Source organism: Brevibacillus halotolerans (assembly GCF_026891775.1).
GTDB classification, from domain to species: Bacteria; Bacillota; Bacilli; order Brevibacillales; family Brevibacillaceae; genus Brevibacillus_B; species Brevibacillus_B halotolerans.
The window spans coordinates 115,344-216,021 of record NZ_JAPTNK010000008.1 but is presented as its reverse complement, the minus strand read 5'-3'; the positions used below and the strand labels follow the sequence as shown (position 1 = coordinate 216,021).

Annotated in this window: 99 protein-coding genes, 2 pseudogenes and 1 other annotated feature; of the genes and pseudogenes, 29 read left to right on the top strand and 72 right to left on the bottom strand. The window is 40.4% G+C overall.

Annotation, left to right across the window (positions count from 1 at the left end):
• The 3 genes from O0550_RS12705 to O0550_RS12695 form a co-directional block, all read left to right on the top strand.
• The coding region (locus O0550_RS12705) for an ATP-binding cassette domain-containing protein (protein WP_258426474.1) at positions 1-335 on the top strand (335 nt) is incomplete at its 5' end.
• Positions 332-1,522: an ABC transporter permease gene (locus O0550_RS12700; RefSeq protein WP_258426473.1), complete on the top strand. Its 1,191-nt coding sequence runs from the start codon at positions 332-334 to the stop codon at positions 1,520-1,522. The genes O0550_RS12705 and O0550_RS12700, both read left to right, overlap by 4 nt.
• Positions 1,523-1,725: 203 nt before the next feature.
• Positions 1,726-2,154, top strand: a complete 429-nt coding sequence (locus O0550_RS12695) for a hypothetical protein (RefSeq protein ID WP_035319078.1) — start codon at positions 1,726-1,728, stop codon at positions 2,152-2,154.
• Positions 2,155-2,213: 59 nt separating this feature from the next.
• On the opposite strand, the gene O0550_RS12690 is transcribed toward O0550_RS12695, so the two are convergent.
• Positions 2,214-2,369, bottom strand: a complete 156-nt coding sequence (locus O0550_RS12690; protein WP_003344980.1) for a hypothetical protein — start codon at positions 2,367-2,369, stop codon at positions 2,214-2,216.
• Positions 2,366-2,644, bottom strand: a complete 279-nt coding sequence (locus O0550_RS12685) for a DUF3886 domain-containing protein (RefSeq protein WP_003344982.1) — start codon at positions 2,642-2,644, stop codon at positions 2,366-2,368. The genes O0550_RS12690 and O0550_RS12685 overlap by 4 nt, the downstream gene beginning before the upstream one ends.
• Before the next feature lie 89 nt (positions 2,645-2,733).
• Here O0550_RS12685 and sspK point away from each other — a divergent pair, with 89 nt between their 5' ends.
• From sspK to O0550_RS12665, 4 genes are all read left to right on the top strand, one after another.
• Positions 2,734-2,865, top strand: a complete 132-nt coding sequence (gene sspK, locus O0550_RS12680; protein ID WP_022586277.1) for a small acid-soluble spore protein K — start codon at positions 2,734-2,736, stop codon at positions 2,863-2,865.
• Between the two features lie 39 nt (positions 2,866-2,904).
• A complete protein-coding gene (locus O0550_RS12675) occupies positions 2,905-3,258 on the top strand; it encodes a DUF3905 domain-containing protein (RefSeq protein WP_003335503.1) in 354 nt (117 codons plus the stop codon).
• 94 nt (positions 3,259-3,352) lie between these two features.
• Positions 3,353-3,652 (top strand): iron-sulfur cluster biosynthesis family protein, encoded by a 300-nt coding sequence (locus O0550_RS12670; protein WP_003335504.1) that lies wholly within the window; start codon positions 3,353-3,355, stop codon positions 3,650-3,652.
• A 66-nt stretch (positions 3,653-3,718) separates the two neighbouring features.
• On the top strand, positions 3,719-4,963 hold the full coding sequence (locus O0550_RS12665; RefSeq protein ID WP_258426472.1) for a site-2 protease family protein: 1,245 nt from the start codon (positions 3,719-3,721) through the stop codon (positions 4,961-4,963).
• A gap of 88 nt (positions 4,964-5,051) precedes the next feature.
• Here the strand turns inward: O0550_RS12665 and O0550_RS12660 are convergent, their stop codons facing one another.
• Both O0550_RS12660 and O0550_RS12655 read right to left on the bottom strand, forming a co-directional pair.
• Positions 5,052-5,282 carry a DUF1450 domain-containing protein gene (locus O0550_RS12660; protein WP_003344989.1) on the bottom strand — a complete coding sequence of 77 codons (231 nt, stop codon included), beginning with the start codon at positions 5,280-5,282 and terminating at the stop codon, positions 5,052-5,054.
• Positions 5,283-5,329: 47 nt separating this feature from the next.
• Entirely contained in the window at positions 5,330-6,841 is a 1,512-nt protein-coding gene (locus tag O0550_RS12655) for an aminotransferase-like domain-containing protein (protein WP_258426471.1), read from the bottom strand.
• 122 nt (positions 6,842-6,963) lie between these two features.
• Here O0550_RS12655 and O0550_RS12650 point away from each other — a divergent pair, with 122 nt between their 5' ends.
• Positions 6,964-7,581: a LysE/ArgO family amino acid transporter gene (locus tag O0550_RS12650; RefSeq protein ID WP_258426470.1), complete on the top strand. Its 618-nt coding sequence runs from the start codon at positions 6,964-6,966 to the stop codon at positions 7,579-7,581.
• Here O0550_RS12650 and O0550_RS12645 read toward each other — a convergent pair.
• The 9 genes from O0550_RS12645 to O0550_RS12605 all read right to left on the bottom strand — a co-directional run bounded on the left by O0550_RS12645 (position 7,578) and on the right by O0550_RS12605 (position 16,804).
• Positions 7,578-7,751 carry a hypothetical protein gene (locus tag O0550_RS12645; protein ID WP_022586282.1) on the bottom strand — a complete coding sequence of 58 codons (174 nt, stop codon included), beginning with the start codon at positions 7,749-7,751 and terminating at the stop codon, positions 7,578-7,580. The two genes, O0550_RS12650 and O0550_RS12645, sit on opposite strands and share 4 nt — an antisense overlap.
• A 238-nt stretch (positions 7,752-7,989) precedes the next feature.
• The gene (gene motB / locus O0550_RS12640) at positions 7,990-8,778 is read right to left on the bottom strand and encodes a flagellar motor protein MotB (RefSeq protein WP_003344995.1); all 789 of its coding nucleotides are present in this window, start codon (positions 8,776-8,778) and stop codon (positions 7,990-7,992) included.
• Positions 8,771-9,574, bottom strand: a complete 804-nt coding sequence (gene motA / locus O0550_RS12635) for a flagellar motor stator protein MotA (protein WP_003344997.1) — start codon at positions 9,572-9,574, stop codon at positions 8,771-8,773. Before motA ends, motB begins: the two co-directional genes overlap by 8 nt.
• 205 nt (positions 9,575-9,779) lie before the next feature.
• Positions 9,780-11,900 carry an exo-beta-N-acetylmuramidase NamZ domain-containing protein gene (locus tag O0550_RS12630; RefSeq protein WP_258426469.1) on the bottom strand — a complete coding sequence of 707 codons (2,121 nt, stop codon included), beginning with the start codon at positions 11,898-11,900 and terminating at the stop codon, positions 9,780-9,782.
• A gap of 604 nt (positions 11,901-12,504) precedes the next feature.
• Positions 12,505-13,572 carry an HD-GYP domain-containing protein gene (locus O0550_RS12625; protein ID WP_050816542.1) on the bottom strand — a complete coding sequence of 356 codons (1,068 nt, stop codon included), beginning with the start codon at positions 13,570-13,572 and terminating at the stop codon, positions 12,505-12,507.
• A 164-nt stretch (positions 13,573-13,736) separates the two neighbouring features.
• Positions 13,737-13,910: a FeoB-associated Cys-rich membrane protein gene (locus tag O0550_RS12620; RefSeq protein ID WP_081476755.1), complete on the bottom strand. Its 174-nt coding sequence runs from the start codon at positions 13,908-13,910 to the stop codon at positions 13,737-13,739.
• 43 nt (positions 13,911-13,953) lie between these two features.
• Positions 13,954-15,972, bottom strand: coding sequence for a ferrous iron transport protein B (feoB, locus tag O0550_RS12615; protein WP_258426468.1), 2,019 nt, complete (start codon positions 15,970-15,972; stop codon positions 13,954-13,956).
• Complete coding sequence (locus tag O0550_RS12610; protein ID WP_003335518.1) at positions 15,969-16,196, bottom strand: FeoA family protein; 228 nt, start codon at positions 16,194-16,196, stop codon at positions 15,969-15,971. The genes feoB and O0550_RS12610 overlap by 4 nt, the downstream gene beginning before the upstream one ends.
• A gap of 278 nt (positions 16,197-16,474) precedes the next feature.
• Complete coding sequence (locus O0550_RS12605; protein WP_258426467.1) at positions 16,475-16,804, bottom strand: MazG nucleotide pyrophosphohydrolase domain-containing protein; 330 nt, start codon at positions 16,802-16,804, stop codon at positions 16,475-16,477.
• Positions 16,805-16,917: 113 nt separating this feature from the next.
• Here O0550_RS12605 and O0550_RS12600 point away from each other — a divergent pair, with 113 nt between their 5' ends.
• Positions 16,918-17,481, top strand: a complete 564-nt coding sequence (locus tag O0550_RS12600) for an LOG family protein (RefSeq protein WP_096888133.1) — start codon at positions 16,918-16,920, stop codon at positions 17,479-17,481.
• 101 nt (positions 17,482-17,582) lie between these two features.
• On the opposite strand, the gene O0550_RS12595 is transcribed toward O0550_RS12600, so the two are convergent.
• The 6 genes from O0550_RS12595 to pdxK all read right to left on the bottom strand — a co-directional run bounded on the left by O0550_RS12595 (position 17,583) and on the right by pdxK (position 22,819).
• Positions 17,583-17,990 (bottom strand): FixH family protein, encoded by a 408-nt coding sequence (locus tag O0550_RS12595; protein ID WP_233882622.1) that lies wholly within the window; start codon positions 17,988-17,990, stop codon positions 17,583-17,585.
• A gap of 32 nt (positions 17,991-18,022) precedes the next feature.
• Positions 18,023-18,835, bottom strand: coding sequence for an ABC transporter ATP-binding protein (locus O0550_RS12590; protein WP_258426466.1), 813 nt, complete (start codon positions 18,833-18,835; stop codon positions 18,023-18,025).
• Complete coding sequence (locus O0550_RS12585; protein ID WP_003345017.1) at positions 18,828-19,646, bottom strand: ABC transporter permease; 819 nt, start codon at positions 19,644-19,646, stop codon at positions 18,828-18,830. The genes O0550_RS12590 and O0550_RS12585 overlap by 8 nt, the downstream gene beginning before the upstream one ends.
• 55 nt (positions 19,647-19,701) lie before the next feature.
• On the bottom strand, positions 19,702-20,406 hold the full coding sequence (locus tag O0550_RS12580) for a nitrous oxide reductase accessory protein NosL (RefSeq protein WP_258426465.1): 705 nt from the start codon (positions 20,404-20,406) through the stop codon (positions 19,702-19,704).
• Positions 20,403-21,776, bottom strand: coding sequence for a right-handed parallel beta-helix repeat-containing protein (locus tag O0550_RS12575; RefSeq protein ID WP_258426464.1), 1,374 nt, complete (start codon positions 21,774-21,776; stop codon positions 20,403-20,405). Before O0550_RS12575 ends, O0550_RS12580 begins: the two co-directional genes overlap by 4 nt.
• A gap of 233 nt (positions 21,777-22,009) precedes the next feature.
• Entirely contained in the window at positions 22,010-22,819 is an 810-nt protein-coding gene (pdxK, locus tag O0550_RS12570; protein ID WP_003335527.1) for a pyridoxine/pyridoxal/pyridoxamine kinase, read from the bottom strand.
• A 101-nt stretch (positions 22,820-22,920) separates the two neighbouring features.
• Between pdxK and O0550_RS12565 the strand changes: the two genes are divergently transcribed.
• The gene (locus O0550_RS12565; protein WP_396125766.1) at positions 22,921-23,148 is read left to right on the top strand and encodes a phosphoenolpyruvate hydrolase family protein; all 228 of its coding nucleotides are present in this window, start codon (positions 22,921-22,923) and stop codon (positions 23,146-23,148) included.
• A 63-nt stretch (positions 23,149-23,211) separates the two neighbouring features.
• Here O0550_RS12565 and O0550_RS12560 read toward each other — a convergent pair whose 3' ends face one another.
• Positions 23,212-24,411 carry an acetate kinase gene (locus O0550_RS12560; RefSeq protein ID WP_003335528.1) on the bottom strand — a complete coding sequence of 400 codons (1,200 nt, stop codon included), beginning with the start codon at positions 24,409-24,411 and terminating at the stop codon, positions 23,212-23,214.
• A gap of 806 nt (positions 24,412-25,217) precedes the next feature.
• On the opposite strand from O0550_RS12560, the gene O0550_RS12555 reads away from it, so the two are divergent.
• From O0550_RS12555 to tatC, 3 genes are all read left to right on the top strand, one after another.
• Positions 25,218-26,861, top strand: coding sequence for a PhoX family protein (locus O0550_RS12555; RefSeq protein WP_258426463.1), 1,644 nt, complete (start codon positions 25,218-25,220; stop codon positions 26,859-26,861).
• A 63-nt stretch (positions 26,862-26,924) separates the two neighbouring features.
• A complete protein-coding gene (gene tatA / locus O0550_RS12550) occupies positions 26,925-27,158 on the top strand; it encodes a twin-arginine translocase TatA/TatE family subunit (protein WP_003335530.1) in 234 nt (77 codons plus the stop codon).
• 40 nt (positions 27,159-27,198) lie between these two features.
• Positions 27,199-27,933, top strand: a complete 735-nt coding sequence (gene tatC, locus O0550_RS12545) for a twin-arginine translocase subunit TatC (protein WP_096888162.1) — start codon at positions 27,199-27,201, stop codon at positions 27,931-27,933.
• A gap of 78 nt (positions 27,934-28,011) precedes the next feature.
• Here tatC and queF read toward each other — a convergent pair whose 3' ends face one another.
• The 5 genes from queF to cysC all read right to left on the bottom strand — a co-directional run bounded on the left by queF (position 28,012) and on the right by cysC (position 31,561).
• Entirely contained in the window at positions 28,012-28,518 is a 507-nt protein-coding gene (gene queF / locus O0550_RS12540) for a preQ(1) synthase (protein WP_003345027.1), read from the bottom strand.
• A 62-nt stretch (positions 28,519-28,580) separates the two neighbouring features.
• Positions 28,581-29,324: a 7-carboxy-7-deazaguanine synthase QueE gene (gene queE, locus O0550_RS12535; RefSeq protein WP_035319086.1), complete on the bottom strand. Its 744-nt coding sequence runs from the start codon at positions 29,322-29,324 to the stop codon at positions 28,581-28,583.
• Complete coding sequence (gene queD / locus O0550_RS12530; protein ID WP_003345030.1) at positions 29,317-29,805, bottom strand: 6-carboxytetrahydropterin synthase QueD; 489 nt, start codon at positions 29,803-29,805, stop codon at positions 29,317-29,319. The genes queE and queD overlap by 8 nt, the downstream gene beginning before the upstream one ends.
• Positions 29,789-30,457 (bottom strand): 7-cyano-7-deazaguanine synthase QueC, encoded by a 669-nt coding sequence (queC, locus tag O0550_RS12525; RefSeq protein WP_101667400.1) that lies wholly within the window; start codon positions 30,455-30,457, stop codon positions 29,789-29,791. Before queC ends, queD begins: the two co-directional genes overlap by 17 nt.
• Positions 30,458-30,892: 435 nt before the next feature.
• Entirely contained in the window at positions 30,893-31,561 is a 669-nt protein-coding gene (gene cysC, locus O0550_RS12520; protein WP_258426462.1) for an adenylyl-sulfate kinase, read from the bottom strand.
• Positions 31,562-31,716: 155 nt separating this feature from the next.
• Here cysC and O0550_RS12515 point away from each other — a divergent pair, with 155 nt between their 5' ends.
• On the top strand, positions 31,717-32,553 hold the full coding sequence (locus O0550_RS12515) for a TIGR03032 family protein (RefSeq protein ID WP_258426461.1): 837 nt from the start codon (positions 31,717-31,719) through the stop codon (positions 32,551-32,553).
• A 59-nt stretch (positions 32,554-32,612) separates the two neighbouring features.
• On the opposite strand, the gene O0550_RS12510 is transcribed toward O0550_RS12515, so the two are convergent.
• Positions 32,613-33,443 (bottom strand): aldo/keto reductase, encoded by an 831-nt coding sequence (locus O0550_RS12510; protein ID WP_258426460.1) that lies wholly within the window; start codon positions 33,441-33,443, stop codon positions 32,613-32,615.
• A 93-nt stretch (positions 33,444-33,536) separates the two neighbouring features.
• Here O0550_RS12510 and O0550_RS12505 point away from each other — a divergent pair, with 93 nt between their 5' ends.
• On the top strand, positions 33,537-33,713 hold the full coding sequence (locus O0550_RS12505; RefSeq protein WP_258426459.1) for a hypothetical protein: 177 nt from the start codon (positions 33,537-33,539) through the stop codon (positions 33,711-33,713).
• A 76-nt stretch (positions 33,714-33,789) separates the two neighbouring features.
• Here O0550_RS12505 and O0550_RS12500 read toward each other — a convergent pair whose 3' ends face one another.
• Positions 33,790-34,980 (bottom strand): ornithine--oxo-acid transaminase, encoded by a 1,191-nt coding sequence (locus tag O0550_RS12500; protein WP_096888142.1) that lies wholly within the window; start codon positions 34,978-34,980, stop codon positions 33,790-33,792.
• A gap of 227 nt (positions 34,981-35,207) precedes the next feature.
• Here O0550_RS12500 and O0550_RS12495 point away from each other — a divergent pair, with 227 nt between their 5' ends.
• Positions 35,208-36,758: a sigma-54 interaction domain-containing protein gene (locus O0550_RS12495; RefSeq protein WP_003345041.1), complete on the top strand. Its 1,551-nt coding sequence runs from the start codon at positions 35,208-35,210 to the stop codon at positions 36,756-36,758.
• Between the two features lie 180 nt (positions 36,759-36,938).
• Positions 36,939-38,360, top strand: a complete 1,422-nt coding sequence (locus tag O0550_RS12490) for an amino acid permease (protein ID WP_035319090.1) — start codon at positions 36,939-36,941, stop codon at positions 38,358-38,360.
• A gap of 81 nt (positions 38,361-38,441) precedes the next feature.
• Here O0550_RS12490 and ilvA read toward each other — a convergent pair whose 3' ends face one another.
• From ilvA to O0550_RS12455, 7 genes and pseudogenes are all read right to left on the bottom strand, one after another.
• The gene (gene ilvA / locus O0550_RS12485) at positions 38,442-39,701 is read right to left on the bottom strand and encodes a threonine ammonia-lyase IlvA (RefSeq protein WP_181748741.1); all 1,260 of its coding nucleotides are present in this window, start codon (positions 39,699-39,701) and stop codon (positions 38,442-38,444) included.
• Between the two features lie 604 nt (positions 39,702-40,305).
• On the bottom strand, positions 40,306-41,694 hold the full coding sequence (locus O0550_RS12480) for an L-cystine transporter (protein WP_258426458.1): 1,389 nt from the start codon (positions 41,692-41,694) through the stop codon (positions 40,306-40,308).
• 175 nt (positions 41,695-41,869) lie between these two features.
• Entirely contained in the window at positions 41,870-42,196 is a 327-nt protein-coding gene (locus O0550_RS12475; RefSeq protein WP_258426457.1) for a YnfA family protein, read from the bottom strand.
• Between the two features lie 26 nt (positions 42,197-42,222).
• Positions 42,223-42,723: a GNAT family N-acetyltransferase gene (locus O0550_RS12470; protein ID WP_003345053.1), complete on the bottom strand. Its 501-nt coding sequence runs from the start codon at positions 42,721-42,723 to the stop codon at positions 42,223-42,225.
• A gap of 553 nt (positions 42,724-43,276) precedes the next feature.
• The gene (locus O0550_RS12465) at positions 43,277-44,608 is read right to left on the bottom strand and encodes a BclA C-terminal domain-containing protein (protein ID WP_258426456.1); all 1,332 of its coding nucleotides are present in this window, start codon (positions 44,606-44,608) and stop codon (positions 43,277-43,279) included.
• Between the two features lie 233 nt (positions 44,609-44,841).
• A pseudogene (locus tag O0550_RS12460) lies at positions 44,842-45,217 on the bottom strand (DapH/DapD/GlmU-related protein); the annotation flags it as partial.
• A 97-nt stretch (positions 45,218-45,314) separates the two neighbouring features.
• The gene (locus O0550_RS12455; protein WP_258426477.1) at positions 45,315-46,553 is read right to left on the bottom strand and encodes a stalk domain-containing protein; all 1,239 of its coding nucleotides are present in this window, start codon (positions 46,551-46,553) and stop codon (positions 45,315-45,317) included.
• A gap of 1,426 nt (positions 46,554-47,979) precedes the next feature.
• Between O0550_RS12455 and O0550_RS12450 the strand changes: the two genes are divergently transcribed.
• The 5 genes from O0550_RS12450 (at position 47,980) to O0550_RS12430 (ending at position 52,429) form a co-directional block, all read left to right on the top strand.
• Positions 47,980-48,963: a glutaminase gene (locus O0550_RS12450; protein WP_396125765.1), complete on the top strand. Its 984-nt coding sequence runs from the start codon at positions 47,980-47,982 to the stop codon at positions 48,961-48,963.
• Positions 48,964-49,076: 113 nt separating this feature from the next.
• Complete coding sequence (locus O0550_RS12445; protein ID WP_258426454.1) at positions 49,077-49,820, top strand: hypothetical protein; 744 nt, start codon at positions 49,077-49,079, stop codon at positions 49,818-49,820.
• A 166-nt stretch (positions 49,821-49,986) separates the two neighbouring features.
• A complete protein-coding gene (locus O0550_RS12440) occupies positions 49,987-50,703 on the top strand; it encodes a futalosine hydrolase (RefSeq protein ID WP_258426453.1) in 717 nt (238 codons plus the stop codon).
• The gene (locus tag O0550_RS12435) at positions 50,700-51,557 is read left to right on the top strand and encodes a 1,4-dihydroxy-6-naphtoate synthase (protein ID WP_258426452.1); all 858 of its coding nucleotides are present in this window, start codon (positions 50,700-50,702) and stop codon (positions 51,555-51,557) included. Before O0550_RS12440 ends, O0550_RS12435 begins: the two co-directional genes overlap by 4 nt.
• A 317-nt stretch (positions 51,558-51,874) precedes the next feature.
• The gene (locus O0550_RS12430) at positions 51,875-52,429 is read left to right on the top strand and encodes a metal-dependent hydrolase (protein WP_003335557.1); all 555 of its coding nucleotides are present in this window, start codon (positions 51,875-51,877) and stop codon (positions 52,427-52,429) included.
• 152 nt (positions 52,430-52,581) lie between these two features.
• On the opposite strand, the gene O0550_RS12425 is transcribed toward O0550_RS12430, so the two are convergent.
• Positions 52,582-53,274 (bottom strand): M24 family metallopeptidase, encoded by a 693-nt coding sequence (locus O0550_RS12425; RefSeq protein WP_258426451.1) that lies wholly within the window; start codon positions 53,272-53,274, stop codon positions 52,582-52,584.
• Between the two features lie 193 nt (positions 53,275-53,467).
• Positions 53,468-53,590 (bottom strand): annotated as a pseudogene (locus O0550_RS24680) (HAD family hydrolase); the annotation flags it as partial.
• Positions 53,591-53,815: 225 nt separating this feature from the next.
• Between O0550_RS24680 and O0550_RS12420 the strand changes: the two are divergent.
• Positions 53,816-54,295 carry a GNAT family N-acetyltransferase gene (locus tag O0550_RS12420; RefSeq protein ID WP_003345075.1) on the top strand — a complete coding sequence of 160 codons (480 nt, stop codon included), beginning with the start codon at positions 53,816-53,818 and terminating at the stop codon, positions 54,293-54,295.
• 150 nt (positions 54,296-54,445) lie between these two features.
• Here the strand turns inward: O0550_RS12420 and O0550_RS12415 are convergent, their stop codons facing one another.
• The 20 genes from O0550_RS12415 to O0550_RS12320 all read right to left on the bottom strand — a co-directional run bounded on the left by O0550_RS12415 (position 54,446) and on the right by O0550_RS12320 (position 76,732).
• The gene (locus O0550_RS12415) at positions 54,446-55,801 is read right to left on the bottom strand and encodes a class I adenylate-forming enzyme family protein (RefSeq protein WP_258426450.1); all 1,356 of its coding nucleotides are present in this window, start codon (positions 55,799-55,801) and stop codon (positions 54,446-54,448) included.
• Between the two features lie 25 nt (positions 55,802-55,826).
• Positions 55,827-56,972 (bottom strand): BtrH N-terminal domain-containing protein, encoded by a 1,146-nt coding sequence (locus O0550_RS12410; protein ID WP_258426449.1) that lies wholly within the window; start codon positions 56,970-56,972, stop codon positions 55,827-55,829.
• Positions 56,973-57,004: 32 nt separating this feature from the next.
• The gene (locus O0550_RS12405; protein ID WP_003345081.1) at positions 57,005-57,574 is read right to left on the bottom strand and encodes a hypothetical protein; all 570 of its coding nucleotides are present in this window, start codon (positions 57,572-57,574) and stop codon (positions 57,005-57,007) included.
• 31 nt (positions 57,575-57,605) lie between these two features.
• Positions 57,606-58,568, bottom strand: a complete 963-nt coding sequence (locus O0550_RS12400; protein ID WP_035319092.1) for a hypothetical protein — start codon at positions 58,566-58,568, stop codon at positions 57,606-57,608.
• Positions 58,569-58,636: 68 nt separating this feature from the next.
• On the bottom strand, positions 58,637-60,352 hold the full coding sequence (locus O0550_RS12395; RefSeq protein WP_258426448.1) for a thiamine pyrophosphate-binding protein: 1,716 nt from the start codon (positions 60,350-60,352) through the stop codon (positions 58,637-58,639).
• A 20-nt stretch (positions 60,353-60,372) separates the two neighbouring features.
• Positions 60,373-61,578: an aldehyde dehydrogenase family protein gene (locus O0550_RS12390; protein ID WP_003345087.1), complete on the bottom strand. Its 1,206-nt coding sequence runs from the start codon at positions 61,576-61,578 to the stop codon at positions 60,373-60,375.
• Positions 61,579-61,617: 39 nt separating this feature from the next.
• Positions 61,618-62,733 (bottom strand): aminoacyl--tRNA ligase-related protein, encoded by a 1,116-nt coding sequence (locus O0550_RS12385; RefSeq protein ID WP_096888149.1) that lies wholly within the window; start codon positions 62,731-62,733, stop codon positions 61,618-61,620.
• Positions 62,733-62,996 (bottom strand): acyl carrier protein, encoded by a 264-nt coding sequence (locus tag O0550_RS12380; protein WP_003335569.1) that lies wholly within the window; start codon positions 62,994-62,996, stop codon positions 62,733-62,735. The genes O0550_RS12385 and O0550_RS12380 overlap by 1 nt, the downstream gene beginning before the upstream one ends.
• Positions 62,997-63,011: 15 nt before the next feature.
• A complete protein-coding gene (locus O0550_RS12375) occupies positions 63,012-64,022 on the bottom strand; it encodes a MupA/Atu3671 family FMN-dependent luciferase-like monooxygenase (RefSeq protein ID WP_258426447.1) in 1,011 nt (336 codons plus the stop codon).
• Between the two features lie 26 nt (positions 64,023-64,048).
• Positions 64,049-64,861: an ABC transporter permease gene (locus tag O0550_RS12370; RefSeq protein WP_003335571.1), complete on the bottom strand. Its 813-nt coding sequence runs from the start codon at positions 64,859-64,861 to the stop codon at positions 64,049-64,051.
• A 2-nt stretch (positions 64,862-64,863) separates the two neighbouring features.
• Positions 64,864-65,685, bottom strand: coding sequence for an ABC transporter permease (locus O0550_RS12365; protein WP_258426446.1), 822 nt, complete (start codon positions 65,683-65,685; stop codon positions 64,864-64,866).
• Positions 65,663-66,664, bottom strand: coding sequence for an ABC transporter ATP-binding protein (locus O0550_RS12360; protein ID WP_258426445.1), 1,002 nt, complete (start codon positions 66,662-66,664; stop codon positions 65,663-65,665). The genes O0550_RS12365 and O0550_RS12360 overlap by 23 nt, the downstream gene beginning before the upstream one ends.
• A 75-nt stretch (positions 66,665-66,739) precedes the next feature.
• Complete coding sequence (locus O0550_RS12355) at positions 66,740-67,870, bottom strand: beta-ketoacyl synthase N-terminal-like domain-containing protein (RefSeq protein WP_181748748.1); 1,131 nt, start codon at positions 67,868-67,870, stop codon at positions 66,740-66,742.
• Positions 67,871-67,884: 14 nt separating this feature from the next.
• Positions 67,885-68,631, bottom strand: coding sequence for a beta-ketoacyl-[acyl-carrier-protein] synthase family protein (locus O0550_RS12350; RefSeq protein ID WP_258426444.1), 747 nt, complete (start codon positions 68,629-68,631; stop codon positions 67,885-67,887).
• A gap of 315 nt (positions 68,632-68,946) precedes the next feature.
• Complete coding sequence (locus O0550_RS12345) at positions 68,947-69,822, bottom strand: radical SAM/SPASM domain-containing protein (protein ID WP_258426443.1); 876 nt, start codon at positions 69,820-69,822, stop codon at positions 68,947-68,949.
• A 286-nt stretch (positions 69,823-70,108) separates the two neighbouring features.
• Complete coding sequence (locus O0550_RS12340) at positions 70,109-71,074, bottom strand: AraC family transcriptional regulator (RefSeq protein ID WP_258426442.1); 966 nt, start codon at positions 71,072-71,074, stop codon at positions 70,109-70,111.
• A gap of 217 nt (positions 71,075-71,291) precedes the next feature.
• Positions 71,292-73,028: an ABC transporter ATP-binding protein gene (locus O0550_RS12335; RefSeq protein ID WP_258426441.1), complete on the bottom strand. Its 1,737-nt coding sequence runs from the start codon at positions 73,026-73,028 to the stop codon at positions 71,292-71,294.
• Complete coding sequence (locus O0550_RS12330) at positions 72,997-74,862, bottom strand: ABC transporter ATP-binding protein (RefSeq protein ID WP_258426440.1); 1,866 nt, start codon at positions 74,860-74,862, stop codon at positions 72,997-72,999. Before O0550_RS12330 ends, O0550_RS12335 begins: the two co-directional genes overlap by 32 nt.
• Before the next feature lie 176 nt (positions 74,863-75,038).
• A complete protein-coding gene (locus O0550_RS12325; protein WP_003346121.1) occupies positions 75,039-75,698 on the bottom strand; it encodes a class I SAM-dependent methyltransferase in 660 nt (219 codons plus the stop codon).
• A 221-nt stretch (positions 75,699-75,919) separates the two neighbouring features.
• Entirely contained in the window at positions 75,920-76,732 is an 813-nt protein-coding gene (locus O0550_RS12320) for a nucleotidyltransferase domain-containing protein (RefSeq protein ID WP_003346120.1), read from the bottom strand.
• Positions 76,733-76,963: 231 nt separating this feature from the next.
• Here O0550_RS12320 and O0550_RS12315 point away from each other — a divergent pair, with 231 nt between their 5' ends.
• Positions 76,964-77,521, top strand: coding sequence for a hypothetical protein (locus O0550_RS12315; protein WP_022586332.1), 558 nt, complete (start codon positions 76,964-76,966; stop codon positions 77,519-77,521).
• A 336-nt stretch (positions 77,522-77,857) separates the two neighbouring features.
• On the opposite strand, the gene O0550_RS12310 is transcribed toward O0550_RS12315, so the two are convergent.
• Complete coding sequence (locus O0550_RS12310; RefSeq protein WP_003346118.1) at positions 77,858-78,337, bottom strand: YbaK/EbsC family protein; 480 nt, start codon at positions 78,335-78,337, stop codon at positions 77,858-77,860.
• Positions 78,338-78,935: 598 nt separating this feature from the next.
• On the bottom strand, positions 78,936-80,282 hold the full coding sequence (locus O0550_RS12305) for a sodium-dependent transporter (RefSeq protein ID WP_003346116.1): 1,347 nt from the start codon (positions 80,280-80,282) through the stop codon (positions 78,936-78,938).
• A gap of 110 nt (positions 80,283-80,392) precedes the next feature.
• Positions 80,393-80,641 (bottom strand) — a binding site (T-box leader).
• Between the two features lie 470 nt (positions 80,642-81,111).
• Here O0550_RS12305 and O0550_RS12300 point away from each other — a divergent pair.
• A complete protein-coding gene (locus tag O0550_RS12300) occupies positions 81,112-81,654 on the top strand; it encodes a GNAT family N-acetyltransferase (protein ID WP_101667372.1) in 543 nt (180 codons plus the stop codon).
• Between the two features lie 81 nt (positions 81,655-81,735).
• Here O0550_RS12300 and O0550_RS12295 read toward each other — a convergent pair whose 3' ends face one another.
• The 4 genes from O0550_RS12295 to O0550_RS12280 form a co-directional block, all read right to left on the bottom strand.
• Positions 81,736-82,716 (bottom strand): ABC transporter substrate-binding protein, encoded by a 981-nt coding sequence (locus O0550_RS12295; RefSeq protein WP_258426439.1) that lies wholly within the window; start codon positions 82,714-82,716, stop codon positions 81,736-81,738.
• 125 nt (positions 82,717-82,841) lie between these two features.
• Entirely contained in the window at positions 82,842-83,477 is a 636-nt protein-coding gene (locus tag O0550_RS12290; protein WP_258426438.1) for a restriction endonuclease, read from the bottom strand.
• 286 nt (positions 83,478-83,763) lie between these two features.
• Positions 83,764-85,080, bottom strand: coding sequence for a hypothetical protein (locus O0550_RS12285; RefSeq protein ID WP_258426437.1), 1,317 nt, complete (start codon positions 85,078-85,080; stop codon positions 83,764-83,766).
• Between the two features lie 380 nt (positions 85,081-85,460).
• On the bottom strand, positions 85,461-87,431 hold the full coding sequence (locus tag O0550_RS12280; protein ID WP_258426436.1) for a methyl-accepting chemotaxis protein: 1,971 nt from the start codon (positions 87,429-87,431) through the stop codon (positions 85,461-85,463).
• Positions 87,432-87,788: 357 nt separating this feature from the next.
• Here O0550_RS12280 and O0550_RS12275 point away from each other — a divergent pair, with 357 nt between their 5' ends.
• Positions 87,789-88,157 carry a YybH family protein gene (locus O0550_RS12275; protein WP_258426435.1) on the top strand — a complete coding sequence of 123 codons (369 nt, stop codon included), beginning with the start codon at positions 87,789-87,791 and terminating at the stop codon, positions 88,155-88,157.
• 28 nt (positions 88,158-88,185) lie between these two features.
• On the opposite strand, the gene O0550_RS12270 is transcribed toward O0550_RS12275, so the two are convergent.
• The 4 genes from O0550_RS12270 to O0550_RS12255 all read right to left on the bottom strand — a co-directional run bounded on the left by O0550_RS12270 (position 88,186) and on the right by O0550_RS12255 (position 90,402).
• Positions 88,186-88,740, bottom strand: coding sequence for a GNAT family N-acetyltransferase (locus O0550_RS12270; RefSeq protein WP_258426434.1), 555 nt, complete (start codon positions 88,738-88,740; stop codon positions 88,186-88,188).
• A 16-nt stretch (positions 88,741-88,756) separates the two neighbouring features.
• Positions 88,757-89,395 carry a TetR/AcrR family transcriptional regulator gene (locus O0550_RS12265; protein ID WP_258426433.1) on the bottom strand — a complete coding sequence of 213 codons (639 nt, stop codon included), beginning with the start codon at positions 89,393-89,395 and terminating at the stop codon, positions 88,757-88,759.
• Positions 89,396-89,584: 189 nt separating this feature from the next.
• Positions 89,585-89,908, bottom strand: coding sequence for a hypothetical protein (locus tag O0550_RS12260; RefSeq protein WP_022586325.1), 324 nt, complete (start codon positions 89,906-89,908; stop codon positions 89,585-89,587).
• A 23-nt stretch (positions 89,909-89,931) separates the two neighbouring features.
• Positions 89,932-90,402 carry a hypothetical protein gene (locus tag O0550_RS12255; protein WP_003335596.1) on the bottom strand — a complete coding sequence of 157 codons (471 nt, stop codon included), beginning with the start codon at positions 90,400-90,402 and terminating at the stop codon, positions 89,932-89,934.
• Between the two features lie 895 nt (positions 90,403-91,297).
• On the opposite strand from O0550_RS12255, the gene O0550_RS12250 reads away from it, so the two are divergent.
• Positions 91,298-91,870, top strand: a complete 573-nt coding sequence (locus tag O0550_RS12250) for a hypothetical protein (protein WP_121473388.1) — start codon at positions 91,298-91,300, stop codon at positions 91,868-91,870.
• Positions 91,871-92,505: 635 nt separating this feature from the next.
• Positions 92,506-92,862, top strand: coding sequence for an MmcQ/YjbR family DNA-binding protein (locus O0550_RS12245; RefSeq protein ID WP_096888376.1), 357 nt, complete (start codon positions 92,506-92,508; stop codon positions 92,860-92,862).
• 59 nt (positions 92,863-92,921) lie between these two features.
• Here O0550_RS12245 and O0550_RS12240 read toward each other — a convergent pair whose 3' ends face one another.
• Together O0550_RS12240 and O0550_RS12235 are read right to left on the bottom strand one after the other, a co-directional pair.
• The gene (locus O0550_RS12240) at positions 92,922-94,031 is read right to left on the bottom strand and encodes a hypothetical protein (RefSeq protein ID WP_258426432.1); all 1,110 of its coding nucleotides are present in this window, start codon (positions 94,029-94,031) and stop codon (positions 92,922-92,924) included.
• Positions 94,015-94,548, bottom strand: a complete 534-nt coding sequence (locus tag O0550_RS12235; RefSeq protein WP_258426431.1) for an RNA polymerase sigma factor — start codon at positions 94,546-94,548, stop codon at positions 94,015-94,017. The genes O0550_RS12240 and O0550_RS12235 overlap by 17 nt, the downstream gene beginning before the upstream one ends.
• Before the next feature lie 432 nt (positions 94,549-94,980).
• Between O0550_RS12235 and O0550_RS12230 the strand changes: the two genes are divergently transcribed.
• On the top strand, positions 94,981-95,724 hold the full coding sequence (locus tag O0550_RS12230; RefSeq protein ID WP_004432653.1) for a suppressor of fused domain protein: 744 nt from the start codon (positions 94,981-94,983) through the stop codon (positions 95,722-95,724).
• Positions 95,725-96,594: 870 nt separating this feature from the next.
• Here O0550_RS12230 and O0550_RS12225 read toward each other — a convergent pair.
• From O0550_RS12225 to O0550_RS12210, 4 genes are all read right to left on the bottom strand, one after another.
• Positions 96,595-96,999: a hypothetical protein gene (locus O0550_RS12225; RefSeq protein WP_258426430.1), complete on the bottom strand. Its 405-nt coding sequence runs from the start codon at positions 96,997-96,999 to the stop codon at positions 96,595-96,597.
• Between the two features lie 14 nt (positions 97,000-97,013).
• Entirely contained in the window at positions 97,014-98,105 is a 1,092-nt protein-coding gene (locus O0550_RS12220; RefSeq protein ID WP_258426429.1) for an N-acetylmuramoyl-L-alanine amidase, read from the bottom strand.
• A 150-nt stretch (positions 98,106-98,255) separates the two neighbouring features.
• Positions 98,256-99,191, bottom strand: a complete 936-nt coding sequence (locus O0550_RS12215) for a DUF5050 domain-containing protein (protein ID WP_035318742.1) — start codon at positions 99,189-99,191, stop codon at positions 98,256-98,258.
• Between the two features lie 54 nt (positions 99,192-99,245).
• Positions 99,246-99,893, bottom strand: a complete 648-nt coding sequence (locus O0550_RS12210; protein WP_258426428.1) for a M23 family metallopeptidase — start codon at positions 99,891-99,893, stop codon at positions 99,246-99,248.
• Between the last annotated feature and the right edge of the window lie 785 nt (positions 99,894-100,678).

The window sequence follows — 100,678 nt, the reverse complement described above, 5'->3', positions numbered from 1 at the left end:
GTCTAAAAGAGCGTATGGAACACAAGCCGCCTATGATGTCCGGCGGTCAAAAGCAACGTGTAGCCATCGCCCGTTCTCTCGTGAATCGCCCGGCGATTTTGCTAGCGGATGAACCAACGGGAAACCTGGACAGCCGTTCTACTAGAGAGGTTATGGCCATTTTCCAAGAATTGCACGCACAGGGAGTTACCATTATTCTTGTCACGCATGAATTGGATACCGCTCAGCACGCAGAACGTATTGTTGTCTTTAAAGATGGTGTCATTATGAAGGATGAAAAAGTAAAAGAACGACTCTTTGCTGTCGCAGATGAAAACGAGGTGTTCGCTACATGAACCTCATCGAAAGCTTTCGCATTGCTATAGATGGTATTTGGTCCAATAAACTGCGTTCCATTTTAACCATGCTAGGAATTATTATCGGCATCGCTTCCGTCATTGCCATTATGACAATGGGTAAGGGCGGAAAAGAAATGATGACAAGTCAGTTCGGAAATGTAGCCGATGCAAAGTTTACCGCGATGGTAAGCTGGGAGACCGAAGAACCTGTCAAGGATGATGATTTGACCATTGATGATGCCGTTACCCTGGAAAGAATTAATCCTTACGTTCAAAATGTCATGGCTCAAATCTACGGTAGCGGAACCATCAAGGATAAGAAAAAGGATATCAGTGCTCAAGTATATGGGACAACGGCCAACTTATTAGAGGTAAATTCGAGCTATAAGATTGAGAAGGGTCGTTTCTACACCAGAGATGACGATAAAGAACAGCGAGATGTTGTGGTATTAGACAAGGGCTTAGCAGATAAATTGTTTCCTCAGGGAAATGCTGTAGGAAATCGGATTTACATGTCAGATGCCTCCTTTGTGGTCATTGGGATTCTAAAAAATGATATGCAGGGCTTAATGGGCGGCGGCATGCAGGATCTGGTGTACATGCCGGCACGAACCTATCTTAATCATAACGAAAAAGCAACGGTAAACATGTTCCATATTCAAGCCAAATCAAATGCTACGATTCAAGCCGCGATGGACTTTACCAAGCAATATCTAAATCGTGTACATAAGCATACCGATCATTACACGGTAAAAAACAGCGCCGATGATCTAAAAGAGATCACGAAGATGCTTGACATGCTTACAATGGTCTTCTCGGTTATCGCCGGAATTTCTCTTTTAGTGGGCGGTATCGGGGTAATGAACATCATGCTCGTCTCCGTAACGGAGCGCACACGCGAAATCGGGATTCGAAAAGCCCTAGGTGCCAAAAAACGGGATATCCTGACCCAATTTTTGATCGAATCCATTATTGTCTGCTTAATTGGTGGCGGTGTAGGGGTAGGTCTTGGACTTGGGTTAGCTTCGATTATTATCTCATTTGCAGGCATGCCTCCTGTTACATCCTGGGATAGTATTCTGATCGCATTTGGCTTCTCTAGTGCAATCGGGATCTTCTTTGGAATCTATCCGGCAAACAAAGCAGCCAAGCTTGATCCAATTGAAGCATTGCGTTACGAATAATCGGAAGAGAAAGTACGAAATAAACCACGTAACAGGCTGGATCCCTTCAGGGTTTCAGCCTGTTTTTTTATATAAATTGACAGACTATTTTAATTTTTATAAAACCCCTTTACAAATTGGATAAATTAACTAAAATGAAAAATGTATAGATATTTATACTGACCAGTCAAACTAAAAAGAGAGACATGAAAAGAGGGACTAACATGAAAAAAGCTATGTTGACTCTAGGAGTAGCTGCCGTAGGATCATTACTGATGGTAAGCTCTGCATTTGCTGCAGAAGCAAATTATTTGTTCAAACTACCTGCTAACACAGCTCAGACAGTAGCTGATCCCGTAGTGGACAAATCGATCGAAAAGTATTTTCCAGCAATTCTGCCAACTACTCAACAACAAAGCAACGTAACGGATTCAAACTTCAGCAAGTTTTTCCCTGCTATGTTACCTGTAGCACCTCAAGCCGATCAGCCAGCAGCAAATACTATTCAAAAGTTCTACCCAGCCATGTTGCCAACACAAGAAGTAGCTCCGGCATCTGGAAATGAAGCCGTGAAAAAATTCTATCCAAACGTACTTCCAGAGACGACACAAGAAGCACCAACACAAAAACCAAGCCATATTATTTTTGGCTAATGCGAATATAATGAAAAGGCCCGCGAATGTGCGGGCCTTTTTCTTCCTTAAAACAGGTGCTATTTATTATGATCTTCTGACCGCATTTTTCGAGCATTTAGTCTATCTACTATAGAGCGTCCTCGCTCACGTATCGATTCTTCCCGCACCTTTAGGGTATTTTTTTTCATCATCCCATTTTTAGAGGTGTCTGGTCGTCGGTCTTCTGGTTTCAAGAGTACTTACTGCCCCCTTTTTTTTCGTAATCCGCTAAAAGCTCACCAAAGCTTTTATTTTTCTCTCGTTCCTCTAATTCTTTGCGGCGTTTTTCCGCTTCTTCGCGTGCCTGCTTTTCTTTTCCTTCCTTCAATTCCTTTTCCATTTGCTTTAACTTACCTAAAGCATTTTCGCCTAGCAAATCCTTTAAGCTATTTCCTGATTTATCCGAAGCCAAAGCATCCTGTGCCGGTTTCGTTTGATTTTGTGTACGATTCCCACGTTTTTTTGCCATAGTGACTACCAACCTTTCCAACTTTATCTCTTATTTATTGTACCATTTTAGGTCATACTACAAGCGAGAAAATCATTGGAGGGATTCACATGGTGCGAAACAAATCAAAGGACTTCGGAAAAACCGCAGATATACAAGGTCCAAAATCACGATCCGAGGCTGTGCGCTCTAATGGTTCAATTAATGCTGAGCCCCAAGAACGGATGAAAGAAAACCGCTAATTTGCAGGGTACAATACGTTGTCATAAAGGAGGTTTTTTATGAAAAGCAAGCCTCCAGCAGATAGGAATCCACTTGCTGTTGATCAAACACTGCCGCATCAAATCAATGCGCCTGACTTTAAGCAGGCACACATTAGCATGCAGGCTCCCTTTGTTAACCAATACGGGATTATGATTGGGGATAGCGCCTATAATTCCGCCGATTCTCCGATAAACAATTGGTCCCGCGATGTCGACCCTGCTATCATGGCTGGTCCAGAATGGGTACATCCCACCAATGACATTGGCTGGAATACCCGTGAAAACCGTGAGCTACTGGAAAAACAACAGCTTCGGAAGAAAAAGGACATGTTTACCCATTTGGATAAAGACGTAAGCTATCACACCGATTAAGATAAAAGCCAGCATCTCCTCCTAACAAGGAAAGGTGCTGGTTTTTTATGCTACAATAACAAAAGCAACTGAATACCAGAAAGGAAACGATTTCATGAAACTTCAATTAACAATAACGCCTGAATTTTCAAAGGCATATCAAAAATATGCTGGGTTTATCCCTGGTGAAACCATTCGTCTGTATGTTAGAACCTCTGGACCAGGTACTGGGGGGTTGTTTTATGCTGTAGAAAAGGATCAGCTTCAATCCGATGATGCCCTCTATGAAGTAGCAGGTCTGCGCTTCGTGATTCGCCCCAGTGATTTTTGGTATTTTGATGGAGGCACCTTATCATATGATGAGCAGTTAGGAGAATACGGCTTTATGTTTACGAATCCGGGTTTGCAACCTTAGGAAACCATTCTGTATGTTGAATCGTATTAGTAAAGAAACCACGTATTTCCAGGAGGAATTCAAATCATGTCCGCCAAATCAAAAAATGCAAATCGTTCGATTTTAGTAGCGATTGGGCTGTTTTTACTGACAAAGTTTAAATTTATTTTTCTCTTTTTGAAAGGATTTAAATTTACAGGAACCATTATCAGCATGGGGGTTGCTCTTTATTTTTATGCTGTTGTATTTGGATGGAAATTTGCAGTCGCCCTTATCTACTTGGTTTTTATTCATGAATTAGGACACGTAATTGCCGCGCGGATCAAAGGAATTAATACAGGCTTGCCCATGTTTATTCCTTTTGTTGGAGCTTTCATTCAGTTAAAAGAAATGCCGCGCGATGCAACAACAGAAGCATTTCTAGCCTATGGGGGTCCACTCGCCGGATTACTTTCGTTTTTGCCCGCCATCCCACTATATATCTATACAGAAGACCCATTATGGGCATTAGTCATTCATTTGGGAGCGATTCTTAACCTATTTAATTTACTTCCGGTTTCTCCACTAGATGGAGGCCGTATCGTAGGAGTTTTGTCCCCTAATATTTGGTTTTTAGGTTTACTTATTTTAGGAGCTTTTATCTTCTTTTCACCAAGTCCTATGCTCGTGCTAATTTTCATCTTTGGGATGTTTTCTTGGTGGTCGCATCTTACCAGCGATTACAAACATAAACAGCTTCAATATGAACGTGATAAATGGGAGCAGCTTCATCAGGAGCTTTCGCGTTGGATCGTTGAGCCTCCTACATCGCAGGAAAGATACGATCTACAACGTTTATACCTGCAAACGCAAAAAGCTCAGCCAAAAAAGCCCTTTACTTTTCCTTTGTTTCAGGAAGAGAAAAAATTGGCTTATAAGAAGCTCCAGTTTGATCGCCAATTTATCATAAAACGCTGGGAGTTATTGGTCGCTCACGAGCAAGAGCAATATCGGAATGCGTGGAATCAATATTCCGATACTACTGCATCAGCTACAGAGGCTCAGGCCGTTTCTGAACACACTGCAAATGCTGAGGATCATATTCCCACAACAGAGCAGGATACGTTCCAAGCTGAGCAGGGAATTTTACAACACACCATATCCAGTACGGAATTAAAGCTAGCTGACATGAATAAAGAACTGGAACACCAGGCTGGTTACTATGAAGCAAGCGCTGCTACGCGTTGGAAGGTGTTACTTGCTTATCTAGTGCTAGCCGGACTGTTAGCCGCTTTTTACTTCTATTCTGATCAAATGTTATTAGAATGGCGACAGGTAATGAAAACAGCATAGTTTGTAGAAAAAAAGACAAAATCACCGCTTGCTTGTAAGCAGAGATTTTGTCTTTTTGTTTGGAGAATGACCGAGAACAGCAATCGGTCTATTGTTTCCTTTTAATGTGCGGTTGCATTTTTTTTACTAGTTCTTCTTCATTATTCCCAATAAACCAACGTCCATTTGCATAAATAAAAGCTCGCTTTAAGCAATGACCGCACATATTTTGACAGCCGATTTCTACCTTCGCATCCGGAACCATCTCTTTTAACCGTTCCGCGAATTCTTCGGCGTTGTATCCTTTGCACTCATCACAGATGCGTAGATCATTTGACATTCTACATGTTCCTTTCTACAGACGAAAGCCCAGTGTATCAGTAATCACTATAGCTGTTTTTTGTAATTGTCGCAACATCCTCGTGGGCATTCCACCAAGTTCCTGACGATTTGAGCCAACTGCTTCATCCCGAATTCCAATTGTTCGTAGCTAGCATACGAGTAAGAGAGCCGTAAATGGGTATCATCCAGGGGATCATATAGATTACCTGGATTTAATAGGATGGATTGCTGCTGGGCTCTTTTAAACAAGGAACGCATGGATATCTTCTCATGTAAAAAGCAAAGCCAGATATAAAACCCCCCTGCTGGAATAGACCAGGTAGCTAGATCATTAAAATATCGTTCGAGTAAAGCTAGCATAAAATCTCTTCTAGCTCGAAGCTGCTCTCTCACATAAAGTAAATGCTGTTCGTACAATCCGCTTGCTAGCCACTCATACACAGTCCATTGTGAGAGGGAGCTGGCTCCATAATCCGTCTGCATCTTTAAGTCAGCCAAACGGTCTATCACTGTTTCTGGTGCCACCAGCCATCCGATGCGCAAACCGGGGCTGATCGTTTTAGACATACTGCCTACATACAGTACAGTCCCTTTTTGGTCTAACGCCTTAATCGGTAAAGGCGGCTCTTCATCCAACCACAAATCCGAATACACATCGTCTTCTATTAAAGCGATGCGCTCTTGTTGGCACAGCTTCAGCAACTGCTCTCTGCCACTCTCACTTAATACCTTACCAGTTGGATTCTGAAAAGTAGGAATCGTATACAGCATCTGCGCCGTCTGCTGCTGGATCCCTGCTAGTAGAGCCCGCTGGGATATTCCTTGTGCATCCAGTTCAATCCCTTTCATTCGGATACCCGCAGATGGTAATAGATTTAATGAATATAAATATGAGGGCTTTTCCATCAACATGGTTGCTCCAGGGTTCATCAAGCCTAATGAAATTAATTGTAGCCCCTGTAAAGCCCCTGAGACGATCAAAATACATGAGGGTGGTACATTTATACCCTTTTTCGCTAAATGTCTGCTGACCTCCCTGCGGAGCTTGTACAGCCCTTTGGGTTCTTCATAGCCAAGGGAAGGAATTTTTTCAGCCACCTGAGCTAGTACCTGTTTCATGTTGGCATGAGGATATAGATCGCTAGATGGCTCTCCCGTTCCTAAGCGTATCATGTTTGGTACGAATTCTAGTCGATTAATCTCTTGAATGGTAGGAAGGTTAGGATGAAACATACCAGCATTCACATAGCTAGGCCAGTGAAGCGTAGGAAATGGATCTGGCTGTTGCACGACTATCGTGCCGCTTCCACTTCTCCCCTGAATTAAGCCCTCCGCAGTCAATTCCTGAACCGCTGCAACCACTGTGCTGCGATTCACTTTAAAGGTAACAGCTAGCGTACGCTCCGGCGGAATTTTATAACCCACTGGCCATTCACCAGCACTAATTTTTTCGCGTATATACGACGCAATTTGGCGATAAAGAGGGATCGGGTCATCCCGTTTCGGCCTCCATTCTCCCAAGCCTATTACCATACTTGGTTTCCTTTTTTTCTTCACATGCTTCCTCCCTGCGTTCAAGTAGAAATCTAAACTTGGTTGGGTGATTAACCAACCAATTGGATGCAGACAGTAGAAATTCCTCCAGGTAAGATACAAATAAAGAAAAAGAGGTGATCATTATGGTACTCGCTTGGTTACATGGCATGGTGCTAGCATTTGGACTAATCTTACCCTTAGGCGTACAAAACATCTTTATTTTTAATCAAGGAGCCGCCCATAAGAAGTTTACCCGAGCCCTACCTTCGATTATTACAGCTAGTATTTGCGATACAATTCTGACCTTACTCGCAGTTTTAGGAGTATCCATGCTATTGTGGAAAATTGTATGGTTAAAAACGGCTTTAGTAGTAGTGGGAGCTTGCTTCTTGCTATACTTGGGGTATATGACTTGGAGATCAACGACCATCACGGCGAACGTGACTACCCATGCTTCTTTTACGTGGCGAAAGCAGGTCATGTTCGCAGCATCTGTCTCACTTTTAAATCCGCATGCCATTATGGATACGATTGGTGTAATTGGAACCAGTTCAACAGCCTATACTGGTCATGAGAAAGTGGCCTTTACGGTGGCATGTATACTTATTTCGTGGATGTGGTTCTTATCTCTAGCGTGGGCAGGTAGGATGCTAGGCAAGGTAGATAATACTGGTCGAATCATGCTTGTTATTAATAAACTGGCAGCTATTCTTATCTTTCTGGCCTCTGCCTATCTCATTTACTCCGGGCTCTCTAGCTAGTGCAGCACAGCAAATAGAAGAAAGATCAATAGCTGCAACGAGCTTATTAAGTAAAATAGAAACAGGGCTTCTTTTGCAAATGTACTCTTCTTATCATGGCGTATCTGATAGAGATGATAAAGCATGCCAATTATGAATAGAATGAGTAGCAACCACCAAATACTGTTCATAACTCCTCCCCTATCAGTGGAACCATATTCATTACATCATTGAATGGTAAACTCTTCATGTTTTATAGAATAGCAGAAGATTGCTATCCGTATTCATAAAATTCCATAAAAGGTTATTCAAAAAGGTTTAGGGATTCAAGATTTTTTACCCACCTAGCTTTGCATCACATGACCAAATAAAAAAGGCCGTCATAAACCGGCCTTTTTTAACAAACTCATATTGAATTCCGATACGAGCTTATTTTGTTATTTGACTGTTTTTCTCGAAATTACGCAGAATCGCTACTTCTACACGACGGTTCGTTGCGCGACCGTCATTCGTCTTATTGGAAGCTACTGGCTGGAATTCACCAAATGCACGTGTGCTAAACTTACTTGGATCTAGCTTTTTGTTTTCCAATAGGATGGTCATAAAATTCATAGCACGCGCAGAACTGAGATGCCAGTTAGATTCAAATCGACTGTTTCTGATTGGTACATTATCCGTATGACCAGACACTGTTACTCGTCTTCCATCTGGCTCTAACAGCTTAGAAATCTCAGATGCCAAATTCCTTGCTTCCGGTTTCACCTTTGCACTGCCTGATGCAAAAAGGGCGTTGTCCATAATTGTAATTAGCAATCCTTCATCGGTGACCTTCGTGTGCAATTTGCCTGTAAGATTATTCTCTTTCAAATAACTATCCAACTGTTTTTTTAGCTGGTCAAGCTTCTCTGTTTCCTGTAGATATTTCATTTGTTGTTCATACTTGGTCTTGTCAACAACCTGCTCATTTCCCCCAGGCTTCATAAGGGATTGCTCTTCTGAGTTGATTGGCTCAACCGGTGAAGGAAAATCTAGTACACTGACTCCACCATTCAGAGCTGCATTAAACGATCCAGCTAATTGGCTAAACTTCTTAGCATCTACGGAACTAGCCGCAAACAATACGATAAAGAGGGCTAATAGCAAGGTTAGCAAATCCGAATAAGGAATGAGCCATGTTTCATCAATATGCTCTTCATGCTTCTTTTTGCGTTTAGCCATTAACGCCGACTCCCTCCTCGCTAGATCCCTCTTTCACTGCTTGGCGTTCAACAACTGGGATGTAAACCAGTAGTTTTTGCTCGATAGCAGTCGGAGAAACCCCCGCCTGAATGGATAGTAATCCTTCAATCATAATACGTTTTACTTCAACTTCTCGTTGTGATTTACGTTTCAATTTGTTAGCAAAGGGATGCCATATAACGTAACCTGTGAAAATACCTAGCAAGGTTGCTACGAAGGCAGCCGCGATAGAGTGTCCTAATGCCTCTACGTCAGCAAGATTCCCCAAGGCCGCGATCAAACCAATAACCGCACCTAGAACCCCTAGCGTTGGAGCATATGTACCTGCTTGGGTAAAGATAAGCGCACCGCTATGATGACGTTCTTCCATAGCACTGATTTCTTCATCAAGTACATCGCGAACAAATTCAGGCTCTCCACCATCAATAATCATCTTCATGCCATTGCGTAAAAACGGGTCCTGAATCTCATCAGCTGTATTTTCCAAAGCTAGCAACCCTTCACGTCTGGCAATACCTGCCCACGTCATGAATTGGCTTATCAGTTCACGCTTATCCGCTTCCTGTTGATTGGTAAAAAGGACTTTCATGATTTTGGGAATCCTTTTTACTTCTACCATAGGGAAGCCTACAAAAATAGTAGCAACCGTTCCAGCAATAATGATTAGAAAAGCAGCAGGGTTAACTAGAGAACTAATACTGGCTCCCTTTAAGACCATCCCAACAAAGACAGCCACAAACCCAAGAATAATTCCTATTACAGAAGACTTATCCATCAAGACACTCCCTATTCCCCGAAAATAATATCCCTATTTCTTATTTCGGTAAACAAGCCGGTAAGTATGAGTATAACTTGTTAGATAACCACATTTTTCCGTTATAAATACATTCATGTTCACGTTTCAGCCGTTTTTTTCCTTTTTAAAGATAGAAAAACCCTAGGGATGTTTTCACATCGATCCTAGAGTTTTTTCGGATGGTTTATTTTAAAAATTGAACGGTCTTACTTGTTGGTTGTAGAGCCTCGAATGTAAATCCTTGCTTCTTCAAATCAGCAATGACCTGTGGCAAAGCTTTCAATGTGCTTTCTTTTGCCTTGGTATCATGCATCAGGATAACCACCTCATGTTTGTTTGCACTGCCATTCTTCACATTTCTGATGACTTCTTGAGGGGTATAGCTATTCGATCTAGCATCACCGGAGCTAACATTCCAATCAAAGTAGGTATATCCTTGATTTTTCACTTCTTTCACAATATCATTCATGACCCATTTGTTGGCTCCATAGATTGTGGTATCTTGCGCTTTCTTACTAACACCATTATTACTACCACCAGGGAAACGAATCATGGTTGGTTTTTCCCCTGTGATTTTTTGGATTTCTGCTTCGGATTGTTTTAGATCAGTAAAGAATGCTTGCGGATTTTTATAAATTTTATTGTAATCATGGGAATGCGTATGGTTACCAATGGTATGTCCTTCTGCTAGCATTCTGCGTAAAATTGCTTCATTTCCTTTAACATTGCGCCCTAAAACAAAGAATGTTGCCTTAATATTGTGTTGCTTCAAAACATCCAGAATTTGGACCGTAACATTAGATGGTCCATCATCAAAGGTAAGATGTGCTACCTTTTGAGAGGATACCGGTTTCGTTGCTGTCGTGTCCGGTTTTTGTCCTGATGTTGTTGGATTCGGATTCGGATTTGGTTTTGTTTCTGTACCTGGTACTGGTGTCGTTACATCAGGTTTTGGGTTAGGCTTTGTCACCGGTTTCGTTGTATTCGGTTCTGGTTTTGACTCTGGTTTTGGCTTTGGTTCTGGGATTGGTTCTGGACTCGTTGTATCCGGTTTTGGTTCCACTGTTACCTTTTTACCTGAATCCACAATTGCTCCCATATACTCCTTGCCAATATCCTCGTAAATTAAATAAGGCAAGCGTTCCATTTTAAAGGAATTAACCATTGGAGCGTACAATGCTTCGAGTTCTTCTGGCGAAGCCTTACGCGCTAAAGCTTTTCGAAGTTCGCTGCTTCCCATTATTTTGTCAAATTGCTCTGAATTGAACCGTTTATCTTGATTTTTCATAACAGATGAGGTTAGTTGGTTAGCGTATGCCAAGACATACATCCCTGTGCGTGCCGGATTAAAAGCATGGTAATCGATAATTTGCAAACGAACACCACCAGCAAACCCTTTGGTCTCAGGAACAAACACAACCCCCGGTAAATCTGCATCATTTAACATCTTAGCAAGCTGGTTAGCTTGGATTCCCTCTGCGCCTACCCATTTAAAGTTATCGCTATGCTGTAAGCCGATTCCCTCTCCAAGCCCTGTTGCTAGATAACCAAAGACAGAAGCTAGGTTAGGAACCTGCGGAGAGCTTTTCACCCATTTAAGGCCTGTATCCTGAAAAATCATCCCTCTTGCATAGTAATCCATGGGGATAATGGTAAGATGAACACCCATTTTTCTATTAAAAAACTGTGCTAGCTCCCCTATCGTCATTCCATGTGCCAATGGTAGCTCGTCCACACCAACAAAACTTAGATAAGGAGGTGTTTGGACTGGACCATCCACAATTTTTCCACCTAACGGATTAGGACGATCCAGAACAATTAGCGGCTTTTTATGTTCACGAGCCGCTTCCATCACATCATGTAACGTGGATATATACGTGTAGCTTCTCGCTCCGATATCTTGCAAATCAAATACCAAAACATCAACATTTTTTAGCATATTGGCGGTTGGTTTTCTAGTTTTACCATATAAACTATAGACGGGAATATTCCAATCTTTATGTATATAAGATTCCACATAGGCACCAGCCCGAGCCTGCCCATCAATTCCATGCTCTGGACCAAATAGAGCCGCTAAGGTGGCATTATGATATTTGGCCAGAACATCTATGATGCTTTGTCCCTGACTATTTATTCCCGTTTGGTTGGTAACCAACCCAATCCTTTTCCCATCAATAAGATGATGATATTTCGAGATTAGGACATCATCACCTAGCCTGATACTCGGTGGATTCGCGTAGGAATTTCGATCTGAGACGAACATCAGCATAATCAGACACGTGAGAAAAAGTATACCTTTGCGCATAATTTATAAATTCCTTCCTACGAAATAATTGCGAAATATATAAATAAATTTCTATATAAATGAGACTCTCTTTTTAACAAATAGTTTCATCTAGTATGAAAAAATAAGTCGATTGATGTAAAACTTGGGTAAAACGTATTATTTTGTTGAAAAATCTGATCAAAAACTAGTAACAAACGACTGATTTTGACATCATCATTCAGTCGTTTTTTGCTAGTTATAGTCCAACAAAGCAGCAAACAATCATTAAAACAATAATGGCAAACCTTTCATAACGCTCCTCTAACATTGAGAACACTCCTTTTTGGAATAAACCAGTTTTTTTAGGTAACGACAACAGTGTTTCCCTTGGTAAAATATATGAAAGCAATCGTCATATTGCTATTATTTTGGGCTAGCGTATTGAGAAGCGTATGCTCGGTACGACAAGCTTTCTCGATTCGTCTGCACGCTGGATATCACACGTATTGCACTCTTTTTATTGTAAATAATTATGGATGAACGCTGATTCAGCCGCTGTTACCTCCAGCAAAAAACCCGACTCCTGAAAAAGCAGACGGGTCTTCATTCGGTTTAGGATTTTTCGATGATGGAAGATTCCCACTTACAAAATCATTTTTTGTAAATGTAGATCTCGCTTGTTTCTTAAATCGAAATATTCTGTTCCTTTTCGCACTAGTGGTCGCATGGGCTCGTCTGCATTTATGAGGACAATTTCTACCTCGTCACCATTACTAAGCAGGGCACGACTTCCGATATACATCGAGATAATCGACTGCATAAAGGTAGAGACAATTTTGGGATTTAATTTTCCAGTGCATGCATCGTTCCATAGTAATTGAGCTGCTTCAAACGGTGATGTACGTTCTTTATAAATTCGATCAGAGCAAATTGCGTCAAACATATCAGCGATGGCTACGATTTGACAGGATAAGGGGATTTCATCGCCTATACGTTGCTCAGGATATCCACTGCCATCCATTCTTTCATGGTGCAGCAGAGCAATTTGAGCAAAAACGTCAGGAAATTCCCCGGATTTCTGGAACAAATCATGCCCGTACACCGTGTGAAGCTTCATGATTTCAAATTCGTCCTCCGTCAGCCGATCTGGCTTCATTACGATTTTTGACGGAACCAGCATTTTCCCAATATCATGTAATAAACCAGCAACCCCCATCATCTCTACTTCTTCTTGGGGCATGCCAACCAGATTAGCAATGATAGCCGATAAAATGCCAACATTAATAGAATGTCGATACGTGTAATTTTCTGACCCTTCTAGTAGATACAATGAGCGAAACAAATCCCTTTGGCTTATCACTTGGTCACGTAATGTTTCATATAGTTGTTCAAATTCATGGATGGGCGGCATGTACTGGTGTGTAACAGAGGTATATAAGCTCTTTAAGGTTTGCGTGGCATTCATATAGGTTTCAACCAAGTGCTTATTAGCCGAAATTTGCTGAAATTGCTTACGTAGGTAACGATCGTCCTCTTGATTGTGTGGGATCTCTTTTACGTTAACCGACTGAAAGCCATTTCCTTTTAATTTAGCGATTTCTTTGGAGGTTAACACGGTGCCTTTGGATAAAAGAAGCACACCATATGCGTTATAGATATCCTCCGCCAGCACTCTTCCCTCTAAACTAAGATCCATATGTACTTGAACCAACGCCCTTTCCCCCCCTTTTTTGTATCCTCTTTACAAATATCGGCAAAATATAGTAACTAGTGAAATATTTTTCTGAGAAATAGAATAATAAAAACAACAAAAAGCTGGGCTCCTTGTAATGAGCTTCCAGCTTTTTTCTATAAAATCATCAAATTTTTTATGATCTACCTTGGAGTATGCTTCTGTTGGATTGAATCAGGCGAACAGCACGCGGATGAGCATTTTTTCTCCTGACTGCATCCTGCACATTTCCCCTTTTTACTCTTCTGAACATATCGCCACAAGGTCCACGCTGCATAACCAAAAATGAACGTTCCAATCACAATATTAAGTATCATGTTAAGCATCATTGTCCATCCCTTCTGTGGCTTCTTTCATTATCTAAAATCCGAGCAATGTCCCTACCTGATAGATAATGAACGATACTACATAGGCAATACCAAGTCCATAAAGCACAGAGAACCATGTCCATTTAGTAGAACCTGTTTCCTTTTTAATCACAGCTACTGTTGCCAAGCATGGAACATACAAGAGAACGAAAACCATAAAACTATAAGCGCTTAAAGAGGAGTAATGTGTTTGAATGACAGCCTGTAGTGTATGATCATCTGGTGCTGCATAAATAATATTCATCGTAGACACTACTACTTCTTTTGCTAAGAAGCCCGTAATGAGGGCAGCCCCCGCTTGCCACGTTCCAAAGCCAAGCGGTATTAGCAGTGGCGCCAATCCTCCGCCAATCATCGCAAGGAAGCTATCGTTAAGCTCTACATCAAGCCCTGCTGGACCAGCATAGCTCAGGAACCAAATGACAATCGATCCTCCAAAAATGAAGGTTCCCGCTTTTCGAATGAATCCCTTTCCTTTTTCCCACGTGCTACGAAATAAGGTACGTCCTTGTGGTATCCGATAAGGAGGTAGCTCAATAATAAACATAGAGCCTTCCTGCTTTAATACAGTAGAAGAAAATAATTTTGCTAATAAGAGCGATAAAACAATACCTAATACATAGATAGACAAGACAATAATGGCTTGATTAGCTACAAAGAACGTTCCAACAAATAAACTATAGATCGGTAAGCGAGCCGAACACGACATAAGAGGTGTTAACAAAATGGTTAAAAGTCGTTCCTTGGGCTGTTCAATTGAACGTGCCGCCATGACTCCCGGTACATTACAGCCAAAACCGATAATCATGGGAATAAAAGCTTTTCCGTTTAACCCAATCATCTCCATAATTTTATCCATGACCATGGCAACCCGTGCCATATAGCCAGAGTCCTCGATAAGGGAGATGAGGAAAAATAATACAAAAATCTGCGGAATAAAAACAAGCACGCCTCCGACTCCGGCAACAACACCATCTAGTAGAGCCGCTTGCAAGAATTCAGAAACTCCGACTCCCTCCAAGGCAGCTCGTAGCCAATCTGTAAATGGCCCTCCCAGGAAATCATCGAAGGCATCAGATATCGGCGCCCCAATCCATTCAAATGTTAATTTAAAGGTGAGATACATAAACAATAAAAAGATAGGCAAGCCTAAAAATTTATGTGTTAAAAAGGAGTCAATGCGATCCGTCCAGGTTTTCTCCACCTGTCTTACCTGCTCCCTGCAACTAGAGATCATGTCATGAATAAGGGTACTGCGCACTTTGCGTATATATTGCTGGAGTGTACAGTTTTGGAAACTCTCCATTTTTTTGATGTTGGCTTCGGCTTGCTTGTAAATCTCTTCTAATCGGGCTCTTGATACATATTTCTCCAACAAATCAGACACTAATTGGTTGCCTTCTAAAAATTGCAGAGCTAACCAACGTTTCGGAGGTAGCTGTTCCAAGCTTGCCGGCAATAATTCCACAAGCGTAGTAATTGTTTCCTCAAGTACTTCTCCATAATTTACATGAAACGGACGATTTGGCTTTTGGACTACTTGACTAAAGCTATCAGCTAGCTGCTGGCATCCAGCCCCTGTACGGGCAACAATCGGCAGGACAGAGCATTGGAGCTTCTCAGCTAGCTTTGTCTCATCAATGGCAAAGCCTCTAGCTTTTGCAACATCTGTCATATTTAGTCCAATCACCATTGGTGCTCCGTATTCCAATAGCTGTACGGTTAAATACAGATTCCGTTCTAATTGCGAGGCATCTACAATATTTAAAAGCACGTCCGGATGGTGATCTACTAAATATTGAGTGGCCACACCCTCGTCCTTGGACAGAGGATTCAATGAATAGATTCCTGGTAAATCAATCAGCCGACCTTGTTTGTTACGGAGCAAGCCTATCTTTTTCTCAACAGTTACACCGGGCCAGTTTCCTACGTATTCATATGAGCCGGTCAGGATGTTAAATAGTGTGGTCTTCCCCGTATTTGGGTTACCTGCAAGAGCAATCGTAATCATTCACACACGACCTTTATCTGTTTGGCTTCATTTCGTCTAATCCCGATAATTTGACCTCCTGCTTCCAATGTATATGGACCGCCAAATGGCAGTATTTTTTTTATGCGGACAACCGTTCCTTCCATAATGTCCAAATCGATTAAGCGCCGCCTCACTAGAGCGCTCACTTGAGTAATATCTACGATTCTAGCGGAAATCCCCGCTTTAACATCTGCAAGTACCATTACCTATCACCTCGTCCTTAAAGCTATGTTCCTATAGAGCTGTATTTCAATCCGAAACGATAATCATTATCAATCTAGTTGTATTATAGTTGACATCTAGTAGATTTAATGTGAAATAAATCACTACACCCAGCATAATTTACTTTCTTAACAACTGAGGTACCTTTTTTAGATAAAAGATAAAAGGTAGGATAAGATAGCATGAAGGCGGATTAAAAAAATAGGCTTTACCAGCCCATAGGAGCTAGCAAGCCCAAAATATGTAGCGGAAAATACGCTTAGGATTTCTCATGCTGTGCATAACGTTTTTGCAGTTTCTCACGATGAGATTGAAAAATCTCTTCAAGGGCAATATCATAATTGTTCGCAATGACGATGAGGTTCCCAAGCACATCCCCTAGTTCTTCTGTTAACTCTTGTTTTTTTTCTATCATGGTTCCTATCTTTTCATCCGGCCGATCTCTCCCAATTTCCAGAGCTCTGATCGCCCTTGCTACCTCGCCCATTTCTTCTGCCAGAAAACCGATGCGAATAAAAATATCTAACTCCGACCATCCTCTTTGTTCATAATAATCCTTGACCCATTTTTGAAATTCTACGATGTTCAATCTAGCAGCCTCCTTACTCAAACTATTGCTTACGTTTATCTAAAAATTCTATATAATGTTACATGACAATACAACCCTACACAATTGGTACGAACTGAATGGAGGTACTTGCATTGAAACGTCTAGCTGTTTTCTGTGGTTCAAGTAATGGAGCATCATCGGCTTATCGGGAAGGGGCTGTCCAATTAGGTAAAGAATTGGCTAAACGAGGCATTTCATTGGTTTACGGCGGGGCAAGCGTTGGAATTATGGGCACAGTCGCTGACACAGTGTTAGAGGAGGGCGGCGAGGTAATCGGCGTCATGCCTAAGCTGCTCATAGAACGGGAAATCTCTCATCAGCATGTAACAAAGCTTTTCATTGTGGATTCCATGCATGAGAGAAAAGCCAAAATGGCAGAACTAGCAGATGGATTTATTGCGTTACCAGGGGGTCCTGGTACGTTAGAGGAATTTTTCGAAATCTTTACTTGGGCCCAAATTGGAATCCATCAAAAGCCTCTGGGTCTTCTCAATATTAATCACTACTATGATCCGCTACTCGCTCTATTTGACCACATGGTAACAGAGCAGTTCTTACAGGCAAAGTATCGCTCCATGAGCATCGTGGATTCAGATGCCAAGGCTTTACTGGATCAGTTTGAAACGTATCAGGCCCCAACTGTTAAAACATATTAGTTGTAATTCTGTAATCTTTCAGCAATAAAAAAGGGAGGGCTTCCATCGCCTTCCCTTCTCCCTTTATCTCTATTCTTGATTTCCTTCTAACACTGTCAGTCTTATTCCACTGTAATCTTCTTCATGACTGTTTCGTGCAGTTGGGGTGTATAGACATGGACAGTCACATCGTACGTGCCAGGTTTAGAGAACTTTTGCTTGGCCGCATATACCGCCTTCTCTCCCTGCTTAGCTTTCACTAGCTCGCGTGTACGTTGCCCCTCCAATTTTAATTCGATATCGACATACACCTCATCATAATTCTCAAGCCCACCCAATTTGGCAGTTAAAATCGTTTGCTCTCCTACCTTAGGAGGTGCTGGTTCACTGCTAAATTCTGCTGTTATATCTGGTTTAGGCCCTCTTGGTTCACACCCAACTAGCGCTAATACGCATAGGATGAGAATGAAGAGGGAAAGCAGGCTTCCTTTCCTGTTTTGGGGATTTCCCATCACTTTCAACCCTTTCATCCCTTCAGTACTCTTTCGCTGGCAAAGTGTGACTAGCTTAGTTTTATCTCCTGCCCCGCACGTTGTCCAAATGGAAAGATTTCTGCGAACGCTCCTTGTAAACCGAGAGTTCCGTATTTTTGTTGAAAGTGCTCTACACTTCCTTGCTGTATAATGCGTCCTTTTTGTAAAAAGATAGCTCGATCACACGCCAGTTCCGCAATATTAAGCTGATGCGTAGAAAAAATAACACTACTTCCTTCTCGCTTAATTTGTTGAACTAACTGGACAAACTCTTCCATCCAATAAGGATCAAGTCCGTTGGTAGGCTCGTCTAGGACCACCAAGGCTGGCTTTGCCAATATAGCCTGCGCAAATAACAAGCGCTGCTGCATTCCTTTTGAGAACGTGCTGACACGTTTGTCTTGTACATCCGTAAGGCCAACTAATTCGAGCACTTCTTCGGTTCTTGTCACATTAATTTTACGCAAGGAAGCATAAAATTGTAAAGTCTCCCAAGCTGTCAGTCCATTACCGAAGTTGAACTGATCGGGCATATAGCCGATCTGGTTAGAATACTCAGTGCGATTTTCCTTCCAGCTCATGCCATTTACAGTAATGTTACCTTCAGACGGCTGTGTAATGCCTACGATCATCCGTAAAATAGTACTCTTCCCCGCTCCATTGCCGCCACATAATGCCACGATCTCACCAGCATCCATCGAAAGCTCAAATGGTTCAACTAATGTTTGCTGTTGGATCCGTTTACTCACACCCTTAATAAGTAAACGTTCCTTTTTCGATGCACTAGATTTTACATCATGCGTATCTACCACTTTATTTACTGCTTCAGATCTGCTACCCACGGTATCGCCTTCTTTCCCAGGCCAAGATAGATCCAGCCATCATCAATACCACCCAAAGCAGGCAAAAAACAGCGAACAAAGTCGTACCCATACTGGTCTTTAACCAGTCTACCCATTGGTAGTACTCGGGACCAAAAATAGAGCCGCCCCCCATTTTAATGACCATAAAAATACGAACTAATTCGGCTGGATTTAATATGGTTAAAATTTGCACCGCAGGCTTAATTGCTTGATAAGGCAACCAGCCCAAAACGGAGATCAATAGGGTAGGCCAAGCTAAAATAAACAAGAACCAAATGCTAACACCAACCGTTAAAGCCTGCCAACGATTCTGACAGAAGGTTCCAATCCATACGGCAATCCCTAAAAACAGCAAGATTAATAAGATAGAAAAAAGGAAGAAAAACAGTAACAGTGAAAGCGTAAAGCCTTTGCCAAACAAAGCTCCTACCAATCCAGATAGGCCATATCCAAAACTGATAATCGCAATTAAAACAGCAGCTAGCCCCAGATATTTCCCACCAAGAAACGCGGATGTAGAGAGCGGATACGTAGAAAGTAACTGCCAGCTTCCTTCTTCCTTTTCCGAAGTAATAGAAAAGGAACCAAGCAGCAACGTCATCAGTGGTAATAAATATAAGATTAAATTAAGCATAGCTCCTGTCGTATGGGTATACCCCTCCATGTAGGCTTGGGCTTGAATCAACAACAAAGCTAGGCTAAATAGCGAGAATAGGGCTAAGAATGAATAGGCCCACGGATTGCGAAATCCAATCTGTATTTCCCGCTTGGCGATATGGATAGCTTGCATATCAACACTTCCTCTATCTGTAGTCCCTCGGGCAAGTGCGCTTTAACAAATCGTCCTAGTGCCCTGCTCCACTAGCCTGTGTTTCAGTAGATGGAGTAGAACCATTGTGTTCGCCTGCGCTTTTACCTGCATCATGCTGCTGTGTTGAATGCCCCTCAGTTTTACCTGCATCATGTTGTTGTGTTGAATGCCCCTCAGTTTTACCTGCATCATGTTGTTGTGAATGTTCGCCAGCCTTGTCTCCCTCTTTATGCTCCATATCACCGTGATGCTTCTTATCACCGTGATGCTCCATTTGATCCATATTCATTTCCCAATTATGGCTGTTAAGCTGATCGGCTGTTAGGATTTGGCCTTTACCTTGTTCTTTTACGAACGCTTCCGCAGATTGCTTATCTTTAAAAGAGTACACTCCGTAAGCCATTGGTGTTTTAAATTCTTTATCGTAAGTAAAAGTAGCATCGTTTAGATTCATCCACTCTTTCGTGTGGTAATCACGCACGAATTTCACGTCAATTTTTTCAGTTCCGTTCTTTTTAATCCAAGCAAACAGATCGCCGATGTCATCAAATTTTAGTGCTTTTCCATCCTTTAAAATGATTTCCGTTGCATTATGATCATCAGCGATTTGCATGTTGCAGATATCGCATTTATCAACGCTTTCATTAATCGCCACCGGCTGTGCTGACTGTCCTCCACAGCCTGTCATTAAAGCTGAAACCAATGCAATGCTTGCCCAAATCATATGTGTTTTTTTCATTTTGTACGAACCCCCATTAAATAGATAAAATAAATGCTTCCTAAAAACATAATCGCACTAATCACAAGGATTATCGGCGAATGAGTTGTAGGTGCTTGGTTTTGTTGCTCGATTGGCGTCATCAAAGGCTGTGGATCATGCAAAAATGCGCCAGAATGATCATCAAACATGCTCTCTAAAAATAATAGGCCCGGTGATTGAAAGAAAATCTGGAATGCCTCTACTTGATCTGTTAAAGCAAAGAAAAATGGATTAATACGGTAGGCCAAATCGCTCTTACCATCCCCTTGCAAATCTACGCTTTGAGCACTGTCCCAATAATTCATCTGCAAAAGGTTATCTGTACTGCCTTGAGCCTCTGCCTGAGTTACGTTTCCAATAAAATGATTGCCAGTAAATGAATTGTCTTTCGATTCTTTCAATTGCAAACCGATGTAATTTTGCAATATTTGATTATAGGAAATTTCATTCTTTTCTGCCGCTTCTACATAAAGCCCAACGCGGTTTCCTTCTACGTAATTACGTTCCACTCTTGCCTTTTGCACATCAAACAGCAGGATACCTTGCGAGTTAACGCTCTCATTTTGCTTGGTGAATCGGTTATCTGTAACGATTGCATTGTCCGAGCCCATGACCATACCGCCAGTTACATTCCGATCGCCCTGATTGTGTATCAAGGTAACATCATTACTAAACATGAGATGATAACCATAACGGGAATCGTAGACCATGTTTTTCTCCACACGGTTGTTGTGACTGGTCTCTACATAGATACCGTCAAACATATTTTCAACCAAATTCCCCATAATGGTATTGTTGTTGGCCTCTTTCAAGTCAATTCCATTTCCCTTTTTTCCTGGACTGCGTGTTTCATTTAAACCAGTAGGAATAGCTTTTCCCGCCAACAATCCTTTGATCTTGTTACCAATGATCTGGTTATGCTCACCGTTTCGTAGCTGAAGACCTGTTCCCTTTGTTTCAATCGTGAGCTCTTTTACTACATTTCGGCTGCCTTCCATTACTAGCGTAGCAGTCTCTGCACCTTGACGCTCATCTAATAAAGTAAGACCACGCAGACTTGCTTGGTTACTTTTCAAGGTGACTACGGGAGCATCCCCTTGGCTACGTACAGTTACGGTACCCTCTGCCTCTACATGAATCGGCTTAGTGATCAGGATAGGACCACTGTATTCTCCTGCTGGCACTTTGAGAATCGTATCCGTCTTAGCCTGATCAATCAGTTGTTGTAACTCATTTTTCATCTCCTCAGCTTGCGCCGGTCGTATGATGAAACCACTAGCTACCAAACAGGCCAGCATCAGAACCAAGCAAATATAACTACCTATCCTGAAAGCTGTATGTCGCCGCATAAGTCCCCTCCTTTTTGGGGTATGGTAAGCGCAGTCATCCACTCACGCCATTATTATGATAAATATGTCGCTATAACACAGCATGACTCGAAAGGGCTAGTGGGGTATGTCAAATGTGCTTCCTTTTGCAAAGATTTAATAAATTGGACAATATTTACTGAAAAGTAAGGAAACTCACAAAAAAATAAGCCTGTCTCATTCCTTTAGACAGCGCTTATTTTATCAGAATTGATTTATTTACCTTCTACAGCACGGTAAGCAGAATGGCATGTTGGTCCCACATGTTGGTTTAACGGGAATGCTTGGCGAATCGCTTCTGTAATGAAAGCCTTCGCTGTTTTAACAGCATCCTTTACTTCCGCTCCTTTTGCCAATTCAGCAGTAATTGCAGCAGAATATGTGCAGCCTGCCCCATGAGTAAATGTGGTATCGAATTTTTCTGTTTCTAAGATTTCGAATGACTCCCCGTCAAACAAAAGATCTACCGCTTGGCTATCCTCAAGACGACCGCCGCCTTTGATCAAGACATATTTGGCTCCCATCTCATGGATTTTCTTCGCCGCCGCTTTCATATCTTCAACCGTATTAATCTTTAAACCACTAAGAAATGCAGCTTCGGGCAAGTTAGGTGTTACCACCATTGCTCTTGGGATTAACTCTTCTCGCATCGCTTTAATAGCTTGCTCATCTAGGAGAACAGTGTCTTCCCCTTTGCAAATCATTACCGGGTCAACAACAACCTTCGTTACATTATATTCAGCAATTTTGCGGGCAGCCAGCTCAATTACTTCTTTTGTTGCCAGCATCCCTGTCTTCAGGGCATCTACACCCACATAATGCATAGTTGTTTCCAATTGGGCCTCAATCGCTTCAAGAGGTTGCGGATAAACGAGATGGGCCCAGTTTTCATCCATAGCTACCAATGCTGTAATAGAAGTCATTCCATAAACATTGCGTTCCTGAAATGTTTTTAAGTCTGCCTGAATTCCTGCTCCACCGCTTGAATCTGAACCCGCGATAGTCAGAGCTTTATGCATAGTCATGTGCTTAAAATCCCCCTTGTACTATTCCTGCTTTATACCTGCTAGTATGATTGCTATTCTTCTTATATTGTAAACCTGATGCTCTCAACATAACAGAATAAATTTTAGAGAAGTATACTTTCCGATCATATTGTAAGAAGGTTCCTCTTAACCCCGATATTATTGTTTTATGTCATGGTGGTCCGATTGCTACGCCAGAGGATGCCACTTATGTCTTAACACATACGACAGGTGTTGTCCGGTTCTTCGAGGCATCCAGTATGGAACGTCTCCCTACGGAAACTGCCATCACAGAGAATATGGGCCAATTTAAAAAGATAATGGAATAATCATATAAAAAAACTCTCCTGCACCTTCAACAAAGCGCTAGGAGAGTTTTTTCATTTTATATCTTATAGTTTAGCAAATTTCATTGTGTCGCGAGCAATCATTACCTCTTCGTTTGTAGGGATAATGAAAGCTTTAACTGGAGAATGATCGAAAGTAAGATCAGTTTCTTTACCACGTACGTTATTTTTAGAACGGTCGAAGTATACACCCATCCACTCTAATTTATCCAATACGCGACCACGGATGATATCACTGTTTTCACCAATACCGGCTGTGAAAATGATTGCATCTACACCGTTCATTTGCATAGCATAAGAACCGATGTAGTTACGGATTTTTTCTACAAAGATTTGTAGAGATAGCTCGGCACGCTCGTCATTGTTCTCTGCTGCAGACTCGATATCGCGAAGATCGCTGGACAAGCCAGAAACAGCTAGAAGACCAGACTTTTTATTTAGAACATCTACTAATTGGTCAACAGAAAGACCTGTTTTTTGTTGTAGATAAGGAAGCAATGCTACGTCGATATCTCCAGAGCGAGTACCCATTGGCAAACCAGCAAGTGGTGTAAAGCCCATGGATGTATCAATGGATTTACCACGGTAGATAGCAGCCAAGGAAGCACCGTTACCCAAATGGCAGCTAATCAAACGTAGTTTTTCTACTGGACGATCCAATAATTCAGCAGCACGCTGCATTACATACTTGTGAGAAGTACCGTGGAAACCGTATTTACGGATACCGTACTTTTCATAGTACTCAGTTGGGATACTGTACAAGTAAGATTTAGCAGGCATAGTTTGGTGGAAAGCTGTATCAAAAACTGCAACCGCAGGAACGCTCGGTAGAATTTTTTGGAATGCAGTAATTCCCATGATGTTTGCTGGGTTGTGTAGAGGAGCTAGCTCAGAAAGCTCTTCTAGTTTTTTAATTACTTCATCTGTTACCAATATAGAATCTTTAAAAGTCTCGCCGCCGTGAACTACACGATGACCAACGCCATCTAATTCTGTAATATCTTTAATAGCGCCTTTTTCTGGATCAGTTAACAAAGCAATTAGTTTTTTTACAGCTACTTCATGGTCTTTCAGATCAAGCGTTTCTTTTAGCTTCTCTCCATCGCCTACTTGGAATGAAGACATGGAATCCTCCATGCCAATACGCTCCATTAGACCTTTTGCCAATACACGCTCAGAAGGCATGTCAAACAATTGGTATTTCAAAGAGGAGCTACCACAGTTTACGGATAGTACGATTGCCATATGATCACCTTTATCCTATCTTGTTGTTTGTCTTTCGTTGTCTCTCTCGATTAATGAAGAATCAGCATAGACCGATTTCATCACAATCTCTAGTAATCTACTTTAGCATGAATCCTCGCATCTGTGAATGTTATCACAAGAAATTCAGACTCTTTCAAAAAATGTTACTTTTAGTATGTCCAAAACGATACAATCGTACTCAGCGCTCGTTCATCATCCTTCACCGCGTACCGCGGCTATGCTTTTCCCACTTCCTTTTGCATATGAATAATGAGCTGACGAATGAGTCTCCTCCCTCTAAATTTGGGTAACATGGCAATATTTCCTAACACGGTCGTATCTTTATGCCCACTTGTTCTTTTCGTAATGGAAGGAACAGCAAATCCTTCTCTACATTTTTAACATAAAATCTAGGAATTAGGCCTCTTTGCTCGTAAAACATAATGACCTCAGAAATAACCGACTCCGGATTTTCGATGGGCAGTTCAACATATGCATTAGAAAAGGAATAGACAAGCTTAGAAATTGAATGTTAATTTTTTTAAAAGCCTCTATCATAACTCTTTACACTGCCTATACTTTTTTAATAATTCTCGTTACTTTTACCCCATTTGATCTTTCCTAAAATCCCGTCCATTAATAAGCTCCAGCCTTTTCCTCTCTTCCTATCACTATCATTCCTTTTGTAAAAAAACTCGTTTTTCTTTCATAGAATCTTCATCCCAGCTTAACCTCATCTCCTGACAAGCTCTTTACAATGAAAAGCGAAAACGAGCTTTTAACAAGGAAAAGGAGCGATTCAACCAATGGAAGTAAACCGTCGTCAGTTTTTAACATTTCTTGGAACCGGCACCGCTGCTCTCGCTTCATTAGCTACAGGGATTCCGGCCCTTGCCAAAGGAGAGTCCATTTCTGGGAAAACAGCAGATCATCTATTTGGCCTTCAATCTCCTCCTAAAGCCTTTCATCCGAAATTCACCCCGATTAAACCAAGCACAAAGGATGACGTCATTCTTCCCCAAGGCTTCACTTACAATGTCATTGCCCTTTATGGTGATAAAATTAACGCTTCCGGCGATACTTTTGGTTTTAATGCTGATTTCAACTGTTTCCTGCCAATGAACGGAAAATCAGATCATGGTTTACTCTGGACGAATCATGAATATTGCGGTGAGCTAGAATACTATGTAAATGGCTATGATAACCTAAACGCTGATCCCCAAAATAATAAACGCACGCAAGAACAAATCAGTAAATACCTGTACGCATTAGGTGGGTCTGTCATTGAAATTAAAAAGGAGCAAGGTAAGTGGACATTGGTTCCTACCTCCAAATATGGTCGCCGTGTTAGCGGATTAACCAAACACCTCATGACAGGCCCTGCCGCTAGCCTGGCGAAAGAAGTAGTCGGTACATTTGCCAACTGCTCTGGCGGTGTCACCCTGTGGAATTCTATTTTATCCTGTGAAGAGAATTTTCAGGATGTGGTCACCGATTGCAAGCTTGCTGATGAGCGCCACTATGGCTGGGTAGTGGAGGTGGACCCATTCGATCCAAGCTCTACTCCTAAAAAGCATACGGCACTTGGACGCTTTTCACATGAAAATACCGCTATGACACTAGCTCCTGGCGGTCAATTAGTGGTATACATGGGCGATGATGCGACTGATCAGTACGTGTATAAATATGTATCTAAAAATAAGTACGATAAGGCTAAAGGTAAAGCCAACAGCAAGCTGCTAGAGGAAGGCACGCTGTATGTGGCCAATTTTGCAAAGGGGAAATGGATAGCTCTCGATTACCACAAGACAGAAGCCTTGCAAAAAGCTGTGGACAAAGACAAAAAACCGCAATTTACTTCCCAAGCAGATGTGTTGATTAACTGTCGCATCGCTGCAAAAGTAGCTGGTGGGACACCAATGGACCGTCCCGAAGATGTGGAGGTTCATCCGATTGATGGTTCTATCTTTATTTCCCTAACAAACAATAAAAATCATAGTAACTTTTATGGTCATATCATGCGCCTGTTTGAAAAGAATAACGATCACGCTGGCGTAGAATTTGATTTTGAAATTTTTGCGACAGGTGGTCCGCAAAGTGGCTTTGCGGCTCCAGATAATCTGGCCTTTGATAGTGCAGGCAATCTGTGGGTCGTGACTGACATCTCCTCTGGTTCTATGAATACGGGAATCTACCGTGCCTTTGGGAATAATGGAGTCTATTTTATTCCTACTTCTGGTGAGCATAAAGGCGTAGCTAGTCAGTTTGCTTCAGCCCCAGTTGGTGCGGAGATGACAGGACCTTGGTTTACACCCGATGAAAAAACTTTATTTTTATCCGTTCAGCATCCTGGCGAAAATTTAGAGTCTTACGATAAGCCAACCAGTCACTGGCCTCGCGGAGCATCCTCTCTCGCCTTGCCAGGAGTAATTGCTATTCATGGATTTTAGCCGCTACACCTGCCTTTTGAAGATAGATAGACACTCTATATTAAGAAAGGGAGATAAATCCACATGCTATCATCTATTGGGATTCCAGGTCTTATCCTGATTTTAATTATTGCATTGGTTATCTTTGGCCCTAGCAAGCTGCCTGAGATTGGTCGTGCCTTTGGACGTACCCTCAGTGAATTTAAAACAGCAGCCAAGGATTTAACCAAGGACGAGGAACCGGATCAGTCCTCAGAACCAGCGAAAACGCCAGAAGCAACAAAAGCTATGGAGCCAGCTAAAAAAGAGGTTTCCTAAATTGGTTTGTTCGAATCTAGTTGAAAGAGGTAGAATTTCATTGGACCCTTCCAACACTCCAAGTCATATCTTCGACCATCTAAGCGATATGCGAAAACGGATTATTATTGTCATTGCCACATTTTTGATCAGCTTTGTTGTCTGCTTTTTATATGTAGATTTTATTTATCAATTCCTCACGAATCGTTCTGGAGAAAAGCTGACCATCTTAGGCCCTACCGATGTACTAACCATTTATATGAGGCTATCTGCATGGGCCGCCGTCGCGATTACGATTCCGTTTGCAGCTTTTCAGATATGGGGCTTTGTTTCTCCAGCTTTAACCACTAGAGAACGTCAGGTAACATTGATGTATATTCCCGCTCTGTTTCTGTTGTTTATCAGCGGGGCAATGTTTGCCTATTTTATCTTGTTCCCTATGGTGTATCAATTCGTGCTTGGATTGTCCAACAATAACTTTCAGCTCTTAATTACGGCTAGCGACTATTTCAGCTTTATGCTCGCTTTTTGCCTACCCTTCTCGGTATTATTCGAGCTTCCACTGGTGGTTTTATTTCTCAGTCATTTGGGTATTGTGAATCCGCATCGGTTAGCAAAATTACGCAAGCCCGCTTATTTTCTACTATCCATCATTTCTATCTCGGTAACTCCACCCGACATCATATCGGACATTTTGGTACTTGTACCGCTGATTGGGTTATACGAATTAAGCATTGGAATCTCAAGAATAGTGTATCGTAAAAAGCTAGAGAGAGAGCAGATTACCCTAGGATAGTCGAATTGTTAAAAGAGGCGGCCCATCTCCGATCAAAATCGGGATGAAGACCGCCTCTTTTGCTATATAATGCTCATTCTATCGATTATCCACTTTCTCCGGATACATGTCATGATTCATCATGCGATGCTCTGCCATCTCTTCAAATTTAGTGCCTGGCTTCCCGTAATTGCAATAGGGATCAATCGAAATACCTCCGCGTGGAGTGAATTTCCCCCATACCTCAATATATTTTGGGTCCATTAGCTTGATTAAATCGTTCATAATAATATTCATGCAATCCTCATGGAAATCACCATGATTACGGAAACTAAATAGATACAGTTTTAAGGATTTGCTTTCAACCATTTTCTTATCAGGTATATAACTAATATAAATGGTTGCAAAATCTGGCTGACCTGTCATTGGACAGAGGCTGGTGAATTCGGGGCAATTAAATTTTACCCAATAATCACGATATGGGTGCTTATTGTCAAATGCTTCTAAAACATTTGGATTATATTCATAATGATACGCTGTCTGTTGATTGCCAAGCAGCGTTAAATCTTTTAATTGCGGGTTGGTAGATTGATTATTATGGGTCATCTTTATGAAACTCCTTTAGCTCTTTTTCTCACATCTGCAAGGCACATTTCGGTCAGACGATATTACACGCCTCGTTTATTGCCCCACAGCAGGGTGTGTAGCTGCGGTAGAACTTTGGCATTGTTAAACTCTTTGCTCATGGCTACCTTGTCCACTAACCATTCCAATGATTGTAGTAACCGATCACGCAAGTCTTCTCGTTCACCTTCAATATCAGCCAATTCAGGATTCCCTACTTGCAAATAAAACGGCACTTGCGGATAACGCTGATGTAATTCTTTTGCATACTGGAAATCCTCATCGTCAAATACAACCACCTTCATGCTAACGTGTTGATCAGTTGATGGAAGAGGGTTGTCAGTAAGCTTGGCAACTATTTCATCCAGTCGGTCTATATTTGTCGTCATCCCGGAGCTAGGCGGTTTCGGGGATAAGGTGATATCATCCACTTCAGCTAACCATTCCTGCCATCTGCTCCCCTGGGTTTCCACACCAATGCGAATGTTATGAGAATGTAGCAACTGGACTAGTTCTCCAAGCGGGGCCAGCAATAGCGGATTGCCCCCTGAGATCGTGACATGCGAGAAGCAGTCTTTGCCAAGCTCCTGTAGCTGATTCCAAATTTCCTCCGCTGTCATCATGCTGATTTGCTCTTTAGCCGAGCCATCCCATGTAAAAGCAGAATCACACCAACTGCACCGATAATCGCAGCCAGCCGTGCGTACAAACATAGTTTTTTGCCCAATAACCATTCCTTCTCCTTGGATTGTCGGGCCAAAAATTTCTAGCACAGGAATGCTACTCATGATACATCCACTCCCGGCGCATTTCGGCGTAGCTAGTCGGTGTCTCGAATAGCCGTACAAATTCCACACGTACATCCTGTTCGAGATAAATAGAGCTATTGGTAAGCGACTCTTCCATTTTTTCAAAAATCCACGCTACCATATTTTCTGCTGTTGTATTCATTGGTGGTAACGTTTCATTTAAATAACGATGATCTAAATAAACCTCGATCTGTTCCTTCCAGATCGTTTTAATGTCCCCGAAGTCTACGGTAATCCCAATTTCATTGGGACGACCACTAATACCAAACACAACCTTATAGGTGTGTCCATGTAAATTCTTACATTTCCCTTCGTAAGCATGCAAATGATGAGCGGCATCAAAAGTGAATTCTTTACTTACCAGCACTCGCTTTTGATGATAACGCAGCTCTTTTTTCTGGATATCCTGTTCATATCGCTGCAAGCGTTCGACAATACGAAAATCATAGAAGTTTCCCATTGTTCGCTCGCTCCTCTTCGTATGCTTTCAGACCTGCGGCACGCAACTGGCAGGCAGGGCATTCCCCACATCCATCGCCAATCACTCCGTTGTAGCAGGTCAAGGTTTTTTCACGGATATACTCAAACGCACCCAGTTCATCGGATAGCTTCCACGTCTGCGCTTTGTTTAGCCACATAAGTGGTGTATGGATCACAAATGGATAATCCATCGCTAACTGCAACGTGACATTGAGTGATTTGATAAAGGAATCTCGACAATCTGGATACCCGCTAAAATCGGTTTCACAAACACCCGTGATGATATGTCGAGCGCCAATTTGCTTAGCGTAGACCGCTGCAAACGACAAAAAGAGCAGATTGCGTCCATCCACAAATGTATTGGGGATTTCACCTTCTACTTGTTCAATCGCGACATCATCGCGTGTCAACGCATTAGGAGCCAATTGGTTTAACAGACTCATATCCATAATCGTCTGCCCTACACCTTGTTCCTTGGCAATTCGCTGCGCACATTCAATTTCTTGCTTGTGACGCTGGCCGTAATCAAAAGTGACTACTTCCACCTCACCAAACTGTTTTAATGCCCAAAACAAACACGTTGTGCTATCTTGGCCACCACTAAATACAACCACCGCTTTGTCTTTTTTCATCTCGCTTCATCCCTTTCGTGTTCTTGAAGAATCGTTGTCTTCAAGGGTCTACGAAGAAAGAGCGTTCTTGAACTTTCATATGAAACTTGTCCCCAGGTAGTTTTTTATAGAGGGAGTTCGCGAACCTCTCCCATGCACCAAGGCATGGAATTCTTCTGGTTGTCTGGTTGCGGTAAACAGACTTCTCCATTATACGCTGTTTTGATAAAAAGCATAAGGTTGTTTTATAAATTACAAGATTTTTACTTAGTTGATCCTGATAGCTATCCACATTCCTACCTTGTCTAATCCGAAAGACTTGTTATATTCCATCTATGACCCCTACAAGCCTTCTTATTGGTCTATTTCTCTCGGATTCAACCAAATCTAGTTTCTTTTACACAATCCTTTATTTCTGTTCTCCATTGTTTTGCTATTGGTAAGACCATAAACCGTTTATATTTTCCCTTGTTTATGAACCAATACAAGAATCGATTCTACAGCTTCTTCAATTGAACAATGGGCGGTTTCTAAAATGAAATCAGGATTAACCGGCGGCTCATAGGGCGCACTAATTCCTGTAAACTGGCTTATTTCTCCCGTTCTCGCTTTTTTGTACAAGCCCTTCGGATCTCTTTGCTCACAGACCTCTAACGGACACTTTATATAGATTTCATAAAAAACCTGATCAGCAAACAGCATTCGAGCCATTTGTCGGTCTTCTTCATAGGGGGAAATAAACGAAACGATAGTCATAAGCCCCGCATCCACAAACAGCTTGGCTACCTCTGCTACCCTGCGAATATTTTCTTGCCGATCTTCTTTGTTAAATCCTAAATTTTTATTCAAACCATGCCGGATATTATCGCCATCCAGCACATAGGAGCGAATTTTTTGAGCAAACAGTGCCCGCTCAACAGCAAATGCAATCGTTGACTTCCCTGATCCGGATAATCCAGTTAGCCATAGCACACAGCTTTTATGGCCGTTTAGTCCAAAGCGTTCCTGTTGTGTTACTGTTGACGTTTGCCACACAATCTGTTGCGTATGATCAGTCGGTTGATTACCCACTTCCTCACTCTCTCCCTCTTTTTTTATTACATTATGCACAGTTGCTTGTACCATTGTTAGGCTTGTTCCACTCGGTTTGACGGGCCGCTTACTTCTGTCCCAATAATGTGTCGGCTCCTACATATTTGAATATAGTAGTAAGGAAAATGAGCAAGATAGCTGGCAGTCCATTACAAGCAAAATTCCGGTGTAGAAAAGGGGGATTTGACATGTTATCTTTATCTGAAGCCCTTTTAATAAGCGCCCCTAACGGTGGTGGTTTGGCTTGTTATGAAAACAGAGTAATGCACGTATTTGATAACTTCTCATCAACGGGACTTGCCCTACACAACTCATCTGTCATACGTTCTTTTCACCTTGCTGATTCAGCTTTACTCATGTTCTATCACCCTGATGGTGCTCAAAAAAAGTTGATTAATCATGATCTGGCCGATATCCATGATCTGCTGGTACGAGATGATGTGTTATATGCTGTATCTACTGGCACAAATGAAATTGTTTCGCTTTGTACGGATACTGGGAACATTACGCAACGATGGTCATTTCCTGGTGAAGGAGATTCTTGGCATGTAAACTGTATTGATTTCTGGAATGGCCGTTTGGTGGTATCTGCCTTTTGTGAGGGAATGAAACACGGAGATTATTATAACGATCCTCTTTACAATGGCTTTATCATGGATGTGGAAACGAAGGAAAAGCTCTGGTTGGAGCTGACTCATCCCCATACTCCGAAAGCAGAAGGGAATCGTCGGTATGTATGCGATTCAGGACTACAACGTCTTTTAATACAAGAGGATGATCAGACTCATTCATTACTCCATCCCGGATATCCACGCGGGCTCTGCTTTACAGATGATTACATTCTTCTGGGGGTTAGTCAGCCGCGTAATTTGACCACGGAAAAGAACGCCAGTATTAAGATCATTGATAAAAAAACTTTCATCCAAGTCGATGAGATCGAGCTACCATTCACAGAAGTCTATGACATAAAAATTCTGCCTGCCCAGCTCGTTTACAGCTATCGTTTTGATCAAATGATACTGTAAACAAAAAACATTCCACGTTCCTACTTCATGGACACGTGAAATGTTTTTTCTTTTTTTATCTATTCATAATCAAAGTGATCGGGATCGGGGCCGAAACGTTGATCTCGATTCAATCCGTCTAACAGCGCCATGTCTGCATCCGTAAGCTCAAAATCAAACAGACCCGCATTCTCAATAATCCGTTCTTTTTTCACAGATTTAGGTATAACCAGAACATTATGCTGTAAATCCCAGCGTAACACGATTTGAGCAGGAGTTTTCTGATAGCGCTCTGCCATTTCTTGCAGCAGAGGAACCTCCAGATTACCTCGCATCAGAGGACGCCAAGCCTCTACATAAATTCCGTTCTGCTCGCAGTACTGACGCAATTCCTTCTGTATTAAATAGGGATGCATCTCTATCTGGTTCAGCATCGGTTTCACTTCACATACTGACAACAAATCTTCCAAATGATGAATATGAAAATTACTTACACCAATCGAACGGACAAGCCCTTTTTTATAAAGAGTCTCCAACGCTCTCCACGTCTCTTTATATTTACCAGGAACCGGCCAGTGCACCAAATATAAATCAATATAATCCAAGCCTAATTTTTGAAGACTAGCATCAAAGGCTTGTAAGGTTGACTCATAGCCTTGCTCCGTGTTCCACACCTTTGTCGTGACAAAAATCTCGTCACGTGGAATTTTACTATCTCGGATCGCTTTGCCGACTCCAGCTTCATTTTCATAAATTGCCGCTGTATCGATGCTGCGATAGCCAGCCTCCAGCGCCATATGAATGGCTTTCTCCACCTCAGCGCCGTCTTCTGCCTTATAGACTCCAAGCCCTAGCCACGGCTTTACTACTCCGTTTGCCAATGTTGCTCCATCTGTCATATGTAACGTCATATCTATCCCTCCGCTCACAAAAGTCTCAACGCTATGATAGCATACAACAATCTATCTCGTAATTTTTTAGGCAAGAACGTTGTGAAAACATCGATGCAAAGAGCAATCGATGAAACCGGTAAATCCTATCGTATCTATCAATCTTCTGATAACACGTTAACTATTCACGAGCTAACTACCATGCCAAAAGAGCTGACTATCAAATATCACTTTGCTAAAAAGGAATATAGAAATGTCGATTGGGAAGTAAATCTCACAGATAAAAAGTAGCAATAGGTTAGAAAAAATAGAAAGAGCCAGACATTCTGGCTCTTTTTCCTTATGAGTAACTAGCTCTTCTTTCGCTTTACGCCAATACTTGCTTAATTCGTTCAATCGCCCAATCCAGCTCTTCTTTCGTGATAACAAGCGGCGGTGCAAAACGAATCGTCGTATCATGCGTTTCCTTACACAGCAAGCCTAATGCTTTTAAGCTTTCACAATACGGACGTGCTGCTGTATCCAGCTCTAATCCGATAAACAACCCTTTACCACGAATCTCTTTCATATGCGGGTTCTTGATCTCTTTTATTTTTTCCATAAAATAAGCGCCAAGCTCTAGGGAGCGTTCCACTAATCCTTCTTCTTCCAATACTTCCAGCGCGGCCACTGCTACCGCACAGCCTAGTGGATTTCCACCAAAGGTAGACCCGTGGGAGCCTGGTTCGAATACGCCTAATACCTCGCTGTCAGCGGCTACAGCAGAGATTGGGAAAACCCCGCCGCCTAACGCTTTACCCATAATGTACATATCTGCTTTTATACCTTCCCAATCTGTGGCAAACATTTTTCCTGTACGTCCAAAGCCAGTTTGGATTTCATCTGCTAGCAGCAAAACATTATGCTTGTCACAGAGACGTCGCGCTTCACGTAAAAAGCCCTCCTCTGGGATGACAATCCCAGCTTCTCCTTGAATCGGCTCTACTAAAAAAGCGGCCGTATTAGGAGTAATCGCTTCTGCTAATGCCTTGCTGTCACCGTACGGAATAACCTTGAAGCCAGGGGTGAATGGTCCAAATCCGCGTTTATATTCATCTGCGGAAGAGAAGGAGGTGATGGTTACTGTGCGTCCATGGAAGTTCCCTTCACACACAATAATTTCCGCTTGATTAGCCGGTACTTTTTTACTATCATACGCCCAACGACGTACTGCTTTAACTGCTGTTTCTACCGCTTCTGCTCCCGAATTCATTGGTATGACCATATCTTTGCCTGTCAAGGTAGCCACTTTTTCATAAAAATGACCAAGCTGATCGTTGTAAAAGGCTCGCGAGGTTAAGGTTACTCTATCCGCTTGATCCTTCAGCGCTTGAATGATTTTTGGGTGGCGATGTCCTTGATTCAAGGCAGAATAGGCACTTAACATATCTAAATAGCGAGTGCCCTCAGGGTCTTCTACCCAGACGCCCTCTGCTTTGGAAATAACAATCGGCAATGGATGATAATTATGTGCTCCGAACCGTTCTGTCTGATCAATAATTTGTTTTGTCGTTGTCATAATAAACCTCCCTATATCTGTCTGCTTATATTTTTATGCATTTTCTATGCCAGCAAAAAATTGTAAAAAATCAAGCGTTTCTTGCACGAAATGAGCTTACTACGCAAAAAAAATTTGCACAAACAATTGCAAAAGGTCTTCCCTAGCAAAAATATTTTGCACCTCCCTCTATCTATGTTAGAATGACTACACCAAATTGATAAAATGACGAATTGAGGTGAGCTGCTATGTCCACTTCTCGGTTGATGGACGGAACAACCTTTCTTGCAATGGTTGCTCATATTTTGGACGAAATGAATGAAGGTGTGCACGTGATCGACGCGGATGGCACCTCTATTTTATATAATCGTAAAATGGCAGAACTAGAAGGCATGCAAAAAGAAGATGTTCTTGGCAAAAAGCTGCTAGACGTTTTTCAATTTTCCCCTGATCAGGAAAGCACCTTACTTCAAGCTCTACATAAGGGAGAGAGCCTGCGCCAAATCAGACAAACCTATTTAAACGGAAAGGGACAAGAGATTACTACCATTAGCAACACTCTCCCCTTGCAACAACATGGAAAAAATATTGGAGCAGTGGAAATCGCTAATGATGTAACCAAAATGGAGCGGATGATACGTGAAAATTATTTTGTAAAAAAAGAGATGGGTAACACTCGTTATACCTTTGCCAGCATTATTGGAAATAGTCCTGCCATTCGTGAAATGATTGAACATGCAAATCGAGTAGCACGCACCTCCTCCTCCGTTCTGATTGTCGGAGAAACTGGAACTGGCAAAGAGTTGTTTGTGCAAAGCATTCATAATGCAAGCATGCGAGCCAAGTCCCCTTTTATTTCGCAAAATTGTGCAACTCTCCCTGACAGCTTAATCGAGGGACTATTATTCGGCACAACAAAGGGTGCCTTTACGGGAGCCATAGAAAGACCTGGTTTATTTGAGCAAGCAGAAGGTGGAACCCTGTTTTTAGATGAACTAAATTCGCTTAACCTATCCCTTCAAGCCAAATTGTTGCGCGCCTTGCAGGAGAAAACCATCCGACGCATCGGTGATACCAAGGATCGTACCATTAACGTACGCATTATCGCCGCCATTAATGAGGACCCAATCGAAGCAATCTCAGCAAACAAATTGCGCAAGGATTTATATTATCGTCTAGGTGTGGTCACCCTGCTCATTCCGCCGCTGCGTGAACGTCGTGAGGATATTCCTCCTTTAGTTACTCATTTCATCGAAAAATATAACCGCCTGTTTCAAATGGATGTAGTAGGTATAACCGACGACGTACAACGTTTTTTTGGAGATTATGATTGGCCTGGAAATGTTCGTGAATTAGAACACTTCATTGAAGGTGCGATGAATTTAATGCTAACCGATGAAACCAGCATTGCACTTGACCATCTACCTCTCCACCATATTCGGCGTAAACTACCAGGATCAACATCCATTCCTTCTTCGCCAGCCTTCGGGGGTCAGGAACAAAAGGGGATAGATCATAGAGAAGCCCCTTTGTCATCTATTCCGTCTAGTAGAGCCTATTCGACAGGAACCACCAATACTCAACCAATTTTGCACGAGTCTTATATGAAAGATACCCTACACCTCTTACAGCAGGATTCTTTATCACTAAAAGAAGTGCTACAATCCTTTGAAGCGATCTATCTTCAAAAAAAATTAGATCAGTTTGCAGGAAATATATCCCATACCGCAGAACATATAGGGATGAGTCGACAAAGTTTGCAATATCGCTTACGCCGTTTACAACAAGAAAATCAATAAGTATCAACATGCAAAAAAAATTGGCAGCAAAGTTTTTCAAACAAAAACCGACAATTTTTTTTGCACCCCTTTTTATTTATCTTTATAATTCGGAATATTTTAATTGGTACGAATGTTGCATAATATTTTCTCCGTAAACGCATACATCTCACTGTGAGATCATAGAAAGGAGAGAAGGACATGTCCACACAACGTTCCTCTCATGAATTGCAACGCACGCTGAAAAGTAGACACTTATTTATGATCTCACTCGGCGGAATTATTGGCACAGGACTCTTTCTAGGCTCCGGCTATACCATTAGCCAAGCAGGTCCGATCGGAGCCATCATTTCCTACCTTGTAGGTGGGTTTATCATGTATCTCACCATGCTCTGCCTCGGTGAATTATCGGTTGCTATGCCTGTATCTGGCTCGTTCCAGACGTATACAACTAAATTTATTAGTCCAGCAATGGGTTTTACTATTGGATGGATATACTGGTTGGGCTGGGCTGTAACAGTAGCTCTGGAGCTTTTATCTTCTGGTCTACTCATGCAACGTTGGTTTCCAGATTCACCCGTCTGGATGTGGTGCGCTATTTTTGGCGTCATCCTCTTTTTACTTAATGCCCTGTCAGCTAAAGCTTTTGGTGAGACTGAATTCTGGTTCTCCAGTTTCAAGGTAGCGGCTATTTTAGCCTTTATCGTGCTCGGCGGAGGTGCAATGTTTGGTATCATTCCCTTCAGCAGTGGCGAAGCTGCTCCCCTGCTAAGCAATTTTGCCGAAACCTCCTGGCTGCCTAATGGAATTACTGGTCTGTTGCTTACGATGATTACGGTGAATTTCTCCTTTCAGGGAACCGAGCTCATTGGCATTGCTGCTGGTGAAAGTGACAATCCAGAGCAAAACATTCCAAAATCAATTCGAGCTACCGTTTGGCGAACACTCATCTTTTTTGTGCTGGCGATTACGATTTTAGCCGGCCTGATTCCCCATCAACAAGCAGGAGTGATTGAAAGCCCATTCGTCATGGTGTTCGACAAAATTGGTATCCCATATGCCGCCGATATTATGAATTTTGTTATCCTAACAGCATTACTATCTGTAGCTAATTCCGGTTTATATGCGGCCACTCGAATGCTGTGGTCTTTATCTAAAACAGAAATGGCCAGTCCAACACTCGGCAAAGTAAACAAAAAAGGCGTCCCCATGAACGCCCTATTACTCACATTTTCCATTTCCCTGCTATCCTTGCTTTCCAGCGTGTATGCTGAAAATACCGTATATCTCTGGTTGATCTCCCTTGCAGGATTAGGAGCACAGGTAGGCTGGATTTCAATTTCTGCCTCTCAATTAGCATTCCGTAAGCATTATCTAAAAAATGGTGGGAAGCTAAAAGATCTCAAATTCCGGACTCCGTTTTATCCAATCCTGCCCTTAATTAGTTTGACACTCAACCTAGTTGTACTTATCAGCCTAGCCTTTGATAAAGATCAGCGGATTGCCTTATATTGCGGCGGAGTGTTCGCTCTATTCTGTTTACTCTATTACTTCCTGCGGATTAAAAGAAAGCCCATGAGTAATGGATCTCCAGAGGATAATAAAACGTACCACATCATCTAGCTCCCTAATAGAAGCGGCCCTCTGATGTTATGTCGGGGGCCCATTTTTCTTTCTAATAAGAAAATTCTGCATCCATTTCTACTAAATGAGTAGGTTAAACAAAGTAGGATGATGATTGATTTCCATGAAAGGGAAGTTCTTTTGCTTCATTCGTTCCATTAATGCCTCATAATCATCCTTTTGCTTTAATTCAATGCCAACTAATGCAGGTCCGTTATCCTTATTATTTTTCTTGGTATATTCGAATCTAGTAATATCATCTGTAGGCCCTAGCACCTCATCAAGAAACTCCCGCAAGGCCCCCGCACGCTGAGGAAAGTTAATGATGAAGTAATGCTTGAGTCCCTCATAGATTAAAGACCGTTCCTTAATATCTTGCATGCGATCAATATCGTTATTTCCTCCACTAACGATACAGACCACATTTTTCCCTTTAATTTTATGCTTGTACTTATCCAGTGCCGCGATGGTAAGTGCCCCGGCAGGCTCAGCTACAATTGCATTTTGATTATATAAATCAAGAATTGTACTGCATACCTTTCCCTCTGGTACCGTGACAATATCGTCAAGCACCTCTTTACATAGCTCGTATGAGAGCTGCCCTACCTGCTTAACCGCAGCCCCATCCACAAATGTATCAATCTCTTGCAAAGCGATCACTTGATTCTCTCTAAAAGACTGCTTCATAGAAGCCGCTCCTTGGGGCTCTACTCCAATGACATCGGTTAGAGGGCTAATCCCCTTGACACAAGTTCCAACACCTGCCGCCAGGCCTCCTCCTCCGATACCTACAAACAGGTAATCCAACGCTTCTGTCATATCATTTAGGATTTCCATGCCTACCGTGCCTTGACCCGCAATAATTTTTTCATGATCAAATGGATGAATGAACGTCATGTCATGTTCCTTACCATATTTGATCGCCTCAGAAAAAGAATCATCGAAGGTATCACCCACTAATACAATCTCAACCTGATCACCGCCGAATAACTTCACCTGAGACACCTTTTGACGAGGTGTTGTGCTGGGCATAAAGATCGTACCGCGAGCTCCTAAAGCTTTACAGGAATAAGCAACCCCTTGTGCATGATTACCTGCGGAAGCACAAACGACACCACGTTTCATTTGCTCATCCGATAATGTACGCATGAGATAATAAGCACCGCGCAATTTAAAGGAACGAACAACCTGTAAGTCCTCCCGCTTTAAGAATACATTGCATTGGTATTTATCTGACAAAACGGCATTGTACTGTAGCGGTGTTTTGACAATAACTTCTCGCAATAGATGACTCGCCACTAGAATATCTTCTATGGTTAGCTTGCTGGTTGTTACATTCATCAGTTTCTCCGCCTCTCTATTTTTTTCGATAACAAAAAAACTCGCCCAGCATGAAAGAATTTACTTCCATTGCTTAGGCGAGAGTCGCGATACCACTGAGCATTCTCCGTTTCTTCACAAAAACGGACTCCACAAGTCTAATTCCCCCTTCCTTCATGACTCGCATGTAAAGCGATCCATACACCACATACGTTCAAGAAGGTTCAAATAGACTTAGTCCGATAACGTGGACAATTCGTTGTCATGTACTAATGATCGCAGAGATTGAGAGTTTCGGTAAGCTCTGACTCTCCCCCTGCTTCTGCTCTGCACTGATCTGTTCCACAACAAAGCTCTGAGGTGATTTTCAAGGAAAGATAGCGACCATCTTCGCAGCACATTGAGACGGCTCTCTGACACTAGAGCTTTCTTTTACTCTTCCTCTTCACGGCTTCATGCATATTTTTTCATAACATTCCAATACTTATTGTTCAGAATTATAGTGAGATGTTCCTGGCTTGTCAACCTTACAAAAAAAGTGCCGCCACGAACAAAGGAATTGTTTCGGGACGACACTTGAAAAAGAAGCAAAGCGAAAAGGCTGTAAGTAAACAATCCGATGGTCTTACGCTTCTACATGTTTTTGCGTTTGTTCATTGTAAATATTGGTGTCTAACTCTTTCGTTACACGGCTAGTGATCACACCGGCTACCATACTGCCGCTCACGTTTAGAGCTGTACGTCCCATATCAATTAATGGCTCTACAGAAATTAACAAACCAGCTAATGCAATTGGCATGTTCATTGTAGAGAGGACCAGAAGAGCAGCAAAAGTGGCTCCACCACCTACGCCTGCAACTCCAAAGGAACTAATCGCAATGACAGCTATAAGAGATACGATGAAAGAAGGCGTCAATGGATCAATCCCAATTGTAGGGGCAATCATCACAGCTAACATGGCTGGATAAATACCTGCGCAACCGTTTTGACCAATGGATAAACCAAAAGATCCAGCAAAGTTAGCTATGCCTTCCGGTACTCCCAATTTATCACGTTGCGTTTCTACGTTTAAAGGCAATGCTCCTGCACTTGAACGTGAAGTGAATGCAAAAGTTAAAACAGGAAACGTCTTTTTCAAATAAGAAATAGGGTTAAGTCCAGTAACAGCAAGTAAAATCAGATGGATAGCAAACATAATAAGAATCGCGACATAGGAAGCAAGCACAAACTTTCCTAATTTAAGAATTGCTAAGTAATCGCTAGTAGCCGTTACTTTGGTCATGAGAGCTAGTACCCCATAAGGAGTTAAGCGTAAAATAATGCTCACTACCCGCATAATTATCGTATAAAATGTATCGACAATTTTGGCAAAGAATGCAGCGTGTTCCGGTTGTTTCCCCTTTACACCTAAGAACGCCATGCCAAGCAAGGCAGCAAAAATAACAACTGCAATCGTAGAAGTAGAACGTTGGCCTGTTAGATCAAGAAACGGGTTGGCCGGTAATAATTCCACGATTTTCTGAGGAAGAGATAAATCTTGAATTTGACCAAACGTCTTTTCTAGTTGAGCAGCTCGATTTGTTTCTTGGTCGCCTTGTTGAATTTGAACAGCTTCTAAATGAAAGGCGAGTGTTGTTCCAATCCCAATAGCGGCAGATACCGCAGTGGTTGCAATTAGGATACCAATAATTAAGGAACTAATTTTTCCGATATTATTCGTTAGCTTAACCTTTGTAAAAGCAGCTAAAATGGATATAAATACCAGCGGCATTACAATCATCTGTAAAAGCTTAATGTAGCCTTTACCTACAATGTTAAACCATTCTATCGAATCCTTTATAATGTCTGTTTTTGCTCCATAGGTAAGCTGTAAGCCCACTCCGAAGACAATCCCAACAGCCAGTGCGGTAAACACACGCTTCGAAAAGGAGATATGTTTCTTTTGCATGGTATATAGTCCAAAAATAATGAGTAACATGATAGCAATATTAAGTAAAATCCAAACTGTTGACAATGGATTCCCTCCGTTCTGTCTGATAAATTCTCATGAAGGTAACTAAAGCATATTCAAGTTATAATACATTAATTCCTATATGTAAAGTAGGATTTAAACTTTACCATATTTATTTTAAAAATGCCACATAAATAAGCATGGTCTCTATCTTTACATTAAGATAGAAACCATGCCCCTATGATCTAGGCGCCCACAAAATAACACCCACACCAGCTATACAAATCGCTGCTCCTAGCCAGTCATACATATCTGGGGTCTTTTTATCTACTAACCACCCCCAAATAATCGCTAGGATAATAAATACTCCTCCATAAGCTGCATATACTCGTCCAAATGTAGGAAATCTCTGCAAAGTTGGAATAATCCCATAAGCGATAAGAATGATGCTCCCTACAAGACCATACCAGGCTGGTTTTGCCTCTCGTAACCATAGCCAAACCAGATAGCCGCCACCAATCTCAGCTAGACCGGCTGTGATAAATAAGAAAATTGATGCTAACAATGACTTTCTCCTTCTGGGCATATCTGTTATTTGGTTATGCTGTATAATTGTATCGTTTTATTCCATTTACTAATTTCTTTTTTCCATGTCATACCGACATTCTCCGCAACACGTCTGGACGCTATGTTCCTTTTATCAATAAGTGAAATCAAACGGTCATGGCCAAGCTTATGGAAACCATATTCTCTACAAGCAACTGCACATTCTGTAGCTAATCCTTGTCCCCAATATTTACGGACAATCAAATAACCAATTTCAATTTCTTGTTGAAGATTAATTTCTTGAGGTACCAAGCCGCATTGCCCTATAAATTCCCCATCCTGTTTATTCTCAGCAATCCAAAATCCTATTCCGTATTTTTCATAATTCCCCTGATTCCACTTGATCCATGCAACCGTCTCTTCTTCATTTTTCGTAGATGGATAGAACTGCATAGCAATAGGGTCAGTAAATATCCTGCGTAATTTTTCCACATCTGACAACTTCATTTTTCGCAAGATCATTCTGTTTGTTTCTAATTGAAACATAGCCTGTCACCTCTTTTCAATAGTTTCCATTCCTTATGTAATACATAGCAAAATCAAGCAAAGACACCTTATCAATACTTATATATCTACTTATTATAATTGGCACTATATTATAATTATTCAGGATATTCAACTCTCCCATACAATTATATGTGTAAATAATCATATATTTATTTATGCAGATATAATATAGATAAATTCTAATAAAAATGACATGATAAAAATAACAATTAGTTTATTTATAAACATTAGAGGACTTCTTTAAAAATTTAGGATGATATCTATTCATAAAAATATAGCTATGTGGCATACTCTTTCTTGGTTGGCTTTACACGTTGAGAAGCTGTTGATAGTAAGATAATAGGAGTAAAAACAAAAGAGGTATATGGTATGTGGTATATACTTATTATTTCCTAATTTTGGACAAAATGGCAACATGAAATTTATAGGAAATTCGTAACTGTTCATTAAGCATTATTCACATGAAGGTATGTCTAAAAAAAGCTGCTCTCCTATTTTAGAAGAGCAGCTTTTTTAACATATTGATCCTGATTTAGCTTAAACGAATAATCGTAATACTTGTTGGTATAGTGGCGGCTAAAGTGGCTATCGCTGCTACACCAAATAGTTGTACCTGAATGGTTCCTCCAGCCGGTACAGGAACAATTACCTGTGCTTCGAATGAGGTTATACCAACTATTGGTGAAACGACACTACCCGGTACTGGAACACCATTTACTAAAATACGCGAGCTTACAAGAAGGGAAACAGAAAGGTTAATAGTGTAAGAAATGAAATAGTTACCAGCGGCTGCTACAGTAAAGGTATCACTAGTCGCATTGACTGTAATTCCTGGTCCAATATCCTGAGCGTCAGGGAATGGAACAAGTGTACCACCTATCAATACAGCGATAAGTCCACCAGTTAAATTCGCTGCAAAGGCAAACGTACTCGTAGCAAGAGCTCCGGTTGGACCTGTTGGGCCGGTTGGACCTGTTGGGCCGGTTGCTCCGGTTGCTCCAGTCGCTCCGGTTGCCCCGGTTGCTCCGGTTGCTCCAGTCGCTCCGGTTGCTCCGGTTGCTCCGGTTGCTCCAGTCGCTCCAGTTGCTCCGGTTGCTCCGGTTGCTCCGGTTGCTCCGGTTGCTCCAGTCGCTCCGGTCGCTCCAGTTTCTCCGGTCGCTCCGGTTGCTCCGGTCGCTCCGGTTGCTCCAGTCGCCCCGGTTGCTCCGGTTGCTCCAGTCGCTCCGGTTGCTCCGGTTGCTCCAGTCGCTCCGGTCGCTCCAGTTTCTCCAGTCGCTCCGGTTGCTCCGGTCGCTCCGGTTGCTCCGGTTGCTCCGGTCGCTCCGGTCGCTCCGGTCGCTCCGGTTGCTCCGGTCGCTCCGGTTGCTCCGGTTGCTCCGGTTGCTCCGGTTGCTCCGGTTGCTCCGGTTGCTCCGGTTGCTCCGGTTGCTCCGGTCGCTCCGGTTGCTCCGGTTGCTCCGGTTGCTCCGGTTGCTCCGGTTGCTCCGGTCGCTCCGGTTGCTCCGGTTGCTCCGGTCGCTCCGGTTGCTCCGGTCGCTCCGGTTGCTCCGGTTGCTCCGGTTGCTCCGGTCGCTCCGGTCGCCCCGGTTGCTCCGGTCGCTCCGGTTGCTCCGGTCGCCCCGGTCGCTCCTGTTGGACCAGTTGGACCAGTTGGACCAGTTGGGCCGGTCGCTCCAGTTGCTCCGGTTGGACCAGTTGGACCGGTCGGGCATTCAATAAAGGTAATAAACGTAGATCTGCAAGTGGTAGAAGAACTGTGGCTACAATGTCTATGCGCAGACAGTGGATCTTTTCTTAAATAAAGATTTAACTCCGATTGAATAATGCTGTTGTAAATCTTGTCAATTTCAAAACGATTATCCAACGCAATAACACCTTCCTTTCTCCTTTACAGTATTCAAATTATTAATAAAGGTATGGTGTAAATAAACTATTTTTTGGAAAAATGTGCCTCTTTTGTTGTACATGTAACGGTATGTTCATCACCCTTTAGCCAAAAAAGAAGCGTCCAAATTCATCATTTAGACGCTTCTTCCCTTATGTATTTAACTCTGTAGCAAATCGTAATGAGGTAATTTAATTTCTATCCTGTAATTTTTAAAGTACAATCTCTTTACTAATCACAGCTGGGTTTCCTCCTACGACAACGTTATCCGGCACGTTTTTCGTTACGACAGCTCCTGAAGTGACAACTACATTATTTCCAATCCTAACCCCTAGATTAATGATAGCACCCCCACCAATCCATACATGATTGCCAATGACAACTGGTTTCCCCATATTCCAAACCACTTGCCCGCTCTAAAGGATGGAGAGGATGCATAGCCGTTTAAATATGAACACCTGGTCCCAGCATACAATGCTCGCCTATACGTATTTCACAAACATCAAGCATGATGCAATCGTAGTTGGCAAAGAAATGCTCTCCAAGATGAATATTGTATCCATAACCACATCGAAAGCTAGACTGTATAACACTTAAGGTTAATAGAGACATAAAAAAATCCATCCCTTCAATGTGAGGGATGGATTTAGCGATTATATATTCCATTTGATAAAAGGATGTACCGTTACATCGCTACAGCCTTTTTCATTTCTAAATAAGTAGGCTCTCCAATTAGCCCTAATCGCCATAGAGAAACACCTTTTAAACCGTATCGTTTAGCTAGACCAATTTTACTGTTAATGGTGCCAGCATTTTCACTGCCCATAGAGATACCTAGGATCAGCTTCTCTTTTGGCACCTGCTTTAATGCAAGCTGGATAGCCTCATTTACTTTGTCCAAATTCTCCGGCTGTCCCTTTTGTCCATAGTCATACGCCATGATAATCAAATCGTCTGCCATAGCACTTAATTGTGCATAATCATAGCCTTTATAGGAACCGTTTGGCGGATGCAAGATTAGTGACAGCTTTTTACCTTCCTGATGTAACACAGGAGCTAACTGTCCAATAAATTCCGTGTATAGACGTTTCTCAAGCTCGATATCTCCGCTCAAGCCCAATCCTTCAAAATCTAAGGCAACTCCTTCAAACGGCTGATTGCGCACAGTTTGTAAAATTCCATCGATCGTTTGTTGACGTAGCTGCGCGGTTTGAAGCATTTTCATTAGCTCACCTTTGCGATCTGAAGCAAAAACCATGAAGTATGGCTGTGTTCCGCCTGCCTTTGCTTCACTTACAATCCCCTCTGGCGTTACATCTCCTGCTGATTTAGGCCAATAAAAATCTTTTCCTTGAAGTGTAAACTCACCATTTTCATTGATTCTTGCCCAACCAAAGGCAACTGCATCAAAGGAAGGGATAAGTTGTCGCTCACTAAATGAAGAAATGGCATAGAAAGCCATCGTATATATATCTTTTGGTGGAGATTGCAATAATACAGTTTGGTTAGCACCGTCCCAGTTAACCGTAGCCCCAAATTGCTCACTGAAAACCCGCAACGGGATTAATGCGCTCCCCTTGTAAAGCGTAGGGCTTACAGCCAATTTGATTGGTTGATTATTCACATAAGCAGTAGCATTGTTGATTTGTAGGCGAAGCTGTGTTCCAGCAGTTCCATTTGGATTGGTAGCAACGATCGTCCGTGTTGAATTATCCCATTGCACCTGAATTCCCATCGCTTCTGCAATCGCTCGGAATGGCACTAAAGTCGTTCCTTTTACTACTTGAGGCTGTACCGGAAAGCTTAGTGGATAACCATCTAGTAAAATTTTTGCATTACCACTTGCTAGGGATTGGGAAGGCTGTAAACCGAATAGCAACAGCAGTAACCCAGATAGCAAGAAGGTCTTTAACCATATTTTCATCTCTATTTTCTCCCTGTCCTTATCCTTTTTTTGTCTCTCTTGCGTCATCATTCGTACATACAAAACTGAATAGAAAGAGGTTTTCCTGATACGAATGCTGACATCAATCTGCTCATGATCAGTTGTCATGAACTATGCTCCAGTCAAACCTATCTGTATGAAGGCTTTTTGGGAATCTCAAAACCGTTTCAGCTTATTTAACAAGAACCCTGTAGTTTTAGAAGAGCGGAGTCTTGTAGACAATTCATCATCAATCTTTATGGATAGACGGAAGAGCTTTCGTCTGGTATAGAGCGCATTAGAGGGAATACCTTCTTTAAAAGATATCTAACTCCTTGGGTTTCGTTGTCTCTATACGCAGCTTGATATGATACCGATACATAATGAGCCATGCTTTGGGTTTCATCTATCGCGAAATGATTCATGTTTTTGTCCAAACGTAGCCGATTTTGTGCATCCAATCGTTTCGCACTGCTAATACATCATTAGCTATGCTTACGATTACATGAAATTCACCAATGCCTTGCAGTCACAAAGTAGGTTGATCTGGATCGTCAATAAAGACACAATATATGGAGGATTACCTGTAATCACTGCTTAAAGAAACAGGCTAGCTTTTCACTTCAAAATCAATTGAAGCTTTAGAAAATCCTTTTTCTCCAGCTCCGTAATCATAGGTCGGCTTCTCCATCGTCTTTATTAGCTTATAGTAAATAATATCAAAAAATCATAAATGTTACTTGTAAAATTACACATTTCTAAAATTTTTTTTTATTTTTTTAATAGAATTTGCTTTTTGTTTATCAACATGTTACGATTAGTCTTGTGATTTTCATATTAAGATGATTTTTTACCTTCACCCAACCAATTCTTTTTTCCTCGAAATGAATTACTCTCACCTGTTTTTCAAATCTCACGTCCAAAAACTATTTTCCAAAGAAGCAATTCATTTTCAGGCAAGCGTTTTGATTTACCCGATTCACACTGGCGCGGTCATCGGAGCCGTAAGGACGGAAGAGAGGTAGGGCTTTCGTTGTTTTGAGGTTCAAAAATGCTATATCTATCTTTTTCCAGATACTATGTCGTAAGGGAAAAAGAATTCGAATAAGGTTATAAAACACCGACATGAAGTCATGTGGGACAGCTTACAATATGGAAACCATAAAGCCACCTATAATTGGTGGCTTTTTCTTTTTTTCCACTATTCTCCCTCTCTTGAAAAAAATAAGCTTTTTTTGGAAATATACTTGCTGTTACACCTCTATGATTTTAAAATAGAGTTCCACGACACATTAAGCTGGCGATTCTCACTACCATTGATATGAATATGGGAATGTGGGTCATACTAACTGGCAGTGCCCCTGTCTTGGTATGTTATTCAAGTTATTTTTAATATGAAAGGGGAGCATCTGAGATGAGCCCAAGTATCTTGGCACCGTCAGAAACAGAACAGCATCAGCAAGTATCTGCTCAATTGTTACATTGGATTGATCAATTTAAGGATGCAGCTTCTCAAGGGAAGTGTGCTGACTATATACCTGCCCTAGGCAAGATGAATCCTCATCAGCTAGGAGTTACTGTAATAGGTACAGATGGAACAATGATTACCGCTGGCGATTGTGAGGCTCCATTCACATTGCAAAGTATTTCTAAAGTACTCAGCCTAGTCACGGTATGTATGGAATATGGCATTCCGCATGTTTTGCAGCGAGTTGATGCAGAGCCTACTGGTGATGCTTTTAATTCGATTATTCGATTAGAAATGAGCAAACCGGGTCGTCCCTACAATCCAATGATTAACGCGGGGGCCATTACAGTTTCATCTATGCTCGCTGGTGATTCTGTTACCCAAAAAATGGATTCACTTAACAAGCTATTTATCCAACTAATCGGTACCGCTCCCGTGCTAAATGAAGAGGTATTCCAGTCAGAGTGGAATACTGCTCACCGCAATCGCGCCTTAGCTTATTATCTGAAGGATATTGGTTTCTTAGACGGAGATGTGGAGAGTGCTCTGGAGGTTTATTTAAAACAGTGCGCGCTTGAGGTAACGACCAAGGATACGGCCCTAATCGGCTTAATCCTGGCCCTTGACGGCTACCACCCGATTCGTCAGGAACAAGTACTTCCTAAGGACGTAGCTCGTTTCACTAAATCTCTAATGCTGACATGCGGAATGTATAACGCGTCTGGTAAATTCGCTGCCTTTGTGGGCGTTCCAACGAAAAGCGGGGTCTCTGGAGGTATCCTCTCCGCTGTACCGCCTCGCTATCGCTCCCGTGACTTACCTTTTGCCGATGGTTGCGGAATTGGGATTTTTAGTCCTTCGATTGATGAGGTTGGCAATAGCGTGGCTGGCTCCCTGTTGCTAAAAGAAATGGCTCAGCAATGGGATTTAAGTATTTTTTAGCTAAAAAGATAAGTGCATGAGACTCCGATAGATAAGATCGGAGTCTTTTTTATTATGTCTTTATCCCTATATACAGATAATGGTATTATGTAAAATAAAAAGGTGGCAAAGCTATGGTACGTCAGTGTAAAAAAATCCTATCACTGCTGCTCCTATTCACAATGACATTCAGTTTGCTCGGCTGTTCACCCGACCCTCTTCTGCCGACAGTAAAAGGAAGTGGTTTTGCTAAAAGCGAGCATGTTTCCCTGCCTCACAGTATTGAGAATATCACCTATTATAAGCCGGTCACTCCAAAAGAGCTTGCTCCTTATCTGCCAACAAAGAAGAAATCAGTAAATCAGCTCATTAACACGACCCTCCTTCCTTTCCCGATCAGTAAAGAGTCAGCCTATTTAATAACGTTTCAGCAAGAACATGAACAGGAGCTTTTCCAGCAGGTTCAGCTAACTTATGCACAAGAAAAGGATGCGGCTGTTAACGAAGAGAATGAGTTTGTTATCCTGCGAATGACCGAGATGAAAGAAGACCCCTTCGCTAACATAGACAAAACCAACCAACATGCCTCCCAATCCGTAGATATCATCGGAAATGAGATTCGTATCGAGAGAACGCAGAATGGTGTTCCTCTCTTTCAACACATAAAAACAACCTCTGGCTCACTAGTCTATTCCTACTATGATTGGGATGAAACTACACTCTCCGTTCACTTGCACAATACAGTAGCAGACGAAATTGTTTTTTACCATCAAGGGATTTTGTATCAGCTCGCTTACTCTATCAATGAAAATAAGCGGAATGAAAAGATACACCACCAGATGATACAGATAGCCAAAACAGTAGTCGACAACGCATAACTCAAACTTTAACGCCTTATAAAGTGTTTCACTCAACGGCTCAACTTTGTATAATTGGAGGCAGAAGCTTTTGTATTCCGCTTCCTTCTTTATTATAGAGAGGATTCGTTTTATATAGTCTTTCGAGAGCTCACGTTATGGTTTACACGAAAAGGAGATTGTTCACATGAATCAAGCGAAACAAGCAGAAATCTCTTCGGGTACATTTGTAAACTCGAACAATCCATCCTCACGATCACTAAAACGTATACTTATCGTCACCTCTGTAGAAGCCGAACAAGCAGCGGTAATCCGCGGCTTAAACGGTGCAGAAGGCTTCAACGTTCTAGTGGGTGGTGTCGGTGCAGCCTGTGCCGCAGCTAGTACAGCACGCACGTTGGCAGCGACTGCATATGATGTAGTCATTTGCGCTGGTATTGCTGGTGGATTTAAAGAGAAAGCTGATATAGCTTCAGTGGTGGTAGCAGACGAAATCTTGGCCGCCGATCTCGGTGCGGAAACCCCTGATGGATTTCTAAGCTTGGACGAACTAGGATTTGGTTCTGCTCGAATCCCTGTAGACATTACGCTGGCAAAGCGTGTAGCAGAAGCCCTGCGCATTGCCGGTTTACCTACCCATACCGGCTCAATTCTCACGGTTTCCACAGTAACAGGCCGTGCCGAAACAGCCACAGCCATAGCCAGCAGAATAGTGGGAGCGACTGCTGAAGCGATGGAGGGATATGGAGTAGCAACCGCCGCACAGCAATTCGAGATTCCCGTATTGGAAATTCGAACTATTTCTAATCCTGTAGGTCCGCGCGACCGTTCTGCTTGGCGTATAAAAGAAGCATTAGAAGCTCTTGAAAAAGTAAGCTCAGTACTTGTGGAGGTGTTACGATGAAAATTGCCTTTTCCCCTTGCCCTAATGATACATTTGTTTTTCATGCTTGGGTTCATGGACTCATTCCCCAAGCTCCAGCCCTAGATGTTATGTATGCAGATATTGATATCACGAATGGACTTGCAGCTAGTTTAACTGGACCAGAAGTACTCAAAATTTCCTACGCTGCACTTCCTTGGGTATTGTCGGAATACGCCCTACTGCCATGTGGCGGAGCGTTGGGTAGAGGGTGCGGTCCCTTAGTCTTAACGAAAAACTCGTCTGCTATTGATCAGCCATCCCAACAACAAGCTGAGCCTTCCGCTTTATCTGGCAAACGCGTAGCTGTTCCTAGCGAACGCTCCACCGCTTATCTATTATTCCGTCTATGGGCTGCCCAAAATGTGCCCGGCGGAGTAGGAGAAATTATTGTAATGCCTTTCCACGAAATTATGCCTGCTGTACGCGATGGTAAAATTGATGCCGGTTTAGTAATCCACGAAGCACGTTTTACTTATCCTTCCTATGGTCTTTCTTTGATGACTGACTTAGGTAATTGGTGGGAAACGGATACAGGGCTACCGATTCCACTAGGTGCCATTATCGCTCGACGCTCGTTGGATTTGGATGCTATTGCTAGCTGGACCCGTGCCTCCGTAGAATATGCTTGGGCACATCCGGAAGCGTCCAGAGAATATATCATGCACCATGCTCAGGAAATGGACCCAGAAGTAACCCAAGCTCATATTAATTTGTATGTAAACAAATTTACTGCGGATCTAGGGGAAGATGGATATGCGGCCGTAACTGCTCTTTTAAGTCGCGCTGCACAAGAAGGACTTGTTCCGGAGTTTGATCTGAAATTATTGCGATAATCGAGTTTCCTTTTAAAGTAACAAATGCTTCCAGACATAGAATGTCAATAAACAAGCCGCCATTTTGAGAATGTAGTCATTTTCTTTTGGCAGTGTTTTTTGGCACACTACTCCTTTACGCGTCTTTTATTTGAAGCGGTATGGTTTCCCGCTAAAAAGTAAATTATTTCAAGAAAGACTGCCCACCTGCAAAGAAATATGGTAGTATAAAAAAGAGAACAAAAGTTCTCTTTTTTATCAGAAGCTATTCAAAGAGCGGTATCATCTGTAGTACGAATTATTCCCTCTTTGTTTACAGCAAAAAGAGGGGGAGCATCTTGAAGTATAAAACGCATATTGCTTTTTCAACGCTGGCTGGGGTATGTGTAGCGAAGTTTTTGGATATCCCATTCCAAACAGACTATGTAATGGGAGTAGCTGTGGGAAGCTTATTGCCCGATATTGATCATCCTAAATCTTACATAGGTAAAAAGCTATCCAAAACATCGAGGGTAATGAGTAAAACATTAGGACACCGTGGCCTGACACATGCTCTGCCTTTTTGGCTTTGTTTATTTCCCCTTGGATTCTTTATGAAGGAGAACGTATTTTTAGGCTTGTGGATTGGATATCTCTTTCATATCGTAGGGGATTTATTAACGGTCGCCGGTGTACCCCTGTTCTATCCTTTTAGTAAAGCAAGAATAAAATTGCCTCTTGCTTTTAAAACGGGAAGCTCCGTAGAAAAAGGCGTATTTATCGCCTGCCTTCTGCTCATTATTGTATCAATGGACGCTAACATGTTTGCTGAGCTAAGCAGTTCATTAGCGATTCAACTGCAAGCCTTATTGAAAATGGCATCAGAGCTGATCAATTCGTTGCTGATACGTTAATAACAATGGCCTGCCGCTCTGATATGATTGCGGCAGTACAAGAATGAATAAAAAAGAACGTCTCCTTTATTGCGGACGCTCTTTTTATTCATTTCTTATCGAAAGCTCATTGATTCCCTGCTTATTTTTTATAAAATTCAAACCCCTCAAGGTTATTCGACTGTTAATAACTGCTCAAAAAACCCTCCGATTTCACGATCACGATCAATAAAATGCACCTCTAAGATCCAATCTCGCGGTCTCCCATCCTTATCAGGCTCTCGCATGTCAATGTTATTATCAGCATGGATGTAATTCTCTACCTCATCCCCTTGAATTCGCTCATGAGGGAATTCCCCTATTAGATGACCTGCATGCGGTCCTCCATATTCCCATCCATACTGCTCTGCGAGACGACACATATATTCGAATAGCTCACTTCCCGTTATATTGGGTTTTGATAGGAAAAAGTCCTTCCCATCCTGCCAAGCTTTCTCGATATCATCACGTAGCTTTAGCTTATATGGATCAGTTCCAAGCACGTATGTCCGTCCAAAATCCGCTTCCCATTCTTCAAAAATGGGGCCGAAATCAAGAAAAATAATATCCTCCTCAGAGATCGTTAGGTCTGGGGGATTCTCACGGTAAGGATACAGTGTATTTTTACCCGCTCTTACAATCCGTTTATGCCAATATTTTTTGATACCATACATTTGAAAAGCCAATTCATATATTTCTTTATTCACCTGCTTTTCCGTTACTCCACTGCGCAATATTCCCTTCTCTTCAACCTGTTTGAATAACTCTTCTGCTTTTCTTTCCGCTTCACGTAATCCTGCACGTCTCTCTTCTAATGATCGTTGCAAAGCTAATACACCTCTTTCTATCAATTCTACATTGATCGTATAAGTATTTTTGGCTATTTCACTTCAGCAAATCGGAAGCATAGCTCCTGTAATGTAGTGATCATATTTTGTTCTATTTGATCATCAAATGCTATGTTCCTCCGCGCAAAAGCCTGCAAAGGTTCACACTTGCCAATCAATACAGAGTAGTAACCTATTGAAACATCGGGAGGTCATTCAGATCGTTTCCAAAGCAAACCATTTGATCCTTTTGAATCCCCCATTGCTGCAAAGCTGTCCATTTATTAACACCTTTATATGTAATATCCAGAATCCCCTCTGTTGAATGATAATGCTATGTCACATCAAGTTTTTCCAATCTAGCGGACAGAACATAAGCTGATCACAGGATAATGCAAAAATTTTCAAAATAGATTGTCAAATAAGAGTCTGAAGCAGCCAAATATCAAATCAGATATAATGATTGTAAAAGATTGCTTCTTCTTTTTCCATAGCATTATACTGTTTTCTTATTTATTACAATATGAAAAGGAAGATGATAATGATCGTTCGAATGTATACTGAATCGGATACAGAGCATTTGGTCTCACTCTATTATGATACAGTTCATTCTATTGCGGCACATGACTACTCACCAGAACAGCTCAATGCTTGGGCTCCAGCGGACGAACAAATGAACAAGCTGATCAGTTGGCCAGAGTCACTACGCCTTAATAGAACATATGTCGCTGAAATAAACCGTGCAATCGTTGGGTTTTGTGATATGACAATTCAAGGCTATTTAGATAGGCTTTACGTCCATAAGGATTTTCAAAGGCAAGGAATTGCTTCCCGATTATTACGTTGTGTTGAAAAAGAAGCCAAAAAACTTGGTCTTACTACAATCACTACACATGCAAGCATTACGGCTAAGCCCTTTTTCGAATCCCATGGATATGAATCAATTCAGGCTCAAACTGTCGTGCGCCGAGGGATTTTGTTAGGTAATTATCAGATGCAAAAAAATCTAACCACATCCTAAAATATAAATCCATGATTACATTTTTTCATCTTTATATAACTTTTTTCAAACAAAAAATAAAACAAACCCCACTTTATGTCATTAACATAAAAGAGGTTTGTCGATAGATAGTCTGAAACTACATGTCTCCTTTATTGACGTTACAGGTGGCTACACGAAACTTTCTTGACCAAATCGGACTTCAGCTATCGCTTTCAGTTGATTTCGATCTGTCTTTCCGTTAGCAAGTACCGGTAGATGGGGGATTATTTCATAAAAACTTGGTCGGGAAGGCTCGTCTACCTTATCCTTTATAAATAGGTCAATATCTCTTTTTGTAAGAGAAGCATCCCCCACTACAAAAGCACACAATCGATTTCCACGTGTCGGATGAGGGACCCCTACAACAGCTACGTCTCTTATTCCGGGATGTTCTCTGATCGTTCTTTCCACATATTCCGGGCTGACATTATATCCATTGACAATAATGATATTCTTTTTTCTTCCCAAAATAGTCACGTATCCATGTTCATCTCTCGTTGCCATATCACCAGTAGACAGCCATCCATTATGAAGCATTGAAGCATCTACTTGTCCATTGGCATAATAACCTAGCATTACTGAAGGGCTTCGAACCCACAACTCTCTATCCTCAGAAAAATTGATTTCTGTTCCGCTAAGAGGTTTGCCGACGGTTCCATAACAATAATCATAAGGACGATTCAGTGATACATTAGGACCCGCTTCCGTTAATCCATAACCATCCAATATGGGAACCCCTGTCATTTTCACCCATTGTTGAACAAAAGTATGGGTAAGCAGGTCGCCTCCACAGCCCCATCCCTTTACTCCAATTTCTTCAATCCCTCTCTGCTCTTTTAATAGATAAGGAAGCATAGTTTGATAAAAAAAAGGAGCGCTTTCTACCCAGCAGACGTTTTGTTTTTCCAGAACGGTAATTATGGAGCGCGGACGTAAATTAGCAGGAATAACCAAATCCATACTGTTGTGTTCCAAAACTCCCACAATACTTAATCCATAAGCTCCCCAAAGTGGCAATGTAAAAAGAAGCCGTTCTCCCTCTTTGTATCCGAATACTCGTGTCGTCTCCTGTTTCTGATACGTAATCCCTTCTTTACTCCAGGCTACATATTTAGGCATTCCTACAGTTGAGCCTGAGGTTCTGCAGATGAGCCCTGTATTGCTTGGTATATTTCTTTCCTTTACCACAGATAGGCTCTCAATTTGTATCTTATAATGATCGCTTGTATAGCACACATAGTCAGCTCGGACTATCTCCAGTTGTTTATCTAATTCGGCCACCTTTCCGATCACAACAGGAACTGCCTCCAGTTCTTTGCAGGCATAATAGGCAACCAACCAAGAGATGGGTTCGTGAATAGCAATCGCAACCAGATTACCTGCTGAAACTCCCTGATGATTCATACAAAGCGTAAGCTGTTGTATTTCTTGTTTAATAAGTGCTGTATAGGATGTATTACCAACAAAAACCTCATAATTTATCAAGCCGCTTCTTCCCTTCTCTGGGAGATCATATTTGGATTGTTTTTATGGGCTCTACTAAGGAAATATGAGAGTGTCTGTGAAGAAACTCAATAAAAAATTGATTCTCCTGCATCCCCACTTGCTCTATTGACTCAATTGTTGTTTTTAAAAACTTTTTAAGTGGTGACTGTCGTAAAATATGCTTCATCAGACCAATGTTGATGACTTCCCATCGTTTCACAATCTTCTCAAACTGGGCCAAGTCCTCCTCATAAACAAAACCGTATAACATTACCAAATCTTTAAGCAAATCCAGATAATAGTAGCGCATCAGTTTTATTTCCAAAACAGCTTGACCATAATCAGAAAGGTGTTCCCCGCCTATTTGATCATCATGTAAATAGGAGCCCAAATCCTCTACTAACTGATGAATTGCACTTCTTCCAAAGTAATGTGTTTCGTTATTTTCTCGAATGATCAACCCCCGAGTATATTCAAAAGCAACTGTAGTGGCTACACTCTCCATTAGTTTCATAACATCACTTTGTTCTATTTTTGAAACTTCATAAAGCTGTAGCATTTGAAACTCTTTTTTCCCCTGTACTTTCGAATTGTTTTCTAATTGTTTTATAGCTCGATCTCCACGCCAGCACGCTTCAAAGTCCTGAAGTTGTATACTCCCAACGTAATCTCCCGGAACACCATCATAGATCAGTGCTTTCTGCTCATCTATCCCATATACAGATATCCAATGCTTCGTAATTCCGGGGTGGAGACTACTGTAATTTATTAGATACTTATCACTATGATAAAATTCGCTATAAGGCAGGTGAAAATATGAAGCACCAATCAACGAAAGTTTTCCGTTTTGAATATTATGCATAATAGCTTGTTTTCCTTCCTCATAGGAAGCAAACGAGATATTCTCTACTTCATAACCCATATGCTCTGGGCTGATTCCGTAACCCAGCTTACCTAAACGGAAAGAGTCTATATATTCATCCCATAAACCATACTGCATGTTGATTGTGTCTTGTTTCTTAGAATAAACGGTTACACTATACATCTCTAGATTAGGATGTAAGCTAAGAAAACTAGTCATTCCCTCATTCCTTAATCGCTCATGCAAGATGACATGAAGACAAATAGAGTAGTAAGGAGCTTTTCTTTCTGGTAGAAATGGTATTTTCATTGCTGTAACGCTTCCTTTCCAACCTGTAGGCTCTATACGTTACACAGGGTAAGAGCAATTACCATCAAATATGGATTTCTTGGCAGTATAACTTGCTTGATGTGCCCCGAATGCTGAAGAGTTACTTTTTGCAGCCAAACGGTTCTTGGAAGTTCAGTAAGGATCATGTTCTCTACATAATAGGGGAGAGACATCGCTATCTGCTCTCCAAATAGTGGCGTTCCAGTTTTATACTGTTTCCAGTTAGTTAAACCAAATCGCACTTCTTCTTCCACCCCATCCGCATAATGAATTGTAAATTTATCCTGATAATCGCCAAATAATGAAAAACCGAGGAAAGCTAAGGTTTGAAAGGACCTTTGAGCGTTTACTTCAACGATTTGGCCATCACAACTTATAACATCGTTATCAACCGCTTCAGTTAATGGAAAGGCAAAAGGGATTCCTTGGTATGAAATTACTTCATCGCTTGGAAATATCTCTCCTGGAATGCTGCTGTGTATATGATCCAGCTGAGCAACCAGCTTTGGGTCTTGGATTGATACTCCTTTTGTATTATAAATGGATGCCAAATCAATTATATGTGCCTCTCTCATATCCATTGTTCAAGCACCTCAATACTTTTCTATCAATTTATAAATATTTGATTATTTTTTCATAAACTTCTTTTTCTTTTTCAATGATTTTATTCACCCAATCAATCTGTTTTTGAAAATTAGTGCTTCCTGTAACCTTTGCCTTAATTAAGTAATTTCGAAAGACAGCCCAAACATTTACCGTCTCTTCTACTAAACTAATTAGTGCCGGGTCTACTTCCTTATAAACTGGGCTTGTTTGATCCTGATCTGCATATAAAATGAATTCAAGAAATCCATCTCGATAGTTTATTACTCGTTTTAACATGTCAAATATTTTATCCAGATGAGCTCCTAAGTCTTTCCCGTGTAATATCATATCTTGCTGACACGCAAGGAGTGCTTTTTGTCCGCTGAGATAGCCCACATATCCGGTATCAGTACCATTAATTTTGTTACACACGGACCTAAATTGCTGTCGAAGCAGTTCGTCATTGATTTGTAGGGATGGTTCGGTCAATGTAAAGCTATACCTGCCTTCTACTTCATAAGCTTGTTTGGTAGGTTCAATCGGGAACCAGTCAGAAAATTCATACGGCCATAAATCTGTTATATAAAAAAGCTTGGATACAGGATCATAGTCTTGAATTAAAACAAAATGAGAGAAAATTTCCATATCCGTATACCATGGAAAGAATCTACCGTCCACAACAGTGAAAAGATGTCGATTTTGATTAATGGTTTCCTTCACTACATCCAATAGCTCTCGTTTTTCATAATGAAGGAACTCTGCCTTGTAAATTTTTTGTAATGTATCTGGAAAAGGTATTAATACCTCTTCCTTGGCTGCTGTAAAATCATCAATGCTTCGATAATAAAATCCCCATCTGTCGGACAAAAGCCAGTGATACGGCACTCCAAATCCTTGAATATAAGAACAAATAAGATACTCTAAGCAATCTAAAAATTCCTTTCGCTTGTTATACATGACAGGGTGGTGTGTGGGAATAGCCAGATTCATGGGATTCCTCCTAGCTTATTTAGACATCTACATACCTTTTTTAATCGAATGTTCCCATGAGAACATACTTACTGTTCTTTGTCTCCATATTGCATCATTACCGTAATTGGTAAATCCTGGTCCCAACTAACTATTAATTCTAGCAAAGCAATCTTATTTTGTTCTGTATACAGCCTTGCTTCTTTTAATGCATTTTGGTACTCATTTAGGTCAGTCAGTTTAGCATAATAGCCGCCAACCGATTTAGCTAAAGATGCATAGTCTAGCTCTATTTGAAAAGAGCAGCCTATTTCTATTTCGCTCATGCTTTGCTGAAATCTTGGCCAAGAAAATCCACCATTATTTATGACAATAAAAGTGATACCTAATTGATGCTCAGCGGCACTCCCCACAGCTGAATATCCCATTTCAAACGAACCGTCTCCAAGTAAAGCAATAACATTCGCTTTTCTAGCAGCAATCTTAGCTCCTAAGGATATACCCATCGGTAAACCTAGGGCTGTTTGTTCACCGGGAACCACTGTGCGGCTGGGCGGAGCCACCGTATAAACAGGATACGAATATCCCCACATATCATGTAGCCCATTATCTTGAACCAAGATGACATGCTCTCCAAATTCATGTTCGATTCCCTTAAGCATCCTTCTCACAGGTGCTTTTATATCTTCTACTTCTGCCCATACTGACAGAGCTTCTTTTTTTACCTCCTGCATTCTTTTTATCCACTCATTTTTGTTAGTCGTAATCCAATTCAGATTCTCGCTTGACATTTTCCACAAGAGTTGCAAAGACAGTTGGGCATCTCCAAGCAACCTGTAATTGGCATGAACAGAACGTTCCAGCGACTCATAATGGCAATCAATATGTACAAAGAATGAATGTAATAAGGCCTCCTTCCATCCCATTAAAGCTGTCTCCTCTAACTGAGTTCCAATCGCTATAATCATATCTGCCTCAAAAAGGAGCTTCTTGATTTGCGGTAACGTATACAAGCCTACATTTCCAAAAGCATTGGGATGCCTCTCATCTACGATTCCTCTTCCAGATGCTGTAGTAAAGATAGCTAATCCGTGTGCCTCTGCTAAAGAGATTGTTAATTCAGACACAAACGGTCGATGTTGACACCCCCCGCCTAATAGGAGGATAGGACGCTTTGCTTTCGTTAGTTGAGCGAATAAATTACGTATACTCTCTTCTTCAGGCTGCGAAAAAATCGGTCCTTGTTCATCAAGGTTTCTTTTATCAGCATCAGAGAACGATTCACTGCTTAGCTCCATCCATGTTAGATCATCTGGAATCTCAAGATAGACTGGCCCCGGTTTTCCATTAACAGCTAGAAAAATAGCACGTCGCAAAGCCCAAATGGCTTTCTCTGGGTGCTCTACACGATAACACCATTTAGTCACGGGTTGCATCATGGCAATGGAATTGGTTTCTTGAAATGCCCCTTCACCGCGCATGTTCCGTGCAGTAGCATTGGAGATAATAATTAAAGGTACAGCGGCCGAATATGCCTCTAAAACACCCATTATGCAGTTTGCAATTCCAGGTCCTGGGCTAGTAACAAGCACGGCTGGACTCCCTGACACCTGAGCATGCCCCATTGCCATTCCAACCGCTATTCGCTGGTCACGTGCCGTGAAAATGCCTAATCCTTCTTTTTTATAAGCGGATTCAATTAACCCCCCACCATCTCCCACCATACCAAACAGCTTTGTTATGCCCTGTTCCGCAAGTACTCTCGCATAAGCATCCCAGATCGTCAGACTTTCTATTGCTTCCATTATTTCACATCCTTCTTTAGTTATGAATGATGTAGTTCCTTATTGTTGAATGCGACTGATACTTCTTTGGAGATTAAAAGAGGACGACTAGTAAAACTGCCCTGATAACACACATAATTTGCCTGTAAACCATAACCACCAAACGGGCTATTTCCGTTTTCAATATCGTACAGGCTTACATTTTCTGACACGATGTGGGTAGAGCGTAATTTTTCAGCTAATTCTGGTATTCCAAAAACAGAAGCACCAAGAGTACTCTCTATACGCTCAGGAGCATGTAACCAATCTATTACCTCTTGTTCATCTCGATAGGTTACAACATGAAAGATCGGACAGAAAAACTCAATTACCTCACCAATTTTTTCAAGAGAGGACACGACAACAGTAGGCTCTACATAATTACTGGACACATCCACCGATCCACCGTAAACAATACGATCTTTTATTGGTGTGAAATACTCCTGTGCCTGCTCTGACAACCCCTCATAAAATAACGGAGCTATTACATTGCCTGGTTCATTTCGCTTACCAATGCGTAATTCTTTAATGTCCTGAATCAGTGTAGATAGAAAATTCTCTTTAATATTCTCGTGGACAAAATAAACGTTGGGGCACATACAATCCTGTCCCGAATTATAGACGCGTGCAGCTACAGCTCGCTTAGAAGCATCTGCTAGATTTGCTTTTTGTCCAACGATAAATGGATTAATTCCCGCTCCAAAATACAAGAACAAAGAGTGTGGATAGGTTTTTTGCACCTTCAAACTGTTCTCATAATTTCCAGTAAAGACAACTACATCTGGCTGTCCTGCCTGTTCTTTAAATTTCCGTTGAGAAATAGGAAGTAGCTGGGATGGCATGTCCGCCTGTTTCATTATGAAATCATGAAGCTTTACCATTGTAGATAAAGCTTTTGTAGAGGGTCTAATCAAGATTTCCTTGCAAAATAAACTTGGAATAGCAGCATATAAGACATAGGAGTACAACAAAACGTTTGATGAATGATAAACTGCAATCCGATTAATAGGAGGAGGATTGTAGCGCTCCACTTCCTGTTCAGCTCCAAGTAGAGTAGAGAGGGAAGATTCTATCTCAGCCTCAGCACTATCATAGGTAGCAATCTCCGTTAAAATTTCTAACAGTTCTGCTTTATTCGTTCGGATTCCTGAAATAAGCTTGTCCAATCGTTTTAATTGCACGTCTCTTTCGTTTGTAGCAAAAATCATTAGTAATAAGCCTCCTTCTATTTATCTAAAGGTAAGAATTTATAAATCCAAGATTTCTCTTATCTGAGCAGGCCATTCATGAAGCTGTGTACCATATACAGCCAGCAAGGCATATACCCACCGATCAATCCCAAAAGCCACACATCCTGAATGCAATATTGAACCATTTGGTTCAGTAATGCCAAACTCTTTACATAGCGTGTCTTTTACATTATTAAATGACGCAATTGAAAAATTCCCCATGTCAGTTGAGATAATTAGCTCATATTTCATGTGAGCCATTAGCTGATACTGACTTTTCTCAGCATGATGAGGAAAATAAAAGGGATCATGTGCCGTTTCTATGTAACCATTAAATCCTAAATCAACAAATAATTTCCATATTAAATCTAAAAAAAAGGACCTTGTTTCTTCGACAAAGGACTCATTCCCCATAAAAACAAACTCTCTCATTCGAAAATTATGAAGTCGATGTTTTCCCAAACGCCATGGTGCCTCATGACGGAAACAAATCCCTTCTGTACTAAGTAATAATGGTTCATGCAATGTCTGATTAGAATACTCCTCATAGCAATGAAAACATAGAGCTGGTGAAAGAAGATACTCACTGCAACGAGTATATTTTTCATAGTTATCAGTTTGACCAACCTGATTAAGCACTTCATACTCATGAGGAAATTCGGCAACTACATAAAGGTTTTGTGGGAAGTTTTTCACATACTGGCATTTTTCCATTGTCTGTCTTGGAATTAAGGACGAATATATTCTCGCCCTCGCTTGTTTAGATTCTGCGTATTCCGCAAAAAGACGTTGTAATGCCTCATATAAAGTAACAGCAGACTCCTTTCGAATAAGCTCTGAAAACTCTGCTAGCATTTCTTCCTCATTGATTCGTATTTTTGTGATGTCTCCATCGGTCTTTCGTATGATCCGATTAGGAAAAGAACGTATACTCTTTTGCTCCTCAATCATGGTCTGAATAACCTGGTCAATCTGTGTTTCTTTGCTTTTATCAACGATGTCAATTTCAATTTGCTTTGTTTCAGGATAGAAGGAGCAATGAGAAATCCCCTCAAGACTATACACCAATTTCGAAGTAATCGCTTCTGCCTGCGATTGAGAAAGTGTTCCGGCTACATGATACTGTTTTTTCATTAGCACTCACTCTTTTCTGTATAAACTAATTTCTCTGATTGTCTTACATTGATTAAACCACTTATTTTCTCAACAGTTCGAAAATTATCCAACAAGAGATCTTCCTCACTAAATTCCAGATCAAATGCTTGCTCTAGTGCTACAATTAAACGAATTGTAGTCATAGAATCTAACCCCATTTTTGTTAAGTCGTCACATTCAGTAATAGGTTCCTTGATTTCAAGCAGGTCTTGTAGGATTTTACGTATCTTCGCTTGTTTCATTTTTTCCATTCCCTTTCATCGAATAGTCTGGGCATTCTCCTCTTTTACAAGTAGCTGCAATCGTTCCAAGCTCTCCATGATTTTCTGTCTTTGTAATCCAAAGTCTATCAGAGCAGCAACTTGCGTAACCCCGATCTCCTCTAGCTTCCTCAATACAGTTGAACAAGTCTCTGGAGTACCTAGCAAGGAATAATGAGGAGAATATTTCCTTAGCATCATTGTTTTTGCAATCTCTTCTTCTCGTTTACTTTCATAATGGGGGATCATCTCTGCCAATGACAGGAATGCATGCTGATACTCAAAAAAAGCATTCTTTACAGTCTTTTCTACCATTTCAAGATCATGATCAAGATAGGTGTGAAGCAAGATAGTTACATCTTTGTCTTCTATGCTATGACCTCCCTCACGTAATCCAGCATGATACAACTCAATCTTTTGCTTTACATCATTCATATCATTAAAAATAAAATGGGTTAACAAATGGTATCCATGTTTTCCAGCCTCATAACAGGTTTCTTTAGAAGAAGCTACTGTTACATAAATCGGGATTTGTTGTTGATAGGGTTTTGGAAATATAGTTACATCTGTTTCTTTGTCATTCCAAAGGTTTTCAATCCTTTCTATTCCCTGCCACATTCGTATTTTCCGCTGATCGAAATGCTCTGGATTTTCTTTAAAATCGTTGGGGTTCCAGCCAGAAGCAAAGGAAATACTTACTCGCCCTTTTGACAATTGATCCACCATTGCCCATTCTTCTGCAATTCGAATGGGCGAATGGAGAGGCAATATGACGCTTCCAACTTGAATACGAAGTTTCTTTGTTTCCCTTGCTACAGCCGCTGCAAAAACGGATGGACTAGGAAATAACCCACCAAAGGTATGATAATGCCTCTCAGGAAACCAGACACCATACCAGTCATGCTTCTCCGCATATTGGATTACTTCGAATAGAAATTCATAGTGATCCTGCATGTTTTGGGCTGTAGTATCATTTACGTTCGAAAAAAAGCTAACTGAGAATTTCATTCATTTTTCACCTCTCTTATAAAAACTCAACTGCTTGCACTAGAATAATTCCGAACCGCTGCCTTCCACAGTAATCGAGTCAAAAGCAACAATGCTAGCGGAGCAAGAATACCCCACATCATATTTACCACGCTTAATTGATTTAGGAGATACAATGGTCCAAAGTTGCTTGCTAAAAATAACGGAATAATGTAAATACCGATGGTCTGGATTGTTTTACCATAGATTCTTGCTGGCATGTGCCCAAATTCCCAAATATCATTGCTCAAATCATTTACAGCGGATGTTTTAATAAACCAAAACGAAAAGAGGTGCGGAATCAACATGACTGTGTAACTAATTACAATTCCTCCGATTAAAAATAGGGTGTAGCCTGCGATATTAGCCAAGCTAACCTCAATTCCTAATCGACTCCATCCCATTACCAACAGCACACTTCCGACAATCAGATTGGGAATCGCCAAGCCAAAATCTATATATCTCATTGTGGTAAGAAATTGTAGGGATATTGGTTTTGTAATGTATAAATCAAGTTTTCCTTCGTGTATATAATCCTCTGAGATTTTAAAAAAATTAACAACGAAAAGACTAACATATACCCCTGTAACCAGCATAAATGTACCTGAGAACAATAGAATAGAGTCTCTGCTTAATCCTTCAATAATCAAACCTGACTGGTATATCACAAAGATATAAATCAACTTGGATAATACAAAACCGCTCTCCACAATGACTCCGACAAAAAAATTAAAACGATATTCCATCTGCGCCATTAAGCAGTTTTTACAAAATAGATAGTATATCTTTACCATTTTTTTTACTTCTTTAACCCATGCCATGTTTATCCACCTATAGCTATATATTTTTTAATACCGATGCCCCATAACAATTTGGAGAGAACAGCAAAAGCGATAATCCAGAATACTTGTAGACCCATACCTGTCACCAGTTCCATCCCCTGGTACTTCCCAATAAGCACATCTACTGGATAATTGACCGTATATTTAAATGGCAAATAGTTTAGAAAGGAGAGAATTGTATCATCGAAGACATCTAGCGGAAAAATCCCTCCACTTAATATTACAAGCAAAATTTTCGGAGCTTCAAAAATATAAGAAACATTTTCAAGCCAAAAAGCTATGGTAGTAATGCTAAAGAAGATAAAGAAGTTTAATACGAGAGCAAGTAAGAGTGTAATCAGAAAATAACCGATATTAACGAGGTTAATCTCTACTTTGATCAGTCTATTTAAGACAAATAAAATGAGAAAGATTAAACAAAAGCTGACCACAATATAAATTAGCTTAGAGCCAAGAAACGAATAAATTTTGTAAGGAAGATATCCAATCGGTCTAATGATAAATTTGTTAAGCCCACCCTCCTTTATATCTTCCGCTACATCATACTCAAAACCAGCTTGAATAATCTTGGCAGTTACTGCCGCAATCAGTGTATAAGTGATCATCTCCTGAAAAGTATATCCAAAAACGGTAGACCCGGGACTTTGGCTATCAAAAATAGCTGTCCATAAGTAGGTTAATATGGTGATGGAGAATATACTTCCCACAATTCCCAACACAAAATTAGCTCGATATTCCACTGCTGTCTGTATCCCTAATTGAAAGGTATGAATGTATTTTCTAAAACTGCGCAACCTTCTCATTTTTCTCATCCTTCTTATACAAAATCGTAATGCTATCTTCGATGGGGATATCCTCTACATTAATGTCACTTACAGGCAAATGCTCCAATATCAGCTTGGAGTTTTGCTTTAAAAATTCACGATCAAGCTCGATAAGACTTTCAAATTCGTTGTGCTCCCTCACAATTCCGTAAGCTTCTACAGCTGATTGTGGAACAGGGGCAGAAAATTGAATTTTAATGAGCTTCTTCTGATTCAGCAATTCGTTTACTTTATTTAAGTTGCCATCATACACAATCTTTCCCTGATTGATAATAATAGCTCGTTTGCAAAGGTCTTCTACATCTTTCATATAATGTGTTGTCAAAATGATCGTAGCCTTCGTCTCTTCATTGTAATACTTCAGAAATTTACGGATGCTCTTCTGTGAGATAAGGTCTAATCCAATTGTAGGCTCGTCCAAGAAAATAACCTTAGGTCGATGAATTAATGCGGCCACCAATTCTAGCTTCATTCGTTCTCCCAAGGAAAGCCTTCTCACTTGTACATCTAAAATATCCTTGACATCAAGTAATTCTGTTAGCTCCTCCAACGTCTTCTGATACTCTCGATCTTCTACTTCGTAAATGAATTTATTTAAAAATAGGGATTCATTAGCGGGCAAATCCCACCATAGCTGACTTTTCTGTCCCATAACAATCGAAAATTTCATTTTAAATTCCTTTTTACGTTCCCATGGAACATACCCCATCACAGTTGCTTCTCCACTAGTGGGATGCAAGATGCCGGATAAAATTTTCAAAGTTGTTGTTTTTCCTGCTCCATTTGGTCCAAGAAAAGCCATCATCTCTCCCTCATCGATATCAAATGAAATTTTTTGTACCGCTTCCTTGACCAGCTTTTCCCGATGGAATAGGTTTTTAATAGAGTTAAGCAACCCAACCTCCTTTCTGTAATAAGCATATTCTTTCTGTAGATTAGAAACGTGTATCAAACTCATATTTCATCCTACTTTCCGACACGATCTTATAAATTTTTTTATATCGCAATGCATTGCTAATGCTTATGTTTCTCACTATTTAGGTGAGGTAACTACCATAGACACATAATTTCCGCAGAAGCCAAAACTGTTGATAAGCACAGACTCTACTGTTGCCTTCATACTATGTCCGATTACCGCCTGAACTGGACAAGCCGGGTCGAGATTTATCAAACCAAGAGTTGCTGGAATAACGTTCGTTTGCAAAGAAAGGACCCCTGCGGCTAATCCCATTACTCCTGAACAGCGTAGCAAATGTCCAATTGCCCCTTTATGTGAGCTTACCGGGATCATACTCCCCTCCTCTATAGCCTCCACAATGCCTACTGCCTCAACGAGATCACCTTGAGGGGTACCTGTTGCATGAGCCTGAATACAATCGATTTTTTTACGTTTTGCATCCTCTAACGCCTCACTCATCGTATGTATCGCACTGTCTTTATCTAGCTCAACCATATTTGTTTCATACCCACTAACAATATGACTAATTCCATCTATCCAGGCTAGTGGCTTTTTCCCACGATCTCGCAGGCATTCCTCTGACTCAAGTAAAATGACCCCCGCCCCTTCTCCTATTAAAATCCCACTACGATTTTGATCAAAGGGACGCGCTGTCTCAGTTGAAATAGCCTTAACAATATCGAGCGAAGCATATTCATATTCATTAAGAAGTTCTGCTCGTGCAATCATTACCATATCTAGTTGTCCTTGTGAGACAAGACTTTTTGCCATTGCGATTGCAGAACTGATAGAAGAACATGCTGCTGACAAACGTAGTACGGGCGTTTGCTCACGCCATTCAAAAGGGAGGAACTCTAGAGGGTCTTTCACCCATACCTCTGCCCTTTCTCCAAATCCAGACATAGAATCCCCGCAGACAACTGGTAAGATAATAGCTTTTTTGCAGTCACGCCATATCTCTAGCTTGTACTCTGCTTGCTCTATTGCCTCCTGTAAGGCCTTGTTCAACCAAATTTGCGCTATGGATTCTTCCAATTTATCACTTTGAAAGTCAACTTGTCCGCCTATTTGAGATCGAAACCCTTGGGCGTCAAATCTTGTTAAGGAGGCAAGGGCATTTTTCCCGGCAAGCAGACCTTTGGTAAATAGCTCAAAACCGAATCCATAAGGAGAAACGATACCTAAACCAGCGATACCCACTCTCATTCCGTGCTCCCCCCCTATGATTTCGTAAAGCAAATTGCCCAGTTGTCAGGATCGACATAGCCAAACCATGGCGATGAGTTTTCCGATTCCAGCCAGATCATTACCTGTTCTAGTTTATTGCCGTATAAACTGTCTTTTCTCGGATATTCAAATGTCCAATCCGTTAGTTTTCCAACTGGTGTTATTTCTCCCGTGGAAGACTCCTTTATTAACGCCGCAACGCTGATACTTCCAACAAAATCATCTGTTAAGGAGGACTCTCGGTCTATATCAACTACTATCATTAAATCAGAACGATTCTCCCTTAACAGATTGTATGCCCAACCTAAACCACTCAAGCCGCCATACCGATCAGTTAATGTGGCAGAGGGTCCTTTAAAATTGAATTGAAGTGTAACAAGTGCGGTTGGAGAACTTGAATCGATAGCTAAGCTCTGATGAGGTCTAATTCTTCTGCGCGGTTGATGAAAAGCATTGAGGTAAGAGTCAATTTCTGCAGAGACAGCATTAGGCACATTCATAATGACTCCTCTTCGATCTGGCCTGGGTAAAAGATTTTTCTGATTTAATACAGAAACAACGTAAGCAACGGATTGCAGAAGAAACGGTGTCAATTTTTGATGAATTTTAAACGGTTTTTGTGTATATGTTGGGGTGAATACCATATCATTTATTTTGCCAAACCATTTATTCGAGCTCATTCGTTCTTTATTTATACAAAAATGATATCCGGTCACAACTGTAATCGATTCCTTACCCATCGACTTATCCTCTCATTTTTTAAATAATTGGTATTATTTGCTATTTTTTCTACATGTTATCATTATGTAATTCAAAAAACAAGTTACTACAATTGAATTTTTTGTATTATATATACAATTTTAATAATCAATAAACAATAAATTAACTTATTTTTACTAAATTAATCTCTCTAGTAACTAATGCCCTCATATATAATAAAGAAGGTTTCATAAATTTGAATATTTTACAGATTTTATGTAACCTAAAAAAAACACCTAATTTTAAAGGTGTTCTTTTTTTGGTTACTTCTATGCTAATAATCTCCATAATCCACACTAAGCCCCAAACCGCTTTCGATATCCACACTTTCTGCATAATTCCTCAACAGCCTCGCGTCTTGAGAATCCGTCAAAAAGATTGTTTGCTCTCTCGCTCTCTACGATTTCAGAGAAAGGTGTAGTTTGGACATTGCCCAAATTAATCACACCTTCCCCATCCAAACAGCACGGCACAACCGTTCCATCCACGAGGATTCCTGCTTGAGTACGAAGGGCATGGCAAAAGCCTTTTCCATCATCCTCGGGCGCGTGTAAGCTCGGCCATTCAAATTCATGATCCTGATTGAGATAAATTCGTTCAGCAATCTTAACCCCGCTGCCCGGAATTACTTTTTCTTCAATCTTATAGTCCAGATTAAATTCTTTTTCCAGCATCTCTAAGGTCTCTCTGTTCCTATTTCTTTGAAGATTCGTTGTGTTATCTTTATCCAGATTCCAGAGACGAAAGGATATGATTACATTATGCTCCGCCGCCTCTCGAACAAAGGATAGAATGTTGGATAAATATTTATCACGATCAACAGAGCCTTCATGACCATCAAAGCTATGCAACGAGAAGTTCATTTGACGCAGGGCTGGCTTACCCAGTAGCTTGGCACGATTCTTTTGAATAAGGGTTCCGTTTGTCGTAATGTTGACCTTAAATCCCTTTTCATGGCTTACATCCAACAATTGATCAATTTTGGGATGCAGGAGCGGTTCGCCCTTCACATGAAGATAGATGTGCTTTGTATGTGGTTTAATTTGATCCAAAATATTGGTAAACGTGTCTAGCTTAATAAACCTAGCTTGTCGACCTGTTTGTGGACAGAAGCTACAGGCAAGATTACAAACACTAGTAATTTCAATGTACATCTTTTTAAATGTCTTCAAAACTCGTTCCTCATTCCATATATTCTGTAAAGAGTTGATTTATATTTTGCCATTCATCCTAATTGCCGCATGGACAAATCTATAACTGATCCCTTCATACCTTACTTTCGCTTATTATACATGAAAAAATACAAGGATGATTGCAACTTGAGTTTTTGGAAGCATCTGCTGGTCATGTAATGTGCTAGGTGTATCAGGATACACAAAAATGACCGCCTTAGCTGATCCTTGGCGGTCATTTTCATCTATAGTCGGCTGTATATGATAGGCATTTCTGACATCCTCTTTACTTTAAAGCATTCTTGCCATATTCACTTGGGTTAACACCATATGTTTTGCGAAATAAAGAGGCAAAATGACTAAAATTATGATAGCCCACGAGCGAGGAAGCTTCGCTGACACTAATCTTATTATTCTCCAATAGCATTCTCGCTTTTTCCATCCGTTGTTGTCTAACAAATTCAAATACAGTCATACCAAACACTTCTTTAAAGCCGATCTTGAGCTTGTAATCATTCAGATGAATCAATTTCGATAGAGCAAGCAGGCTGGGTGGCTGGCCTAGCATTTTTACCAAAATATCCCGAGCTAAATAAATTCGATCAATATCGTCTTTTTTTAACCTACTGCACCCTTTGATCTGCCCCATTTCCATTTCATAGATAAATAATGCCAAAAGCTCTAAGGTTTTTCCTTCCATATAAAGGCGCTTGGCTGACCCGCTATAAGAACAATTGCGCAGTTGCTGTAGTAGAACCTGCATTTTCGGACGAATCGTATCCTGAAGATGGAGGAAGGACTGATTATTCCCAAGCTTTATATTTGGAAACAGGCTGCCCCAAAGCCTCGCATCCATGCGCAGCTCCATGTGAACAATTGGTCTTTCTTTGATTTGCTCGGCATGAAATCTTATATCATGTAAATAAACGAGTTGGGCAATACCTGCTTCTGTTACAATATCCTTGTTTTGTCCCTCAACAGAGAAATACCCACCCCCATCTAGCGTAAACGCAAGCTCAAGATGCGGATAGCGAATGCCTACATCAAACGAAACGTTCTCATATAAAATCATATCGCTCATGTGCAATTCCATACCGTCCCGAAGCTGCATGCAACTGAAATGACCTTCGCCAAGATGGGACGGTACCCTGCCGCAATGCTCATAGGGCTCTACAGAGGAATGACCTAGGATTTGATGTAGAACATTTGCATTAAAATCTGTAAGCTCTGTATTTTCTGCTTGAACAATCATTTTCTTCCCTCCTATCTGCGCACACAAAGGTTGTGATATATGCTGCACACAATGATAATTATTCTCATTTATAAGCAGTTTATCATATCCTAGCTGCTTATGTATGCGATAAAATGATATTCCAGCACATGTTGTACAAAAAATAAAACCTGAGGGTACGATGCCTCAGGCCTTGGCTTTACTCTTTACAATTTATCGATATAGAAAACCAATCTACTTAATTAGATACGCCCCATCCACGAGCTTCTTGTTGCAATCTCCACATGCGTGCATACAGCCCGCCTAACGCGAGGAGTTCGTCATGTTTCCCCTGCTCTTTGATCTGTCCGTTCTCCAACACAACGATTTGGCTTGCTGCCTTCACTGTTTTTAGCCGATGAGCAATCGCAATGACAGTTCTCCCTCGCACAAGCTGGTCAATAGCCTTTTGAATCTCCGCCTCATTCTCAGGGTCCAGTGATGCAGTTGCTTCATCCAATAAAACAATGGGAGCGTTTTTTAAAATAGCTCGTGCAATCGAGATACGTTGCTTTTCGCCGCCTGAAAGCGTACTTCCGCCCTCTCCCACCAACGTATCATATCCCTGTGGTAGCTTTGCGATAAAATCATGGCAGCAGGCGAGTCTAGCCGCCTCCTCAATCTCATGTTGGGACGCATCACTTTTGCTAAATCTAATGTTATTTGCAATGGTATCCTGGAACAGATACACATCCTGAAAAACCATAGATATCTTACGTAATAGCTCCTCAGGGTTCATACGGCGGATATCCTCGCCTCCCAGGGTAACTGTCCCCTGATCAGGATCATAAAAGCGAGCAATCAAGCGAAGAACCGTACTTTTCCCGCTTCCTGACGGTCCGACCAATGCGGTAAAAGAGCCTGCCTGCATCCGTAAGCTCACCTCACGCAGCACAGCTTTATCTTGATAACCAAAGGTAACGTTGTTTAATTCAATATCGTGGCACTCTGGGGGCAAAAGCTCTCCAGACATAATTGGCTCATGTAACAATTGCACAATGCGTTCCCCTGCCTGCTCGTGATAACGAAATTCCGCATAATTGATAAGCGCAACTGTTAAGGGCTCGAAAATTCGTGTACCAACAAGTAAAAAAGTAACAAATGTCATGAGATCAAGACTGCCTCCAAGCAATAAATGAACACCTACAATCACCATGACAGTAAGTCCTGCTCGTAAGCATGCAATTGCGCTCAATACAATCGGTCCAAGCAGACCCTCGATTAGGAGACTGCGCTTCATCAACTCTTTACATGAGTTCTCCAGACGTATAAATTTTTCACCAGTCAAATTATAGGCCTTAATCACGCGAATCCCGTGTAAATATTCCTGCAAACGATTACCCGCATCTATCTTGGCTCGCATATGCTGACTGCCAAGCTTGCGTTGTAATTTAGAAGTCATGAGCACTAGGGCGATCGCTATTGGAAATACCAAAAACATAGCCGACGCCATGCGCCAGTCTAATATAGACAGCCCGATCAGAGCAAGAAAAGGCATAATGAGTGCGCCGATCATCTGTGGAACAACATGAGAAATTCCATGCTCTACTAATGAGATATCTCCCATCATCATGTTGGCAAGGTCCCCTGGGTCACGTTTGTTTAAAAATCCCAGCGATAGCTTTCTTACATGTTCTGCCAACCTTGTTCTTCCATCCACCGCTGCGTTATAAGCTCCACGAAATTGTGCTCGGTATGCCGGAAGCTCACACAGATATAAGAAGACCATGGACACCCCCAGACCTGCGCATACCCACCATAGCCTTGCAAAATCCATTTCCGCACCTGAGCTTGTAAAAGGCTGGAAGATCAGACGTGCTACTTCCACCAATAGTATAAATGGCAGAATTCCTACGAGGTTAGCCAATGTGGTATAGACGACTGGTTTAATCAGCATTTTAGGATTACCCACTGTGATGTTGTGCAACATGCTCATGACCTATACTCCCCTCCTCATCCATTCCGATCTGCCATTGCTCTGCGTCTATATACGTACGCCACATTCGATTGTACAACCCTTTAGAAGCCAATAATTCCTCATGTTTTCCCTGTTCTGAAATACGCCCCTCATGTAGCACGATGATTTGATCAGCATCTCGGATAGTAGACAGTCGATGGGCGATAACAATAACCGTTTTTCCCTTAATCAGTTCTTTAAGAGCAAGCTGTATTTCGTATTCATTCTCTGGATCAGCAAAAGCCGTCGCCTCGTCTAGCACAAGCACAGGAGCGTTTTTTAGGATCGCTCTAGCCACAGCAATACGCTGTTCTTCTCCTCCAGATAAATACACGCCACCTTCTCCGATCAAGGTATCGTAACCACTGGGAAGCTTGCTGATAAAATCATGACACTGCGCCGCCCGGGCTGCCGCCATCACCAGCTCTAAAGAGGCATGAGGACTTCCGACTGCAATATTATGAAATACGGTATCGTAGAACAAAAAGGTCTCCTGAAAGACAAACGCCACCATATTCATCAGATCCTTACCTGCAATTTCTCTAATATCCACTCCCCCAATTCTGATCGCTCCCTTCGTTACATCCCAAAAGCGCGGTACCAGATTGGCAACCGTTGACTTACCAGCACCCGAGGGTCCCACTAAAGCCGTCACTTGATTCTGCTTCGCTGTAAAGGAAATCTGTGAGAGTATTTCGTCACCAGTAGAGATGTCAGAAGAGCTGGTAGTAGATTTTTCACTGGATGGATACGAAAAGCAAACATGATCAAATTGAATATCAAACCTACGCGGTTTCTGCGGATTTTCAGGCTCTGGAATTGGCTTTTCTGCTACTATCTGATCAATTCGCTCTACCCCCTCACTTATTTCTCGCAAGGTTGACGTCAAATACATTATTTTAAACATAGAAGAAGAAATCCCAGGGGCCATCACTAAAAAAAACAACAGTGTGGAAGCAAATGCGATGCTTTCTGGCTGACTACTCAGCAGAAAAACTCCGACTGGCAAAAAAAATGCCGCAAAAGAGCCCAGTGTCACCTTGAAAATCAAAAATCCCTTTTCCACCTGATTCGTAACATTCACACAATAATCACGATAAAGAATCATATCGACATGAAACTTGCGGAACGAATGCACAGTCTGTCCAAAAACCTTGATAGCTGGCATCCCTCTCACATATTGGACGGCGGAGCTATTCATCCTCTCCAGTGAGTCATAATAAAGCTTGATACTATCTTTCATTTTGGGGCCAGTCATGAGAAATAACTGAGCACCAAATCCAATTAAAATAGGTACCATGCAAGCAACCGCAAGCCAAATATTGAGGTAAAACATGACAATAATCATCAGAATCGTGGTAACCAGCACGTGGACTAAGTCAGGTAGCTGATGAGCGATAAATGTCTCTACCTTTTCAACATTTTGCTCCAGCGTTTTTTTGACAGCACCTGTAGAGGTTCCGCTTAACCAGCCTAGTGGTAATTTTCCAATATGGGAAGCGAGACGAACACGCAAACCGTACAAAATACGAAATGCCGCAAGATGCGAAGCCATTCCCCCTGCATACATTGTTACTAGACTCACGAGAAGGCCAAGCAAGGCGATAACACCCCAACGAATCATTAAATCCCCATTGGCCAAGACAGGATTGGAAGCATACTCCAATAATTCCTTTAAAATAAAGTAAACCGACGCATAAGGCACCAGCATACTGAGTGCACTCACTGTAGAGAACAAAGCCGAGACGATTAATAATCCACGCTTTTCGCCCGCGATTTCAAGCAGTCGAGGAACTCCTGTTTTTTGCTTCATCCGATTCCCTCCCTTCTTTTTTTGCCAAAATGAAATAGATCGTTTACCGTTACATGACAATGATAGCTGTTTGATTACATTTTCTCTGCCACTTGCCGGTGAAAGGCAACCACTTCACGGATTTTTTTCCATTGTAAAAAATAAGTCTGGAAACAACACAAAAAACCCGCCCCTATTTAGGCGGGTTTTCTTGCTGAGTAGGCACGAAGGGAGCCTGCTCTTGTCTTAAAATCACCTATTGGTCGAACATTCTCAAACCCGGTGTCTTTAAGAAGTTCAGGAAGAACGTCTGTAACATGATCTGCTGTAGTTTCAAAGCCATCTAATAGCTGCACGGTAAAAAACGCTGCCCTCATTACTACATTATGAGGCTTACCAAAGTCAATGATGTGTACTTCTCCACCCGGACGCAGGGTTCGCCATAATTCTTGCAGCGTACTACGCTTCATCTCCCGAGACAGATGATGGAAGAACAGACTAGAAAAAACATGATCGAGGTGATTATCCTCAAAGGGAAGCTCATACGACATTCCTTGTCGAAAGGTAAGAGCTACCTGTTGTTCCTCTGCCTTATTTCTAGCTATGGATAGTATGTTAGGATCGGCATCTAGTCCAATTACTTCTGCATGTGGCTGTTCCTGCTTGAGCATAAGAGTCAAGGTACCTGTTCCGCAAGCCAAATCCAAGATGCGTTGCTCTGGCATCAAATTCGCTTGACTCACAAGATGCCCTTTGAAGGCTATTTCCTTCATTCCCCACAACGAAGGGTCATACAATCGGGTCAACCAATGAAATTTTAAAGCCGGAATATAGTCTTGATTTCCTGTGCTTTTCATCTATTCTCTTCCCCTTCAACCTGAAATTTCCATTCCAATGCTTACAAGCAAGTTGCGAAAAACACATAGTAGCAAACCGACAACTTATTACTTAAAAGTATGGTAGAAACCCAACGGAGCGAATGATACATAATCTGGGAAGTGACTAAACTTTTGGAAATATTTCCATAATTAAATGATAGTGATAATCATTATCTTTGTCAATATTCTATTCCGTCCTATCATTCCAAATGACTATCATTCGTAAAAAAATGCAGATTACAAAAAGTAATCATGTATGCTATAAAATTCCTTGTTTCTCGCGCTCTCTTTATTCTGGAAGAAAAATACGATGGTTCATTTTTTCTGTTACGAATTCTCAAGGTTTCTCTAAGAAGTAGGTGCCAGTCAGAGGGCAGAACCTGAAGTGCATGCTCTACTGCTTTATTCTTTGGAATAATTTCTTGATCCTTTAAGGTGTAATAAATGCGGCACAAGGTTACTACAGCGTCTTCAATCCACTCATCAAACAAGAAAAAAATCCGGCTTTTCCCCTTTTTAGCCCAATATTCATTTATGTTATAATGCATTGTCGCATGAACATCCTGCCACTCTGTAGCAATTCCTAATTCATTTATCCTTTTACCCGCAATCGTTATTCCATAATGCTTTAATGTCCACCACGTCACATGATTGCTATCCCAGTGCCCCTCTTTTTTAAAAACTCCACTAGCGCAGCATGGGTAAGGCTGTAAGGATTTATTATCTCGTCCAATGTCATCAAGGCTGATATACATACCGTCTAATTTTTGGGCAAGTGGATTATCCTTCTTTAGCTTATGATGTAGCTTGCTTACTCTTTCAAGCTCTTCGTGCGTTAATCTTCTTTTTACAATTGTCATGAAATCTATATCACTTTTATGCTCATCAAATGCTGACAAAGCGATCGAACCATATAAATAAATCCCTTCTATCACATCAGTTAATTCAGACAGTAATACGTCACTATACTCTTGTAATAAAGGTCTAATCTTTTTTGGTATCTTTTCATCCATAGCTAGAATCCTCATTTCTTTTTAAGTACCTACCAAATAATACACCAAATATTTGAACTATTCATCTTTATTATGCTATATTTGATAAAATAATAAATTCATTTCAAAAGGAGTTTCATATGAAGCCGAATAAGAAGTAACGTGTTGTCAATTTCTTAAAAAAAGCACGAGCACCACCTCCATATCCACTCATTTTAGCGTTATGAAAATGAAATTATGGAGGAATCAATGATGAGTAAACCAGAAATGCATGTTGCTTTAGTCTGCGGGCCTGATTCTGATATGGATACACAAGCAATCCGAGCTACTTTGGAGTATTTTGGCGCAAGAGTCTTTACGTATTGGATAGGTAGACCAAATGATTTCACTGCCATCTTATCGGGTGAGGACTTATATCCCAATACTGACATGATTATTCTCAATTTCCACGGAGATGAAGGGAAATTCATCATGCCGGAGCTAGGAGAAGACGTGTATGATGCAGATGAGGTACCGGGCAACTTTGGACCAGAGGAAATTTCTCGTTTTGCCAGATTGGAAGGGAAAATCGTTGTTGCTAACGGATGTTCGTTAGGCGATCCTGAACTGGCAAAAGCATTCCTACATTGTGGATGCCAAACGTATATTGGTCCAAACGACTATCCAGATGGAAATGCCGCGCTACTATTTGTTTCGCGATTTTTCTACGAGATCATCCAAAACAAGAAAAGCATTCAAGAGGCCTTCCAAGTAAGCAAGGCGATGGATGATGAAAACATGTCGATGTATCAAATCTATGAAAACCAGTAATAGATAGCTCATTATCACAAAACAAATGAATTTAGCATGTAAAAAGCCCTGATCTGCTTCAGGGCTTTTTACGTCCTACGAATTATCTTTTTGAGATAAAAAAATCTGGGGATGTAATGGCAAATAGACAAGTTCAGGAGCTTGATGACCGTTCTGCCACATGCAAACAAACGTAACTGGATGCCTCTTCAGGTACTCTTGTGCAGAGCTCGGTACAGATATCTCCGCTTTCCCAGATTTGGGCGCTATCTTTCGTATAAATGATTCTGCGCACAACGAGACCAAACGTAATGAGAATCACGAAAAGACCTATGAATGTTACATGAGAAACCGAATCTAGTTTGAATCCGCCCACCCTTTACATACATCAATCCACTGTATATATTGCGAGTACTCTTCCAACTCTTCTATCGTTAATTCAATGGCACTATTTGCACTACCGCAGGCAGGAAAAACCGTTGTAAAGCGTTTCAGTGATTGATCTAAATAAACCTCAACGCCTTTATTGACTGCAAATGGGCATACACCGCCTACCGCATGACCAATTAGGGTTTCTACTTCACTTGCGTCAAGCATTTTCGCTTTTTCTCCAAACTGGCGTTTATATTTCTGGTTATCAATTTTACCGTCACCTGCTGCAACAATCAGTATAACCTTGCTCTCTAATGTAAAAGAAAGTGTTTTTGCGATTCTCTGTGGCTCACAGTGTAAGGCTTGTGCTGCCAGCTCTACTGTTGCACTAGATTTTGGAACCTCTATAATTCTATCTTCCATACCATATTGTGCAAAATATGATTTGACTCTTTCTAGCGACATCTTTCTTTTCCATCCTTTTTACAGATTTTATTCCTTGCTAGGCAGCAATTTCAACTCCCTACTTTTTATTTGTACTGATTATAACAACCAAATCGTATGGTTAAAATGTCAAAATTGTATGCAAGACAATTATCAGGAGGCTCAATCAACATGCCAGTTAATTCATTTAATAATTATCCTATATCATGGAAACCAGATAAAAGGGAATTTGAGTTCCCCATTATATCTCTCAATCGCAAGCTTATTGGAATACACCTGATAACAAAATTGCAGTGGACAGCTATGCTTATCCAAATCTCATTGAGCTAGCCAACATGCGAACATTCAGCCCATCCCCGTTGCGGGAGATGCATTAGGAATGCTACCAGATCAGTTAGATTTTGCAACACCTCTAAAATACGCCATACGTAAGCTCGTTCACCGCTACAAAAGCAGGAACAGCAAAAAGTCGATTATCCTTAGCATACAGGAAATCGACTTTTTGCTGTTTTATGATTTACTTAACGTGTTTTTAAAATGCTGGCTGTACCCCTCTCCTATTTTAAGGAAAGAATTAGAAAAATATATAACGTCAGAATTTTACTGAATATTTAAACTCTTAAAACTGAATAATACCAACCGCATTCAAAAAAACAATAATAATCGCAATTGGAGCAACAAATCGAAGCAAGAATGCCCAGCAAGTAAACAGGGTCTTTCCGTAGTTTCCACCTACGAAGAATTCAGCTTCTAGTATCTTTTTCTCCATTTTAAACGAAACGAAAATACTAATTAGCAAAGCTCCAAGTGGCATTAAAATATTAAGTGAGAAAAAGTCTACTGCATCAAAAATGTTTTTACCAAAGATGGTAATATCACTCCATATACCAAATGAAAGTGCTGACGGAATACCTACTAAGAAAATGCAAAGCCCCATTACCCATGCTAATTTTTTTCTTCTTTCTTGCTGTCCATTCGCTAGCGCTGAAACAACTGTTTCAAGTAAAGAAAATGCAGATGTTAAAGTTGCAAAGGTGAATAGTGCAAGAAATACGGTTAAGAAGAAGCTTCCAAATGGAATCTGGCTAAACACGGATGGTAAAATGATAAATAGCAATCCCGGTCCCTCTGTTGGTTCCATTCCCAATGAAAATACTGCTGGAAAAATAGCAAGGCCGGCAAAAAGAGAAACAAATAAATTCAATCCAACAATCGTTATGGCTGATCGTGGCAAGCTTTCTTTTTTATTTAAATAAGAGCTATACGTAATCATAATGGAAATCCCAATACTAATCGCAAAGAATGATTGACCCATTGCGAATAAAATACTTTCTGAAGTAATTTTTGAGAAATCAGGTTGTAAGAAAAACGTAACACCCTTCATTGCACCATCAAGTGTTAATGAACGAATAATAAGAGCCAAAAATAGAATGAACAATGCTGGTAACATGTATTTACTTGCTTTTTCAATTCCATTTTGTACACCTTTTGATACAACAAATATCGTAATAAACATAAAAGCAAAATGCCCGACAATGGCCCAAACTGGGTTCCCAATTGTTTCTGTAAATAGCGCCGCATAATTTTGCTGTGGTGCAATAATCTGTCCTGTAATTCCTCTGAATAAATAGACTAATATCCAACCGCCAACAACACTGTAGAATGATAGCAAAATAAAGCAAGTACCTACCCCAAGACGTCCAATCCAGTGCCACCCTGTATTTGGTGCAATATTTTTAAAAGCTTGAATTGCTTGTTTTTGTGTACTACGCCCTATCATAAATTCAGCTATCAATAGCGGAAGGCCTATTAATACAGTAAACAAGATAAAGATTAAAAAGAATGCTCCTCCCCCGCTCTTTCCAGCAATATATGGAAACTTCCATATTGCGCCAAGGCCAATCGCAGAGCCTGCTGCTGCCATGATAAATCCTAATTTCGACGTCCATTGCTCCGTCTGTTTCATTACATTTCCCCCTAATTAAATTACTTTATATGAATAAACATATTATTGATCAAGCAAAAAACCTCCATTTCTTCCTGTATAAAATAAAAAAGGCCCAGCATCTCTTTATATAAAGAGACGCCAAGCCATTTACTTAACGCGGTACCACTCTTATTGATTCCATAATGAATCCACTTAGTAGTAATCGTTTGATTACAAACCTGATATCGAAGGTTAGTCGTTAAGATTTACTAAGAAGTATACTTCCGTTCCACCTTACTGCTCCTAGGCGAGTTCAAGATGTTATTTGACTATGTCGCACCAACCCATAGCTCTCTGCACAAATACATGTCTTTACTATTCCTATTCATAGCATTCAATATTCCGAATATATTTCCGTTTGAAATTACTACGAATTATACTAAGGTATATGTACGACTGTCAAGCAAGATATTGATTTTTTTGTCGAAAAAAAATTTACCAAAAAAGAATTTCTCATTCATGAGAGATTAATTGATCGTCTCCTTTTCAAAGGGACATCCGATGAAAAAAACTAGAATTCATTGATGTTCAAGCTGTCGAGCGTAACCATTCAACCTGACAGAAGGAATCTATCAGGCACAGGTAGAAGTTATTTTTAAGCAAGCAAAGGCCCCACCCACGATTTGCTTTAAGACACAAGATTGCAACACCATAGCAAATAGGATACAAGAACAGCCTGTCATTACAACCAGCCCGAAAGCATTCTTGATAATCATCCCGAACATATATCTGAACATTCAAGTAAATAGACTGGCATTGTGTGGCACCGGCTTGCCCTTTGATTTAAATACATATCTGGAGGAGAAATATGGCTATCACCTATTGGACAGGACAAAAGATTTCTTTACGAGCATTGGAGCCTGAGGATGAGAGTATTTTTGATTTATTAGATGATGAAATCCTACGAAATATGAATTCACTCCACTTTCCTCGTTCCCAAGCAAAAAGAAAGGAATGGATAGAGGAACAAGCTGAGGAAGAAGACGCTTTTCGGTTTATTGCTATAGATCAAACCAACGCGGTCGTAGGCATAATCGAAACCTTTGATTGTGATAGAAGAAATGGTACGTTCGATTACTATTTAGCCGTCTTTGATCCCCATCGAGGCAAGGGCTATGCTACAGAAATGATCGTGATGGTTATGCGTTTTTTCTTTCTAGAGCTGTCCTATCAAAAAGTGAACACTACCGTTTATTCGTTTAATAAGCCTTCTATCTGCATGCATAAAAAACTAGGATTCGTTAAAGAAGGACAGCTACGAAATATCATTTTTACAAAAGGAGCCTATTATGATGGCATCTGCTTCGGAATGACAAGACAAGAGTTCGAAACTTTATACGGTAATGACTGATCTTCTTTGATAGGGTACTCTCCCAAAATAGAAAACACCCCACCAGAGCATAGCTCTACAAGTGGGGTGTTAATCCGCTCGCTATTTTTTCATTTCCTTGCTTCTTTCCAGCAGCATGTCAACGATTAGATCTATCTGTCCAGTAATAGCGATTGGATCATAGCGATAAAACGTATCAAAATCGTTATAGAATAACGTATTGTTTTTAGACGCTTTTAGATTTTTCCAAACGGCTGAGGATTTTAATTGCTTTAATGCTTCTCCCTTTTTCTCAGGATCATAGGTTGTCAAGAACATGTAATCGGCAGCATACTGCGGTAGCATTTCCATAGATAGCTGTAGCGTCTGTTCCTCCGCTTTATTCTTGGCATGCGGCATTTTAAGCTTCAGTGCGTTATAGATTGCCTGTCCGCCTCGACCAGCGTTATCTCCGAAAATCCACAGCTCTCCCTTATCGGTCAGCTCATAAAGTCCAAAGGTAGCATTCTCGTCAATAACACCCTTTAGCTTCTCGCGACCCTCCGCCGCCTTTTTATCAAATGCAGCGATAAATTCCTCTGCCTTTTCCTTTTCCCCAGCAATGTCACCAAACAATCTGACTGTTTCATAGATGTTAGTGGCCGTCCCATATGGGATGTGCAGGGTAGGAGCAATTTTGGATAATGCTTCATAGTTTTCATCCTTCATAACAACAATCAAATCAGGCTTTAGCTGCAATGTTTTCTCTGTACTTATAGGCTCTCCGATATCAGTAGCCCCTTTGAGAAGATCGGTTAAGAACGGATTTTTGAAAGCAGTTGGCTCAACACCGACAACATTTGCCCCCACAGAAAGCAATTCCCCACCGTAAAAATCAGTAACGATTCGTTTTGGCTTTACAGGAATGTTTACAACTCCCTTTTTCGTTTCAAAGCTGCGCATTCCCTCAGCAGTTGTTTCCTTTTCCTTTGCTGTAGAAGCACTATTGCTTGTCGTACTACTCGTGTTGCCACAAGCAGTCATCAGAACTAACAGCATGATAAGCATCGCTGTAATGAAGAAGAATGACTTTTTCCTTAACATGGACTCTCTCCCCAATATGTACTAACAAGGTTTTTTTGATAATGATTCTCATTTTTGTAGTAAATGTATCAGACAACGATATCTAGTGTCAATATGCAGATACTACTGAATCACAAAACCCAAAATCATATTCCTCGTATTAGCTTTTCCGCCCTTTTATCCTTTTTCATTTCTCGACTTGAATCTGTATAATCAGTCCATGAGTCCAAAATTACTCTAGGCTCTGCTTCAATTATATTTTTTGCCTTTTCTAAATCCCCTTGTTTGAAAGCTGCGATAATGGAGATTAAATCCGTACGATCTAACAATTTTACATGGTTAACCCCTGCCAGAGTCTCACATGAATCCGTATAGGTAGATGTTGCAATCAAAATGGACTTCTTCGCTTTATAAAATCTCATCGAGGAATATACCTCTTGCACACCACTAATTCCTACTACATTATCAATCTTATAACGTTTCGCTTGCACAACATTACGAACCCCAGAGCGATCTGTAAATACTAGGTCAGCCCCAAAGTCTCTGCTCCCGACTGTTTTATACACCTCTTTATAGCCTAATGCATGAAACAGTCTATACAAATAGATCTCAAATTCTGAGCCATCCAGCATGTTATCTATATCATGGATATCGATAGACAATGGATCAATATCATTCGTTATTTGTCTCGTATTTGGGGATTTTTTGAGGAAACTCCCGAATTTCAGAAATATTACAACACCTATAATCAGAATCAAAAGCAAGAAAAACATCCATTCCATCTTGTATTCTCCTATCAATGAATTTTCATAGCTACATATAAAAAAGTAGCTATGATCTGCTTTGAGGACTAGTTTGCATCTACCAATAACCCCCATTTTAATCCTTGATTATTATATAATAATTGTAAAAATAAGTAACTTAAAAAAAGAAAAGCACCTCAATGAGATGCTTTTCATCGTATATGCATACCTACAGCCCTGCCACAGCAACTACTACCATACTGTCACAAACAATCTAATAGTGTTTTGTGGCTCTTAATTTATGTAGGTAGTTTAATTCTTTTTATTATTCATTCTCCGTAACTTTGAAAATAGAGTTTTCGGAAGCAAACTTCACATGATGCAACCCGATTTTTTTATGCTCCCATTTTTCCTTATTTGTTACTTTTACTTTATCTCCTACTTTAAAGAAATGACCTTTTGGAAGAAGAACATCTACATTTTCTGTTTTTCCTTCGTTGCTTTTGTACTCAACAATAACATAATCACTGTCTGATTCTGTGATCGAACCAATTATAAAGTCTTCTCCTTCCTTCTCAGCAACTTTAGAAATAGAATCTCCTGAAGCAAACATTGCATTATTTGGTCCAATTTTTTTATGCTCCCATTTTGACTTATTCGTTACTCTCACTTTATCCCCGGCTTTATAGGAGTGAGCTTCCGTAAAGAGAACATCTACTATCTCCGTTTTGCCTTCGTTGCTTTTGTATTCCACTGTAGCATAACCATAATCACTATCTGAATCTATGACCGTTCCGATTATAAAGTCTTCCGCTTCTTTCTCAGCACCTTTAGAAATAGGGTCTTCGGAGTCATTCTCCGTAACTTTGAAAATAGAGTTTTCGGAAGCAAACTTCACATGATGCAACCCGATTTTTTTATGCTCCCATTTTTCCTTATTTGTTACTTTTACTTTATCTCCTACTTTAAAGAAATGACCTTTTGGAAGAAGAACATCTACATTTTCTGTTTTTCCTTCGTTGCTGTTGTACTCAACAATAACATAATCACTGTCTGATTCTGTGATCGAACCAATTATAAAGTCTTCTCCTTCCTTCTCAGCAACTTTAGAAATAGAGTCTCCTGAAGCAAACATTGCATTATTTGGTCCAATTTTTTTATGCTCCCATTTTGACTTATTCGTTACTCTCACTTTATCCCCGGCTTTATAGGAGTGAGCTTCCGTAAAGAGAACATCTACTGTCTCCGTTTTTCCTTCGTTGCTTTTGTATTCCACTGTAGCATAACCATAATCACTATCTGAATCTATGACCGTTCCGATTATAAAGTCTTCCGCTTCTTTCTCAGCACCTTTAGAACTATATGAAGAATATATATCAACTGAATCGCCTATATTTATATTTGTAAGCACATTAGCAGGCACATTTTCAGTAAAGATTGTAAGCCCCTGATTTGTTTTTCCAGTAACAATTCCTGTATATTTCTCCCTTTGCTGTTGGAAAAGAGTTTGTTGTGAATTACCTTCTGCAATAGAAAGACTCGAAGGGATAGCTGCACTCGCTGTTATAACCTCTAACCCTGGAAGGTTCGCCCCCAATAAGGTTCCGACACTTAATACGCCTGTTAAAACTAGCTTTTTCATAGTTGCATCTTCTCCATTCCTTATTTTTTTGCTAGATCTAGTCAAATTTTCATCTAATTCCCTTAAGGTTGTAATAATTATAGTTACACATTGTTTTTTAAGTCAACAAAAAAAACCTTACACTTTTGTAAGGGAGAAATGAATATAAAGACACAGATATATATAGCTCATTCTTATTGATACATCACTTTCGCTTCTTCTTTTCCTCCCTATTTCTTCAAAAAATCCCCTCCTAGTCAATACAGCAAGGTGTGTTACTTCTTCCTGTCTACTAAGAGGGGAAAATATCAGAAAAGATCTATTACTACTGCTCCACCCTCATAGGGTGATAGCTACAAATGACTGGCTTTCTCCATTTTGTATTTCCCTAGATCGTTCCCCTAGATTTTAAACTTTGCCAATAACCCCTGAAGCTCCTCAGCCATGTCTGCCAAGGAAGCAGCGGCATGGGTGATTTCCTCCATTGTCGCGAGCTGTTCCTCTGTGGATGCAGAAACCTCCTGCGTGCTTGATGCCGCTGTTTCTGCTACCTCCGTAATCATTTCCATGGAACTGACCATTTCCTTCGATCCCTCTGACAATTGTTTAATCGCTGCTGTAACCTCCTGAATTTGGGCTGTTACCTGTTCTACCGTTACTTGAATCAGTTCGAAGGAATCTCCAGCTGTATTAATCAGGTTGATCCCCTCTTCCGCTTCTTGGGTGGCCAAATCCATCGAATGGACAGCTTGATTCGTCTCTTCCTGAATGCTCATAATCAGCTTATCCACTTGTTCAGCCGAATGGGTCGATTGCTCTGCTAATAATCGGACTTCATTCGCAACAACAGCGAATCCCCGACCATGCTCGCCTGCTCGTGCTGCTTCAATCGCTGCATTTAATGCTAACAAATTGGTTTGAGTAGCGATATTTGCGATAACGTCAACAATTTTTCCGATTTCCTCAGAACGCTCACCCAAGCCCTTAATGACACTTGCCACTTTTTTAACTGTATGATTAATGGAACTCATCTGTTCTACTGCTGTCTGAATCGAATGACTGCCTTCTGTTGCTTTAACAGATGCTTCAATCGCTTTAGCTGTTACCTCTTCAGAATGAGAGGCCATTTGCTCTACACCCAGTGACATGCGCTGTACGGTTTCCGAGGTTTCTTCTACACTATGAAATTGCTTTTCTACCCCGGTGGCTAATAACTGGATTGTCGTGCTGATTTGCTCTGTAGCTTTGCTTGTCTGATCTGCATTTGCAGTTAACTCTTCAGCCGAAGCGGCTACCTGATCTGCACTAAAACCTACTTGCCCAATCAGATTGCGAAGATTAGTCTGCATCTGCTGGAACGATTGAGACAGTAATCCAATCTCGTCCTCCCCGTTCATGCTAATCGTTTCAGTTAAATCTCCTTCACTAATTTTACGGGAGGCCTTAATTAATCTTTTCAACGGTTTGGTAATGGAAAGTATGACAAAGATCATCAAAATTGTACCTGCAAGTAAAGCCACTGCAATAACAACTAGAGTTTGAGTAAAGATAGGCTGAGCTGCCTCTTGAATCTCGGAGGAGAACATATTTCCGGCTATCTTCCAACCCGTTACTTTATTTGTTTCAAATGCGATAAACTCATTTGACTCATCTAGTTTTATCTGACCTGACTTCTTGGCAAATAATTCATCTTCCCACTTCTCCTTAAAATCAGTTCCGCTTTTTGTCGTGGGATGAACCAAATATTTGCCTGTTTGATCGATGATAAATGCGTAGCCCTGTTTCCCGATTTTAACCTGTTGAACGATCTCGGACAGATTATCTAAATTCAAATTTATTGCTATTACCCCGGAATTATCCTCAAGTGTTTTCGCAATGGTTACGACCACCTTGCCCGTGGATGCTGATACGTAGGGCTCCGTAATAATAACTTGTCCTTTTTTCGCGATAGCTTCCTGGTACCAAGGTCTATTTCTTGGATCATAGTCGGCAGCCATTTTCTGAATAGGCTCTTGTATCATTACTCCATCTTTGGTTCCTACGAAAACACTAACCAATTCGGAATGCAAAGCGTAATATTGCTTCAATCTTTCTCTTATGGGAGCTTGTAGGCCACCCTGTAAAAGTGGTTCGGTGATTTGCTTGGAAAAGTACGTGATATCATGGATTTTGGGATCAATCGTATCGTTGATAATTTGATCCAGCATATTAACACTTCTAATACCGAAATTGTTAATTTCCTCCTCCATTTTGTCTGCTGCAACTTGATAAGACATCATACCAATTACAATACTTGGAATGATTAAAATAAGTGCAAAGGAGAAAATTAATTTTCTTCTAATCGTCAAAGTAAATGTAAATTTCCGTGCCATATTTTTAGGTTTCCTCTCCATGCATTTTTTTCGTCGTTTTAATGTTTATCGGAAAAAAAATTCACGGAGAATATAGCTATTTCACATTCTTGTTGTGGTAATAAATGACAGGCAAAAAACAGGATACCTATAGGCCTTAATGGAGTTCCTAGATGATCAAAATAAGGAAAAAAATGACACGTACTTTTCCTCCTGAAGCTTAGAGAAAACAGCGTCGACCACACATCGAAAGTAAACCTAGTTCCTTACTTTTTAAAGTAAAAGATATTTTGAACTATTTTCACTCTCAATCTTGATAAACGATAGTTAAAAAATTATAATTTAACTTAAAATTCAAAATAAAGGCAGGGTACGTACATGGAGATATTAGATAAATATATAGAAGCAACCAACACCCACAACTTCAGTGAAGTGAAAAAATTACTGCATCCAACTGCCATTTACTACTTTTCCAATCACACCTGTACTACTCACCAAGAAATACAAGCATATTTTGAAATCGCTTGGTCCATCATTCAAAACGAGATTTATAAAGCCCAAGATATTCAATGGCTACATGTAGGTAATGACTCTGCAACCTGCACGTATACATATTGCTATGAAGGCTATATGAATGGCGAGTATACCAGCGGGCAAGGAAGAGCGACAAATGTATTCGTCAAAGAATCTACTGAATGGTTGCTTATTCATGAACATTTAAGTCCTTTACCTGCAAAAAAGCTCTAGAAATCTAGACCTTTTGCGTAGCTTTCGCCTATTCACTAACAGCGGCATTTGTAGCAATATACTCTCTTTGGAGTATCCCCATGTGAAAAATGTCGCTCCATTTTCCATCTCGAAAAATGTATTCTCGTGAAATTCCTTCGTGCTTAAATCCCACTCTTTCATATAAGGCAATGGCTTTTTTGTTAAAAGAAAACACTCGTAATGATACGCGGTGTAGGTTTAATTCTAAAAAGGCATAATCCAGTAGCAGCTTCATTGCTTCTGCTCCATAGCCTTTTCCCCAATACGCCTTCTCCCCAATGTCGATGATGCACTCAGCATTCCGATTCTTATAATCAAGTTGAATGAGTGAGACGATCCCAATAGGGGTTTCCGACTCCTTTTCGATAATCATATAGCTTTTCGATGTACTTGCTCCCAAAATGACCTGATTCACAAATTCTTCTGTGCTATCAAATGTAAACAGATCAAGAGATGGATTGGTAGTTTGCATGACTTCCATATCATTTCTCCATCTATGATAGATAGCTACATCGTCGGCAGTCATTTTTCTAAAATACATTCTTGTGGATTGAAACAGCATCGCCTTGCTCCCCCTTTTACGTATTGTCTGCTAATTTTTCTTCAATCGGACAAAGCATTTCATTTAATGAAAACAGCAAAACCTCCAATTGCTCCTTCACCTTTGTTTTTTCTGGCCCCAAATGAGCGGTATCTAGCATTAAACCATCCATAAATGAAATGAGATAAAGCGAAATAGACTCAACTGGAATACGCGGACAAATATCCCCCTGCTCGATTCCTTTGCGAAAAAAAGCGATTATTACCTCAGCTAGCCGTTGATAGCGTGCGGTGACATAAGGATAGCTATCTCGATTCTTGCGATAATTCGTTGATAAAAAAAACTCCGAATTAGCCAGCAGAAGAGATTGATTAAGCCTTTGCATTTCCTGCTGCTGCCGATTAACCCACTTGGTTATCTGTTGCCAGGATGTGCCGTTCTCATCTAGACGAAAAAACATCGCATCCTTTTCATCCTCAGCATGAAGCAGTTCAAGATACACATGCTCGATGTTATCGAAGTACGAATACAAAGCTCCTCTCGAAACATCTGCCTCGTCCATGATGTCTTGCATCGTCGCTCGTGTATATCCCTTTTCCACAAACACCCGTTTTGCCGCCTGTAACAAATCCATTTTCTTTTGTTTTTTGTATTCCTCGCTTACTCTTGGAGCCATAGTGGTTCAAGCCTCCTATAAAATATACACTGTTGTCGTTTTTGTTGGTAAGTTTATTATAAAAGACATCAATGTCGTTTTCAATAAAAAGAAGGAAAAAGCCCCCATTCAATTTTGCTCTATAAAAAGAAAAAAGAGCAGCTATATCACCGCCGCTCCAATATCCTATATTTTATTCTAGATGGATGCTTAAGGTTGTCCCATAAATTCTGTAAGCTTTGCAAAATTACCTTGCTTTCTCATACCTTCTATCATTTTATTGATTGAAGCTTTCGAAAACTGAAAATTTAACTCTAAGGTAGAATAGACTAACTCCTGAGTTATAGTGGATGCATCCAAAATATGCGCAAACTCTGGAACCGAGTCGCGTATTTTTCGGTCATACTCAGCGGTAATTAGGTCGCCTGTTAGCTTATCAGAAAGTAAATAAAGAAGAATATGAAGCTTAGATTGCTGGTCAGGTGATACGTTCTGTTCGATTAGCCAATCATAGTAGGTATGTTTTTCGCGCAATAGGGTTCCCCCTCAGCTATTCTCTAGGCTACGAACCAGAGAAGCCACTCTATAGCAACAACAATCTCCTGGATTGTTCCATCAGAAAGATTGGAGTTGGCCTTCAAAAAGTTCCTTAGCTGATCTTTTAGATAAACAATAGCGTATTCTTCTTTTTGTTCCCATCCTTTGATGATTCCCTCCAGATGATCTGCTATTTTATTAGACCATCTTTTAAAGGATTGAGCCGCCGTAGGAGATAGCTGACTAATCGCTCTTTCTAACGTAGCGCCCCCTTTTCTAATGTGTTTAATGACTATTTGTACACCTTCTTTTGTAATATGAGTCTTCCATCCATAGGTCCCTACCTGTTGTGCCCCGACCTCACTGTTCGGTACTACTACAGCCTGCTGTACGGAGGATGTGGTTGATGCTGAAACAGGAACTGCTAGAGATACAGCCAATAGTGACGTAGACAAAAGACTTACAATCATTTTTTTAGATTGTTTACGCATAAATCTACCTCCATCCCAATGTAACTTACACCATTATCATAATTAGGTGATAATTGTAAGTAAATGGGTCTTATCTACCAAATGTTAACCTTTTACTATGCGAGATTAACATTTAGTAGATGTAATTTATATATAGTATTCGTTAACTGGTGCAATGTGACTAGATTGAGAGAAATCCACCTTGTTTTTTAGTCATACAAAAAAACATGAATGTTTGATTCATGCTTGGTTTTCCTGTTTTTATGCCAATGTATGATTACTACTCCTATCACCATAATCTAGTAGATGAAAGCTAAATACCCTTATAGGAAAAGGTGACATTTTATCCACATTCATATACTTATACTAAACAAATAGCAATTTTTCAATCGTCGTTTTTTTGCTTAATCCAAATAGAACAAATATACTTCACTACCTATAAATACGATTACATTCCTTTGGAGTTAGTTTGTAAATAAATGATAGAGGTGACCAAATGCATATGAATCTGATCCATTATACCCAGTGAAATTAGTAGCGGGATATTTTTCCAGTTTCAGTTACTATTTTGGTGTTTTATGCTTCACATTGTCGATGTAAAATGTAAAAGCTCCGTTTGCAACAAGTATATGAGGATACTCGCGCAGCTTATCGCTGTCATGTGTTATAGCAACACTTCAAAAAAGCTATCGCATTCTTTTTTATCGGTGAAAGCATGTCATATTTTGTTTAAAACGAAACAGGGTTTCTCCTTTTTTATTTTGAAGGAAAACTTCAAGACATCAGGCAAAATACCATATAGGAGGCAATAAGCGGTTTTATCACATATAGTGGATTTTCTGGAAATAACGCATCTTGAATTGGTTATTTTTGTAATATTTGTTATAATAAAACAAAAAGGAGGATGATTCTTTTGATGAAAAGATTTTCGTTAGGCTTATTGGCACTTCTTACTACCTTAAGCATGACAACATCTGCTTTTGCATCAATTGAGAGCACGACGACTTCTCCTATTGAACAAAGCACGGAATATACCTACACCTGCCATGGAGTTACCTTTGCTGGCCCCAATCCATTGAGTGAGCATCAATTGGAGAGTATGTATGAGAGCATGATGAATGAAATTCGAACATCAATCATCGACGGACCTGGTGGAAGTGCAGAAATTGTCTATGGTCCAAAATACGATTATTATGACCATAGTGTCCACAGAGAAATGGCTGACATTATTGTTTCTTGGGTGGCAGAAAAGATTCCGATTCCAACAAAAAAATTAAAAAAGGCACTATTAGGTTGGACTATTGCGAAGCTTTCCGCATGGAGCAAGAAAACATTAGCTGATACTTATGTTGGATATTGGGTTTGGAAGGTACAGGATTCTGACATACAATCTGATATTTACTACGAGACTGTTGTTCATTACAAAGATGAGAATTTTAAGAAGCCGAAAAAAGTAGAGTATTACGAAATAGACCGAAAAAAGTGGTAATCCATATCTAAAAATGGGAGTATCTCTTTCGTTTTTAGGAATTGGGAGGAACACATATGAACCATGAAAAAAGATACTCCATGTTTATCTTTTTTGTTTTTATTAGTATATGTATAAAGCTGAATTATTGGGTCGATTTCCTATTTACTAACTTTTATCTTGCATCAATAATTGAGCTATCCATCATTTTTCTTATCCTTACATTCTTCGATTCGTTTCTGACCAATGCAGTTAAACGGTTTTGTGAAAGATATAACATCAGACTGGTTTATCTTTATCTAGTCTACATTGTCTTATATTTGGTTGTGTTTGGAGTAATCATCCCTTTACCCACCTGATTCATTCCTAGGCAAAATATAATTCATTCCACCCAAATTGCTTTCAACAACGGGTCAGCTTATCCCTCTGCTGATCATAAGATGAACTAAATGATAATAGTCCAATCCTACTCCTTCCTTAGGTTGTCCTCCTGTTTGTACTTTTTCCATGTAGCATCAACAAGCCTCGTGCCTTCTGCTTTTTCATGATAAAATCCTTGCAATACCTCCAATCTCTTATTTCTCTCAATAGTCCCTTACATCGAAGGTAGCCATCGGTGATAAAATGAAAAAAATGCGTGCAGAAAGGAGCTTATCATGGAAAAAGCCGCACTGGAAGCCTATTGTCTGAAGCACCCGGGAGCCGTTCATGATTACAAAGCGGAATGGGAAGCAGATCGTTATCAGGTAGGAGGAAAAATGTTTGCAATGCTTGGTGGAGATTCTAACGCAAAGCCTATCCTATCCTTAAAATGCGATCCAGCTCGAGCCGAACAGCTACGAGAAACATATGAGGGGATTATTCCTGGTTACTACTTGAATAAAAGTCATTGGAATTCTATTTATTTAGATGCCGATATTCCTGCTGAATTGTGGGAGAAGCTGATTACTCATTCTTATGAATTGGTTTTTCATAAGCTACCTAAAAACATTCAAAAGGAATTAGTAAAATAGTGCTGTCAAAAGGACAAAAAGCTACTGACAAAGTATGCTAGTCAGTAGCTTTTGCTTATTTACCGAACGTGGACTTGGATACCACTAACATTACCACCGTCCGCTCTATCAATCGCTCTATCAGTAAATACAGATACGGCCGGTTTCCCCGGACTCTGAAATACATAGCCTCCCCAATGGTCACCACCATCAACCTTATACCCAGTAACATCTATTCCAGTTATGTTTTTGATGAGCGGTTTGCCCACTGACATTGCTTCGTCTATTGATTTGATACTATAACGATCAGTTCTATAATATACATTATACACTTGGCCTGTTTTTGCTCCAATCTGAACAGAATATTTGTCGTAATACTTATCTTCCTTATTGGAGAGCGTCCACATATCTTCTTTTTCATCGGAGGACTTTTTGGCATGATTAAATGAGAAATCATTTTTATTTGAAAGTTTCATTAACGCTTTTTGAGCTATGGACACATACTTTTTATCCACATTACCCAGATTGTAATCTAAAGAGTAATGGGTCACTTTATTTGTATTCAGATCGACACTAATGCTCTGGTTAACTTCTGACATAAGAGTCATGCCTGTTCCTGATTTGTTTTTATAAAGATGAACCATTCGAAAATTATCATGTAGATTCGTTTCCTTAATCCGATTTCGTGCGGTCTCTACATATTGTTGATAGATATTCGGTAGCTCATCTATATTATATTTCGCCGTGACGCCTGTAACCTCTGTGGTTCCAGCTTTAAACCACACCATTGACTCTCGATCCTCTGTCTCTAACGTATAGGAATCAGTGTGTTTATCCAACTTTTCAAAATGAAAATCCTTATTAATCCCAAACGCTTTTTTTATTTCTGTTTGAGCAGCCGTAATATACTTTTGCTCTATTACATCCTTATTTCCTGATGTGTCTATTGAAGAAGAGGTTTCTACTGAAGAAGAGAATGGCTTCATCCAGATAAAAGCAAATAACGCTGCACATGTGATAAGTCCTTTTGCCGCCCATCCCAAATATGCGTTCCGTCTTTTTTGTTTTTGCATCATTCTTCTCTCCTTTCGTATGTTTTCTACTATCACTTGCTTGCGCTCCCAAGAAAGGATCTGATTGGGGAAATGATTTAACTCTTCCAATATCATTTGTTCATCTTGTGACGGCATCTTGAATCACCTCCGAAACAGGAACATTCCGTTTTTTTTGAACAGCTTTTATCGCCCTATGTAAAGTGAGATTTACTTTGGCTTCGCTCCAGCCCAATACCTCCGCAGTCTCCCTACTAGATAATCCCTTGATACCACGCAATATCAGTACGTCCCTATAAGATCGTTTCAACTGATTGATGATGTTATAGAGAAAACGTTTATTCTCGCTTAATTCTAAAGATTCTTCAGGTGTTTTATCAGGTGAAACGAGATGCTGCAGGAATATATCCGGCAGCCAGCTTATTAATTTTGTCTTACGCTTTTCATCAATGGCGACATTTCTAGCAATGGCAAACAGCCATGTTTTGGGATTTGCAATCTCGGTATAATGGATAGCCTTTATGGCACGAATAAAGGTCTCTTGTACAAGATCGTCTATATCCGTCCGCCCCGTATAAAAGACGAGAAAACGATATATATCAGTGCTGTATGCTAGAAACCATTGTTCAATACGTGCTCCAGCATTGTCATCCAATTGTGTTCCACCTCCTTATCACTGTATAGACGGAAGAGCTTCTGCTGATCTTTCACTTTTATTATAAAAATTTTTTCGGCTCCTCTTCTCTTGCCGGGAGATAGGTTATAGCGCTGTACGATACGATCTGGAAAATCATTTTTTCACCAAGTCATTCATGTGAAACTTTACAATGAATTTCCTCATTTTACTTGCTATTTTATAAAGCATTTACTTAAATATAAATGTGTGGGCAAACATGTGATGTAAAGCAAGTCCCTTCGTTCTTGTAATATTTTCATAATCTTCATTTAATATGTACAAATGAAATACATAGGTAAAGAAGGAATAGAACAGCATACGCTTCTCTAGTTTACAAAACAAGATGAGAAGCACAAGAAGACTTCAAAGAAATTTGTTGAAGACAAATAATAAAAAAGGGGAAAAGGTTAGATGAATTTTTTAAAAAAGATATTCGGCGGCAAGAACAACGGAGAAAAATCAAAGGATGGCACTACGATTTACAAATATGAAGAATCAGCTAGCTATTCTCCTCCAGCTCCAATGGAATATGTAGAGGAAATCGTGGAACACTTTGAAGCAGTATTTCCCGGAAGAGAAAGCAGTGTTTTTCATGAAATTATATCTGATACCATACATATTGATGTGAATATATTGAAGCCCACAGAAGAAGAGCCCTTTTGGGTCCTATATACTACCGGTATGAGTGATTTACCAATGACAATACCAGACGAGGTGCAGGAGGAGCTTGATGATCAAATCGATCGAGCAGAGGTTATGATGTTTCTGCCAGCTTCTTGGGAATTAACACAGGAATCGATGCAGGATGAAAATAATTATTGGCCGATCAGATTGATGAAGCAGATGGCTCGTTTTCCTCATCAGTATAATACCTGGTTGGGATATGGACATACCATCCCCAATTATCAGGACTATGAACCATATGCAGATTCAACAGGGTTAAACGGAGTGGTTATCTTCCAGTTAAAAGAGGAAATCAGCGTCATTCCAACAAAGGATGGCAATAAGGTTACTGCCTATTTCCTGCTGCCTTTATATAAAGAGGAAATGGAATATAAATTAGAGCATGGCATGGATGCGTTGATGGAAAAATTATCGGAGTTAGGAGATGAAGTGCTGGTTTTACAGCCGAATAGAAGGAATACTTGTGGGTAGTTTAGTTAGGTATCAAGAGCAAGGTCTTTTTCAATTTTGATTTACATGCGGAAAACTACTCAAGTTATGTTTGGCAGTCATATGTTATTTCTAGTTTTATAAAAATAGGCAACACGAAAAGCCCTTGGGATTCAAGGGTGTTTTTGTGTTTAAGTTTAGAACAGATGTTATCTTTTGATATATCAACTTTCTAGTACAACAGGCCAAACTTCTCCTGATTTCTTCCTAGAAATATACTGTCTAAGTACTCTATTTTTTCTTTAGATAAGATATTCATACCTCTATCCCCGTTTTAAAATTAGAATCAATAAAGCGAACCATTAAACTCCTGATTAACTCACGTTCTGTATTTGTCTTTTCTGCCTTATGCAATAGCTCCGTCAACAGCAGAATTGAAGATTTTTTAAGCCCTAAACATTTGCATTCTGATGTGTTTCCACATCTAGTTATTCTGTTTGACTCTGCCAATTACGGTATGTCCCTTGGTTCGCTAAGTGGTACTTACTCTAAAAAGTATGTTAGAGGACTTATTTATGGTGTAATTCTAGTAAGAAAGTCTTACCTTTTTCAATTAATTGAAGGTAACTATAAATTATTGAGGTAATATTTTATTTTTTTATTATTCAAGCTGTATATCATGGTGACAGGAGACTATTCACCACAGAAATTCAGGGATACCTTCCTATTCTAACACCAGCTAATTTTTTTAATAGCGTTGCTGGTCGGAGCGACTGATCCCGAAAAATTGAATAGAAAGGTGTGAAGTGAATACCACATTAGAATCATTACGGTCGTTAACCAACGTTAGTAATAAAACCGGTTACACCCTTAACGTGGTGAAAACCGGTTTCTTATAACTTCCTATTTGTTCTATTGTTCTCTAGTAACCTTTGTAATTAACCATTCTTCGTTATATTTAGTCATAGTTAAGTTTTCGGTGTAATTTGTTGGTTGCTCGTTTTCTTTTGGAGATGAGCTAACGGTTACAACCAAACTATATTCATTATCGGAAATTTTTTCGATTTTCGTATCTACGATATGATCAAGATGTTGATCTTTAAAGATGTTGAGGTGATCTTCTTCAACATCTTTCTTTGCTTCTTCCCCGGTTACTTTCATGAGTAACTCTTTATCACCTTTATACTCTGCTTCAATGTATTGAACAGCTAAATTCTTTAGAGTGGATTCGACATTTTGACTCATAGTAGATTGATTTCCACATGCTGCAAGTAACAAAAAAGAAAGCAATAAGGTAATAAACGGAATTAGCTTCATTTTAATTTCCTCCTTTAATCAAACCACCAGTCTTTTACTCCTCTATAAATCTTATTAGCAATCTCATCCTGTCCTGAGTTTGACTTCAAATATTTCAAATCAGAACTATTGGATATAAAACCTGTTTCAGTCAAAATTGCGGGCATTTTAGTTCCACGTAAAACGGCCAAGTTACGGTTGTCTTCGTATGGAGATTTATAGTCGCGTAGGACATCGATAACTCTGTTGTGGACAAAATCGGCAGCCTCTCTACTTAATTTAATATGATGATTGTTAGGATATATTACAGTGGTTCCTTTAACACTGGAATTTGAACTGGAATTGATATGTACACTAATGAAAATATCTGCTTTTTTTTCATTAGCAAGTGCATATCGTTTATCAAGATCAATATACTTGTCTGTTGTGCGAGTCATATATACGGTGGCATTTAATCTATCTTCGAGATAATCTCTGAGTTTTTTTGCGATCTCAAGATTCAAATCAGCCTCTTCCGTTCCGTCGCTTCCTATTGATCCAGGGTCTTTTCCACCATGACCGGGATCAATAACTATGACTGGATCAGCATCTGGCTCATTTCTCATAGGAGACACTTTTTGTTTCTTATTTTTTTCTTTAACCTCAGGATTTGGACGTTCAAAAGGAACTGAGAAATCGTACATATCAAGATATCCTATTGGTGCACCATCAATTAAAAATTCTACTTCTTTGATATCGTCAAACTGATAAGCAGTTCCCAATAATGAGTCAAGAATAAACCCAACATTGTGGTTGTTTGTCAAGTTATCCTGAAACTCTTGATTCAGATCAATCGTAAGCTTTTCCCCATCAAAGTCTAGGTTATTTATATCGGTTCCCTTTGGAATCTCGCTAAATTCCTCACTGTTTTCATAATTGCCTGATAATAATTCGTGCAAAGCAAATGAAACTTTTTCTTTAGTACTGTTTGCGTCCTTAGGAATATCAATTTTTATCGTTCGATCTAGACCATTCGAATTTTTTAACACGATTATACCTTTTGGTTCTTCTTTTAGAGCAAATGCACTTTGACCTACAACTCCAAAGAGTAATAAGCATGTAAGAGTGGAGGCAAGGATTCTACGCAATACAAACAACTCCTTTAAACAAATTTTGATAAAAATTGTTACACTAATGTAGGGCTTGTACTAAGATCGAGAAGAATGACTTCTTCTTTTCAAAATTTTTACATCTAATACATAATAATTATATTCAAACTGTTTATCTTACCTTTAGGTTTATTTAACTTCCTGTTTGTTCGTTCCGTCTGTTTTAACACGGTGAAGATTTGCTTTTTGCCTACCTTCCCAATAAAAAACCCATCCTTTTGCGATATTAAGCCGCTCTACAGTATCATCTAAAATCTTTGTTTTGTTGGTACCATCTATCCTAATTTTATATAATTTGTTGTGGTCCATGTCATTGCTGTAATAGATCCATTCATTATCCACAACAACCGAATTAATGGAATCATCAGTTAGTTTTGTGCTTTTTGTTCCATCTATCTTCATCTTATATAATTTGAACTTATCCCGCCCATTGGCGAAATACAACCATCCATCCGAATAGCTAAGGAAGTTTACACGGTTATCACTGATTTTCTCTTTACTGCTCCCATCATTCTTTATACGATAAAAGGCACTATCATCGTTTCCATTACGATAGAAAACATATGGTTCTAATACCAATAGTTGCTCCGAATAATCATCGGTAATTTTTTGTTTACCAGACCCATCCGTTTTCATTCTATACATCACAGGCGTATACCCGGAATAGTCCGAGTAATAGATCCAATCATCTACCACGTTGATATAACCTGATGGTTCCTTTGTTAATTGGGTTTTGGAAGTGCCATCCGTTTTCATCTTATACATCATAGCGTTTTTATCTAATGCTCGATAATAAATCCAATCATCTACGACATTGAGATCATAAGCTTGATCATCTGTGATTTTTGTAGGATTTGATCCATCTGCCTTCATCTTGTACAACTTATTTTGATCATTCGTGTTAGCATAATAAATCCAATCATCTGAACTTGAACTAATGAACCCCATGTTCGTAATATTACCAACAGTATTTCCCATCGATTGATTACTTACATTTGTGCTAGCGCATCCAGAAAGGTTTGTAGCAAATAGGATCATCACAATGAATGAGCTTATTATTCTCATGGTTCCCTCCTAAAAATAATTTCCCCTTGAGGTGCCAAGGGGAATTTGTATTACCTACTGATCGGATGTTTCTTCACTGTATAGTTCATTGTACGGGTTAGGTACAAAGCCATCTTCATCTACAGTTGATTGGACATCTAAACTTCTTGGTTGCTCCACATAGTTTAGAGGGTCTACAGGTACTGATTTATTTGATCTATCAGGTTCCTTCGAAGATTCTCGTGTTTCAAAATGCAGGTGGACCCCTGTTACTTCACCGGTTTCTCCCATCAAGCCCAATTTTGTTCCTTTTGAAACTTCCTCATCTACATCTACGATAGGCTTTTTGTGCATATGTGCATACCTTGTTTGAACCCAATCATTTTTTCTAAGTTTGTGGTTTATATAGACTACATTTCCGTAGCTACTAGACTCTTCAGAACGAATCACTGTTCCCCGATAAGCTGCTACGATTTTGTCTCCTGGAACCCCTCTTTTCACAGGAGCGATGTTAAGTCCAGCATGCAACACTCTCTTCCCTGTTAAAGGATCTTTTCGATATCCGAAGTCACTGTTAATTTTGCTGGAATCTGGAACTGGCCACTTGAATGGATACGTACCAGGATCTTCTCTGTTAGGTTCGACTTTAGCATGTGCGGAAGAAATGACTGTGAGAATAGACGCAACTGCAAGGATACTTGCAATAAGTTTTTTCTTTTTCATATTCAGAACAACCTCTCCTAATAAATATTACCAACAATGATATTTTTTGTAAATATTTTGCGAAAATTATTATCTAAATCAAATTGAGATAACTACACAAAGAAACACACTTCTGACTACCACCCCAGAACTCTGTGAAAATAAGCTATTTCCTCTTTAGGGGTGGTAGTCACATCTAATTTTTTTGAGTAAAGGTTCTGAGAATTTCTGTGAATCGCAACCACGCTGTGTTAAAATAGAGATGTATTTAATGTTTTGTTATCGGACGTTCCTCGCTGGCCGGCTGGGAACGTCCTTTTATCTTTCATTGATCATCACCTCCTCCAAGGCTCTTTTAAATTCTCTCTCCTGTTGGTGTGATGTTTGATTTTTGTTTTGAGATTTGACTGCTGACTTTTGAAAGCCAAAAGGTTTCTGAGGATTGTTTTTATTCTGTAAACAATCTATAGGGTCTGAGTCACTCCACGCTAGCATATTATTTCCTCCTATTCAGATTTTTCTCATCGTCTCTCTGAATATCTTTACTTAGTTTGACTGAGTGCATAAGCAAGGAAGGGAATAGCTGAAAAATGGCTATTTCAAAAGGGTTTTGTAGTTTTCCGTAGAGCTTATTCTACGTTGACAGCTACTTTATTGTTTTCATGATTTTTAAATTGCAACGAGATACTTCAAGATCGTCATTCTGTGATAAAGTGGTAGCACAATGTAGTGATTGGAAAGAGGACCCGTTCCTGTACTGAGGGAATGAGGATTGTCCTTTTCGATTTCAAGCTCGTTATTAATAT

Coding starts and splice junctions, on each gene's coding strand:
- O0550_RS12370 (WP_003335571.1), bottom strand. CDS start 64,861: ATGGCATGGGTTAAAGAAGTAAAAAAAATGGTAAAGATATACTATCTA.
- queD (WP_003345030.1), bottom strand. CDS start 29,805: ATGGGAAACTTCTATGATTTTCGTATTGTCGAACGCTTGCAGCGATAT.
- O0550_RS12285 (WP_258426437.1), bottom strand. CDS start 85,080: ATGAAAAAGCTAGTTTTAACAGGCGTATTAAGTGTCGGAACCTTATTG.
- O0550_RS12405 (WP_003345081.1), bottom strand. CDS start 57,574: ATGGATATGAGAGAGGCACATATAATTGATTTGGCATCCATTTATAAT.
- O0550_RS12395 (WP_258426448.1), bottom strand. CDS start 60,352: ATGGAAGCAATAGAAAGTCTGACGATCTGGGATGCTTATGCGAGAGTA.
- tatA (WP_003335530.1), top strand. CDS start 26,925: ATGCTATCATCTATTGGGATTCCAGGTCTTATCCTGATTTTAATTATT.
- motA (WP_003344997.1), bottom strand. CDS start 9,574: ATGGATAAGTCTTCTGTAATAGGAATTATTCTTGGGTTTGTGGCTGTC.
- queE (WP_035319086.1), bottom strand. CDS start 29,324: ATGAGTAGCATTCCTGTGCTAGAAATTTTTGGCCCGACAATCCAAGGA.
- O0550_RS12325 (WP_003346121.1), bottom strand. CDS start 75,698: ATGAAAAGCACAGGAAATCAAGACTATATTCCGGCTTTAAAATTTCAT.
- O0550_RS12380 (WP_003335569.1), bottom strand. CDS start 62,996: ATGAAACAAGCGAAGATACGTAAAATCCTACAAGACCTGCTTGAAATC.
- O0550_RS12685 (WP_003344982.1), bottom strand. CDS start 2,644: ATGGCAAAAAAACGTGGGAATCGTACACAAAATCAAACGAAACCGGCA.
- O0550_RS12490 (WP_035319090.1), top strand. CDS start 36,939: ATGTCCACACAACGTTCCTCTCATGAATTGCAACGCACGCTGAAAAGT.
- O0550_RS12265 (WP_258426433.1), bottom strand. CDS start 89,395: ATGGCTCCAAGAGTAAGCGAGGAATACAAAAAACAAAAGAAAATGGAT.
- O0550_RS12700 (WP_258426473.1), top strand. CDS start 332: ATGAACCTCATCGAAAGCTTTCGCATTGCTATAGATGGTATTTGGTCC.
- O0550_RS12420 (WP_003345075.1), top strand. CDS start 53,816: ATGATCGTTCGAATGTATACTGAATCGGATACAGAGCATTTGGTCTCA.
- O0550_RS12255 (WP_003335596.1), bottom strand. CDS start 90,402: ATGCGTAAACAATCTAAAAAAATGATTGTAAGTCTTTTGTCTACGTCA.
- O0550_RS12585 (WP_003345017.1), bottom strand. CDS start 19,646: ATGCAAGCTATCCATATCGCCAAGCGGGAAATACAGATTGGATTTCGC.
- O0550_RS12495 (WP_003345041.1), top strand. CDS start 35,208: ATGTCCACTTCTCGGTTGATGGACGGAACAACCTTTCTTGCAATGGTT.
- O0550_RS12290 (WP_258426438.1), bottom strand. CDS start 83,477: ATGGAATGGATGTTTTTCTTGCTTTTGATTCTGATTATAGGTGTTGTA.
- O0550_RS12240 (WP_258426432.1), bottom strand. CDS start 94,031: ATGCCGTCACAAGATGAACAAATGATATTGGAAGAGTTAAATCATTTC.
- O0550_RS12610 (WP_003335518.1), bottom strand. CDS start 16,196: ATGGTACTTGCAGATGTTAAAGCGGGGATTTCCGCTAGAATCGTAGAT.
- O0550_RS12660 (WP_003344989.1), bottom strand. CDS start 5,282: ATGTCAAATGATCTACGCATCTGTGATGAGTGCAAAGGATACAACGCC.
- O0550_RS12375 (WP_258426447.1), bottom strand. CDS start 64,022: ATGAAATTCTCAGTTAGCTTTTTTTCGAACGTAAATGATACTACAGCC.
- pdxK (WP_003335527.1), bottom strand. CDS start 22,819: ATGACTATGCATAAAGCTCTGACTATCGCGGGTTCAGATTCAAGCGGT.
- O0550_RS12435 (WP_258426452.1), top strand. CDS start 50,700: ATGAAAATTGCCTTTTCCCCTTGCCCTAATGATACATTTGTTTTTCAT.
- O0550_RS12360 (WP_258426445.1), bottom strand. CDS start 66,664: ATGAGTTTGATACACGTTTCTAATCTACAGAAAGAATATGCTTATTAC.
- O0550_RS12390 (WP_003345087.1), bottom strand. CDS start 61,578: ATGATTTTTGCTACAAACGAAAGAGACGTGCAATTAAAACGATTGGAC.
- O0550_RS12470 (WP_003345053.1), bottom strand. CDS start 42,723: ATGTTTCAATTAGAAACAAACAGAATGATCTTGCGAAAAATGAAGTTG.
- O0550_RS12365 (WP_258426446.1), bottom strand. CDS start 65,685: ATGAGAAGGTTGCGCAGTTTTAGAAAATACATTCATACCTTTCAATTA.
- O0550_RS12225 (WP_258426430.1), bottom strand. CDS start 96,999: ATGAAGCTAATTCCGTTTATTACCTTATTGCTTTCTTTTTTGTTACTT.
- O0550_RS12555 (WP_258426463.1), top strand. CDS start 25,218: ATGGAAGTAAACCGTCGTCAGTTTTTAACATTTCTTGGAACCGGCACC.
- O0550_RS12510 (WP_258426460.1), bottom strand. CDS start 33,443: ATGACGTTACATATGACAGATGGAGCAACATTGGCAAACGGAGTAGTA.
- O0550_RS12275 (WP_258426435.1), top strand. CDS start 87,789: ATGGAGATATTAGATAAATATATAGAAGCAACCAACACCCACAACTTC.
- O0550_RS12560 (WP_003335528.1), bottom strand. CDS start 24,411: ATGGCAATCGTACTATCCGTAAACTGTGGTAGCTCCTCTTTGAAATAC.
- O0550_RS12645 (WP_022586282.1), bottom strand. CDS start 7,751: ATGAACAGTATTTGGTGGTTGCTACTCATTCTATTCATAATTGGCATG.
- ilvA (WP_181748741.1), bottom strand. CDS start 39,701: ATGAATGTAACAACCAGCAAGCTAACCATAGAAGATATTCTAGTGGCG.
- O0550_RS12210 (WP_258426428.1), bottom strand. CDS start 99,893: ATGAAAAAGAAAAAACTTATTGCAAGTATCCTTGCAGTTGCGTCTATT.
- O0550_RS12340 (WP_258426442.1), bottom strand. CDS start 71,074: ATGATTGTTCAAGCAGAAAATACAGAGCTTACAGATTTTAATGCAAAT.
- O0550_RS12320 (WP_003346120.1), bottom strand. CDS start 76,732: ATGGATGAAAAGATACCAAAAAAGATTAGACCTTTATTACAAGAGTAT.
- O0550_RS12595 (WP_233882622.1), bottom strand. CDS start 17,990: ATGAAAGGGTTGAAAGTGATGGGAAATCCCCAAAACAGGAAAGGAAGC.
- feoB (WP_258426468.1), bottom strand. CDS start 15,972: ATGATTACGATTGCTCTTGCAGGTAACCCAAATACGGGGAAGACCACA.
- O0550_RS12670 (WP_003335504.1), top strand. CDS start 3,353: ATGAAACTTCAATTAACAATAACGCCTGAATTTTCAAAGGCATATCAA.
- queF (WP_003345027.1), bottom strand. CDS start 28,518: ATGACCCATAATAATCAATCTACCAACCCGCAATTAAAAGATTTAACG.
- O0550_RS12505 (WP_258426459.1), top strand. CDS start 33,537: ATGCAAAGAGCAATCGATGAAACCGGTAAATCCTATCGTATCTATCAA.
- O0550_RS12310 (WP_003346118.1), bottom strand. CDS start 78,337: ATGTCGCTAGAAAGAGTCAAATCATATTTTGCACAATATGGTATGGAA.
- O0550_RS12295 (WP_258426439.1), bottom strand. CDS start 82,716: ATGTTAAGGAAAAAGTCATTCTTCTTCATTACAGCGATGCTTATCATG.
- O0550_RS12305 (WP_003346116.1), bottom strand. CDS start 80,282: ATGAAACAGACGGAGCAATGGACGTCGAAATTAGGATTTATCATGGCA.
- motB (WP_003344995.1), bottom strand. CDS start 8,778: ATGGCTAAACGCAAAAAGAAGCATGAAGAGCATATTGATGAAACATGG.
- O0550_RS12410 (WP_258426449.1), bottom strand. CDS start 56,972: ATGAAAATACCATTTCTACCAGAAAGAAAAGCTCCTTACTACTCTATT.
- O0550_RS12500 (WP_096888142.1), bottom strand. CDS start 34,980: ATGACAACGACAAAACAAATTATTGATCAGACAGAACGGTTCGGAGCA.
- O0550_RS12330 (WP_258426440.1), bottom strand. CDS start 74,862: ATGAAGCAAAAAACAGGAGTTCCTCGACTGCTTGAAATCGCGGGCGAA.
- O0550_RS12315 (WP_022586332.1), top strand. CDS start 76,964: ATGAGTAAACCAGAAATGCATGTTGCTTTAGTCTGCGGGCCTGATTCT.
- cysC (WP_258426462.1), bottom strand. CDS start 31,561: ATGGTACAAGCAACTGTGCATAATGTAATAAAAAAAGAGGGAGAGAGT.
- O0550_RS12675 (WP_003335503.1), top strand. CDS start 2,905: ATGAAAAGCAAGCCTCCAGCAGATAGGAATCCACTTGCTGTTGATCAA.
- O0550_RS12455 (WP_258426477.1), bottom strand. CDS start 46,553: ATGAAAATATGGTTAAAGACCTTCTTGCTATCTGGGTTACTGCTGTTG.
- O0550_RS12300 (WP_101667372.1), top strand. CDS start 81,112: ATGGCTATCACCTATTGGACAGGACAAAAGATTTCTTTACGAGCATTG.
- O0550_RS12440 (WP_258426453.1), top strand. CDS start 49,987: ATGAATCAAGCGAAACAAGCAGAAATCTCTTCGGGTACATTTGTAAAC.
- O0550_RS12355 (WP_181748748.1), bottom strand. CDS start 67,870: ATGAGAGTGGGTATCGCTGGTTTAGGTATCGTTTCTCCTTATGGATTC.
- O0550_RS12245 (WP_096888376.1), top strand. CDS start 92,506: ATGGAAAAAGCCGCACTGGAAGCCTATTGTCTGAAGCACCCGGGAGCC.
- O0550_RS12335 (WP_258426441.1), bottom strand. CDS start 73,028: ATGAGCATGTTGCACAACATCACAGTGGGTAATCCTAAAATGCTGATT.
- O0550_RS12695 (WP_035319078.1), top strand. CDS start 1,726: ATGAAAAAAGCTATGTTGACTCTAGGAGTAGCTGCCGTAGGATCATTA.
- queC (WP_101667400.1), bottom strand. CDS start 30,457: ATGAAAAAAGACAAAGCGGTGGTTGTATTTAGTGGTGGCCAAGATAGC.
- O0550_RS12350 (WP_258426444.1), bottom strand. CDS start 68,631: ATGGGTAAGGAATCGATTACAGTTGTGACCGGATATCATTTTTGTATA.
- O0550_RS12580 (WP_258426465.1), bottom strand. CDS start 20,406: ATGAAAAAAACACATATGATTTGGGCAAGCATTGCATTGGTTTCAGCT.
- O0550_RS12270 (WP_258426434.1), bottom strand. CDS start 88,740: ATGCTGTTTCAATCCACAAGAATGTATTTTAGAAAAATGACTGCCGAC.
- O0550_RS12445 (WP_258426454.1), top strand. CDS start 49,077: ATGGTACGTCAGTGTAAAAAAATCCTATCACTGCTGCTCCTATTCACA.
- O0550_RS12280 (WP_258426436.1), bottom strand. CDS start 87,431: ATGGCACGGAAATTTACATTTACTTTGACGATTAGAAGAAAATTAATT.
- sspK (WP_022586277.1), top strand. CDS start 2,734: ATGGTGCGAAACAAATCAAAGGACTTCGGAAAAACCGCAGATATACAA.
- O0550_RS12215 (WP_035318742.1), bottom strand. CDS start 99,191: ATGAGAATAATAAGCTCATTCATTGTGATGATCCTATTTGCTACAAAC.
- O0550_RS12665 (WP_258426472.1), top strand. CDS start 3,719: ATGTCCGCCAAATCAAAAAATGCAAATCGTTCGATTTTAGTAGCGATT.
- O0550_RS12385 (WP_096888149.1), bottom strand. CDS start 62,733: ATGAAAAAACAGTATCATGTAGCCGGAACACTTTCTCAATCGCAGGCA.
- O0550_RS12515 (WP_258426461.1), top strand. CDS start 31,717: ATGTTATCTTTATCTGAAGCCCTTTTAATAAGCGCCCCTAACGGTGGT.
- O0550_RS12650 (WP_258426470.1), top strand. CDS start 6,964: ATGGTACTCGCTTGGTTACATGGCATGGTGCTAGCATTTGGACTAATC.
- O0550_RS12630 (WP_258426469.1), bottom strand. CDS start 11,900: ATGCGCAAAGGTATACTTTTTCTCACGTGTCTGATTATGCTGATGTTC.
- O0550_RS12620 (WP_081476755.1), bottom strand. CDS start 13,910: ATGATACTTAATATTGTGATTGGAACGTTCATTTTTGGTTATGCAGCG.
- O0550_RS12250 (WP_121473388.1), top strand. CDS start 91,298: ATGAAAAGATTTTCGTTAGGCTTATTGGCACTTCTTACTACCTTAAGC.
- O0550_RS12400 (WP_035319092.1), bottom strand. CDS start 58,568: ATGAATCTGGCTATTCCCACACACCACCCTGTCATGTATAACAAGCGA.
- O0550_RS12230 (WP_004432653.1), top strand. CDS start 94,981: ATGAATTTTTTAAAAAAGATATTCGGCGGCAAGAACAACGGAGAAAAA.
- O0550_RS12575 (WP_258426464.1), bottom strand. CDS start 21,776: ATGCGGCGACATACAGCTTTCAGGATAGGTAGTTATATTTGCTTGGTT.